The following is a 103,651-nucleotide window of genomic DNA, read 5'->3' as shown; positions in this document are numbered from 1 at the left end:
CGAAGCTTCTCGTCAGCGGGAGGCGAATTCTACAGCGTTCAAATTCGCTGTCAAGCACCCCGGCGATCTTCCTTTTCGGCCCGCTGCCGGAGCAGCTATCGAACCGAAAGGCGGCAAGTGAATCACCCGCCCGACCACCACTCTCAACTTCGAACCTGCTTAAGTTCTTGATTTTCAAGCTCTTTCAGCGCTTCGTCGCTGGGAGTGGTGCGCATTATAGGGAGTTAAAAAAGCCCGTCAACACTTATTTCTGAAAGTTTTCACTCGGCCAGCAGAGTGACCTTCGCGAACGCCTTCTTGCCAGCCTGCACTATATGAGTAGCGCCGACCTTGAAGACGAAGCTGCGATCCACGGCATGACCATCCACACGCACGCCGCCGGCGCCCAGCAGGTCGCGCGCCACGGCGGAGTTCTTCACCAGGCCGGCGCGGTTCAGCACGGCGCCGATGGGCAGGTCTTCGGTGGCAGCCACTTCCACCTCCGGGATGTCTTCCGGCAGCTCGCCTTCCTTGAGACGGTTGCCCGCCGACTTGTGGGCGTTGGCGGCAGCCTCTTCGCCATGGAAGCGGGCGACGATCTCCTCCGCCAGCTTGATCTTGACGTCGCGCGGGTTGACACCGGCCTCGACGTCCTTGCGCAGGGCATTGATCTCGTCCATCGAGCGGAAGCTGAGCAGCTCGAAGTAACGCCACATCAGCGTGTCCGGAATGGAAACGAGCTTGCTGTACATGACGCCCGGCGCTTCCTGGATGCCGATGTAGTTGCCCAGGGACTTGGACATCTTCTTCACCCCGTCCAGCCCTTCCAGCAGCGGCATGGTCAGGATGCACTGCGGCTCCTGGTCGTAGGCGCGCTGCAACTCGCGCCCCATGAGCAGGTTGAACTTCTGGTCGGTACCGCCCAGCTCGACGTCGGCGCGCAGCGCTACCGAGTCGTAGCCCTGCACCAGCGGATAAAGGAACTCGTGGATGGCGATGGACTGGTTGCTGGCATAGCGTTTGCTGAAGTCATCGCGCTCGAGCATGCGGGCGACGGTGTACTGGGAGGCGAGACGAATGAAATCGGCCGGAGTCAGCTTGTCCATCCAGGTGGAGTTGAACGCCACCTCGGTCCTTGCCGGGTCGAGGATCTTGAAGACCTGGGACTTGTACGTCTCGGCGTTCTCCAGCACCTGCTCGCGGGTCAGTGGCGGACGGGTGGCGCTCTTGCCGCTGGGGTCGCCGATCATCCCGGTGAAGTCACCTATGAGGAAGATCACCTGATGCCCCAGGTCCTGGAACTGGCGCAGCTTATTGATGAGGACGGTGTGACCGAGGTGCAGGTCCGGCGCGGTCGGGTCGAAGCCCGCCTTGATCCGCAGCGGCTGGCCGCGCTTGAGCTTTTCGACCAGCTCGGCTTCCACCAGGAGTTCATCCGCACCACGCTTGATCAGCGCCAGCTGCTCTTCGACCGACTTCATCACTGTTCCCGTTCCGTATTCCGGCAAGCCAAAAGGGAACCAACCATACAAGATCGGACACTAAAAACAAGTTTTGCCCGGCGTACGGGGAAATGGCGTCAAACCCTGGGCGATAGACTTGCCTCGAGGGGAATTTGGTTATATTTTAGGCAGTTATTTCACATTCCAAAAACACCACTCACGCCATGACGCAATCGAATCAGAAAGCGCCCTACTACCCGAAGAGCCATCTGCTGGCCGCCAGCGGTGTAGCAGCGCTCCTCAGCCTGGCTCTGCTGGTGTTCCCCTCGAGTGAAGTCGAGGCGAAGAAGACCACGCTCAATCTGGAGCTGGACAGCGGTGCCGACCGCATCATTCAGGAAAAAGACGACCTGCGAAGCCCGCAGGTCACCGAGGGCGAAGGCTCCCCCTTCGCCCGGATAGAAGGTCAGAACGAAAACGACAGCGCCGGAAAAGACGCGGAAGAAGAAAAGAAGGAACTCAAGGCTTCCAACGACACCCAACCCGCCACGCCCGCCGAACCGGCCTGGAAGCGCGTGACCGTGGGCAAGGGCGACACCCTCTCCACCGTCTTCGCCAAGGCAGGCCTGCCGGCCGGCCTGGTGCACGACGTGCTGGCCAGCAGCAAGGACGCCAAGCAGTTCACCCGCCTGGACGTCGGCCATGAAGTCGAGTTCCTGATCAGCCCGCAAGGCGAGCTGCAGAGCCTGCGCATCAAGCAGAGCGACCTGGAGACCATCAGCCTGGACAAGTCCGCCAAGGGCTATGCGTTCAAGCGCGACCTGGTCAAGCCGGACGTGCACACCGCCTACGCCCACGGCCGCATCGACAGCTCGCTGTTCACCGCGGGCAAGGAGGCCGGCCTGTCCCACGACCTGATCATGGCCCTGGCGAACATCTTCGGCTACGACATCGACTTCGCCCTCGACCTGCGCGAAGGCGACCAGTTCGACGTGATCTACGAGAAGAAGGTGGTCAACGGCCGCCAGGTGGACACCGGCAACATCCTCGCCGCGCGCTTCATCAACCGCGGCAAGGAATACACCGCGGTGCGCTTCACCAACAAGACCGGCAACACCAGCTACTACCGCGCCGACGGCACCAGCATGCGCAAGGCGTTCATCCGCACCCCGGTGGACTTCGCCCGCATCAGTTCGCGCTTCTCCATGGGGCGCATGCACCCGATCCTGAACAAGATCCGCGCGCACAAGGGCGTCGACTACGCCGCCCCCATCGGCACGCCGATCAAGGCCACCGGCGACGGCAAGGTGGTCGAGGCCGGGCGCAAGGGCGGCTACGGCAACGCCGTGGTCATCCAGCACGGCTCGACCTACCAGACCGTCTACGGCCACATGAGCCGCTTCGCCAAGGGCATCCGCAGCGGCGTCGCGGTCAAGCAGGGGCAGATCATCGGCTACGTCGGCATGACCGGCCTGGCCACCGGCCCGCACCTGCACTACGAGTTCCATGTCAACGGCAAGTACGTCGACCCGCTGAGCGCCAAGCTGCCCATGGCCGACCCGCTGGCCGGTCCGGACCGCAAGCGTTTCATGGCCCAGACCCAGCCGCTGATGGCGCGCATGGACCAGGAGAAGCCCACCTCCCTGGCCATGAACAAGCAGCAAGAGCAGCAGCGCTGAGCCATGGCGCTCTACCTGGGGGTGATGTCCGGCACCAGCCTCGATGGCCTGGACATCGCCCTGCTCGAGCAGGGTGAAAACTCCACTACCCTGCTCGCCTCCCACTACATCCCCATGCCCGCGGACCTGCGCGCCGAACTGCTGGCCCTGTGCGCCAGCGGCCCCGACGAGATCGCCCGCGGCGCCTGCGCCGAGAACGCCTGGGTGCGCCTGGCGGCCCAGGGTATCCACGAGTTGCTGCAAGGCCGGCAACTGACGCCCGCCGCCATCCGCGCCATCGGCAGCCACGGCCAGACCGTGCGCCATGAACCGCAGCGCGGCTTCACCGTGCAGATCGACAACCCCGCCCTGCTCGCCGAACTGACCGGCATCGACGTGGTGGCCGACTTCCGCCGCCGCGACGTCGCGGCAGGCGGCCAGGGCGCGCCGCTGGTACCGGCCTTCCACCAGGCGCTGTTCGGCAACCAAAGGCAACGGGCCGTGCTGAACGTCGGCGGCTTCAGCAACGTCTCGCTGCTCGCCCCCGGCGAGCCGGTGCGCGGTTTCGACTGCGGCCCGGGCAACGTGCTGCTGGACAGCTGGATCCACGACCAGCGCGGCGACGCCTACGACCGCGACGGCGCCTGGGCGGCCAGCGGCCAGGTGAATGCCGAACTGCTGCAGCGCTTCCTCGCCGACGACTTCTTCGCCACCCGCGGGCCGAAGAGCACCGGTCGCGAACGCTTCAACCTGCCCTGGCTGAAAGCGAAGCTGGCCGAAGGCCCCGCCCTCCCCGCCGAGGACGTGCAGGCCACCCTGCTGGAGCTCAGCGCCCGCAGCATCGCCGAATCCCTGCTGCAGGCGCAGCCGGGTTGCGAGGAAGTGCTGGTGTGCGGCGGCGGCGCCTTCAACGGCGCCTTCATGGCGCGGCTGGCGGCGCACCTGCCCAGGGCGAAGGTGGCCAGTACCGCGGATTACGGCGTGGCGCCGGAATGGATGGAAGCCATGGCCTTCGCCTGGCTGGCGCACCGCTTCCTCGAGCGCCTGCCCGGCAACCGCCCGGAAGTCACGGGCGCGGCCGGGCCGCGGATACTCGGCGCCCTCTACCCCGCCTGAACAAACGAAAACGCCGCGCAAATGCGCGGCGTTTCGTCGTTACGGGCGACTCAGATCGAGAACGACTGGCCACACCCGCAGGTGGTGGCGGCATTCGGGTTCTTGATCACGAAGCGCGAACCTTCCAGGCCTTCCTGGTAGTCCACCTCGGCGCCGGCGAGGTACTGGAAGCTCATCGGGTCGACCACCAGGCTGACGCCATCGCGCTCCACCACGGTATCGTCATCCGCGGTGTCCTCGTCGAAGGTGAAGCCGTACTGGAAGCCCGAGCAGCCGCCGCCGGTGACGAAGACGCGCAGTTTCAGACGCGGATTGCCTTCTTCGTCGATCAGCGTCTTCACCTTGTGCGCGGCCCCGTTGGAGAAGATCAGTGGGGTGGGGGTGAAGGTCTCGATGGTCATGTCAGATGTCTCCCGGCCGAGGCCGTACGTTACAACATTGCGGGCTATTATCCGCTTACCCGAGAAAAATGGTCAACTAAGCCAGGTCAATCCTTCGTCGAGCATCCCCCCGGGACGGGCTCCCGCGATGGGAGCCCGGGCTCGCCTCAGGGCAGCAGGGCCACGTTGGACAGGCCCAGACGCTCGTCCAGGCCGAAGAGGATGTTCATGTTCTGGATGGCCTGGCCGGAGGCGCCCTTGACCAGGTTGTCGATCACCGACAGCACCACCACCAGGTCGCCGCCCTGCGGGCGGTGCACGGCGATGCGGCAGACGTTGGCGCCGCGCACGCTGCGGGTCTCCGGGTGGCTGCCGGCCGGCATCACGTCGACGAAGGGCTCGTTGGCGTAGCGCTCCTCGAACAGCTTCTGCAGGTCCACGCCACGATCGGCCACCTGGGCGTAGAGGGTGGCGTGGATGCCGCGGATCATTGGCGTCAGGTGCGGGACGAAGGTCAGGCCGACATCGCCCCCGGCGGCGCGGCGCAGGCCCTGGCTGATTTCCGGCAGGTGGCGGTGGCCCTTGACCGAGTAGGCCATCATGCTCTCGCCGGCCTCGCAGAACAGCGAGCCGACCTTGGCACCACGGCCGGCGCCGCTGACGCCGGACTTGCAGTCGGCGATCAGCCGCGAGGTGTCGGCCAGGCCGGCCTCCAGCAGCGGGATGAAGCCCAGCTGGGCGGCGGTGGGGTAGCAGCCGGGCACGGCGATCAGGCGCGCCGACCTGATCGCCTCGCGGTTGACTTCCGGCAGGCCGTAGACGGCCTCGGGCAGCAGCTGCGGCGCGCCGTGGGGCTGGCCGTACCACCTGGCCCATTCCTCGGCATCCTGCAGGCGGAAGTCGGCGGACAGGTCGATGACGCGGGTGCCGGTGGCCAGCAGCTCGCCGGCCAGGGCATGGGCCACGCCGTGCGGGGTGGCGAAGAACACCAGGTCGCAGGCGCCCAGGCGCTGCACGTCCGGCACGCTGAAGGAAAGGTAGTCGTAGTGGCCTCGCAGGTTCGGGTACATGTCGGCGACCTTCACGCCCTCCTCGGAGCGCGAGGTGATCACCTCGACGCGCGCCTCGGGATGCTGGGCCAGCAGACGCAGCAGCTCCACACCCGTGTAACCCGTACCACCTACGATACCGACCTTGATCATCTGTCTGTCACTCCGCCAATAAGGGGCTCACTCAGAGCCGCCCATGATAAGAGCGCGGGCCCCGCATGAACAGGCCGAAGCGCCGCGGGCGACGAGTCGCCGGCAGCAGCGCGCGACTTCGCGGGGATGACGCTGGCACGGAGCTGCCACTACTATCGGCGCAACCGTGACCCGAGGAGCTATCGATGCTGTATCTGTGGATAAAGGCCCTGCACATAGTCGCAGTGGTCTGCTGGTTCGCCGGCCTGTTCTACCTGCCGCGCCTGTTCGTCTACCACGCCATGAGCGAGGACGCCGCCAGCCGCGAGCGCTTCCAGGTCATGGAGCGCAAGCTGTACCGCGGCATCATGGGCCCGTCGATGGTCCTGACCATCCTGCTCGGCGCCTGGATGCTCTACCTGACCCCCGGCTGGCTGAGCCAGGGCTGGCTGCACGCCAAGCTCACCCTGGTGGTGCTGCTGATCGGCTACCACCACGCCTGCGGCGCCATGCTCAAACGCTTCGCCCGTGGCGAGAACCGCCACAGCCACGTGTTCTTCCGCTGGTTCAACGAAGTCCCTGTGCTTTTCCTGCTGGCCATCGTCATTCTGGTAGTGGTCAAACCCTTCTAAGTCCTGCCCGGAGCCTCCCATGTCCCTGCCCGCCCTGCTCGACCGCCGTCTGCGCCTGCCCCTGGTGGCGGCGCCCATGTTCCTGGTGTCCAACCCGCAACTGGTGCTGGCCTGCTGCCACAGCGGCATCGTCGGCAGCTTCCCGGCGCTGAACCAGCGCGAGAGCAGCGGCTTCAAGGCCTGGCTGGAAGAGATCGAGGCCGGCCTGGCCGGCGCCCCGCAGGCGGCGCCCTACGCCGTGAACCTCATCGTCCACCACAGCAACCCGCGCCTGCAGGCGGACCTGGCGCTGTGCGTGGAGCACCGCGTGCCCATCGTCATCACCAGCCTGGGCGCGGTGCGCGAGGTCGTCGATGCGGTGCACAGCTATGGCGGCCTGGTGTTCCACGACGTGACCACCCGCCGCCATGCGGAGAAGGCGGCCGAAGCCGGGGTCGACGGGCTCATCGCGGTGGCCGCCGGCGCCGGTGGCCATGCCGGCACCTGGAGCCCCTTCGCCCTGGTCGCGGAGATCCGCCAGTTCTTCGACAAGACGCTGCTGCTGGCGGGCTGCATCAACCGCGGGCACGAGATCCTGGCGGCGCAGATACTGGGCGCCGACCTCGCCTACCTGGGCACGCGCTTCATCGCCACCCGCGAGAGCAACGCCTCCACGGCCTACAAGAAGATGCTGCTGGAGGCCCGCGCCGCCGACATCATCCACACCCCGGCGGTCTCCGGCGTGCCGGCCAGCTTCATGCGCCAGAGCCTGGAGGCCGCCGGCTTCGACATGGCGCGCCTGAACGAGAAGGGCGAGCTCAACTACGGCGAGAAACTCAAGCCGGTCAACGACGAGGCCAAGGCCTGGAAGACCGTCTGGTCCGCCGGCCAGGGCGTGGGCAACATCAGCGACCTGCCGTCGGTGGACGAACTGGTGGCGCGCCTGGACCAGGAGTACCGCGACGCCCTCCAGCGCGGCGGCGCCCTGCCCGGCCTGCTGCGCCCCTGAACGGGGCTCGCAAATCCACGCATGCTGGCTTGTTGCCCCCAGGGCCTGCGTTTAGGCTGTAGCCAAATGCTGCAGCCCAACCAACCGACAAGGACGCCTCTCGATGGATGAAACGCGCTACAAGATCGTGTTCGACGGCACGTTGATGCCGCAAACGCCGCTGGAAACCGCCAAGGAAAACCTCGCCCGCCTGTTCAAGAGCGACCTGGCGCGCATCGAGGCGCTGTTCAGCGGGCAACTGGTCGTGCTCAAGCGCGACCTTTCCGAGGGCGAGGCCGACAAGTACCTGCAGGCGCTGCACAACGCCGGCGCCCAGGCGCGCAAGGAGTCCGACCTGGTTTCCAGCCTGTCGCTGGTGGAGACCGAGGACCATCCCGGCGCCGCGAGCCTGGCCGCGGCAGCCACGGAACCGGCGGCCGACGCCCAGCGGATGACCTGCCCCAAGTGCGGCCACGAGCAGGCCAAGGCCAGCGAGTGCGGCGCCTGCGGCATCATCATCGACAAGTACCTGGCGCGCCAGGCCGAGCTGGCCGCCACCCAACCCGCGGAGCCGGCCCCCGCCGCGCCGCGCGCCCAGTCGCCCTACGCCACCCCGCAGGCCCCGGTCGGCGAGGCGCTGCCGGAATACGGCGAGTTGCAGTACTTCAGCGTCCAGGGCCGCATCGGCCGGGTGCGCTACCTGGGCTGGAGCATGGCCATGATCCTCGCCCTGATCCCGGCCTTCGCGCTGTTCGCCGCCCTCACCGCTGTGTCCCACACGCTGGGCGCGCTGGTGCTGATCGCCGCCTGCGTCGGCATGGCCGTGGTCAGCATCTTCTTCGGCGTGCAGCGCCTGCACGACATCGGCTGGTCCGGCTGGCTGTGGCTGCTCAACTTCGTTCCCGTGGTGGGCAGCGTCATGGCCCTGCTGATGCTGCTGGTGCCCGGCACCACCGGCGCCAACCGCTACGGCCCGCCGCCGCCGCCCAACAGCCGCGGCGTGGTGGCCCTGGCCTGGGCGTCGATCCTGGTGCCCATCGTCGGCATCCTCGCCGCGATCGCCATCCCGGCCTACCAGGGCTATCTCACCCGCGCCCAGGAGTCGGCCTACAGCCAGGACCAGGACTACGACTCGGCGGCGACCGCCGAGCCCCAGGCCGACGACGAGGGCGACGAGGACGCCAGCGCCGTGGATACCGACGAGCCCTCGGAGCAATAGCCCACGGCAATGGGGCGCGCTAGAATCCGCGCCCCATTCCGGAGACCCATCGATGCCACGCTATGCCCTGATCACCGGCGCCTCCAGCGGTATCGGCCTCGCCCTGGCCGAGGCCCTGGCGCGCCGCGGCCAGGCCCTGATCCTGGTGGCGCGCCAGCGCGATGCCCTGGAAAGCATCGCCTACGAGTTGGCCCAGCGCTTCGGCGTGGATGTGCTGTTCCGTATCTGCGACCTGTCCGAGCCGCTGCAGCTGTCCGGGCTGCTGCACGAGCTGGAGCAGTCCGGCCGGCAGATCGAGTTGCTGGTGAACAACGCCGGCTTCGGCAGCGGCGGCGCCTTCGTCGAGCAGGACTGGTCCCGCGAGCAGGAGATGATCGAGCTCAACGTCCTCGCCCTGGCGCGCCTGTGCCACGCCATCGGCGGGCAGATGGCGCGCAGCGGCGGCGGGCAGATCCTCAACGTGGCTTCGGTGGTCGGCTTCATGCCCGGCCCGTGGATGAGCAACTACTACGCCAGCAAGGCCTACGTCCTGCACCTGTCCGAGGCGCTGCGCTGCGAGCTCAAGCGCCACGGCGTCAAGGTCTCGGTGCTGTGCCCGGGGCCGACGCGCACGGCCTTCTTCCGCAATGCCAGCGTGGAGGCCACACGCCTGGACGGCAGCAAGCTGATGATGAGCCCCGAGGAAGTGGCGCTGATCACGGTGAAAGCGCTGCGGCGCAACAAGGCCATCATCATCCCCGGCTGGCGCAACCGCCTGATGGCCTGGAGCCCGCGCCTGGCGCCGCGCTGGCTGGTGCGCTGGATCGCCGGGCGGGCCAACCGCTCGGTCCTGCCGCTGCGCTAGGCCGGCCACGGCGGGCTGGGTTCCCCGGGCGCGGCCGGCTAAACTGCGGACCATCGCCCCCTACCGGAGGACATCCCATGGACTGCCTGTTCTGCAAGATCGCCGCGGGGGAAATCCCGGCGCGCAAGCTCTACGAAGACGACCAGGTCATCGCCTTCCACGATATCGGCCCGCAGGCGCCGGTGCATTTCCTGGTGGTGCCCAAGCGCCACATCGCCACCCTCAACGACCTGGAGGAGGCCGACAAGCCGCTGGCCGGGCACATCCTCCTCACCGCCCAGCGCCTGGCCGCCGAGCAGGGCTGCGCGGAAGGCTTCCGGGTGGTGATGAACTGCAACGACCTGGGCGGCCAGACCGTGCAGCACATCCACATGCACGTCCTCGGCCAGCGCCAGATGCACTGGCCGCCGGGCTGAGGCGCCAGGCGCCGGGCGGCCGCGCAGCCGCCCCGCCGCAAGACCTGTCATCGGCAATCCGTTAAACTGGCCGCTGTTTTCCCTTTCGGAGGTGCGCCATGTCCGCCGACCGTCACTATTCCCCCGCCGACCGCTTCCTGCTGCAGGCCGATGCCGCGTTGCGCACCCTGCTGCCCTTCAGCGGTCACCCGGCGCGCCCGTCGCCGGCCATCGTGCAGCCCGACGCCGAACTCGACGAGGCCGACAGCCGCCACATTGCCGGGCTGATGCGCATCAACCACACCGGCGAGGTCTGCGCCCAGGCGCTGTACCAGGGCCAGGCGCTGACCGCCAAGCTGCCGCAGGTGCGCAAGGCCATGGAGGAAGCCGCCGACGAGGAAGTCGACCACCTGGCCTGGTGCGAACAGCGCATCCGCGAACTGGGCAGCCGCCCGAGCCTGCTCAACCCGCTGTTCTATGGCCTGTCCTTCGGCGTCGGCGCGGCGGCGGGGCTGATCAGCGACCGCATCAGCCTGGGCTTCGTCGCGGCCACCGAGGACCAGGTGTGCAAGCACCTCGACGAGCACCTGGAGCAACTGCCGGCCGAAGACCAGAAGAGCCGCGCCATCCTCGAGCAGATGCGCGTGGACGAGGAACACCACGCCAACAGCGCCATCGACGCCGGCGGCGTGCGCTTCCCGGCGCCGGTGAAGTTCGGCATGTCGCTGCTGTCCAAGGTCATGACCAAGACCACCTATCGCATCTAGGCGGCAGGCAGCAGGCTTCAGGCGGCAGGCAAGAGCGCGAGGGGCGCCCTTCGCAGGAGCGAGCTTGCTCGCGAACGACCCCGCGCCGAATCCCGGTTCGCTCGCTCCTGCCTGCCGCCTGAAGCCTGCAGCCCCCTCAGTGCGGCATATTGCGGCCGTAGAAGATCTCCAGCATCTCGTGGCGGACGCGCTCTTCCACCTGCTTGCGCTGCTCCGCCGAGAGGTTGCTGGTGGCATCGCCGAACAGGTAGTTGTCCAGCTCGAACTGCTTGAGCAGCATCTTGGTGTGGAACAGGTTCTCCTGGTACACGTTCACGTCGGTCATCTGGTAGGCCTCGTACGTGTCGTCGGAGAGGTAGTTCTGGATCGAGTTGATCTCGTGGTCGATGAAGTGCTTCTTGCCCTCCACGTCGCGGGTAAAGCCGCGCACGCGGTAGTCCACGGTGACGATGTCCGAGTCGAACTGGTGGATCAGGTAGTTGAGCGCCTTCAGCGGCGAGATCACCCCGCAGGTGGAGACGTCGATGTCCACCCGGAAGGTCGCGATGCCTTCCACCGGATGGATCTCCGGGTAGGTGTGCACGGTGATGTGGCTCTTGTCCAGGTGCGCCAGGATGGTTTCCGGTAGCGGCCCGGGGGACTCCTCGATCTGGCTGTCGGTCGGGGTGACCGGCTGCTCGGAGATCAGGATGGTTACGCTGGCGCCTTGGGGGTCGTAGTCCTGACGGGCGATGTTCAGGATGTTGGCGCCGATGATGTCGACGACATCCGTGAGGATCTGCGTCAGACGCTCGGCATCGTACTCTTCGTCGATGTACTGCACGTAGGCCTGCTGGTCTTCCGGCGTCTCGGCGTAGCAGATGTCGTAGATGTTGAAGCTCAAGGTCTTCGTCAGGTTGTTGAACCCGTGGAGCTTGAGTTTGCTTTTCACCGTGGGGAACTCTCTTCAATGCGGCTCTGCCGCGTGGTTGAGCATGCCCGTCAGATGCATACGGCGCACCTGCGTAGGACGGTTTACACCTCTTCGCGTTGGCGATTGTGGTTGCTTGGTTTGGGGCCGGGCCCCGAAAAAAGGTGGCGCATTATGCAGAGGTCGGGCGACCTCTGCCAGCCTTTACGCCACCGCCATGACGATCACGTGACGAGGGGAATCAGCCGAGCTCGACGATCTCGTAGTCGTGGGTGATCGCCACGCCCGCGCGGCCGAGCATGATCGAGGCCGAGCAGTACTTCTCCGCCGACAGCTCGACGGCGCGCTTGACCTGGGCTTCCTTCAGGCCACGGCCCTTGACCACGAAATGCACGTGGATCCTGGTGAACACCTTCGGGTCCTCGTCGGCGCGCTCGGCCTCGAGGAAGGCCTCGCAGCTCTCCACCGGCTGGCGGCCCTTCCTGAGGATGCTGACCACGTCGAAGTTGGTGCAGCCGCCCAGGCCGAGCAGCAGCATTTCCATCGGGCGCACGCCCAGGTTGCGGCCACCGGCATCGGGCGGACCGTCCATCACCACCACATGACCGCTGCCGGATTCACCGAGGAACATGGCCTCGCCGGCCCACTGGATTCTCGCTTTCATGCAAAGGCTTCCGCCGGAAAAAAGGGGGCGACAGCTTACCACAAGGCCTGGAATGCCCAGGCGATGTTGACCAGGTCTCAATTCGAGCCCTGATACCCTAACGTTCTATTATGCTGGCGTCATTTTACTGGCACACTCCTGAGGTTAAATTGACGGCCCGACCAGCTTTCGATTGTCGGCGCCAGGGCGTCTGTTTAAGCTCTTGCCATTAAAAAGACCGCCGGCCATTGCAGCGGCGGCACCGATGCTCGGGGGAGAGCGTCGTAAAGTCACGGTAATCCAGCCAAGGACGACACATAACAACTCGACGAAGCGCCTGTCGTGCACAGGGCCATTCTTATAATTTCGGGACTCGGGCATGGTAGCTATTACCCTTACACCCAAACACAAAAACCTCGACAAGTTGCTCGCACACTGTCACCGCCGCCGCTACACCCCCAAGAGCACCATCATCTACGCCGGGGATCGTTGCGAAAGCCTGTTCTTCATCATCAAGGGCTCGGTCACCGTCCTGATCGAGGACGACGACGGCCGGGAAATGATCATCGGCTACCTCAACAGCGGGGACTTCTTCGGCGAGATGGGGCTGTTCGAGAAGGACGGCAGCGCCGCCCAGGAGCGTAGCGCCTGGGTTCGCGCCAAGGGCGAGTGCGAGGTGGCGGAAATCAGCTACACCAAGTTCCGCGAACTCTGCCTGCAGGACCCGGAGATTCTCCTCACCCTCGGCAGCCAGATGGCCGAGCGCCTGCGCAAGACCACGCGCAAGGTCGGCGACCTGGCCTTCCTCGACGTCACCGGGCGCGTCGCCCGCACCCTGCTGGACCTGTGCCAGCAGCCGGACGCCATGACCCACCCCGACGGCATGCAGATCAAGATCACCCGCCAGGAGATCGGCCGTATCGTCGGCTGCTCGCGGGAAATGGTCGGCCGTGTGCTGAAGAGCCTGGAGGAACAGGGCCTGGTGCACGTGAAGGGCAAGACCATGGTGGTGTTCGGCACCCGCTGAACACCAGGCGCGAAAAGGCCGGCGAATGCCGTAATGCTGTTCACTTAAGCGTTTAACGCTTGGCGGGCTACTCCAGAAACCCGCTGCCAGTCATCTGGCAGCGGGTTGTTTGTATGTTTTTCAGCCACTCCGAGGGGGCTCGACACCAGAATCGCCCCACAGAGGCTAGAAAACAGACCAAGAAAAACGCCGCGACTCCCATGGGAGTCGCGGCGTTTTTCTTAAGTGAACAGCATTAGGCGAATGCCGGCCTTTTTCATTGCGCGGCGCGCGGGCTCAGTCCGGGTCGGCGCCCAGCACCACGTTGCGGCGTTCGGGGAAGAACAGGCGCTTGAGCTCGACGCCCGGGTCGTCGGCGCGCATGAAGGCCTCGCCGACCAGGAAGGCGTAGACCTCGTTGACCTCCATCAGCTCGATGTCGGCGCGGTTGAGGATGCCGCTCTCGGTCACCACCAGGCGATCGCGGGGGATCTCCGGCAGCAGGTCGAGGGTGGTGTCCAGGCTGACCTCGAAGGTGTGCAGGTTGCGGTTGTTGATGCCGATCAGCGGGGTGTCCAGGGTCTTCAGCGCGCGCTCCAGCTCATCGCCATCGTGTACCTCGACCAGTACGTCGAGCTGCTGCTCCCGGGCCACCGCGGCCAGTTCGGCCATGCGCGCGTCGTCCAGCGCGGAGACGATCAGCAGGATGCAGTCGGCGCCGATGGCGCGGGCCTCGACCACCTGGTAGGGGTCGATCATGAAGTCCTTGCGGATCACCGGCAGCGCGCAGGCGGCGCGGGCTTCCTGCAGGTAGGCGTCGCTGCCCATGAAGTAGTCGATGTCGGTCAGTACCGAGAGGCAGGTGGCGCCGCCCTCCTGGTAGCTGCGGGCGATGTCCGCGGGCGAGAAGTTCTCGCGCAGCACGCCCTTGCTCGGCGAGGCCTTCTTCACCTCGGCGATCACCGCCGGCTGCTTGCGCTGGGCCTGCGCCAGCAGCGCCGCGGCAAAACCGCGCGGGGCGTCGGCGGCGCGGGCGCGCTGCTCCAGCTCGGCGAAGGAGACGTGCGCGCGGCGCTCGGCGACTTCCTCGGCCTTGCGGGCCAGAATCTTCTGCAGAACCGTGGGCACAGTCACTGTGCATTCTCCTCTCGGTAAACGGCGGTAAAGGCGGCCAGCTCGTCCATTTTCTCCCGGGCCAGGCCGGTGTGCAGGGCATCGTGGGCCAGGTGCATGCCCTCGTGCAGCGAGCTGGCGAGGTCGGCGGCGTAGAGCGCGGCACCGGCGTTGAGCACGATCAGCTCCGCGGCCTTCTGCCCGGCCTCGGTCCTACGCCGGCCGAGGGCGTCGCGGATCAGCTCCAGGGACTGCTGCGGGCTGTCGACGGTGAGGCCGATCAGCGTCTGGCTGCGGATGCCGAAGTCTTCCGGCTTCACTTCGTACTCGCGCACCTCGCCGTCCTTGAGTTCGGCGACGTGGGTGGCGGCGGCCAGGCTGAACTCGTCCAGGCCGTCGCGCGAATGCACCACCAGCACGTGCTCGCTGCCCAGGCGCTTGAGCACCTCGGCCAGCGGCCGGCACAGGGCCTGGTTGAACACGCCGACCACCTGGTGGCGCACGCCCGCCGGGTTGGTCAGCGGGCCGAGCATGTTGAACAGGGTGCGCAGGCCCAGCTCACGCCGCGGGCCCGCGGCGTAGCGCATGGCCTTGTGGTGGACCTGGGCGAACATGAAACCCACGCCGACGCTCTCGATGCAGCGGGCCACCTGCTCGGACTTCAGGTCCAGGTAGATGCCGGCGGCCTCCAGCAGGTCGGCGCTGCCGCTCTTGCCGGACACGGCGCGGTTGCCGTGCTTGGCCACCTTGCCCCCGGCGGCGGCGACCACGAAGGCCGAGGCCGAGGACACGTTGAAGATGTTGGCGCCGTCGCCGCCGGTGCCGACCACGTCGACCACGCGGTCCAGGCTCTGCAGCTTCACGCCGTCGGCCAGCTCGCGCATCACCGAGACCGCGCCGACGATCTCGTCGATGGTCTCGCTCTTCATGCGCATGCCCATGAGGAAGGCGCCGATCTGCGCGTCGGTGCACTGGCCGGTCATGATCTCGCGCATGACCGCCTGCATTTCCTCGGTGGAGAGGTCGAGCTGGTTGACCACGCGGTCGAGGGCTTCCCTGATGTTCATGCGCGCACCCCGCCCTGTTGCTTGAGGAAGTTGGCCAGCATCTCGTGGCCCTGCTCGGAAAGTATGGACTCGGGGTGGAACTGCACCCCCTCGACGTTCAGCGTCTTGTGGCGCAGGCCCATGATCTCGTCCACGGAACCGTCGTCATGGGCGGTCCAGGCGGTGATCTCCAGGCACTCGGGCAGGGTTTCGCGCTTGACCACCAGCGAGTGGTAGCGCGTCTGCGTCAGCGGGTTGTTCAGGCCGGCGAACACGCCCTGGTCGTTGTGGAACACCGGGCTGGTCTTGCCGTGCATGACCTGGCGCGCGCGCACCACGTCGCCGCCGAAGGCCTGGCCGATGGACTGGTGTCCCAGGCAAACGCCCAGCAGCGGCAGCGTGCCGGCGAAGCGCTGGATCACCTCCAGCGACACACCCGCCTCGTTGGGGGTGCAGGGCCCGGGGGAGAGCACGATACGCTCGGGGTTCAGCGCGGCGATCTGCTCGACGCTCAGCTCGTCGTTGCGAATGACGTGGATGTCGGCCTTCAACTCGGCGAAGTACTGCACCAGGTTGTAGGTGAAGGAGTCGTAGTTATCGATCATCAGCAGCATTTTTGCTGTAACCTCTTGATTCTTAAAGCTTTCGCTGCAATCCGACTTGCTTTATACCCGCATTTGTACCCGCTATTTTCGAGACGGGGATTGACGGGGCAGGACGGCGAGGAGGGCCCGGCGGAGGCCGGAAAAGAAAATGTCAGGCGCGCCAGCGCCAACGGGCGAAAGCCTTGATCAGGGAGGTGATGATGCTGCGGAGGTGGATCACTGTAGCCGTCTCTGTCGCTATGGGCGGAACAGTAGCCCACCACCCATGCACGGTGCAATATCGCCGCATCGTGTGACGCCACCTACCGGCACGAGCGCATCGCGGCTACCGGCAGCAGTCCGTAGCCGATCCGCTGGCGGCTCGCTGCCCGGCGTAAGCCCAGCCGCCCTTCACAGACGTGTACCACACGTATTTACCGTTCGCCTTACGGATATAGATCTGAAAAGAAATCAGGAACCACACGTACCTTGCCATATGAGGCCAAAGGGCGCCTCAGAGTCCGCCTGTTCGATGATCACGTGCCCCTCGGAGATCATGACAAACCGCTTGAATCCGACTTCAATCCCATTGAATGCTGTGTAGCGTACCTCTCCACAAGCACCTCTGACATTACGAAAGACTGCACTCTCAGGCTTGCTGAGCTGAGCCAAGACGAGCGTCTTGAGCTGTGACTCAATGCTCAACTGATCATGTCTTTCGGCTGGCGACTGATAAAGCACAAGGCAGTAAATGAAGAAAGAGATGCCAACAAGCACCAGCAAGACAATTAAAAAATTAACCTTTGGTCCTGGCACACTCCTCTCATGCTTCATCACTTACAGACCCTTCTCCATTCACGCTCAAACGAGCGCCCTGTCCAAGTTTGCTCTATTATAACTTCGCTCCCACTCTTCGCGATAAACCTTTTAAACCCCGAGTCCAAGCCATAGAAGTCTCGATACTTGACCTCCCCACACTGACCTGAAACCAACCGAAACTGCGCGGTATCCGGATTGCTGAGGTTAGCAAGAACGAAGGCCTTCACTCTCTCAGGATCATACTCCACCCCTCGTGCGGAAAACGAAAACAAAAAGATGACTATGAAAAAAGCACCATGCTTAACCACCATCCCTCCATAAATATGGCGAGTCAAAACGGGGCTCTGGGCCCTCTGCGTATCAGGTTACAGCCCCAAAGAGGCCATTTCCAGAGAAGTGCGATAGGCCGCTGCCGTAGAGTTGATGCATGCACGATTTGGCGCATTGTTCGCGGCATTCGCAAGCGTTGCGGCGATAGACACACTCTTCCCGAGCAGCCAGGGCAGACTAAACAGCTTACCCAGGGCGGCATCGGCAAGTAGCTCAAAAAGTCCCTTGATAGCCGCAGAACATATGGAAATCTGCTCTACGGCAGTTCGTACTACCTCTGCGACTTCATCGTTGTAATTAATGCTGTTAGCGACGCTAGCACCCCATACTTGGGTGACAATCGCTTTCAGTCCAGCGATCTCGTCATTGGTAAGAGCCATGATGTTTTCCTCGTATGATCAACAGTTGTGCGGCACATGTCGCATGGTGTCGCTCAAAGGCGGGGCATCGAGACTCTTGGCCTTCTCATGATTCAAGACCCGGCAACGTGGGCACTTGACCTGGATGTTCACGGGGTCGCCCACACGGGCGAGAAGCTTTTTGCAATTACCGCAACGGAAATCTCTTAGCATCTGCAGAACCTCATCGACTTTTGCCAGAGCCCGCCCTGCTCGCGCGTGAGCAGTGGGCCTTGGCTGGCTTGCAGGCAAGAATTGAATATTGGTGACCATGGAAGGTGTCGCGCCACCAACCACGGCCGCCCTCTCTTCCTCCCGCACACAAAGGCCGGTCATGGTCCGGGGTGGCGGTTCCCAGCGGGCCGCGGCTTATCTGCACCGAACTCGGCAGTGCGGTGCGCAGCCGCTGCTCGATGGCAGCCAGCAGGCTTTCGAGGGTCAGTTCCTGGTCAGGCATGGCGCCTCCCTTTCCTTGTGTTGATGCATTCAGCGGCGTTCGCGCTCGTCGTCCGGCAACCGGCAGACGCCGAGGCGGCGGGCGGCCCAGCGCTCGTAGAGGCCGACGGCGATCTCGGCGCCAGCCGCCGCGGTCAGGCTGCCGACGGCGGCGCTGAGCAGCAGCGAGGCACCGCAGGCCAGGGCCAGGAACATCACCGCCACGCCGCAGACGATCGAGGCGCCGGAGCGCAGCGCCAGGCGCCGCAGCAGCCCCCAGCCGCCCAGGCCGGCCTTGTCGGCCCGCCACATCTCGCCGCTGACGCCGCCCACGGCGGCCAGCAGGATCGATACCCACAGCGGCATCTCGGGTTCATTGCCCATGGGTTCACCTTGAAGACAAACGCCCGCGCCGGCGGGCGGAACCGGCGGCTATCAGCCAGCCGGGGATTACGGCCGCAGGCCGCGAAAGCGGACGGCGGAAACGAAAAAGCCCGGCGCTGGGGCCGGGCTCGACGAGGTTTTCAGCGGTGCTCCCTGGGGACGCACCTTTGCAAGATTGATGACTTTGTACCCCCCGATTCCCGGCCGGACAAGGCATTTGCGCCCTGGCACCGCAATAGGTGGGCAATGCACCGGCAACGCACCGGCCATGCACTGCGATTCAGCCCAGGGGCTTGCTCAGCAGCACCGTGGTGAAGCCGCTGTGCCATTCCTCGTCGGGGTAGAAGTCGATTTCCGCGTAGCCGTGCCTGGCGTAGAAGGCGCGGCTCTGAGTGTTGAAGGTGTCGGTCTCCAGGCGCGCCCGGGCGTGGCCGGCCGCGGCCATCCGCCGTTCGGCGAAGCGCAGCAGGGCGCTGCCGGCGCCGGCGCGTTGGGCACGAGGCGAGACGTGCAGGGCATCGATGAAATCGTCGCGCCAGTCGACCAGGCCGATGACCTCGCCGCCCAGGCAGGCCAGGTGGAAATGCCCGAGGCGCGCCTGGACGTAGGCGCGGGTGTGCCCCGCCGCTTCGAAGCGCGCTCGCGCTTCGGCGGTCAGTTGGGGCTTCCAGGTGGTTTCGTAGGTTTCGCCGAGAATCCGCAGGATCGCCTCGGCATCGGCCGGGCTCGCGGGGCGCAGGGTGAGGGAGGTGCTGTGCATGGCCGCGAGCATAGCGCAGCGGCGCACGGAAAGCCCGGCGCAGGGCCGGGCCCGGAGGGGTCAGGCCACGCGGCGCAGCAGGCGGGCCTGGATGCTCTGGTGCGCCACGTGCAGGCGCAGGTAGAAGGTGTTGCGGCTGCAGCGGCAGTGGCGGTACTTCTGCTCGGCCGCGCTGTCGCGGTTCAGGTAGTGCTCGGTGACCACCTGCTTCTGCTGCTCGGGCAGGCCGTTGACGATCAGGTCCAGCTCGGCGACGCGGTCGAGCAGCACCCGGCTGCCACGGGTGCCGCGGATCATCTCGCCCTTGTTGGCGATCATCAGCGCCAGCAGGTTGCCGCCGGCATAGCCGCCACCCGCCACGCCCGGGCTGTGCATTTCCTCGGCCCAGAGCCTGAGCATTTCATCGATCGGCTTGATCACGTCCACCTCCCGCGCCTTCAGCGGCGCCGTTCCAGTTCATCCAGGGCCTGGCAGTCCAGGCAGCGGGTGCAGCCGGGCACCGCCAGGCGGCGGGCCTCGGGGATGGGCTCGCCGCAGACCTGGCAGTCGGTGGCGGCTTGCTCCGGCTCGTTGCCGCGCCGTGCCGCCAGCAGGGCGTCTAGGCGTTCCAGGGCCAGGTCGTTGGCGTAGTCGGCGAGGTCAGCCATGGGCGGCCTCCCCGTGGTGTTGCGCTGGTGCGTTCATGCTTTTCTCCGGGCGACGACCCGCCCTGCGCGTGCCGCCCCGCGGCCGCGCTGCCAGGTCATTCGCGTGCTGTTTGTCGATATGTGGCGCCCGGGTGGCGCCACTCGTCATGCGGAGGCGGTGCGCTCCTCGCCCGCCTCCGCCGGCAACCTGCCCCGTGACGCACGGGCCGCAGGCAACCCACGGCTTCCCTGCCGCGGAAGACGGAGGCGCCGGCACCCTCGTGTCGGATCGCGTCCGCCGCCGGCTCGGAAACAACCTTCAGAAGGCCGGCGAAGAGAAAACTACAACCAAAGCTATTTATCGTCAACACCAAAGCTATTTACACTTCCCCGGGACGGGCGGTAGAGTGCCGCCATGAACAGCACAGCCCGCCCCTCCACGCTCGCCGAGCGCCTCAAGCAGGCCATGGCCGCGCGCAACCTCAAGCAGGAGAGCCTCGCCGAAGCCGCCGGGGTCTCGCAGAACACCATCCACAAGCTGACCGCCGGCAAGGCGCAGAGCACCCGCAAGCTGATCGAGATCGCCGCGGCCCTGGGCGTCTCGCCGGTCTGGCTGGGTAGCGGCGAAGGCGCGCCGCAGGCCGCCACGCCACCGGCCGACGGCAGCCCGCTGCGCCTGGAGCCGCTGCACCCCTGGGACAGCAGCACGCCGCTGGACGAAGACGAGGTGGAACTGCCCTTGTACAAGGAAGTGGAAATGTCCGCGGGCGCCGGGCGCACCGCGGTGCGCCAGATCGAGGGGCGCAAGCTGCGCTTCTCCTACGCCACCCTGCGCGCCGCCGGGGTCGACCCGGACGCGGCCATCTGCGCCCAGCTCACCGGCAACAGCATGGAGCCGCTGATCATGGACGGCTCCACCATCGGCATCGATACGGCGACCACGCACATCACCGACGGCGAGATCTACGCCCTGGAGCACGAGGGCATGCTGCGGGTGAAGTTCCTCTACCGCCTGCCCGGCGGCGGCATCCGCCTGCGCAGCTTCAACCGCGACGAGTACGCCGACGAGGAATACGACGCGCAGGCCATCCAGGCCAGCCAGCTGAGCATCATCGGCTGGGTGTTCTGGTGGTCGACGGTGCGCCACCGCCGCGCGCCCACGCTGGTTCGCTGAAGCCCGGAAGAACCCCGCCACGGCGGGGTTTCTTCTGCCCGGATGAAAGGCGGCCCGTGGCGATTGCCAGAAAAAACAACAAAAGCTATATCTCCTTCATCGAACGACAACCGCGAGCAGGAGGAAGCCATGCTGCTGTCGAACCCCGACACCCAACCGGCGCCACGCCAGGAGACCGTGGCGCTGGTCTACCAGATCTTCGGCGACGTGCTGGTGCCCCTGGAACAGGTGCGCGAGCGCTGGTTCCGCAACCTCAACCGGGAGAACTTCGGCAGGGCCCTGGCCTGCGGGCGCATCGCCCTGCCGGTGACCACCCTGGACGACAGCCACAAGGCCATGCAGTACGTGGCGGTGGACCACCTGGCGGCCTACGTCGAGCAGCGCGCCAGCCTGGCCGACGCCGCCCTGGCCCGGCGCCGCGCGGGGCAGCAGGTGTAGGATAGAAACCCATCCTACGCCGCCCCCTTGCAACCCGTAGGGCGCATAACGCCTACGGCGTTATCCGCCAATGGTCCCGGACACCGGCGTTCCGGCCGGCGGCGGATAACCGCGAACGGTTATTCGCCCTACGCTCGAGCACGGGCGTAGGAGCGGACTCCGTCGCGATGGACCGAATCCGCACAGGGCGATGGCGGATCAATCCGCTCCTACGAGGAAATCTGCAAGCACAAACGAAAACGCCGTCTCCCCTCCCGGGGAAACGGCGTTCTGCGTTACGACGACAGCGCTCAGTCTTCGAGACGCGCGGTGTGCTCGGCCAGGGCCACCGCGCGGAACATGGCGCGGCGCTTGTTGATGGTTTCTTCCCATTCCAGCGCCGGCACCGAGTCGGCGACGATGCCGCCGCCGGCCTGCACGTGCAGTTCGCCGTTCTTGATCACCGCGGTGCGGATGGCGATGGCGGTGTCCATGTTGCCGTTCCACGCCAGGTAGCCCACGGCGCCGCCGTAGACGCCGCGCTTGACCGGCTCCAGCTCGTCGATGATTTCCATGGCGCGGATCTTCGGCGCGCCGGACAGGGTGCCGGCCGGGAGGATCGCGCGCAGGGCGTCCATGGCGCTCAGCTTGGGCTTGAGCTGGCCGTTGACGTTAGAAACGATGTGCATGACGTTGGAGTAGCGCTCGATGACCATCTGCTCGGTGACCTTCACCGAACCGGTCTGCGACACGCGGCCGACGTCGTTGCGGCCCAGGTCGATGAGCATCAGGTGCTCGGCGATTTCCTTGGCGTCGGACAGCAGGTCCTGCTCCAGGGCGCGGTCGGCTTCCTCGGTGGCGCCGCGCGGGCGGGTGCCGGCGATCGGGCGCACGGTGACCTCGCCATCCTCCACGCGCACCAGCACCTCCGGCGAGCTGCCCACCACGTGGAAGTCGCCGAAGTTGAAGAAGTACATGTAGGGCGTCGGGTTGAAGCAGCGCAGCGCGCGGTACAGGTCGATGGGCGCGGCCTTGAAATCGATGGACATGCGCTGCGACGGCACCACCTGCATGCAGTCGCCGGCCAGGATGTATTCCTTGACGGTGTCCACCGCGCGCTCGTAGTCCTCGCGGGTGAAGCTGGCGCGGAACTGCGGTTCGGGCGCGTTGACCGCGGCGAAGTCCAGGCCCTTGCGCGGGGTGATCGGCTGGCGCAGGCGCTGCAGCAGTTGCTCCAGGCGCGCCAGGCCCTTGTCGTAGGCGTCCGCCTCGGCCGGGTCGGCGAGGACGATGGCGTGCAGCTTGCCGGCCAGGTTGTCGAAGACGACCACGGCGTCGGAAACCATCAGCAGGATGTCCGGGTTGCCCAGCGGGTCCGGGTTCGGGCACTGCGCCAGGCGCGGCTCGACGTAGCGCACGCAGTCGTAGCCGAAGTAGCCGACCAGCCCGCCATTGAAGCGCGGCAGGCCCGGCAGGGTCGGCACGCGGTAGCGCGCCTTGAACTGCTCGACGAAGGCCAGCGGGTCCTCGCAGTCGAAGCGTTCGCTTTCCACGCCGTCGACGCTGACGCTCACGCTGTGGCCGTATACCCGCAGCACGGTGCGGCACGGCAGGCCGATGATGGAATAGCGGCCCCACTTCTCGCCGCCCTGCACCGATTCCAGCAGGTAGCTGTTGGCGCCGTCGGCGAGCTTCAGGTAGATCGACAACGGGGTGTCGAAGTCGGCGAGGGTTTCGCAGGTCAGGGGAATGCGGTTGTAGCCTTCGGCGGCCAGCCGCTGGAATGCGTCGCGGTTCATGAGCGGTCTCGAGCAGTGATTCGGATCGGGCGGTGCAAACGGGCGCCGGGAAGTCCGGCCGGAGGAATGTCAGGCGCGCCAGCGCCAGCGGGCCAGGGCCTTGATGACTTTCATCCAGAGTTTGCGGGGAGCCGTATCCAGCACGTTGGGGTCTCGATGGGCGGGGTTGGAACCGTCGTCCGGCAACACTATCGCTTTGCCCGGGTCGAAGCAAGGCAGCAGTTGGCGCAGGTCGTCCAGCACCAGGCTCGGCTGTTCCTCGGCGATCGGCCGGCCGTGATTGTAGCCGTAGGTCAGACCGACGCTGCGCACGCCGGCGGCCTTGGCGGCCAGCACGTCGTTGCGCGAGTCGCCGACGAACAGCGCTTCGCCCGGGGCGACGCCGGCGGCCTTCATCACGAACAGCAGCGCGGCCGGGTCGGGCTTCTGCTGCGGCAGGGTGTCGCCGCCGACGATCCAGCGGAAGAACTTGCCCAGGCCCATCTCGTCCAGCAGCGGGGCGACGAAGCGCTCGGGCTTGTTGGTGATCAGCGCCAGCTCCACGCCCTGTTTCTTCAGCCACTTCAGGGTGTCCACCACGCCCGGGTAGACCTCGGTGAGCGCATGGCTGCCGGCGTAGGCGTCCATGAACAGCGCCAGGGCGCGCTCGGTGTCTTCCTCGCCGACGCCGTCATGCTCGATGCCGCCGGCCAGGGCGCGGCGCACCAGCACCCGGGCGCCATTGCCCACCCAGTGGCGCACCTGCTCCAGCCCGGCGGGCGCGCGGCCCATGGCGACCAGGGCCTTGTCCACCGCGGCGGCGAGGTCCGGCACCGAGTCCACCAGGGTGCCGTCCAGGTCGAACATCACCAGGCGCGGCAGGCGCCCGGCGAACAGCGCTTGGGCGGCGCTCATCACTTGCCGGCCTGCGCCAGCTCGGCATGCATGGCGCGGATGACCTCGGCGTAGTCGGGGGCGTTGAAGATGGCCGAGCCGGCGACGAAGGTATCGGCGCCCGCCGCGGCGATCTCGCGGATGTTCTTCACGTTCACCCCGCCGTCGATCTCCAGGCGGATGTCGCGGCCGGAGGCGTCGATCAGCGCGCGGGCCTCGCGCAGCTTGTCGAGGGTGCCGGGGATGAACTTCTGCCCGCCGAAGCCGGGGTTCACGCTCATCAGGAGGACCATGTCGATCTTGTCCATCACGTACTTGAGCGCGTCCAGCGGGGTGGCCGGGTTGAACACCAGGCCGGCCTTGCAGCCGCCGTCCTTGATCAGTTGCAGGGAGCGGTCGATGTGCTGGCTGGCTTCGGGGTGGAAGGTGATGTAGGTGGCGCCGGCCTCGATGAAGTCGCCGATGATGCGGTCCACCGGGGACACCATCAGGTGCACGTCGATGGGCGCGGTGACGCCGTACTTGCGCAGCGCCGAGCAGACCATCGGGCCGATGGTCAGGTTCGGCACGTAGTGGTTGTCCATCACATCGAAGTGGACGATGTCGGCGCCGGCGGCGAGCACCTTGTCGACGTCCTCGCCCAGGCGGGCGAAGTCGGCGGAGAGGATCGACGGGGCGATGGCGTAGGGTTGCATGGCGCACCTCTGTGGGCGGAATCACGGATGGCGCGCATTGTAGCCGCTCGGAGCGAGCGAGGGGGATCGAGGCGATGGTTGTAGGCGCGAGCCTGCTAGCGAACATTGGTTCGCGAGCAAGCTCGCTCCTACGAAGAGCAGAGGATCAGGTGGTGGGGGCGGTGCGCAGTTTCTCGCTGCGGCCGCGCAGCCATTCCAGGGTCAGCAGCAGCAGGACCGAGAAACCGATCAGCAGGGTCGCCGCGGCGGCGATGGTCGGACTGAGGTTCTCGCGGATGCCGCTGAACATCTGCCGTGGCAGGGTGGCCTGCTCGGGGCCGGCGAGGAACAGCGTCACCACCACTTCGTCGAACGAGGTGGCGAAGGCGAACAGCGCGCCGGAGATCACCCCCGGGGCGATCAGCGGCAGGGTCACCTTGAAGAACGTCAGCAGCGGTGGCGCGCCCAGGCTGGCAGCGGCGCGCACCAGGTTCTGGTTGAAGCCCTGCAGGGTCGCCGACACCGTGATGATGACGAAGGGCACGCCCAGCACCGCGTGCACGATGATCAGCGAGATGTAGCTGTTGCCCAGGCCCAACGGGGCGAAGAACAGGTAGGCGGCCACGCCGATGATCACCACCGGGACCACCATCGGCGAGATCACCAGGCTCATCACCAGGGCCTTGCCGCGGAACTCGCCGCGGGTCAGGCCGATCGACGCCAGGGTGCCGAAGACCATCGCCAGCAGGGTGGCCGCCGGGGCCACGATCATGCTGTTGGTCAGCGAGCGCATCCATTCGGCGCTGTGGAAGAAGTCGGCGTACCAGCGCAGCGAGAAGCCCTGCAGCGGGTAGACCAGGAAGGTGCCGGAGTTGAACGACAGCGGCACTATCACCAGCACCGGCAGCACCAGGAACAGCAGCACCAGGCCGCAGAGGATGCGCAGGGTGTAGAACCACACGCGCTCGACCGGGGACATGTAGGGACTCAGCATCTTCTTTTTCTCCTCAGCCCAGGCGCAGGCGGCTCGCGCCCACCAGCCAGCCGTAGATCACGTACAGCACCAGGGTGGCGAACAGCAGCAGGCCGCCCAGGGCCGTGGCCATGCCCCAGTTGATGGTGGTGTTGGTGTAGAAGGCGACGAAGTAGCTGACCATCTGGTCGTTCGGGCTGCCCAGCAGGGCCGGGGTGATGTAGTAGCCGATCGACAGGATGAACACCAGCAGGCACCCGGCGCCGACACCGGCCACGGTCTGCGGGAAGTAGACCTTCCAGAAGGCGGCGAACGGGTGGCTGCCCAGGGAGATGGCCGCCCGCATGTAGCTGGGCGAGATGCTCTTCATCACGCTGAAGATCGGCAGGATCATGAACGGCAGCATGATGTGCACCATGGCGATGTACACGCCGGTGCGGTTGAACACCAGTTGCAGCGGCTGGTCGATCAGGCCCAGCTTGAGCAGCGCGCCGTTGATCAGCCCGCCGGACTGCAGCAGCACGATCCAGGCCGCCACCCGCACCAGGATGGAGGTCCAGAACGGCAGCAGCACCAGGATCATCAGCAGGTTGCTCTTGCGCGTCGGCAGGTTGGCCAGCAGGTAGGCCAGCGGGTAGGCCAGCAGCAGGCAGATGATGGTGATCACCGCGCCCATCCAGAAGGTGCGGGCGAAGATGTCCAGGTAGATGGACTGGTCCGGGGTGGCCGGGGCCAGTTCGCCGAGGTCGTCGATGCGGTGGTCGAGGGCCGCGAGCAGGTAATAGGGGGTGATGCTGCTGGCGTTGCGGCGGATCACCTGCCAGTAGGCCGGATCGCCCCAGCGCTCGTCGAGGCTTTCCATGGCGTCCTTGTAGGAAGCCGGTTGCTCCTTGAACGGCAGGGCGCGGGCGGTCTTGGCCATCAGGCTGCGGTAGCCGGCCAGTTCCATGTTCAGGCGCTTGGAGAGGTCACCGATGGTCTGGTTCTTGCGCGCGGCATAGAGGTCTTCGCTCAGGGCCTGGTAGACCGCGTCCGGCGGCAGCGACTTGCCGTCCCAGGCGGTGATGGCGTTGACCGTCTTGGGCAGCGAGCCGACCACTTCGGGGTTGTACACGCTCTTGTAGAGCAGCGCGGCGATCGGCACCAGGAAGGTCAGCAGGAGGAACAGCAGCAGCGGCAGGACCAGCGCCTGGGACTTCAGGCGGTTCATCCGCTCCGCACGCGCCAGGCGCTGCTTCAGGGTGGGGCCGGCGACCTCGTTCAAGGACACAGCGGTGGCCATAGCGAACTCCGGTAAAACGGGCCGCCCGCGAGGGCGGCCAAGGTGTGGTGTATCGGGTGTGTCACGGCGAGCGCCGCCGCGCCGGGCGCTTTCCCCGGCGGGAACGGCCCGCAGGACCTGCGGGCCGTGGCGTCGCTGCCGCGGTTGCCGCCCGTGCGGGCGGCGGGGCCTGCCTTACTTGGCGGCCCAGGCGTTGAAGCGCTGTTCCAGCTGCTCGCCGTAGTCGGCCCAGAAGGTCACGTCCATGCCCACCTGGTTGGCGATGTTTTCCGGGGTGGTCGGCATGTTGGCCTGCACGCCCTTGTCCAGCAGGCTCACGGTGTTCTTGTTCACCGGGCCGTAGGCGATGTTCTCGGCGTAGATCTTCTGCTGCTCGGGCTTGACCGAGAAGGCGATGAACTTCAGGGCCTCTTCCTTCTTCTTGTTGCCTTTCGGGATGGCCCAGGCGTCGAAGTCGTAGATGCCGCCGTTCCACACGACCTTCAGGTTGCTTTCCTTCTGCACCGAGGCGATGCGGCCGTTGTAGGCCGAGCTCATCACCACGTCACCGGAGGCGAGGTACTGCGGCGGCTGGGCGCCGGCTTCCCACCACTGGATGCTCGGCTTGATCTCGTCGAGCTTCTTGAAGGCGCGGTCCTGGCCTTCCTTGGTGGCCAGCACCTTGTACACGTCCTTGGGCGCGACGCCGTCGGCCATCAGGGCGAACTCCAGGGTGTACTTGGCGCCCTTGCGCAGGCCACGCTTGCCCGGGTACTTCTTCAGGTCCCAGAAGTCGGCCCAGCCGGTGGGGGCGGTCTTGAGCTTGTCGGCGTTGTAGGCCAGCACGGTGGACCACACGAAGAAGCCCACGCCGCAGTTGCTCACGGCACCCGGAACGTAGTCCTCGGCCTTGCCGAGGATGGCCGGGTCGATTTCCTCGAACATGCCTTCGTCACAGCCGCGGGCCAGTTCCGGCGACTCCACCTCGACCAGGTCCCAGGTCACGCTGTTGGTGTCGACCATGGCCTTCACCTTGGCCATCTCGCCGTTGTACTCGCCGGCGACGATCTTGTTGCCGGTGGCTTTCTCGAAGGGCTGGTAGAAGGCCTTGGCCTGGGCATCCTTGTTGGCGCCGCCGAAGGAGATCACGGTCAGGTCGGTGGCCGCCATGGACTGCGCGGCGCAGGCCAGGCCGAGGGTCAGCGCGGCGAGCTTGAGACCGGTCTTCGACGGGTGGAACGGGGACTTCGACATTATTCTTCTCTCCACAGTGTGCTGGTTTGTTTTTCTTCGAATCAGGCCGCCGAGAGCGGGTCGAGGGCACGCACGTGCTCCACGGCCCAGCCCAGCGGTACCACATCACCCACGCCCAGCGCGGGGTCGAGCTCGGCGATCGGCTGCTTGACGAAGAAATCGGTGCGGCCGCAAACCTCCAGGCGGATGCGCACGTGGTCGCCAAGGTAGATGAACTCGGCCACACGGCCGGAGAAGCGGTTCACGCAGCTCTCGCTGTGCCCGTTCAGGCGCACCCGCTCGGGGCGGATCGACAGGCTGACGGCGTCGCCGGGCTGGCCGACGTTGACCGCCAGCGCCTCGACCTTCTCGCCGCGCGCCAGTGTCACCACGCAGCGCTCACCGTCGTGGCTGTGCAACTGCCCGGCGATACGGTTGTTCTCGCCGATGAAGTTGGCCACGAAGGAGTTGCGCGGGTGTTCGTAGAGTTCATGGGGCGGTGCGATCTGCTGGATCTCGCCCTGGTGGAAGACCGCCACGCGGTCGGACATGGTCAGCGCCTCGCCCTGGTCGTGGGTCACGTAGACCACGGTCACGCCCAGGCGCTGATGGATGTGCTTGATCTCCATCTGCATGTGCTCGCGCAGTTGCTTGTCGAGCGCACCCAGGGGTTCGTCCATCAGCACCAGCTGCGGCTCGAAGACCAGCGCCCGGGCCAGGGCCACGCGCTGCTGCTGGCCGCCGGAGAGTTGCGCCGGGTAGCGCCCGCCGAAGGCGTCGAGCTGGACCATGGACAGCGCGCGCTTGACGCGCTCGGCCACGTCGGTCTTGCTCATGCCGCGCACCGACAGCGGGAAGGCCAGGTTCTCGGCCACGGTCATGTGCGGGAACAGGGCATAGTTCTGGAACACCATGCCGATGTCGCGCTTGTGCGGGGGGACGTTGTTGATGGAGCGGCCGGCCAGCTGGATCTCGCCGGAGGTGGGGGTTTCGAAACCGGCCAGCATCATCAGGCTGGTGGTCTTGCCGGAACCGGACGGGCCCAGCAGGGTGAGGAATTCGCCCTTGCGAATATCCAGGTTGAGGTCCTTGACGATGAGTGTCTCGCCGTCGTAGCTCTTCTGGACGCCACGGAAGCTGACCAGCACATCGTTCGCCTGAGTCTCGGCCATAACCGCACCTTTTGTATTTGTAAGAAATTGCCGTGAAGCAAGACTAGAGAAGCCTGGGGTGCGCGCAAATCGGGCGGGAAGAGAAGTTGTTATAAGGGTAGAAGAGGATCGTCTGTAGGGCGATCCCTACACGAAAAGTGTGGCTATCAGCCGCAGGAAGCCGGTGCCGCACTGGCTGCGACACCGGCATATCCAATAGCGACCGCCTGCGCGCTCCGGAGCGGAGCGCAGCGCCTCAGCGCCTGGCCCAGTCCTGGAAGCGTTTCTCCAGGGCGTCGCCATGCTCGGCCCAGAAAGCCACGTTCATGCCCAGCGCGTCGGCCATGTTGGCCGGCGCCGTGGGCAGGTTGGCGGCCACCTGCGGGTCGAGCTGTTCCACCGCCTTGCGGTTGGTCGGGCCGTAGGCGATGTTCTGCGCGTAGACCTTCTGCTGCGCCGGCTGGCTGGCGAAGGCGATGAACTTCTCCGCCAGTTCCTTCTTCCACACCCCGGACGGCAGCGCCCAGAAGTCGAAGTCGTAGATGCCGCCGGCCCAGGCCATGCGCAGGCCCTTCTGCTCGGGCTGGGCCGCGGCGATGCGGCCGTTGTAGGCGGAGCTCATGACCACGGTGCCGTCGGACAGGTCGCGCACCGGGTCCTGGCCGGACTTCCACCAGTGGATGTAGGGCTTGATCTCGTCGAGCTTGCGGAAGGCGCGGTCGACGCCGCCCTGGGTGCCGAGCACCTGGTAGACGTCCTTGGGCGCCACGCCGTCGGCCATCAGGGCGAATTCCAGGCTGTACTTGGCGCCCCAGCGCAGGCCGCGCTTGCCCGGGTACTTCTTCAGGTCCCAGAAGTCGGCCCAGCCCTGCGGCCTGCCCTGCAGCCTGTCCTGGTTGTAGGCCAGCAGGGTGGTCCAGACGAAGATGCCGACGCCACAGGGCTGCACCGCGCCGGGCACGTAGTCGGCGGGGTCGCCGATCAGGCGCTGGTCGAGCTTCTGGAACAGCCCTTCCTGGCAACCGCGGGCCAGTTCCGGCGCCTCCACCTCGACCACGTCCCAGGACACATGGCTGATCTCCACCATCTGCCTGAGCTTGTCCAGGTCGCCATTGTAGGAGCCATGCACCACCGCCGTGCCGGTGGCCGCCTTGAAGGGTTCGTAGAAGGCCTTCTCCTGGGCCGCCTTGTTGGCCCCACCGAAGGAAATCACCGTCACGTAGTCCGCCAGCGCCGGCGTGGCGACAGTCCCCAGCAGGCCGGCCAGCAGCCCGCCCCGTACCGCTCGCAACAACATCCCTTTTCTCCTTGTTCTGATGAGATACCCCACTGAGCGGGCAATGATTCCCTTTCGCCAGCCGGCGAGGTAGCCGGGCGTTGCAAAAACCGGAAGGGACTCACATAAGCGCCGGCGGAATCACCCCGCCGCGCACCGGCTCAGACCAGCTTGTGCTCCACCGCGTACTTGACCAGGTCGGCCACCGAGTGCGCGCCGAGCTTCTGCATCAGCCGCGCCTTGTGGGTGCTGATGGTCTTGCTGCTGACCGCCAGGTGCTGGGCGATCTCGTTCACGCCCTCGCCCTTGACCAGGCGCTCGAACACCGAGAACTCGCGCTCGGACAGCAGCGCGTGGGGCGGCCGCGAGTCGGTCAGGCCGACCTCGAAGACCATGCGGTCGGCCAGCTCGGGGTCGATGTAGCGGCCGCCGCTGGCGACCTTGCGGATGGCGGTGAGCAGCAGCGCCGGGTCGCTGTCCTTGGTGGCGTAGCCGGCGGCGCCGATCTTCAGCGCGCGGGCGGCCATCTGCACCTCGTCGTGCATGGACAGCATGAGGATCGCCGGCGGCTCGCTCAGCGCGCGGATCCGCGGGATGGCCTCGAGGCCGTTCATGCCGGGCATGGAGATGTCCAGCAGGACCACCTCGCAGGGCACCTGGCGCAGGGTTTCGAGCAACTGCTCGCCGTTGGTGGCCTCGCCCACCACCTGCAGGTCCTTGGCCATGCCGATCAGTTGCTTGATGCCCTCGCGGACGATGGTGTGGTCTTCGGCCACCAGTACTCGAATCACGCTGCCCTCCCCGAACAGACAAAACCGCGCCGGCCCTTCACGCCTCCGGCAATTCCCCCGCATCCAGCGGCACGCGCACCCGCAGGCTGCTGCCCTCCCCCGGCTGGCTGTCGATCTCCAGCTCGCCGCCGAGCATCAGCACGCGCTCGCGCATGCCGACCAGGCCGAAGGAGCTGCCGCCCCAGGCCGCCGCGGTATCGAAGCCGCGACCATCGTCGCTGATGCTCAGGCAGAGTTCGTCGCCCTCCACCCGCAGGGCGAGTTCGACAGTATGCGCCTGTGCGTGGCGCATGACATTGGTCAGCGCCTCCTGGAGGATGCGGAACAGCCCGATGGCCTTGGCGTCGCCGAGGCGCGGCGGGTTCTCCGGCACCTCCACCAGGCAGGGGATGCCGGTGCGCGTCTCGAAGCGCCGCGCCTGCCACTCCAGCGCAGAGCCGATGCCGGCGTCGAGGATCGGCGGGCGCAGGGCCGAGGCCACGTCGCGCACCAGCTGGAACAGTTGCGCGATGAGCTTCTTCATGTTGCCCAGGCGTTCGCTCAGGCCCGGGTCCAGCTCGCCGTAGCCCAGCTCGCACATGGAGGTCTCCAGCTTGAGCACGGTCAGCACCTGGCCCAGCTCGTCGTGCACTTCCCGGGCGATGCGCGCCTTCTCTTCCTCGCGCACGCTCTCCAGGTGCGCCGACAGCTCGCGCAACTGCGCCCGTGATTGCGCCAGCTCCAGTTCGATCTGCTTGTTCTCGCTGATGTCCCAGACCACGCCGTCCCAGGCCAGCCGGCCGTCCTCCAGGTGCCGGGCGGTGGCCTTGATGTCCACCCAGCGCGGCTCGCCGGAGCGGGTGAGGATGCGCCCCTGCCAATGCCAGTTCTTGCCGCCGGCCACCGCTTCCAGCTGGCTGGCCAGGTAGCCGTCGCGGTCCTGCGGGTGCACCAGGCCGAGGATGCCCAGGCCGCTTTCGCGCAGGTAGCCGGGGGAATAGCCCAGCGAGGCCTCGCTGCCGCCGCTGATGAAGCTGAGGTGGGCGAAGTCGGAGCCGCCCGGGGCGCTGGGTTCCAGGCGGAACACCAGGCCGGGGACGTTGGCGGCGATGCCCTGCAGGCGCGCTTCGCTCTCTTCCAGGGCGGCGCGGGCGCGGCGGCGCTCGGTGGCATCGTTGAGGAACACCAGCAGGTATTCCGAGCCGCCGAAGCGCAGGAAGCTCAGCGACACCTCCGCCGGCAGCCACTGGCCGTCGGCGCGGCGCAGGTGGCTTTCGAAGCTCAGCGGGCCCTCTTCGCTGTTGCGCGCGCGGCGCCAGAGGTCGAGCCAGGCGTCCATGCCCAGGCTGGGTTCGAAGTCCGCCAGGGGGCGCTCGATCACCTCGCCGGGGGCGTAGCCGAGCATGTCCTCGGCGGCGCGGTTGGCATAGCGCACGTGGCTGTCCCAGTTGACCCAGAGGATGCCCACGGTGCTGCTGTCGATGGCGAACTGGGTCAGGCGCAGGGCTTCCTCGGCCGCCTGGCGCAGCTCCATGTCGCGGCGCGCGGCGAGCAGGCGCTGCTCCAGCGCGTTGCGCTGGCGGCGCAGCCAGAGCGCGGTGGCCAGGGCCAGGACCAGCAGCAGGCCGAGGAGGATGCAGAGGTTCTGCCAGAAGCCGGGGGACTGCCCCAGGCGCGGGTACTGCGGCTGCAGCCAGCGCTCGTGCAACTGATCCAGCTGCTTGGCCGGCAGGGCGCGCAGGCTGGCGTCGAGGATACCGGCCAGTTCCGGCAGGTCGCGGCGGGTGGCCAGGCGCAGCAGCTGTGGATAACCGATGTCGGCCACCACGCGGAAACCGGAGAACTCGACCTCGCGGCTGAGGCGGGCCAGGTGCGCCTCGTCGACCACCGCATAGCCGGCGTCCTGGCCGAGCACCCGGCGCAGGGCTTCGCGGTCGCTGTCGGTGAGTTGCAGGGCGAGGCTAGGGTAGGTCCCGCGCAGGTAGTCGGACACCGGCCCCGGGCCGCGCAACGCCACGGGTTCGAGTTCGCCCAGGCGCTCCAGCTCGATGGAGCCGGGGCCGTCGCGGAAGCCGATGAGCAGGCGCGGCACCCGCAGGTAGGGGTCGGAGAACAGCCAGTCGCGCAGGCTGCCGGGGGTCTGGCCGAGCCCCGGCGCCAGGTCGACCTCGCCGGCGCGCGCGGCACGCTCCAGCTCGTCCTGGTCGGCATAGACGCGCCACTGCAGGCTCACCTGCAGCGCGTTGGCGATCCAGTCGAGCAGCTCGACGTGGGCGCCGGAGAGCTGCTGCAGGCGCCGGTCCTGCTGGGCGTAGGGCGCATCCAGGACCACGCCGACGCGCAGCTGCGGGTGCGCCTGCAGCCAGGCGCGCTGGGCGGCGTCCAGGGGCACGCCGGCCGGCACCTCCTGCGCCGCGCCCCACAATGGAATGCACAACAGGAACGCCGCCACGGCGCTCCACCACAGTCGTCCCATGCCCGCTCCCCGAGAAAAAAGCGCGCCTACATTACCCCATGGCGGGGGGAACCCGGTAAGGCCGGCGCCTGACAAACCAGGAACAAGGCATTAGTCTGGCCGCTTTGCCAGGCCTGCCCGAGCCACGCAAGGAACCCGCCCCATGCCCCGTCCCGCACAGCCTACCCGCCTCGCCCTCTGCCTGGCCCTGAGCCTGGCGCCCCTGGCGCCGGGCTGGGCCGAAGACGCACCGGCCAGCCCGCCCGGCCCGGCCGTGGCGCCGGCGACGCCCGAGCGCCCGGCCCTGGAGGAACGCAGCCAGGACGAGGCCAGCGCCCTGCAGCAGCGCCTGCCGCAGAAGCAGCAACAGACCTTGCAGGCCGGCGAGGAAAGCTTCCTCGCCCTGTGGCTGCCGGCCAACGCGCCCCAGGCCGAGGGCGTGGTGATCATCGTCCCCGGCGATGGCGAGAACCCCGACTGGCCGGTGGCCGTGGGCCCGCTGCGGCGCAAGCTGCCCGATGCCGGCTGGCAGAGCCTCGCCCTCAGCCTGCCCGACCCGCAGGACAGCCAGCCGGTGCCGCGCAAGGAAAGCCCGGACAAGGCCGCCGCCGACAGCGATGCCGGCGCCAGCAGCAAGGACGTCCAGGGCGAAGCCGGCGCCGCCACGCCCACCCCGGAAAGCACCGCCGAGGCCGGCAGCGGCGAGCCGGCCCAGGCCAGCAGCGAGGCGCCACCGGCGCCGGATGCGGCCATCGAGCGGCGCAAGGCCTATGCCGAGCGGATCATGGCACGCATCCAGGCCGGCCTCGACTTCGCCCTGCAGGGCAAGCCCAGGAGCATCGTCCTTCTCGGCCACGGCACCGGCGCCTACTGGGCGGCGCGCTACCTGGCCGAGCGCGAGCCCGGCGAGGTGCACAACCTGCTGATCGTCGACGCCGAGGTGCCGCGGGACTTCCGCCCGCCGCTGGAGGACATGGTGCCGCGCCTGCAACTGGCCACCGGCGACTTCTATTACAAGGACAGGCGCGTGGACCGTGACGCCGCCAAGGCCCGCCTGCAGGCAAGCCGGCGCGAGACCGGCAAGACCTACGTGCAGGTCGGCATGAACGCCCTGCCGGCCGACCGCGCCACCGAGCAGGACCAGCTCTACCGGCGCATCCGCGGCTGGCTGTCGCTGCGCATCAAGCAGGCGCCGGCCGAGTAAACCGGCCCCCGAGCCCTAGCGGAAACCGCGGCGCTCGCGGACCAGGGCATAGGCCTGCTGGATCTCGCGGGTCTTCTCAGTGGCGGCGGCGATGCGCGCCTCGCCGGCGCCGGCCAGCTTGTCCGGGTGGTGCTGGCTGATCAGGCGGCGGTAGGCGCGCTTGATCTCCTCCACCGGGCTGTCGTCCTCCACCCCCAGCAGGCGCAGGGCCTGGCGATAGCTTTGCGTCCGGCTCGGCGGCGCGCGCAGGGCCTCGGCGCCGGCGGCCAGGGACAGCACGGTGGCGCGCGGCAGGCCGAAGCCCTCGCCCCAGCGCAGGATCAGTGCCTTCTCCGCCGCGCTCGGCGCGCCGGCCGCCCAGGCCATGCGCCAGCAGGCCTGCAGCAGGCCGTCGACGCTCGGCCGCTGGCCGCGGTACTGGCCGATGCCCTCCTCCAGGCGCGGCCCGCCCTGCTTGCCGCGCCCGAAGGCGTCGATGGCGCGCAGCCGCCCGGGCTCGTCCAGGCCCATGCGCAGCATCTCTGCGCGGGCCTGCTGGATGTGCGCGTCCAGCACGCGGCCACGGCTCTTGGCCAGGCGGCCGAGCAGGAGGAACAGCAGCTCCTCCTCCGACACCCGCGCGCCGCCGCGCAGTTCGTCGAGGAGCTCGCGCCAGCCGCGCCGGCGCAGGCGACGGTCGAGCACCTGCCCGAGCAGGCCGCCGAGCATGGCCCCGGGGATGCTCGCCAGCGCCCAGCCGGCGACTATGCCTATCAGGGTGCCCGGCCAGAACATTCAGCCGGCCGCCAGCAGACGTTCGACTTCGGCCAGGCGCTCGTGGGTGCCGACGTCCACCCAGCGCCCGCGGTGCAGCTCGCCGCTGACGCGCCCGGCCGCCATGGCCTCGCGCAGCAGCGGCGCCAGCTTGAAGGCGCCGCCCGTGCAGCCGTCGAACAGCGCCGGGTGCAGCACGGCGATGCCGCTGTAGGTGTAGCTGGGTTCGCCCTCGCGGTAGTCGCTGGCGCGCCCGTCCTCCAGGCGGAAGTCACCGCGGGCGTTGTGCCCCGGGTTGTCCACCAGGACCAGGTGCGCCAGGTCGCCCTCGGCCAGCGCGCCCTGCAGGCGCGCATAATCGAAGTCGGTCCAGATGTCGCCGTTGACCAGGGCGAAGGGCGCCTCGCCGAGCAGCGGCAGGGCCCGGAAGATGCCGCCGCCGGTCTCCAGCGGCTCGCCCTCGGCGGAATAGCGGATGCCGACGCCGAAGCCCGAGCCATCGCCGAGGTAGTCCTCGATCTGCTGCCCCAGCCAGGCGTGGTTGATCACCAGGTCGTGGAAACCGGCGCGGCGCAGGGCCAGCAACTGGTGCTCGATCAGCGGCCGGCCGCCGGCCGGCACCAGCGGCTTGGGCGTGTGCAGGGTCAGCGGGCGCAGGCGCTCGCCCTTGCCGGCGGCGAGGAGCATCGCCTTCATGGCGCCACCGGTTGCGGCAGCCCGGCGAGCAGCGCACCCAGGTCGGCCAGCTCGGGCCGGCGGGCGACGACGCTGTCGAAGTAGCGGAAGAAACGCGGCATGTCGCCCAGGTAGCGCGGCTTGCCGTCGCGGTGACAGATGCGCGCGAAGATGCCGATCACCTTCAGGTGGCGCTGCACGCCCATCAGATCGCTGGCGCGGAAGAATTCCTCGAAGGTCGGCGGCAGCGGAATGCCGGCGGCCCGGGCCTTGCGCCAGTAGCGGCTGAGGCCGTCGTGCACGCGCGGCTCGGGCCAGCTGAGGAAGGCGTCCTTGTACAGGCAGGTGACGTCGTAGGTCACCGGCCCGTAGACGGCATCCTGAAAATCCAGGATGCCGGGGTTCGGCTCGCTGAGCATCAGGTTGCGCGGCATGTAGTCACGGTGCACCAGCACCCGCGGCTGCTCCAGCGCGCTGGCCACCAGGCGGTCGCAGGTGCGCTGCCAGCGCGCCAGTTGCTCGCCTTGCAGCTCGATGCCCAGGTGACGGCCCAGGTACCACTCGGGGAACAGGCCCAGCTCGCGGCGCAGCAGCGCCTCGTCGTAGGCCGGCAGGCGGCCTTCGGCCGGCACCCGCTGGAAGGCCACCAGGGCGTCCAGGGCGTCCTCGAAGAGTTCCTCGGCATTCTGCGGGTTGAGCACGTCCAGGTAGGTCTGGCGACCCAGGTCGTCGAGCAGCAGCAGGCCCTGCTCCAGGTCCTGGGCGAGAATCCGCGGCACGTGCACCCCGGCCTCGGCGAGCATGCCGGCCACCTTGACGAAGGGGCGGCAGTCCTCCTGGGGTGGCGGCGCGTCCATGACGATCAGCGTGCGGCCCCCGCCCTGCCAGCGGAAATAGCGGCGGAAGCTGGCGTCGCTGCTGGCCGGGGTGAGCTCGGCGGGCGGCACCGCCCCCCATCCCTCGGCACTGAACACTACGGGTAAACAAGAGTCCAACCAGCGATTCAGAAGCTGGTAACGGGCATCCTCAGACATCTTTTGGGGTTCTCCACGGCCCTAGCCGTTGCGCGGGTCATGCTTTATTATCCAGCATCTTTTTGAGCCCATCGAGTGGCTATGGCCGATCTGGCCGATGGCTCGCAGGAAGCCCGGATTAACAAGATGGCAGTGATTCTCCCCGTGTTCCGTAGAAAGTTTCCCTTACTGGTGACCGGTGGCCTGCTGGCTATGCAGCCGCTCGCTTCCTCGACCGCCACGGCGGCCGAACAGTTCAACTGCACCCCCTCCGGCGGCAGCTGGGACTGCGCCTCGCAGCAGCCGGCCAGCGCCCTGCCGCCGCGTCCGGAGCATACCGAAAGCTCGGTCAGCACCCCCTCCAGCGCCAGCGGCGAAGGTGCTGCCGTCGCCGCCGGCGCGGCTGCCGGCGCCGAAGAGCCCAAGCAGAAGCTGGTCACCGAGAGCGGCGGCAAGGGCCTCAAGTCGCGCAGCGCCGACTACAGCCACCTCGACTGGGTCCCGCGGGAGAAGCTCACCGCCGCCCAGTTGGCGGAGGTCGGCCCGTACTGCAGCGGCGCCTACATCGAACCCACCCGCCCGGGCATGAACGACAAGACCCCGCGTGACGAGGCCCCGACCTACGTCTCGGCGAAGGTCTCGCGCTACGAGCAGGAAAGCCAGGTCGCCACCCTGGCCGGCAACGTGGTCCTGCGCCAGGGCAGCATGCAGGTGGAGGCCGACGAGGCCAACCTGCACCAGGCGGAGAACCGCGGCGAGCTGGCCGGCAACGTGCGCCTGCGCGACAACGGCGCGCTCATCGTCGGCGACCACGCCGACCTGCAGCTGGACAACGGCGAGGCGAAGATCGACAACGCCGAGTACGTCATGCACCAGGCCCAGGTCCGCGGTAGCGCGCTCTACGCCAAGCGCCAGGAAGACGCGATCATCCAGCTCAAGGACGGCACCTACACCCGTTGCGAGCCGGGCAGCAACTCCTGGTACGTCAAGGGCAACAACATCAAGCTGAACCCGGCCACCGGCTTCGGCACCGCGACCAACGCGACCCTGCGGGTGAAGGACATTCCGGTGTTCTACACCCCCTACATCTATTTCCCGATCGACGACCGCCGCCAGTCCGGCTTCCTGCCGCCCAGCCTGGGCAGCAGCAGCGACACCGGCATGTTCGTGGTCACCCCGTACTACTTCAACCTGGCGCCGAACTACGACGCCACGCTATTCCCGCGCTACATGGCCAAGCGCGGCCTGATGATGGAAGGCGAGTTCCGCTACCTGACCCACAGCAGCGAGGGCCAGGTCACCGCCGCCTACCTGAACGACAAGGACGACGACCGCAAGGACCAGCCGCACTTCACCGACCAGCGCTGGATGTATGGCTGGAAGAACACCAGCGGCCTGGATTCGCGCTGGCTGGCGCAGGTCGACTACACCAAGATCAGCGACCCGTACTACTTCCAGGACCTGGACACTTCCCTGGGCCTGGGCTCGCCGACCTACGTGAACCAGCAGGGCGCCCTGACCTACCGTGGCGACAGCTTCACCGCGCGCCTCAACGCCCAGGCCTACCAGTTGGCCACCGTGACCGACGTCACCCCCTACGACCGCCTGCCGCAGCTGACCCTCGACGGCCGCCTGCCGTTCAACCCGGGCGGCCTGGACTTCACCTACGGCAGCGAACTGGTGCGCTTCGACCGCAACCTGGACGAAGACGTCTACTTCAACGAGGACGGCACCATCCTCGGCCAGCGCCCGGACGTCAACATCGCCGGCCTGGCCCGCGCCACCGGCGACCGCGCGCACTTCGAGCCGGGTGTCAGCCTGCCCATGGCCAGCAGCTGGGGCTTCCTGACGCCGACGCTGAAGGCGATGTACACCAAGTACGACCTGGACCTGGACGGCACCGGCAAGTCGCAGCTCAACAGCTCGACCAACTACGGCGAAGTCAGCTACGACAGCAGCCCCGACCGCTCGCTGCCGCTGGCCAAGCTCGACGGCGGCCTGTACTTCGACCGCGACACCAGCTTCGGCGGCACCAAGTTCCGCCAGACCCTGGAGCCGCGCGCCATGTACCTGTACGTGCCGTACCGCAACCAGGACAACCTGCCGACCTTCGACACCGGCGAGTTCACCTTCAGCTACGACTCGCTGTGGCGCGAGAACCGCTTCACCGGCAAGGACCGCATCGGCGACGCCAACCAGCTGTCCCTGGGCGCCACCTCGCGCTTCATCGAGGACAACGGCTTCGAGCGCGCCTCGGTCAGCGCCGGCCAGATCTACTACTTCTCCGACCGCCGCGTGCAGCTGCCGGGCCTGACCGAGAAGTACATCCGCAACTACAACCTGGCGAATCCGAACAACCCGATCGACAACCCCGATGCGGACACCTGGCGCTCGCCCTACGCCCTGCAGGGCGTCTACCGCTTCAACCACGACTGGCGCCTGAGCTCGGACTACAACTGGAACCCGAACACCCACCACACCGACAACGGCAGCGTGATGTTCCACTACCAGCCCGAGGCCGAGCCGCAGAAGGTGTTCAACGCCGGCTACCGCTACCGCGCGGACAGCAAGTCGTTCGACCCGAACCTCGGCCGCTTCAGCTACAACAGCGACGAGTACAAGATCGAGCAGCACGACTTCTCGGTCATCTGGCCGATCGTGCCGCAGTGGAGCGCCATCGCCCGCTGGCAGTACGACTACAACCAGAACCGTACCCTCGAGGCCCTGGGCGGCTTCGAGTACGACAGCTGCTGCTGGAAACTGCGACTGGTCAACCGCTACTGGCTGAAGTACGACGACAACGAGTTCATCACCGCAGATTCGAAGGCCGACCGCGGCATCTTCCTGCAAATCATCCTGAAGGGCCTTGGCGGCGTTGTAGGCAACCAAGTCGAAGGCTTCCTCGACCAAGGCATCCAAGGTTATCGTCAACGTGAAGACAGCTCTATGTAATGCCCTGCGCCCGCTGATGCTGGGCGCCCTGCTGGCCTGCTCCGCAGCCCACGCCGAAGTCACCCCGCTGGACCGCGTCGTGGCCATCGTCGACAACGACGTGGTCATGCAGAGCCAGCTCGACCAGCGCCTGCGCGAAGTCCGCCAGACCATCGAGAAGCGCGGCGCGCCGCTGCCGCCCGAGCACGTGCTGACCCAGCAGGTGCTCGAACGCCTGATCATCGAGGACATCCAGCTGCAGATCGGCGAGCGCTCCGGCATCCGCATCACAGACGAAGAGCTGAACCAGGCCATGGGCACCATCGCCCAGCGCAACAACCTGAGCCTGGACCAGTTCCGCGCCGCCCTCTCCCGCGACGGCCTGTCCTACGACGACGCCCGCGAGCAGGTGCGCCGCGAGATGATCATCAGCCGCGTGCGCCAGCGCCGCGTGGCCGAGCGCATCCAGGTCAGCGACCAGGAAGTGCAGAACTTCCTGGCCTCGGACCTGGGCAAGATCCAGCTCTCCGAAGAGTACCGCCTGGCCAACATCCTCATCCCGGTGCCGGACGGCGCTTCGCCGGAAACCCTCCAGGCCGCCGGCCGGCAGGCCCAGGAGGTCTACCAGCAGCTCAAGCAGGGCGCCGACTTCAACCAGCTGGCGATTTCCCGCTCGGCCGGCGACAACGCCCTGGAAGGCGGCGAGATCGGCTGGCGCAAGGCCGCCCAACTGCCCTCGCCGTTCGACGGCATGGTCGGCAGCCTGGCCGTGGGCGACGTCACCGAGCCGGTGCGCACCCCCGGCGGCTTCATCATCCTCAAGCTGGAAGAGAAGCGCGGCGGCAGCAAGATGGTGCGTGACGAGGTGCATGTCCGCCACATCCTGCTCAAGCCCAGCGAAATCCGCAGCGAAGAGGAAACCCAGAAGCTGGCGCAGAAGCTCTACGAGCGCATCCAGGGCGGCGAGGACTTCGGCAAGCTGGCCAAGCAGTTCTCCGAAGACCCGGGCTCGGCGCTGCACGGCGGCGACCTCAACTGGGTCGACCCGGAGTCCCTGGTTCCGGAATTCCGCGACGTGATGAACAGCATCCCCCAGAACCAGCTGTCCAAGCCGTTCCGCTCGCCGTTCGGCTGGCACATCCTGGAAGTCCTCGGTCGCCGCGCCACCGACAGCAGCGACAAGTTCCGCGAGCAGCAGGCCGCCCAGGTCCTGCGCAACCGCAAGTACGACGAGGAACTGCAGGCCTGGCTGCGGCAGATCCGCGACGAAGCCTACGTCGAGATCAAACTGTAAGCCCCGCAAGCGACACAGGAACCCGGCCCCAAGGCCGGGTTTCTTTTTTGCCCGCGCCACGCTTCGGCGTAGAGTGGGCCCATACCGAACAACCCCGGCCGCCCGGTGCGGCCGATGCCCCAGAGACACCGCCATGCAAGCCCCCAAGCCATTCGCCCTGACCCCCGGAGAGCCGGCCGGCATCGGCCCGGACCTGTGCCTGCTGCTGTCCCGCGAGGTTCAGCCGCACCCGCTGGTGGCCATCGCCAGCCGGCAGATGCTGGCCGAGCGCGCCGCCCTGCTGGGCCTGGACATCCAGTTGCTGGAGACCGGCCCTGGCCAGTGGCCACAGGCGCCCGCCCCGGCCGGAGCGCTCTACGTCTGGGACACCCCGCTGGGGGCGCCGGTGCAGGCCGGCCAGCTCGACCCGGCCAACGCCGGCTATGTGCTGCAAACCCTGACCCGCGCCGGCCAGGGCTGCCTGGACGGCACCTTCGCCGGGATGATCACCGCGCCGGTGCACAAGGGCGTGATCAATGAAGGCGGCGTGGCCTTCTCCGGGCACACCGAGTTCCTTGCCGAGCTGACGCACACCCCGCAGGTGGTGATGATGCTCGCCACCCGTGGCCTGCGCGTGGCGCTGGTGACCACCCACCTGCCGCTGCGCGAGGTGGCGGACGCCATCACCCCGGAACGCCTGGAGCGCGTCGCCCGCATCCTCCACGCCGACCTGCGCGACAAGTTCGGCCTGGCCGAGCCGCGCATCCTGGTCTGCGGCCTCAACCCCCACGCCGGCGAGGGCGGCCACCTGGGCCACGAGGAAATCGACGTCATCGAGCCCACCCTGGAGCGCCTGCGCGCCGAGGGCATGCAACTGGTCGGCCCGCTGCCGGCCGACACCCTGTTCACCCCCAAGCACCTGGAACACTGCGACGCCGTGCTGGCCATGTACCACGACCAGGGCCTGCCGGTGCTCAAGTACAAGGGCTTCGGCGCGGCGGTGAACGTCACCCTGGGCCTGCCGATCATCCGCACCTCGGTGGACCACGGCACCGCCCTGGACCTGGCCGGCACCGCCCGCATCGACGGCGGCAGCCTGCAGGTGGCGCTGGAGACGGCCTATCAGATGGCGGCCGCCGGCAGCCAGTAGCGGCAAGCGGCAAGCGGAGCTAACTGGTAAACTTTTCTCCTTTTGAACACCGCTTTGGCTCTTGCTTGTCGCTTGCAGCTTGAAGCCTGGAGCCGCCTTTATGTCCGAGCTTTTCCAACATCGCGCGCGCAAGCGCTTCGGCCAGAACTTCCTGCATGACGCCGGGGTGATCCACCGCATCCTGCGCGCCATCGCGCCCAAGGAAGGCCAGCACCTGCTGGAGATCGGCCCGGGCCAGGGCGCCCTCACCGAGGGCCTGGTGGACAGCGGCGCGCAGCTCGACGTGATCGAGCTCGACCTCGACCTGATCCCGCAGTTGAAGTGGCGCTTCGGCCTCAAGCCGAACTTCCGCCTGCACCAGGGCGACGCCCTGAAGTTCGACTTCGCCACCCTGCCCCAGGCCGGCGAGAAGCTGCGGGTGGTGGGCAACCTGCCCTACAACATCTCCACGCCGCTGATCTTCCACCTGCTGGAGCACGCCGGGATCATCCAGGACATGCACTTCATGCTGCAGAAGGAAGTGGTCGAGCGCCTGGCGGCCGAGCCCGGCGGCGGCGACTGGGGCCGGCTGTCGATCATGGTCCAGTACTTCTGCAAGGTGGACTACCTGTTCACCGTCGGCCCGGGCGCCTTCAACCCGCCGCCCAAGGTGGAATCGGCCATCGTCCGCCTGGCGCCGTACGCCGAGCTGCCGCACCCGGCCAAGGACCACCGCCTGCTCGAACGCATCGTCCGCGAAGCCTTCAACCAGCGCCGCAAGACCCTGCGCAACACCCTGCGCAGCCTGATGTCCATCGAAGACATCGAAGCCGCCGGCGTCGACCCCAGCCTGCGCCCGGAGCAGCTGGACGTGGCCGACTTCGTGCGCCTGGCCAACCGCCTGGCGGAACTGGCCCCCGAGCAGTGAAACCCTCGACGAGACGCCCGAGCCGAGCATGAGCGATCCCCGATACCAGATTTGCGTCAGCGTCACCACCCGCCACCTGCCCGAGCAATCGCAGCCGGAGCAGCAGCGCTACGTCTTCGCCTACACGGTGACCATCCACAACCAGGGCGAGCAGGCGGCCAAGCTGCTCAGCCGCCACTGGATCATCACCGACGGCGACGGCCACGTGCAGGAAGTGCGCGGCGCCGGCGTGGTGGGCGAGAAGCCGCTGATCGAGCCGGGCGCCAGCCATACCTACACCAGTGGCACCGTGCTGGCCACCAAGGTGGGCAGCATGTCCGGCAGTTACCAGATGGTCGCGGCAGATGGCCATCATTTCGACGCCGATATCCCCGTATTCCGCCTCGCCGTGCCGGGGGCGCTGCACTGATGGCCACCTACGCCGTGGGCGACCTGCAGGGTTGCCTGGAACCGCTCAAGCAGCTGCTGCAGCGCGTGGCCTTCGACCCCGCCCGCGACAAGCTGTGGCTGGTCGGCGACCTGGTCAACCGCGGCCCGCAGTCGCTGGAAACCCTGCGCTACCTCTACGCCATGCGCGATTCGGTGGTCTGCGTGCTGGGCAACCACGACCTGCACCTGCTGGCAGTGGCCTGCAACGCCGAGCGCCTGAAGAAGGCCGACACCCTGCGCGAGATCCTCGAGGCGCCGGAGCGCGACGACCTGCTCGACTGGCTGCGCAACATGCCGCTGGTGCACCACGACGCCGAGCGCGACATCACCCTGGTGCATGCCGGCATCCCGCCGCAGTGGAGCATCGAGAAGTCCCTGCAGCGCGCCGCCGAGGTGGAGGAAGCCCTGCGCGACGACCAGCGCCTGCCGCTGTTCCTCGAAGGCATGTACGGCAACGAGCCGGCCAAGTGGGACAAGAAGCTGCACGGCATCGACCGCCTGCGGGTGATCACCAACTACTTCACCCGCATGCGCTTCTGCACCCCCGACGGCAAGCTCGACCTCAAGAGCAAGGAAGGCCTGGATACCGCGCCGGAAGGCTACGCCCCCTGGTTCAGCTACCCCGAGCGCAAGGCCGCCGGGCGCAAGATCATCTTCGGCCACTGGGCGGCGCTGGAAGGCCAGTGCGACGTGCCCGGCCTCTACGCACTGGACACCGGCTGCGTGTGGGGCGGTAGCATGACCCTGCTGAACGTCGACAGTGGCGAACGCATCACCTGCAATTGCGCCGGCAACGCCGCGTGAGAGAGTAGAGAACATGAGCGAATTCAAGCGCATAGCCCCCGAACAGGCCCAGCAGCTGCGCCAGGCCGGCGCCCAGGTGGTGGACATCCGCGACCCGCAGAGCTACGCCATGGGCCACGTGAGCGGTTCCCGCCACATCGACAACTACTCGGTGGCCGACTTCATCCGCCAGGCCGACCTCGACGCCCCGCTGCTGGTGTTCTGCTACCACGGCAATTCCAGCCAGAGCGCGGCCGCCTACTTCGTCCAGCAGGGCTTCACCGACGTGTACAGCGTCGACGGCGGCTTCGAGCTGTGGCGCAGCGTCTATCCCGCGGATACCAGCAGCGGCCAGGCGGACTGAGGGGCCTGGCCGGGGTTCCACAAATAAATCTGTAACTTCTCACCCGATTCCCCTTTACAGGCCGGATAACGAACTATCCTTTTCCTCAGGCCATCCAAAAGGGGAGAGCCGGCCCACCGGCTTCCGGGAATCGGCAGTGACCATTTGGGGCGGTTCAGGGCGCAAGCCAGGTACCGTTGGAGTTCTGGGGGAAATTCGCCGGCCACGCTGGCAGCCCGTCCGCACCCACTCACACCGATCCCGTGCCGGCTCCATGCATCGAGCGAGGAGACGTCATGAGTATTTTCAGTCACTTCCAGGAACGCTTCGAAGCGACCCGCCAGGAGGAATACTCCCTGCAGGAGTACCTGGATATCTGCAAGCAGGACAAGACCGCCTATGCCACCGCGGCCGAGCGCATGCTGATGGCCATCGGCGAGCCGGAACTGCTGGATACCTCCACCGACCCACGGCTGTCGCGAATCTTTTCCAACAAGGTGATCCGCCGCTACCCGGCGTTCGCCGACTTCCACGGCATGGAAGAATGCATCGACCAGATCGTCGCCTTCTTCCGCCATGCGGCCCAGGGCCTGGAAGAGAAGAAACAGATCATCTACCTGCTGGGCCCGGTGGGCGGCGGCAAGTCGTCCCTGGCGGAAAAACTCAAGCAACTGATGGAGAAGGTGCCCTTCTACGCCATCAAGGGCTCGCCGGTGTTCGAATCGCCCCTGGGGCTGTTCAACCCCGATGAGGACGGCGCCATCCTCGAGGAAGACTACGGCATCCCGCGGCGCTACCTGCGCTCGATCATGTCGCCGTGGGCGACCAAGCGGCTCAACGAGTTCGGCGGCGACATCAGCCAGTTCCGCGTGGTCAAGCTGCACCCGTCGATCCTCAACCAGATCGCCATCGCCAAGACCGAGCCGGGGGACGAGAACAACCAGGACATCTCCGCCCTGGTGGGCAAGGTGGACATCCGCAAGCTCGAGGAGTACCCGCAGAACGACGCCGACGCCTACAGCTACTCGGGCGCGCTGTGCCGGGCCAACCAGGGCCTGATGGAATTCGTCGAGATGTTCAAGGCGCCGATCAAGGTCCTGCACCCACTGCTGACCGCCACCCAGGAGGGCAACTACAACAGCACCGAGGGCCTGGGCGGGCTGCCCTACAGCGGCATCATCCTCGCCCATTCCAACGAATCGGAGTGGCACAGCTTCCGCAACAACAAGAACAACGAGGCCTTCATCGACCGTATCTATATCGTCAAGGTCCCGTACTGCCTGCGCGTCACCGACGAGATCAAGATCTACGACAAGCTGCTGATCAACAGCTCGCTGGCCCACGCGCACTGCGCCCCGGACACCCTGAAGATGCTCTCGCAGTTCTCCGTGCTGTCGCGCCTGAAGGAGCCGGACAACTCCAACATCTACTCGAAGATGCGCGTCTACGACGGCGAGAACCTCAAGGACACCGACCCCAAGGCCAAGTCGATCCAGGAATACCGCGATGCCGCCGGGGTCGACGAGGGCATGGCCGGGCTTTCCACCCGCTTCGCCTTCAAGATCCTCTCCAAGGTGTTCAACTTCGACCCCCACGAGGTGGCGGCCAACCCGGTGCACCTGCTCTACGTGCTGGAGCAGCAGATCGAGCAGGAACAGTTCCCGCCGGAAACCCGCGAGCGCTACCTGCGCTTCATCAAGGAATACCTGGCGCCGCGCTACGTGGAGTTCATCGGCAAGGAAATCCAGACCGCGTACCTTGAGTCCTACAGCGAATACGGCCAGAACATCTTCGACCGCTACGTGCTCTACGCCGACTTCTGGATCCAGGACCAGGAATACCGCGACCCGGAAACCGGCGAAATCCTCAACCGCGCCGCCCTCAACGAGGAACTGGAGAAGATCGAGAAACCGGCCGGCATCAGCAACCCGAAGGATTTCCGCAACGAAATCGTCAACTTCGTGCTGCGCGCCCGCGCCGGCAACAACGGCAAGAACCCCAGTTGGCTGTCCTACGAGAAGCTGCGCGTGGTGATCGAGAAGAAAATGTTCTCCAACACCGAGGACCTGCTGCCGGTCATCAGCTTCAACGCCAAGGCCAGCAAGGAGGACCAGCAGAAACACAACGACTTCGTCCGGCGCATGGTCGAGCGCGGCTACACCGAGAAACAGGTACGCCTGCTGTCGGAATGGTATCTGCGGGTACGTAAGTCGCAGTAAAAGCAGCCACAAGCGCCAAGCTTCAAGCTGCAAGTCAAGGCAAAGAGCCCAGCTGCTCTTGCTTGAAGCTTGCCGCTTGGAGCTTGGAGCTGGCCCGGAGGGCCCTATGAGCTATGTCATCGACCGGCGTCTGAACGGCAAGAACAAGAGCACGGTGAACCGCCAGCGCTTCCTGCGGCGTTACCGTGAGCACATCAAGAAGGCGGTCGAGGAGGCCGTCAGCCGGCGTTCCATCACCGACATGGAGCACGGCGAGCAGATCAGCATCCCCGGCCGCGACATCGACGAACCCATCCTGCACCATGGCCGTGGCGGGCGGCAGACCATCGTCCACCCGGGCAACAAGGAATTCACCACCGGCGAGCACATCGCCCGTCCCCAGGGCGGCGGCGGTGGCCGTGGCGGCGGCAAGGCCAGCAACCAGGGCGAGGGGATGGACGACTTCGTCTTCCAGATCACCCAGGAGGAATTCCTCGACTTCATGTTCGAGGACCTGGAGCTGCCCAACCTGGTCAAGCGCCACATCACCGGCAGCGACACCTTCAAGACCGTGCGCGCCGGCATCAGCAACGACGGCAACCCCTCGCGCATCAACATCGTCCGCACCCTGCGCTCGGCCCACGCCCGGCGCATCGCCCTGACCGGCTCCACCCGCGGCAAGCTGCGCGCCGCCGTGGCCGAGCTGGAACGGCTCAAGCGCGAGGAACCGGACAACCTCGGCGACATCCAGGACCTGGAGCAGGAAATCGCCCGCCTGCGCGCGCGCATCGAGCGCGTGCCCTTCCTGGACACCTTCGACCTCAAGTACAACCTGCTGATCAAGCAGCCCAACCCCACCTCCCAGGCGGTGATGTTCTGCCTGATGGACGTGTCCGGCTCCATGACCCAGGCGACCAAGGACATCGCCAAGCGCTTCTTCATCCTCCTGTACCTGTTCCTCAAGCGGAACTACGAGAAGATCGAGGTGGTGTTCATCCGCCACCACACCAGCGCCCGCGAGGTGGACGAGGAAGAGTTCTTCTACTCCCGGGAAACCGGCGGCACCATCGTCTCCAGCGCGCTGAAGATGATGCAGGAGATCATGGCCGAGCGTTACCCCACCCACGAGTGGAACATCTACGCGGCCCAGGCCTCGGACGGCGACAACTGGAACGACGATTCGCCCGTCTGCCGCGATATCCTGATGAAACAGATCATGCCGTTCGTGCAGTACTACACCTACGTCGAGATCACCCCGCGCGAGCACCAGGCGCTGTGGTTCGAGTACGAACGGGTGCGCGAAGCCTTCGAAGACAGCTTCGCCCAGCAGCAGATCGTCTCCGCCGCGGACATCTACCCGGTGTTCCGCGAACTGTTCCAGAGGAGGCTAGTCGCATGAGCAAGCGCCAGCCCATCGCCACCGGGTCGGAATGGACCTTCGACCTGATCCGCCAGTACGACCGGGAGATCAGCCGTATCGCCGAGCGCTACGCGCTGGACACCTACCCCAACCAGATCGAGGTCATCACCGCCGAGCAGATGATGGACGCCTACGCCTCGGTCGGCATGCCCATCGGCTATAACCACTGGTCCTATGGCAAGCATTTCCTCAGCACGGAAAAGAACTACAAGCGCGGGCAGATGGGCCTGGCCTACGAGATCGTCATCAACTCCGACCCCTGCATCGCCTACCTGATGGAGGAGAACACCCAGTGCATGCAGGCGCTGGTGATCGCCCACGCCTGCTACGGGCACAACAGCTTCTTCAAGGGCAACTACCTGTTCCGCACCTGGACCGACGCCAGCTCCATCATCGACTACCTGGTGTTCGCCAAGCAGTACATCATGCAGTGCGAGGAGCGCTACGGCATCGACGCGGTGGAAGACCTGCTGGACTCCTGCCACGCCCTGATGAACTACGGCGTCGACCGCTACAAGCGGCCCTACCCGATCTCCGCCGAGGAAGAGCGGCAGCGCCAGAAGGAACGCGAGGAACTCATCCAGCGCCAGGTCAACGACCTGTGGCGGACCATCCCGCGCGCCGCCGGCAAGGACAAGGAACAGGAACTGGCGCGCTACCCCAGCGAGCCGCAGGAGAACATCCTCTACTTCATCGAGAAGAACGCCCCGCTGCTGGAGCCCTGGCAGCGCGAGGTGGTGCGCATCGTGCGCAAGGTGGCGCAGTACTTCTACCCGCAGCGCCAGACCCAGGTGATGAACGAAGGCTGGGCGACCTTCTGGCACTACACCCTGATCAACGACCTCTACGACGAGGGCCTGGTCACCGACGGCTTCATGATGGAGTTCCTCCAGTACCACACCAGCGTGGTCTACCAGCCCGGCTTCGACAGCCCCTACTACAGCGGCATCAACCCCTATGCCCTGGGCTTCGCCATGTACCGCGACATCCGCCGCATCTGCGAGGAACCCACCGAGGAAGACCGCCGCTGGTTCCCGGACATCGCCGGCAGCGACTGGCTGGCCACCCTGAAGTTCGCCATGAAGAGCTTCAAGGACGAGAGCTTCGTGCTGCAGTTCCTCTCGCCCAAGGTGATCCGCGAGTTCAAGCTGTTCAGCATCCTCGACGACGACCAGAAGGACGACCTGCTGGTCGACGCCATCCACGACGACGACGGCTACCGCAAGATCCGCGAGACCCTCGCGGCGCAGTACAACCTGGGCAACCGCGAGCCCAACGTGCAGATCTGGAACGTCGACCGCCGCGGCGACCGCTCCCTGACCCTGCGCCACCAGCAGCACGACCGCCAGCCGCTGGGCGAGTCCACCGAGGACGTGATGAAGCACCTGCACCGCCTGTGGGGCTTCGACATCCACCTGGAAACCCTCAACGGCGAGCAGGTCGTGCAGACCCACCACATGCCCCCAAAGGGTGAACGCGAGAACGAGGACGGCTACCCGCGGCTGGACCTGATCATCCCGCCCATTTGATCGGTTGACCGCCCCCGGGGCAGGACCGAGCATGGCGCCAAGCCCAGCCGAGGTCGCCATGCGTCTCTTCGCCATCCTCCTGCTCTGCCTCGCTCTCGCGACCTGCACCACGCAGATCCCCCAGGCCCGGGTGACCCAGGCGGCGGACAGTCGCCTGGCCGGCCTGCAGGCCTTCCAGCTGATGCCCCCGGAAAACGCCGTCGACGCCCTGCCCTACGCCAGCCGCTACCCGCTGATCAACGCCTGGCTGCGCCAGGGCCTGGAGCAGCGCGGCTACCGCGAGGCCGGCAGCGCGCAACTGCGCGTCTACTACTGGCTGGCCCTGCGCGACGCGCCGCTGGAATTCAAGGTCGACGTGCCGCCGCCCCAGGCCCTGGGGCCCTACCTCGCCATCCACCGCCTGCGCGACGAGACCGGCACCCTGCGCGTGCGCCTGACCGACCTGCGCGACCAGGTGCTCTGGGAAGGCACCGTCAGCACCGGCCTGAGCCCGGCCCACGCCAGCAGCGACCTGCTGCGCCACGCGGTGGAGGCGTTGGTCGAGCAGATTCCCCAAGCCACTCCGTAGGAGCGGACCTTGTCCGCGATAGCCGGAGGTTCCGGCGCGATTCGCGGATGAGATCCGCTCCTACGCCCCACCCACGCAATTCCCTGTAGGAGCGGGCCCTGCCCGCGATTCGCGCGCAGGGCGCGCTCCTACAGGCTTGCCCCCTGCGTTACGAAGCCCGAAGCTATCCCCCTGACAGGAGAAAGCTTCATGCAGATCTACAAGGTAGGCGGCGCCGTGCGTGACCGTCTGCTCGGCCAGCCGGTCAGCGATACCGACTGGGTCGTGGTCGGCGCCAGCGCCGAAGACATGCTCGAGAAGGGCTACCGCCCGGTGGGCGCCGACTTCCCGGTGTTCCTCCACCCGCAGACCGGCGAGGAATACGCCCTGGCTCGCACCGAGCGCAAGAGCGGCCGCGGCTACGGCGGCTTCACCTTCTACGCCAGCCCCGACGTGACTCTGGAAGAAGACCTGGTACGCCGTGACCTCACCATCAACGCCATGGCCGAGGACGATAACGGCCGGCTGGTCGACCCCTACGGCGGCCAGCGCGACCTCGAGGCCCGCCTGCTGCGCCACGTCTCCCCGGCCTTCGTCGAGGACCCGCTGCGGGTGCTGCGCGTGGCCCGCTTCGCCGCGCGCTTCGCGCCGCTGGGCTTCAGGGTCGCCGACGAGACCCTGGCGCTGATGCGCGAGCTGTCCGAATCCGGCGAGCTGCAAGCGCTGACGCCCGAACGCAGCTGGAAGGAAATCTCCCGCGCCCTGATGGAAGCCCGGCCCGACGTATTCGTCCAGGTGCTGCGCGACTGCGGCGCCCTGGCCGTGCTGATGCCCGAGGTCGACGCCCTGTTCGGCGTGCCGCAGCCCGCGCAGCACCACCCGGAAATCGATACCGGCGAGCACCTGCTGGCCGTGCTGCGCCAGTGCGCCGGGCACCGCCAGCCACTGACGGTGCGCTGGGCCTGCCTGCTCCACGACCTGGGCAAGGCGCGAACCCGCCAGGAGGACTGGCCGCGGCACATCGCCCACGAACACCTGGGCCTGCCGCTGATCGACGCGGTCAATGCCCGCTTCAAGGTGCCACGCGACTGCCAGGAACTGGCGCGCCTGGTCGGCGAGTACCACACCCACGCCCACCGCGCCCTGGAACTGCGGCCGAACACCCTGCTGGAGCTGTTGCAGGCCTTCGACGTCTACCGCCGGCCACAGCGCTTCGAGGAATTCATCGCCGCCAGCGAAATGGACGCCCGCGGCCGCCACGGCCTGGAAAAGCGCGCTTATCCACAGGCCGACTACCTGCGCGGCGCAGCCAAGGCGGCCCGCGAAGTGGCGGTGCAACCGCTGCTGGAGAAAGGTTTCAAAGGCGCGGAACTGGGCGAAGCGCTCAAGCGCGAGCGTCTGAAGGCGCTCAAGGCCTACAAGACCGCACACGCCCCGCAGGCAGACCTGTAGAACAGATATGCCCAGGGTTCGCGAGCAAGCTCGCTCCTACGAAAAGCAGGCGGCCCCAGACCACCGGATGGCCGCCCTACGGATCAGGCCGCCGGATGCGCCGCGATCAGCGCCGCCGGCGTCAACTCGGTGCCGCGCCACTGGAAAGGCACCGGCCACAGGCGCTGGTCGATGTCCGCCTCGGCCCAGAGGCTGGCGAAGTCACGGCCGGCCCCCGGGTGCAGCACCTGCGGCGCCAGCAATGCCAGGGGCCAGAGCACGAAGGCGTTCTTCAACACCTCGGCGCGCGGCAGCACCAGGCCGTCGAACTCGCCGTGCAGGTCGCCGTAGAGCAGCACGTCGATGTCCAGCGGCAGGCCCTTGCGTTCCGGCGCATAGCGGCCGTTGTCGGCCTCGATGTGCTTCAGCCGCAGGCTCAGCTCGGCCAGCGGCAGCTCGGTCTCGCCGCTCACCACCAGGTTGATGAAGGGGCCGCTGCGGATGCCCACCGGCTCGCTTTCGAACACCGGCGAGCAACGCAGGTCGCGGACGAAGCCGGTGAGCGCCTCGAGCCCGGCGTGCAGATGGCGCTCGCGCTCGATGTTGCTCCCCAGGCCGAGGAAGACAGTGGTCAGCGGCATCCGCGTTCGATCTCCACGCCAACGCCGGCGGCAGCGGCGACCGCACCCGGCTTGGTCACCCGCAGGCGCAGCCACTGGATGCCGAATTCGGCCATCAGCAGCGCGGCCAGGCGCTCGGCGAAGGTTTCCACCAGCTGGAAATGCGCATCGCGGGCGAACTCGCCGATGCGCTCGGAAAGCACCGCATAGTCCAGCGCCTTGGCGATGTCGTCATCGGCCGCCGCCGGGCGGATGTCCCAGCCCAGGTCCAGGTCCAGGCGCAGGCACTGGCGTATCCCCCGCTCCCAGTCGTAGACGCCGATCACGGTGTCGACTTCCAGGCCCTCGATAAAAACTCTGTCCACTTGCTACTGCTCCAAGGCCAGTGCACGACAAGCGTACGCCACCCCGCTAGAATCGGGGACAGTCTCGTCCCCGGTGGAAACCATGGTCTGGCTCTTGGCGATCCTCGCCTACCTGCTCGGCTCGCTGTCCTTCGCGGTACTCCTCAGTCGCCTGTTCGGCACCGCCGACCCGCGCGCCGGCGGCTCCGGCAACCCCGGCGCCACCAACATGCTGCGCCTGGCCGGGAAAAAGGCCGCCATCCTCACCCTCGTCGGCGACCTGGCCAAGGGCCTGGTACCGGTGCTCGTCGCCCGCCTGTTCGGCCTGGGCGCGATGCAGGAGGCCTGGGTCGGCGTGGCGGCGGTGATCGGCCACCTCTACCCGCTGTACTTCAACTTCCGTGGCGGCAAGGGCGTGGCCACCGCCGCCGGCATGCTCCTGGCGCTCTACCCGCCGGCCGCGCTGCTCGCTGCAGTGGCCTGGCTACTCACCTTCAAGCTCTCCCGCACCAGCTCGCTGGCCTCGCTGGTCGCCACCCCGCTCACCCTGCCGCTGCTGGCCTGGCAACTGCCGGCGGCGCTGCTGCCGATGACCTTCCTCACCGGGCTCATCGTCTGGCGCCACCGCGGCAACCTGCGCGACCTGCTGGCCGGGCGCGAGAGGCATTTCTAGGGCGTAGAGCTTCAAGCGACAAGCTGTAAGCTGCAAGCGAAAAGTGGCACCACGCCGCTTGCAGCTTACAGCTCGTCGCTTTCGGCTCACCGTCGTCAGACGGCTGGCAACGACTCCATCGGCCAGCGCGCGCGCACGTCGATGGCCGGGCCGTCGTGCTGGCCGGCCAGCAGGCGCTGGCAGCCGGCGTAGGCGATCATCGCGCCATTGTCGGTGCAGAACCGTGGGCGGGCGTAGAACACCTGGCCGCGGAGTTCGCCGAGCATCTTCTGCAGGTGCTCGCGCAGGGCGCGGTTGGCGCTGACCCCACCGGCGATCACCAGGTTCTTCAGGCCGGTCTGCTTGAGGGCGCGGCGGCACTTGATGGTCAGCGTCTCGACCACCGCCTGCTGGAAGGCCAGGGCGATGTCGCAGTGCGTCTGCTCGCCGTCGTCGCCCGCCTCGCGGCAGCGCTGCCAGGTGTTCAGGGCGAAGGTCTTCAGGCCGCTGAAGCTGAAGTCCAGGCCGGGGCGGTCGGTCATCGGCCGCGGGAAGACGAAGCGCCCCGGGGTGCCTTTCTCCGCCAGGCGGGCGATCTCCGGGCCACCGGGGTAGCCCAGGCCGAGCAGCTTGGCGGTCTTGTCGAAGGCCTCGCCGGCGGCATCGTCCAGGGATTCGCCGAGCAGTTGGTAGCGGCCGATGCCGTCCACCCGCACCAGTTGGGTGTGGCCGCCGGAGACCAGCAGGGCGACGAACGGGAACTGCGGCGGCTGCTCTTCCAGCATGGGCGCCAGCAGGTGGCCTTCCATGTGGTGCACGCCGACCGCCGGTATGCCCCAGGCGAACGCCAGGGCCTGGGCGCAGGAGGCGCCGACCAGCAGCGCGCCCACCAGGCCGGGGCCGGCGGTGTAGGCGATGGCGTCGATGTCGCCGCTCTGGCAGCCGGCCTCGTCGAGCACCTGGCGGATCAGCGGCAGCATGCGCTTGACGTGGTCGCGCGAGGCCAGCTCGGGCACGACGCCGCCGTAGACGCGATGCAGATCGATCTGACTGAACAGCGCATCGGCCAGCAGGCCGCGCTCGCTGTCGTAGAGAGCGACGCCGGTTTCGTCGCAGGAGGTTTCCAACCCCAGCACACGCATGGGTTCGAGCCTTCAACTCTGGGCAAATGGGAAGCGGCGCATGATAATCGCCCGCTGCGGGTACCGACCAGCGTTTTTCGATCGGAGGCTTTGCATTCCTGAGCCCGAACCGTTAATATCCGCAACCCTTGAAAACCGCCGTCTCCAGTGCCTACTGCCAGGAGCGCGATAAATCCCCGGTAATCATTGAAGGTACGACCTGGATGCCCGCCGTCAAAGTTAAAGAGAACGAACCCTTCGACGTAGCCCTGCGTCGTTTCAAGCGCTCCTGCGAAAAAGCCGGTGTACTGGCTGAAGTCCGTAGCCGCGAGTTCTACGAAAAGCCCACCGCCGAGCGCAAGCGCAAGGCCGCTGCCGCCGTCAAGCGTCACGCCAAGAAAGTGCAGCGCGAACAGCGCCGCCGCGAGCGCCTGTACTGAGTTCGACTCAGCCGCACGCTCTGCACATCGCCCGGCCCACTCGCCGGGCGAGTGCCTGAAAGGCTACACCGCACTCCGATTCGCGCCTGGCGAAGCTCGGAGTTTTTTGCTTTTCACGCCCCATGAAATGTCATACTCCAAGCCAGCCTTGGGTGTATGCCTGGGTCCATCCTGCGTCCCGACGAGTCTATGGCCGGCCTGATTCCGCAATCCTTCATCGATGACCTGCTCAACCGCACCGACATCCTCGATGTGGTGGGTTCGCGCATCCAGCTGAAGAAGACCGGCAAGAACTACAGCGCCTGCTGCCCCTTCCACAAGGAGAAGACACCCTCCTTCACGGTCAGCCCCGACAAGCAGTTCTACTACTGCTTCGGCTGCGGCGCCGGCGGCAATGCGCTGGGCTTCATCATGGACCACGACAACCTGGACTTCATCCAGGCCGTCGAGGACCTGGCCAAGCGCGCCGGCATGGACGTGCCCCGCGAGGAAGGCCGGCGCGGCAAGCCGCGGCAGCCCACCGACTCGCCGCTGTACCCGCTGCTGAGCGCCGCCGCCGACTACTACCGCCAGGCGCTGAAGAGCCACCCGGCGCGCAAGGCCGCGGTGGAATACCTCAAGGGCCGCGGCCTGACCGGCGAGATCGCCCGCGACTTCGGCCTGGGCTTCGCCCCGCCGGGCTGGGACAACCTGTTCAAGCACCTGGGCGGCGACAACCTGCAGCTCAAGGCCATGCTCGACGCCGGCCTGCTGGTGGAGAACCCCGACAGCGGCAAGCGCTACGACCGCTTCCGCGACCGGGTGATCTTCCCCATCCGCGACAGCCGCGGGCGGGTGATCGCCTTCGGCGGCCGGGTGCTGGGCGACGACAAGCCCAAGTACCTGAACTCCCCGGAAACCCCGGTGTTCCACAAGGGCCAGGAGCTCTACGGGCTGTTCGAGGCGCGCAAGAACAACCGCGATCTCGACGAGATCATGGTGGTGGAAGGCTACATGGACGTGATCGCCCTGGCGCAACAGGGCATCCGCAACGCCGTGGCCACCCTCGGCACCGCCACCAGCGAGGAACACATCAAGCGCCTGTTCCGCCTGGTGCCGAACATCCTGTTCTGCTTCGATGGCGACCAGGCCGGGCGCAAGGCCGCCTGGCGCGCCCTGGAATCGGCCCTGCCGAACCTGCAGGACGGCCGCAAGATCCGCTTCCTGTTCCTCCCCGAGGGCGAGGACCCGGACAGCCTGGTCCGCGCCGAAGGCCCGGACGCCTTCCGCGCGCGCCTGACCCACCAGGCCCAGCCGCTGGCCGACTACTTCTTCCAGCAGCTGATGCAGGAAGCCGACCCCAGCACCCTGGAAGGCAAGGCGCACCTGGCGACCCTGGCCGGCCCGCTGCTGGAGAAGATACCCGGCAACACCCTGCGCCTGCTGATGCGCCAGCGCCTGGGCCAGATCACCGGCCTGAGCGGCGAGGCGCTGAACCAGCTGAACGCGCCGCGCGCCAGCGGCGGCCAGGGGCACGGCCAGGCCACGCCGAACGCCGCCCAGGACAGCCACGCGCACGAATACAGCGACTACGATGCAGGCCACTTCGCCGATCACGGCGAGCCCAGCTACCAGGACAGCGCCAGCTATTTCGAGGCGCCGTCGGACTTCAGCGGCGGCAAACCGGGCAAGAAGCCCTGGAAAGGCGAGCGCAAATGGGACGGCAAAGGTGGCAAGGGCGGCAAGCGCGGCGACTTCGCCCCGCGCCAGCCGCGCACCGAGATCAGCGTCGAATCCCCCACCCTGACCGCGCTGCGCACCCTGCTGCACCACCCGCAACTGGCGCAGAAGGTCGAGGACGCCAGCCATTTCGCCAACGAAGGGCAGACCTACTCGCAGTTGCTGGCGGCGCTCGTCGAGGCGCTGCAGAAGAACCCGAAGCAGCGCTCGATGCAACTGATCGCGCGCTGGCACGGCACCCCGCAAGGGCGCCTGCTGCAGGCCCTGGCGGAAAAGGAATGGCTGATCGACCAGGGCAATCTTGAAAAGCAGTTCTGCGACACCATTACTACACTTGCACACAGCCAACTGCACAACAGCCGCGAGGCGCGGCTGCGCAGCGTGATGCAGAAGAGCCCCAGTGAACTGACCGACGAAGAGAAAGCTCTATTGAGGGAACACTTCAGCAACGCCTCTTCACCAGGCCCCCAGAGCTGAACTGGCGCCTGAAGCCTCGAATCTGGTATAATCCTCGGCTTATTTCAGCCCGCCAAGACCTTCAGTGGATAGGGTGTTATGTCCGGAAAAGCGCAACAGCAATCTCGTCTCAAAGAGTTGATCAGCCGTGGTCGTGAGCAGGGTTACCTGACTTACGCGGAGGTCAACGACCACCTGCCGGAGGATATTTCCGATCCGGAACAGGTGGAAGACATCATCCGCATGATCAACGACATGGGGATCAACGTATTCGAGACAGCCCCGGATGCGGATGCCCTGTTGCTGGCCGAAACCGATACCGACGAAGCCGCCGCCGAGGAAGCTGCCGCCGCGCTGGCCGCGGTGGAGAGCGACGTCGGCCGCACCACCGACCCGGTGCGCATGTACATGCGCGAGATGGGTACCGTGGAACTGCTGACCCGCGAAGGCGAGATCGAGATCGCCAAACGCATCGAGGAAGGCATCCGCGAAGTCATGAGCGCCATCGCCCAGTTCCCTGGCGCGGTGGACGGCATCCTCGACGAGTACCAGCGGGTGGTCAGCGAAGGCGGCCGCCTGTCCGACATCCTCAGCGGCTACATCGACCCGGACGACGGCTCGGTGCCCGCCGAGGAAGTGGAACTCGACCTCAAGGACAGCGCTGGCGCCAAGGCCAAGGATGACGAGGAAGAGGACGAGGAGTCCGAAGACGACAGCGAAGACGAAGGCGACGGCGGTCCGGACCCGGAAGAGGCCGCGCGCCGCTTCGGCCTGGTCGCCGATCAGCTGGAAAAGACCAAGAAGGCCCTGAAGAAGCACGGCCGCGGCAGCAAGCAGGCCGACGCGGAAATGCTCGCCCTGGCCGAACTGTTCATGCCGATCAAGCTGGTGCCCAAGCAGTTCGACGTCCTGGTCGCCCGCGTCCGCGACGCCCTGGACCAGGTGCGCCGCCAGGAACGCGCCATCATGCAACTGTGCGTGCGTGACGCGCGCATGCCCCGCGCCGATTTCCTGCGCCTGTTCCCCGGCCAGGAAACCGACGAATCCTGGGTCGACGGCGTGCTCAAGGCCAAGCCGAAGTATGCCGAAGCCCTGGAGCGCGTGAAGGACGACGTCATCCGCAACCAGCAGAAGCTCTCCGCGCTGGAAAGCAACGTCGACCTCAAGGTCTCCGAGATCAAGGACGTCAACCGCGCCATGTCCATCGGCGAGGCCAAGGCCCGCCGCGCCAAGAAGGAAATGGTCGAGGCCAACCTGCGCCTGGTGATCTCCATCGCCAAGAAGTACACCAACCGCGGCCTGCAGTTCCTCGACCTGATCCAGGAAGGCAACATCGGCCTGATGAAGGCGGTGGACAAGTTCGAATACCGCCGCGGCTACAAGTTCTCGACCTACGCCACCTGGTGGATCCGCCAGGCGATCACCCGCTCGATCGCCGACCAGGCACGCACCATCCGCATCCCGGTGCACATGATCGAGACCATCAACAAGCTCAACCGCATTTCCCGGCAGATGCTCCAGGAAATGGGCCGCGAACCGACCCCGGAAGAGCTGGGCGAACGCATGGACATGCCGGAAGACAAGATCCGCAAGGTCCTGAAGATCGCCAAGGAACCGATCTCCATGGAAACCCCGATCGGTGACGACGAAGACTCGCACCTGGGCGACTTCATCGAGGACTCCACCATGCAGTCGCCCATCGAAGTGGCGACCAGCGAGAGCCTCAAGGAAGCCACCCGCGAAGTCCTCGCCGGCCTCACCGCCCGGGAAGCCAAGGTGCTGCGCATGCGCTTCGGCATCGACATGAACACCGACCACACCCTCGAGGAAGTCGGCAAGCAGTTCGATGTGACCCGCGAACGTATCCGCCAGATCGAAGCCAAGGCGCTGCGCAAGCTGCGCCACCCGTCGCGAAGCGAGCACCTGCGCTCCTTCCTCGACGAGTGATCGAAGAACCCCCGGCACAGCCCGGGGGTTTTTCTTTCAGGGATACTGGCAGGGGGCTACTGGAGCGGCGAGGGCCCGACTACACTTCGGCGTATCCCTCCCCCGGATCGAGGCCCTCCATGCCGCGTCTGCAGGTTGTTCTGTTGTGCCTGGCATTCTGGGCTTCCCAGGCGAGCGCGCTCACCCTCACCCCCGAAGAGCGGACCTGGCTGCGCCAGCACCCGCAGCTGCGCCTGGGCGTGGACGCCTCCTGGCCACCCTTCGAGTTCCGCGACGACCAGGGCCACTACCAGGGGCTCGCCGCCAGCTACGTGCAACTGATCAGCGAACGCCTGCAGGTCGGCATGCAGCCCAGCGAGCCGAGCAGCTGGAGCGAGGTCCTGCAGCAGGCGCGCAACGGCCAGGTCGACCTGCTGCCGGGCATCATGGCGACGCCGGAACGCAGCGAATACCTGACCTTCACCCGCCCCTACCTGGACTTCCCCATCGTCATCCTCGCCCGCAGGGATGGCCCCAACCCGGAAAACCTGAGGGCGCTGTACGGCCTGAAGGTCGGCGTGGTCGACCACTATGCGCCCCATGAACTGCTGATCGCCAAGCACCCGGACCTCAACCTGCTGCCCCTGCCCAGCGTCGCGGCAGCCCTGCAGGCACTGGCCACCGGGCAGGTCGACGCCTTCGTCGGCGACTTCGCCTCCAGCGTCTGGAGCCTGCGCCAGCTCCGCCTCGAAGGCATCCAGATCAGCGGCGAGACGCCCTACCGCTACCAGCTGGCCATGGCCGTGCCGCGCAACGACGCGATGCTCGCCGGCATCCTCGACAAACTCTTCGCCGAACTCACCGGCGACGAGGTCGAAGCCCTGCAGGCGCCCTGGGTCGGCGGCCTGCTGGATAACCGGCCGGCCTGGTCGCGGCACCTGCTGAGCATTGGCCTGCCGGTGCTGCTGGCGAGCCTGGCGATAGTCGCCGCCCTGGTGGCGATGAACCGCCGCCTGCGCGGCGAAATGGCACGACGGGTGAAACTCGAACAGGCCCTGCGCGACAGCGAGCAGCACTTCCGCGGCCTGGTCGAGAGCATGGCCGCCATCGCCTGGGAGATGCGCCTGTCGGAAAACCGCTTCACCTACGTCTCGCCCCACGCCCAGGAGCTGCTGGGCTACCCGCAGCACGAGTGGCTGACGCCGGGCTTCTGGCAACGCACCCTGCACCCGGCCGACGCCGAGCAGGCGATGAGCTACTGCTTCTCCGAGAGCCGCGCCGGGCGCAACCACAGCCTGGACTACCGGATGCTCGCCGCCGACGGCCGCGTGGTGTGGATCCGCGACATCGTCACCCTCATCCGCCACGGCGACGAACTCATCCTGCGCGGCCTGATGATCGACATCACCGAGGCCAAGCGCACCGAGCAGGCGCTGCGCCTGTCCGAACAGAAATTCGCCTCGGTGTTCCACCACTGCCCGGACATCATCGTCCTGGCCCGGCGCATCGACGGGCGCCTGCTGGCGGTGAACAGCACCTTCGAGCAGCAGGTCGGCATCCCCGCCGGCGAAGCCCTGGGCAAGACCGCCACCGAGCTGAACATCTGGAGCGAACCGGGCATGGGCCCGCGCATGCTCGAACGCCTGCAGGGCGAGAACCTCGACAACATCGAGATCAGCCTGCATCGCCGCGACGGCAGCCGCTTCACCGCCCTGCTCTCGGCCCAGCGCGTGGCCCTGGACGACACGCCCGCCCTGGTGGTGGTGGCGCGCAACATCTCCCAGCTCAAGCAGACCCAGGAGCAACTGCGCGCCTCCGAGGAAAAATTCGCCAAGGCCTTCCATGCCTCCCCCGACGGCATGCTCATCACCCGCATCCGCGACGGCCTGCTGCTGGAGGCCAACGAAGGCTTCACCCGCATCACCGGCTATGGCCGCGAGAGCGCCAGCGAGCGCTCGACCCTGGAGCTGGGCCTGTGGGCCGACCCGCAGGACCGCGAGCGCCTGCTGCAGAAGATCCGCGAACGCTCGACGGTGCAGGATTTCACCGCCTTCATCCGCACCCGCGAAGGCGCCGCCCGGCTCTGCGAACTCTCGGCTCACCATATCGTCATCAGCGGCGAAGACTGCCTGCTGACCATCGCCCGCGACATCACCGAACGCCAACAGATGCAGGAAAAGCTCACCCTGGCCGCCACCGTGTTCGAAAGCACCGCCGAAGGCGTGATGATCACCGACGCCAGCCAGCGCATGATCGCGGTCAACCGCGCCTTCAGCGAAATCACCGGCTACGGCGAGGACGAAGTGCTCGGCCAGTCGCCGCGCCTGCTGGCCTCGGGGCAGCACGACAGCAGCTTCTACGTCGCCATGTGGCACCACCTCAACGCCGAAGGCCACTGGCAGGGCGAGATCTGGAACCGGCGCAAGAGCGGCGAGCTCTACCCGGAATGGCTGACCATCAGCGCCGTGCGGGGCAACAACGGCGAAACCAGCCACTTCGTCGGCGTTTTCGCCGACATCTCCACGCTCAAGTACGCCCAGGCCCGCCTCGACTACCAGGCCCACCACGACCCGCTCACCGGCCTGCCCAACCGCCTGCTGTTCGAGACCCGGCTGACCACCGCGCTGAAGGAAAGCCAGGAAGAACAGCAGCTGGGCGCCGTGCTGTTCCTCGACCTGGACCGCTTCAAGCACATCAACGACAGCCTCGGCCACCCGGTCGGCGACCAACTACTGAAATCCATCGCCCGGCGCCTGCGCGAACAACTGCGCGACATCGACACAGTGGCGCGCCAGGGCGGCGACGAATTCATCATCCTGCTGCCCGGCCTGCACCAGGCCAGCGATGCCGAGCACGTGGCGAAGAAGCTGCTGAACTGCTTCAGCCACGCCTTCGTCGCCGACGACAAGGAATTCTTCGTCAGCGCCAGCATCGGCATCAGCCTGTTCCCGGTGGACGGCAAGGACGTCGCCACCCTGGTGAAGAACGCCGACGCCGCCATGTACCGGGCCAAGGCCCAGGGCCGCAACCGCGTCGAGTTCTACACCCGCGAGCTGACCTTCCAGGCCAACGAACGCGTGGCCCTGGAGCACGAACTGCGCCGCGCCCTGGAAACCCACCAGTTGCAGCTCTACTACCAGCCCAAGCAGGCCCTGGACAGCGGTGCGCTGGTGGGTGCCGAGGCGCTGATCCGCTGGAGCCACCCCAAGTACGGCGCCATCCCGCCGGACCGCTTCATCCCCCTGGCCGAGGAAACCGGGCTGATCCTGCCGCTGGGCACCTGGGTGCTGGAAGAAGCCTGCCGGCAGATGAGCCGCTGGCAGCAGAGCCACGCCGCCTTCGGCCCGCTGTCGGTGAACCTGGCCGGCGCCCAGCTGTACCAGCACGACGTGGTCGACCAGGTGCGCGAGCTGCTGCAACGCTACAACCTGCACGCCCCCCGGCTGCAGCTGGAAATCACCGAGAACTTCCTGATGCACCAGACCGACGAGGCCCTGGACACCCTGCACGCCCTCAAGGGCCTGGGCGTGCAGCTGGCCATCGACGACTTCGGCACCGGCTACTCCTCGCTCAGCTACCTCAAGCAACTGCCGCTGGACATCCTCAAGATCGACCAGTCCTTCGTCCACGGCCTGCCCGACGACCCCCACGACGCCGCCATCGCCCGCGCCGTGATCGCCCTGGGCCGCAGCATGAACCTCACCATCATCGCCGAAGGCGTGGAACGCGAGGAGCAGGAACGCTTCCTCGCCGAAGAAGGCTGCGACCAGGTCCAGGGCTACGCCCTCAGCCCACCCCTGCCGGCCGAACAATTCGCAGCCCGTTTCCTCACCCCGCTGCAGCCGATTGGCACTGCGCAAGGGACGCCGGTATAATCCGCCGGCCTTCTGGGGGCCTATAGCTCAGTCGGTTAGAGCAGAGGACTCATAATCCTTTGGTCCACGGTTCGAGTCCGTGTGGGCCCACCACTCTTAAATAGCCTGAAAGCCGCGCACTGCGCGGCTTTCACGTTTTCGAGCCCGGGTTTCCTGGAACGAGATCAGCGTTTCAGGGCGGCGATAACATGCTCGGGATCGTTGTGTATCGCCCTCAACAAGGCCTTGGCCGGACCTTCCGGCTCCCGCCTTCCCTGCTCCCAATTCCGCAGTGTACCCAGGGCGACGTCGATCGCCTTGGCAAACGCCGCCTGCGACAGCCCCGTGGCCTGGCGGATGCTTTTGACCTGCAGCGCATCCACATGGAACTCGCGCGAAGGTTGACGCTCGCCGCGGTCGATCTCGTTCATCTGCTCCATGCTTTGAACGAGCCGGCTGAAGAGATTCTTTTCCATCACTGCCACCCTTTGTTGAGATCGCGGAGCACTTTCTTTTCATCCTCGGACAGGTCGTCCTTCACACCTTTCCTATAGATCAATAGCAGCCGAATCTGATGGGCCGCCATCATGTGGTAGTAGATCACCCGAACACCACCGCGCTGCCCTTTCCCATTCGCCTTCCAGCGCACCTTCCGGAGCCCGCCGGTGTGCTGGATCACATCACCAGCCTGGGGATTCTCTGCCAGGTACTGCTGAAAGTCCTTGTATTCGTCGTCGCCGAGCAACTCCCGAAGGTCTTCGGTGAAGATCGGCGTTTCGATGAAGATCATGCCGTCCCTTGCCCTCATGTACGCCATTGGCGTATTAAAACTATAGACTCGGATACCTATGACTTCAAGACTCATCGCCCCAGTTGGACGCCGAGCCGAATAGCTCGCGCAATCGGCTCATGAAATGAGCCGAATAATCGATTTATTCGGCTCACCGCCCAGGAAGACCTGCCATGCGCCCCGCTCCCCGCAGAAGTCGCGTGATTGAGCAGCGCCGGCTCAGCTCGACGACAGTTCCCGCAGCGCGGCGGTAGCCAGGAAGCCGGAGCGGGAGGCGTAGCGGTGGTCGCGCTTCACCCGCTCGTCGATGCGTTGCAGCAGGTTTTCCGGCAGGGTGGCGTTGAATCGCACGGCCTTGCCCAGGTAGGGGGTGACGTCGAAGTCGACCACCGCCCAGACACCGCCGGCATAGTCGGGGTTGGCCATGTGGACGTCCACTTCCTGCGCTTGCGGCAGTTCCTCGCCATCGGCTACCAGGCCCTCGAAGTGCAGGGCCAGGGCTTCCTGGACGTTTTCCAATGCCTGGCTGACGGTGGTGCCGGCGGAGAAGCAGCCGGGTACGTCGGGTACGGTCACGCCGTAATCCGAATCGGCGTCCTTGTGCAGGACCACGGGGAATTTCATGGCGATGCTCTCCTCTTTCGCAGGCGGGTGGATCATCGAAGGCCAGCCTGTCGCAGGATGCTGTTCACGGTTCCTATCGGCAGGTTGCTCCTGGGGTGGGGAACCGTTACCCGGCCCTTCTTGGTGAAGTGCCTGAATTGGTGGTGACTGCCTTTCACCTCGACCAGGTACCAGCCATCCGCACGAATCAACTCCATTATTTCTCGACTGCGCATCGTCCCTCCGCACAGCCTTGGTGTGTAGCCTACACACCAAGCGCTGAACTATCTACACACCATATACATCATGAGTTTCGAATTGCCGGCCTGATGCCGCCCGGCAATTCAAGGACGCGCGGCTTTGCGGATATGTGTGTAGGTTGGCGATCGCCGGAAACAGGGAAATTCCCTACTCGGAATTGGCGTTGCCGTCCTACAAGACGGCTGCGTAGCTTTCGCTCTGCCACGGATCAGACGTGGCCAGGTGTGGAAACCTGATTAACGAGCGGTCCACTCTCTCAGGGCGAAGTAGGCACGACGTGCCGGTAGTGCCCTGTACGCTGTGGCGGACCGTGCGAGGCGGGCGTTTGCCCGGCCGGCTTACTCGTTATCCGGTTTTCCACCCTTGCACGGTCCGCCTCCCTTCTCCGGATTGCCTGGGTGGCGGCTTCTTCGATGCAGCAAGGAGCGACAGCATGACCCTTTCTACTTCCGATTCCGTTCTCGTCCCTTCCGTTTTCCTGCGCCATCGCCGTCCCCTGAGGGCGGTACTGATCGAGAACCAGGCGTGGTTCGTCGGGCGGGACCTGGCGCGGCTGACCAACAGCCATGTGTCCACGCGGGTTATCCACAAACTGGATGCCGACCAGCAGCGGTTCGAGTGTCTGCAGGCGGCTGGCGGAGAGGTGACGCGTGAGTGGCTGGTCAGCGAGAGCGGCGTGTATGCGCTGCCGATGGTGCATTTCTATCACCCGGAGAACCGGGGCTTGCGGCAGTGGTTGAGCAATGAGGTGGCGCCGGCGTTGCGGGATGCGCGACAGAGTGATCCGGATTTGCCGCGGCGAAGGGTGAAGCGGGTGCAGGGGCAGCAGTTGAGCGTGCTGGATTGGCAGGGGAAGCTGTGGGTGCGGTTTGGGGATGCGGTGGGGTTGATGGAGCGGGAGGTTCGGCGGGAGTCGTAGGGTTGGGGGCGGTATTCATGGTGATGGGTATCGCTGCGCTCAACGCCATCCTACGGGGGTCAAGATTGGGTCAGGTGCGGCTTTTGACTTGGGTTCCCTCTCCCCAGCCCTCGGCTACGCGCCCCGCCCTGAAGGGAGAGGGGGCTTGTTCGTGCCGAGAGAGATAATGGTTTCAGCCGGAACCTACCTGGCTAACCGGCTAACTCCAAAACGCCCGCATCTGCCCAACGGTCCCCTCTCCCTTCAGGGAGAGGGTTAGGGAGAGGGCTGCCGGGCCTCGCTCTAGCGCCGACAGCCTTGACCGAGCCCCGCCTCACCGCTTCGCGATGATGTAGACCGCATGCACGATGCCCGGGATGTACCCCAGCAGCGTCAGCAGGATGTTCAGCCAGAACGCCCCGCCGAAACCGACCTGGAGGAACACGCCCAGGGGCGGGAGGATGATGGCGATGAGGATGCGGATCAGGTCCATGGCAGGTGCTCCTTGTAACTGTGGCTACTGACACCAGCATCGACCACGGCCGCTTCGCTGGCGTTCAATCCTTTTGCGCGCCTGGACCGGATGCCATGGACGGGCCATAGTTGTGCGCAGGCTCAGGCCGCTGCGTGCCGAAAAGGTGCAACCCCGTCCACGCACCTGGCCGGCGCGCCTCCACTCCCCGGAATAGCCCGCAAGGTCCGCTTCTTGCAGCGATCGCCGGGCATCCGCTGCATCTGCCGGCATGGTCACCTTTCTACACAGTTCGTCGAGTTCGACCAATGGCTGGTTGCACCTGGTTGCACCTTTGTCGTCCGACGTTTAAATTCTCGCCACATTTCCGCCGTGCCCACTTTCCAATAACAGGTACAACCATGGCCACCACCACCCTTGGCGTGAAGCTCGACGACGCCACCCGTGAACGCCTCAAGCAAGCCGCCCAGGCCATCGAGCGCACGCCGCACTGGATCATCAAGCAGGCGATCTTCAACTACCTGGAGCAGATCGAGGGTGGTCTCTCCCCCGCCCAGCATTCCGGCCTGGCCGCCGCGGCCGGCGAGGAATCGCTGGAGGCGCTGAACGAGCAGGGCCTGCAGGTGTTCCTGGACTTCGCCGAGAGCATCCTGCCGCAGTCGGTGCTGCGCGCCGCCATCACTTCCGCCTACCGCCGCCCCGAGACCGAGGCGCTGCCGATGTTGCTGGAGCAGGCCCGCCTGCCCCAGGACAAGGCCGAGGCCGCCAACAAGATGGCCCTGGGCATCGCCGGGAAGCTGCGCAACCAGAAGAGCGCCGGCGGCCGCCAGGGCCTGGTGCAGGGCCTGCTGCAGGAGTTCTCGCTGTCGTCCCAGGAAGGCGTGGCGCTGATGTGCCTGGCCGAGGCGCTGTTGCGCATTCCGGACAAGGCCACCCGCGATGCGCTGATCCGCGACAAGATCAGCAACGGCAACTGGAGCCAGCACCTGGGCCAGAGCCCGTCGATGTTCGTCAACGCCGCCTCCTGGGGCCTGCTGATCACCGGCAAGCTGGTCTCCACCCACAACGAGGCGGGCATGACCTCCTCGCTCAACCGCATCATCGGCAAGAGCGGCGAGCCGCTGATCCGCAAGGGCGTGGACATGGCCATGCGCCTGATGGGCGAGCAGTTCGTCACCGGCGAGACCATCGGCGAGGCCCTGGCCAACGCCGCGAACATGGAAAGCCGCGGCTTCCGCTATTCCTACGACATGCTCGGCGAAGCCGCACTGACCGACGAGGACGCCAAGCGCTACCTGGCCTCCTACGAGCAGGCCATCCACGCCATCGGCAAGGCCTCCCATGGCCGCGGCATCTACGAAGGCCCGGGCATCTCCATCAAGCTCTCGGCGCTGCACCCGCGCTACAGCCGCGCGCAGTACGACCGGGTGATGGATGAGCTGTACCCGACCCTGCTGGGCCTGACGCAGATGGCCAAGCAGTACGACATCGGCATCAACATCGACGCCGAGGAAGCCGACCGCCTGGAAATCTCCCTCGACCTGCTCGAACGCCTGTGCTTCGAGCCCTCGCTGAGCGGCTGGAACGGCATCGGCTTCGTCATCCAGGCCTACCAGAAGCGCTGCCCGTACGTGATCGACTACGTCATCGACCTGGCCAAGCGCAGCCGCCACCGCCTGATGATCCGCCTGGTGAAGGGCGCCTACTGGGACAGCGAGATCAAGCTGGCCCAGGTCAACGGCCTGGAGGGCTACCCGGTCTACACCCGCAAGCCCTACACCGACGTTTCCTACATCGCCTGCGCGCGCAAGCTGCTGGCGGTGCCGGAGGCCATCTACCCGCAGTTCGCCACCCACAACGCCCACTCGCTGTCGGCCATCTACCAGATCGCCGGGCAGAACTACTACCCGGGCCAGTACGAGTTCCAGTGCCTGCACGGCATGGGCGAGCCGCTGTACGAGCAGGTGGTGGGCAAGGTCGCCGACGGCAAGTTCAACCGCCCGTGCCGCATCTACGCCCCGGTGGGCAGCCACGAGACGCTGCTGGCCTACCTGGTGCGCCGCCTGCTGGAGAACGGCGCCAACACCAGCTTCGTGAACCGCATCGCCGACCACAGCATCTCGCTGCAGGACCTGGTGCTGGACCCGGTGCAGCAGGTCGAGCAGATGGCCGCCCAGGAAGGCACCCTCGGCCTGCCGCACCCGCGCATCCCGCTGCCGCGTGACCTGTACGGCGAAGGCCGGGCCAACTCCGCGGGCCTGGACCTGGCCAACGAACACCGCCTGGGCTCGCTGTCCTCGGCGCTGCTGACCAGCACCAACCAGGCCTACGTCGCCCAGCCGGTGCTCGGCGGCGAAACCCCGGCGCCCGCCGCGGCCGAGCCGGTGAAGAACCCCGCCGACCACCGCGACGTCGTCGGCCAGGTATTCGAGGCCAGCGAAGCGGACGTCAACAACGCCCTGCTCAGCGCCCAGGCCAGCGGGCCGATCTGGCAGTCCACCCTGCCGGAGGAGCGCGCCGCCGTGCTGGAGCGCGCCGCCGACCAGATGGAAGGCGAGCTGCAGCAACTGATGGGCCTGCTGGTGCGCGAGTCCGGCAAGACCTTCGCCAACGCCATCGCCGAGGTGCGCGAGGCGGTGGACTTCCTGCGCTACTACGCGGCCCAGGCCCGTGGCTTCTCCAACGACAGCCACCGCCCGCTGGGCCCGGTGGTGTGCATCAGCCCGTGGAACTTCCCGCTGGCGATCTTCAGCGGCCAGGTGGCCGCCGCCCTGGCCGCCGGCAACACCGTGCTGGCCAAGCCGGCCGAGCAGACCCCGCTGATCGCCGCCCAGGCCGTGCGCATCCTGCTGGAAGCCGGCGTGCCGGCCGGCGTGCTGCAACTGCTGCCGGGCCGCGGCGAGACCGTCGGCGCCCGCCTGGTGGGCGACGAGCGCGTGCGCGGGGTGATGTTCACCGGTTCCACCGAGGTGGCCGGCATCCTCCAGCGCAACATCGCCGGCCGCCTGGACGCCCAGGGCCGCGCCATCCCGCTGATCGCCGAGACCGGCGGGATGAACGCGATGATCGTCGACTCCTCGGCCCTGGCCGAGCAGGTGGTGGTGGACGTGATCAACTCCGCCTTCGACAGCGCCGGCCAGCGCTGCTCGGCCCTGCGCGTGCTGTGCGTGCAGGCCGACGTGGCCGACCGCGTGGTGCAGATGCTCAAGGGCGCCATGGCCGAATACACCCTCGGCTCGCCGGAACACCTGAACGTGGACATCGGCCCGGTGATCGACGCCGAGGCCAAGGGCAACATCGACCGCCACATCCAGGCCATGCGCGACAAGGGCCGCAAGGTCTTCCAGGCCGCCCGGGTGAATGGCGACGCGCTCAAGCGCGGCACCTTCGTGGTGCCGACGCTGATCGAGCTGGACAGCTTCGACGAACTCAAGCGCGAGATCTTCGGCCCGGTGCTGCACCTGGTGCGCTACGAGCGCTCCGACCTGGACCAGTTGCTGGCGCAGATCAACGCCTCCGGCTACGGCCTGACCCTCGGCGTGCACACCCGCATCGACGAGACCATCAGCCAGGTGGTGGGCAACGCCCGCGTCGGCAACCTGTACGTGAACCGCAACATCGTCGGCGCCGTGGTCGGCGTGCAGCCCTTCGGCGGCGAAGGCCTGTCCGGCACCGGCCCGAAGGCCGGCGGCCCGCTGTACCTGTACCGCCTGCTGTCGACCCGCCCGCGCGACGCCGTGGCCAGCCAGCTGGCCGGCGACAACGTGCAGGCCCTGCCCCGCCCCGCCGAGCGCGAGAAGGCCCTGCAGGCGCTGCGCGACTGGGCAGCCAGGCAGGAGCCGGAACTGGCGAAGGTGGCGGACGAGTTCGCCAGCCTGGCGCAGAGCTACCGCTGCCACGTGCTGACCGGCCCCACCGGCGAGCGCAACACCTACACCCTGCTGCCGCGCGAGCGCGTGCTTAACCTCGCCGAGGAGCGCGCCGACCTGCTGGTGCAGCTGGCCGCCACCCTGGCGGTGGGCAGCCTGGCGGTATGGCCGGCGAGCCAGCGCGAACTGCGCGACGACCTGCCCAAGGAAGTGCAGAAGCGCATCGAGCTGGTCGACGACTGGAGCGCCGCCGAAACCGCCTTCGACGCCATCCTGCACCACGGCGATTCCGACCAGCTGCGCGGGGTGTGCGAACAGGCCGCCAAGCGCAAGGGCGCGATCGTCGGCGTGCACGGCCTGGGCAAGGGTGAAACCGATGTACCGCTGGAGCGCCTGCTGGTGGAACACGCCCTGAGCGTGAACACCGCAGCCGCCGGCGGCAACGCCAGCCTGATGACCATCGGCTGACGGGAAAGCGGCGCCCTACCCGGGCGCCGCCTGCGATACCCGCGCCCTTGCGGCGCGAACCGCGCTACCGCCCTCGCCGAGGGGGCTACCCGCCCGGTAGCGCGGCTTCCCACTGCGGCCCTCCCGGCCACGCGTCCACCCAAACGGTGGACGCCGCGGCGGCGCTACCCGCGCCGCCGCTTTCCCTTCACAGGAACCAGCGGTACTCCCGCGCACTCACCTCGTCCATGAACGCCAGGTGGTCGTGGCGCTTGTTCTCGCAGTAGACGAAGACGAACTCGCTGCCGAGCCCTTCCTTCACCACCGGGTGGTTCTCCATGGCCGCCACCGCGCCGAGCATGTCGCGGGGGAAGTCGATGCCGCTGTCGCGGTCTTCGTTCAGCGGGGCGATGGGCTCCTTGCCCGCTTCCAGGCCGTACTCCATGCCGGTGAGGATGGCCGCCAGCACCAGGTAGGGGTTGGCGTCGGCCCCGGCGAGGCGGTGCTCGATGCGCAGGTTCCTGCCATCGGACTCGGGGATGCGGATGCACGCATCGCGGTCCTCGAAGCCCCAGCTGGCCCTGCTCGCCGCGTTCACCCGCGAGCCGTAGCGGCGGTAGGCGTTGTGGTTGGCGGCGAAGATCGGCATGCAATGCGGCAGCAGCTCCAGGCAGCCGGCCACGGCGTGGCGCAGCGGGCGCTGTTCGTCGCCGTCGAGCAGGTTGCGGCCGTCACGGTCGTAGAGGCTGACGTGCACGTGCATGCCGCTGCCCGGCGCGTGCAGGTAGGGCTTGCTCATGAAGCTGGCGCGGTGCCCATGCTTGAGCGCCACGCCGCGGGTGGCGCGGGTGAAGAGCGCGGCCTGGTCGGCGGCGTGCAGGCCGTCCTCGCAGTGGGCGAAGTTGATCTCGAACTGGCCGGGGCCGATCTCGGCGGTGATCACGTTGGCGTCCACGCCCTGCTCGCGCGAGGCCTCGACTATCTCGTGGAGCACGTCGGAGAAGCGCGACAGGCGCTCGATGTGCATGTTCGGCTGGTCGTCCTCGTCCTCGCACAGCGGGTCGCGCGGGTACTGCGGCAGGCCGTCCCTGAGCTTCCTGTCGAACAGGTAGAACTCCAGCTCGAAGGCCACCACCGGGCGGATGCCCTTGCCTTCCAGGCGCCTGAGCACGCGCGCCAGCACTTCCCGCGGTTCGAACTCGATGGGCGCCTCGGTGCCGTCGGAGCTGATGATCATCTGCCCCAGCGGCTGGTTCTCCCAGCGCACCGGCTTGAGGCTGCCGGGAATCAGCCGGCGCGGCGCGTCCGGGTCGCCGTCGTTGAAGCAGTAGTCGCCGATCGGGTGCAGGCCGCCCTGCACGCCCAGCAGCACGCAGTTCTGCGGCAGCTTCAGGGGCGAGCCGGCGGCGACTTTCTCCAGCATGTCCACCGGGTAGCGCTTGCCGTAGAAGTGCCCGGGGATGTCCAGGCAGATCAGGTCGACGTAGCGCACGTCCGGGTACTGGGCGCGGAAGGCGCGCACTTCGCTGAGCAGGTCGGGGAAGGTTTGGCGGTTCATCTTCTTGGTGCCTGTGTCGGGCGCAGCCGGATGCCTTCAGGTGAAGATCCAGAGCACCCTCGTTGGTTTGTCTGTCAGGTTGCCGTAGCGGAATTTCGCGTGCGGCGGCAGCTGGAAGCTGTCGTTGGGGTAAAGGGTGACGGTCTCGTCCTGGTACCAGAGGGTCAGTTCGCCCTCCAGCACGAAGCCGCCCTGCTCAGAGCTGTCGTTGAGGTGGTCCTCGCCGCTGGTGGCGCCGGGGGCGAGGATGCTGTCGAGCATGGAGAAGCCGCCGGACATGTTCGGCGAGGCGAGGATGTCGGTGACGCCGCCGGCGTAGTAGAGCGTGCGGCGGTCGGCCGGGCGCGTCACCCAGGCCAGCTCGCGGGCGGGCCCCTCGGCGTAGAAGTAGGTGGTCGGCACGCCGAGGGCTTCGCTGATGGCGGTGAGGTCGGCCACGGTCGGGCGCGACAGGCCGCGCTCGACCTGGGAGAGGAAGCCCACCGAGCGGCCGATGCGCTCGGCCAGGGCGCCGAGGGTCAGGTTCTTGTGCTTGCGCAGGTCGCGGATCAGGGTCGCGAGGTGTTCGTTCTGGTGTTCTTGCATAGGCGCTGCCCGGCTCTGTTCAGAAGAAGTCCCGCAAGCGATACCAGGCTTTGCCGACGGCTTCCAGTGGCGCGGCGAAGCGCTGGCCGCCGGGGAAGCCGGGATTGCTCAGGCGCTGGTACAGGTCGAGCTCCTCGCCGTGCCCCAGCATGGCCTGGCTGACCGCGCGGGCGGCGGCCAGGCTGGGCAGCACGCCATGCCCGGAATAGCCCTGCAGCCAGTAGAGGTCGCCGCGGCGGCCGACGTCCGGGGTGCGCCGCATGCTGCAGTCGATGTGCCCGCCCCAGGCGTATTCCAGCTCCACCCCGCGCAGTTGCGGGAACACCCGCTCGACGTAGGGCCGGGTGGCCGCGCGGATGTCCGAAGGCATGCCGCCCAGGTAGGTGCAGCCGCCGCCGAACAGCAGGCGGTGGTCGGGGGTCAGGCGGAAGTAGTCGAGGACGAACTGGTTGTCGGTGACGCAGCAGTTCCGCGGCAGCAGCGAATGCGCCAGCTCGGCGCCCAGCGGCGCGGTGGCGACCTGGTAGGTGCCCACCGGCAGGATGCGCGCGGAGACTTCCTTGTCCAGGCCGTCGATGTAGGCGTTGCAGGCCAGCACCAGGGCGGCGCAGCGGATGCTGCCGCGCTCGGTCTCGACGACGTAGCCGTTGCCCTGCTCGCTGTAGCGCAGCGCGCGGGTCTGCTCGAAGATGCGCCCGCCGGCCTTCTCCAGCGCGCCGGCCAGGCCGTAGGCCAGCTTCAGCGGGTTGAGGTGCGCGGAGTTCGGGTCGTACAGGCCGGCCAGGTAGCGTTCGCTGGCGATCCACTGCGGCAGCTCGGCGCGGGAAACCATCTGCAGGCCCTCGTAGCCCCAGCGGCGCGCGGCCTCGCCCTGCCATTCCTCGAGCATGCCGACGCGGCGCGGCAGCACGGCGGTCCACAGGTGGCCGACGCGGTAGTCGCAGTCGAAGCCGTGGCGCTGCGGCAGGTCGCGCATCTCGCGCGCCGCCCAGAGCATGCCCTGCCACAGGCGCAGGGCGCCTTCATGGCCGAGGTCGGCCTCGATCGGCCCGAGGTCGCTGGACCAGCCCGGCAGCGCCTGGCCGCCATTGCGCCCGGAAGCCGCCCAGGCGATGCGGCTGGCCTCGATCACGCAGACCTGGCGGCCGCCCTCGGCCAGCTGCAGCGCGGTATGCAGGCCACTGAAGCCGGCGCCGATCACCAGCACCTCGACCTCCAGCGCATCCGTCAGCTGCGCGCGGGGCTGCAGCAACTCCGGGTTGGCGGCGGCGTAGTAGGTGCCGACGGGCTGGCTGGATTGCAGGAACATGGCGACCTCGTGAAATTATCATGCTTGTTTTTCATGAAAACTAACACAACGAATTTCACGAAGCCAGCCCGGCGCGAATTCGACCTGACCTGCGGCAATGCAATCCCGGGAAAAACCGCCGGCGCCTTGGCATTGGCCCGCCCCGTGCCCATCTACCTCCCGAGCCCATCCACAGCGGGGCCGAACCGTCCACGCGGATGACAGATGCCCATCTGTTGCTATGTTCTTAGAAGGCCGCCGGACGCGGTTAGCGCTGGTGTACAGGGGATAACCGGATGAATCAGATGCTGAAGCCGCAACCGTACTGCAAGAACTGCCGTCTGGCGCCGCCCACCCTCAGCGACGACAAGATCCTCGAGCTGGAAGCCATCATCAGGCCCGGCCACCTGCTGCACAAGGGCGACCACCTGTTCCGCCAGGGCGACACCTTCCACAACGTCTACCTGGTGCGCTCCGGCTCGCTGAAGACGGTGACCACCAACGAGCAGGGCCTGGAGAAGATCACCGGCTTCTACTATGCCAACGAGATCTTCGGCTTCTCCGGCATGGACGAGGGGCGCTACCCGGTATCGGCCATCGCCCTGGAAAGCACCCTGTGCAGCGAGATCCCCTTCGACCAGCTGGAGCAGTTGTCGCAGCAGATCCCCGGGCTGTCGCACCAACTGCTGCTGATGATGAGCCGCAAGATCCGCGAGGACCAGCAGATGAAGCTGCTGCTCTCGCGGCTCAACGCCGACTCGCGGATCGCCGCCTTCCTGCTGAACATCTCGGCGCACTTCCGCGAGCGCGGCTTCTCGGCCCTGCGCTTCCGCCTGAGCATGTCGCGCCACGAAATCGGCGACTACCTGGGGCTGGCGGTGGAAACCGTGTCGCGCAGCTTCACCCGCCTGCAGAAGAACGGCCTGCTGCGGGTCAACGGGCGGGAGACGGAGATCGTCGACTTCACCGAGCTGTGCGCGCTGGCGGGGGGCGAGATCGAACTCTGAGGCCCCGCCTCTCCCTCGTAGGATGGGTTGAGCCTGCGATCCCCATGCGGCAACTGTCTTTTGGGCTCCGTCGTTCGCGGGAGTGACTGGATCGAAATTCGCGTCTCCCATCTCGCCCCATTGTAGGAGCGGGCCCTGCCCGCGAATCGCGCGCAGGGCGCGCTCCTACAGGTGGGACAGCGGTGGCGGGGTAGGACTCATCCGCGATGCGGCCGACAGGCCGCCGCCATCCCCGGGGCGCGCAGCCCCGGCCGGGAATAAAAGCCGCCCCGATGGACCAAAACGACGTCCGGGGGCGGGCGCGAGGCAGGTTGTGGGCAGCCGCCGCCTCAGGCGGGGCCGCTGCCCAGGCATTCGGGGCCCTGCAGGCGGGCCGTCCAGTCTTCCACCACGCCACTGGCCAGGCGTTGCGCGGCGGTCTTGCGCCAGCGCAGCGAGAGCGCGTCGCACGCCATCATCTGGCGCAGGCCGCAGGGCTCCAGCGGTTCGCCGAAGTACCAGCGCAACAGGCTGGCCACGCTCAGCTGCGGGTAGTGCCGCTGCACCAGCTCCAGCGGCGCGGCGGCGCTGACCATGCCGGCGCGGCGCACCCGGTAGAACCAGCCGCAGCGGCCCTGCTGCTGCAGCTCCAGCGGCAGTTCCGGGAGGTTCCAGCGACGTCCCAGGCGGTAGCACGGCGAGCGCGGCTGGCTGACCTCGATCAGCGCCTCGCCCCAGCGGAACAGGTCGCCGATGCACACGTCGGCCTCGTTCACGCCGAAGGTCGAGAGGTTCTCGCCGAAGGCCGGTTGCTGCCAGCGCTGCTGCGGGTGCTGCTTGCGCCAGTGGCGGTAGTGCTCGGCCGGGTAGTGGTGCAGCGCACGGTCGAGGCCGCCGTGGTGGCGCAGGTCGGCCTGTTCGTCGCCGGGCAGGCCTTCGCTGCCCAGCCAGACTTCCTCGCGGGTTTCGAGCTTGTCGATGGCGCTGACCAGGCCGCCCCAGCACTCTTCGACTTTACCTATGAAAACACCCTGGATGACGATGCCTTCCACCTTTGTCTACCCGTCTGCAGCAGTGGACAGGCACTAGACTAGAGCCTCGGATAGGTGCCTATCCATTTCGATTTTCCAGTTTCGTTGATAAGCTGCGCTTATGGATTTCCGCCAGCTCCGCTATTTCGTCGCGCTCTACGAGGAAGGCCACGTCGGCCGGGCCGCCGAGCGCCTGGCCCTGTCGCAGCCGGCGCTGTCGCAGCAGATCCGCCAGCTGGAGCGGAGCCTCGACGTGGCCCTGTTCCAGCGCATCGGCAAGCGCCTGGTACCGACGGCGGCGGCGCACACCCTGTACAACCATGCCGTGCCCCTGCTCGAAGGCCTGGAGCGCGCCCACGAGGCCCTGCGCGGCTTCCGCGGGCAGGCCGCGCGCAGCCTGGCCATCGGCGTGCTGCAGACGGTGAACGCCAGCCTGGTGCCCCACCTGGTGGAACGCCTGCACGCCGCGCAGCCGCACCTGCAGGTGCGCATCTACGAGCTGTCCGGGGTGGAGATCGAGCGCCGGCTGCTGGCCGGGCAGCTGGACATCGGCATCGGCTTCCTGCCGCCGCGCCAGCCGGCGCTGCATGGCGTGGAGCTGTACCCGGACGAGCTGCAGCTGGTGATCCCCGCCGACCACCCGCTGCGCGAGTTCAAGAAGGTGTCCCTGGCCCAGGCCGCGGAACTGCCGATGCTGCTGCTGGGCGAGGAATTCCGTGCCCGGCAGATCTGGCAGGAGCAACTGGCCGCCATCGGCCGCCGGCCACGGGTGCAGGCCGAGCTGAACCACATGAGCGGCATCCTCGACAGCCTGCCCCACAGCCGCTTCGCCACGGTGCTGCCGGGCCGCGCGCGGCAGCTGCACAGCAACCGCGACCTGCTGTGGAAGCCGTTGAGCGAGCCGCGCATCCCGCTGAGCGTGGGGTTGGTCTACCGCGATGCGCAGCGCCAGCGCAGCACGGTGGAGCTGCTGCGCTCGCTGCTGGAAGGCGCGGTACAGGGCTTTTCGTAGAGCCCCGCGCCAAGATGCTCTTCGTAGGAGCGGAGCTTCTCCGCGATAGCCGGGCGTCCCGGCGCGGATCGCGGATGAGATCCGCTCCTACGCCGTCCCACCCACGCCATTCCCCTTGTAGGAGCGCGCCCTGCGCGCGAATCGCGGGCAGGGCCCGCTCCTACAGTCGGCTGGGCGGGGAAAAACCGCAGGCAAAGAAAAACCCCGCCTTGCGAGCGGGGTTTTGCAGACCGATATCCTGACGTCCATGCTGGCCACCGTCCGTGGTGGAATCCCTATCTTTCCGTTTTGTCGTCGGCGCTTCCTGCGCAATGTCCTGACTGGAAACAAGATTACGCGTCGGACCGCGCCGTCGGTAGACGCCAAATGACACCACGACGTGTAAGCCTAGGCTTACAAAGCGTTGCCCCGCTGAAACGACAAGGCCCCGCCGAAGCGGGGCCCTGTCTGTGTGCGCGGCTTAGAACTGCGCGGCGTCGAGCAGGTACAGCGACTCGCTGCCGGCCTTCACCGAGGCGCTCAGGGAGTGGATGCGCGGCAGCAGGCGGGCGAAGTAGAAGCGCGCGGTGCCCAGCTTGCTGGCGTAGAACTCGTCCTGGCCTTCCTTGCCCAGCGCAGCGCGGGCCATCAGCGCCCACATGTAGGCGTAGGCGGTGTAGCCGAACACCTGGAGGTACTCCACCGAAGCGGCGCCGATCTCGTTGGGGTTGGCCTTGGCGCGGTCCAGCACCCAGGCGGTCAGCTCTTCCAGGTTCTGCACGGCGGCGTTCAGCGGACCGGTGAACTCGGCCAGCTCGGCGCCGGCCGAGGCGCTGAAGGCCTTGATCTCGTCGGTGAAGTGCCTGGCGAAGGCGCCACCGCTGCCGACGATCTTGCGGCCCATCAGGTCCAGCGCCTGGATGCCGTTGGTGCCTTCGTAGATCTGGGTGATGCGGCAGTCGCGCACCAGCTGCTCCTGGCCCCACTCGCGGATGAAGCCATGGCCGCCGAACACCTGCTGGCCGTGGACGGTGGTTTCCAGGCCCATGTCGGTGAGGAAGGCCTTGGCCACCGGAGTCAGCAGGGCGACCAGGTCCTCGGCGCGCTTGCGCACGGTCGGTTCTTCGCTGTACTTGGCGGTGTCCAGCTGCATGGCGACGTAGCTGGAGAAGGCGCGGCCGCCCTCGTTCAGCGCCTTCATGGTCAGCAGCATGCGGCGCACGTCCGGGTGCACGATGATCGGGTCGGCCGCCTTGTCCTTGGCCACCGGGCCGGTGGGCGCGCGGCTCTGGATGCGCTCGCGGGCGTATTCCACGGCGCTCTGGTAGGAACGCTCGCCGGTGGCCAGGCCCTGGATGCCGACGCCCAGGCGCTCGTAGTTCATCATGGTGAACATGGCCGCCAGGCCCTTGTTCGGCGCATCGACGATCCAGCCGGTAGCGCCGTCGAAGTTCATCACGCAGGTGGCCGAGGCCTTGATGCCCATCTTGTGCTCGATGGAGCCGCAGCTCACGGCGTTGCGCTCACCGAGCGAGCCGTCCTCGTTGACCAGCACCTTGGGCACCAGGAACAGCGAGATGCCCTTGGAGCCGGCCGGCGCGTCGGGCAGCTTGGCCAGCACCAGGTGGATGATGTTCTCGGCCAGGTCGTGCTCGCCGCCGGTGATGAAGATCTTGGTGCCGCTGACCTTGTAGCTGCCGTCGGCCTGGGGCTCGGCCTTGGTGCGGATGATGCCCAGGTCGGTGCCGGCGTGGGGCTCGGTCAGGCACATGGAACCGGCCCAGGTACCGGCGTACATGTTCGGCAGGTACTTGCCCTTGAGTTCTTCGCTGGCGTGGTTGAGCAGCGACAGGCAGGCGCCAGCGGTCAGCATCGGATAGAGGCCGAAGGACAGGTTGGCCGCATTGACCATCTCCTCGACCTGCGCACCGATGACCTTGGGCATGCCCATGCCGCCGAACTCCGGCGCGCCGCCCACGCCCACCCAGCCGCCTTCGGCGTAGGTGCGGTAGGCCTCGGGGAAGCCGGCCGGGGTCTTCACGCCTTCGGCGCTCCAGCTGCAGCCTTCTTCGTCGCCGCTGCGGTTCAGCGGGGCGATCACGCCCGCGGTGACCTTGCCGGCTTCCTCGAGGATGGCGTTGGCGGTGTCGACGTCCACCGTCTCGGCCAGGCCCGGCAGCTCGGCCCAGAGCTTGCCCACCTCGAAGACTTCGTGGAGGACGAATTGCATGTCGCGCAGCGGTGCTTTGTAGTCAGCCATGTAGGAATCCTCGAGCGAAACAACGGCTGAACAAGCAGCCAGCGGTATTCAGGATAGGACGTACGCAAGGGTACGCCGGCGGAGTTTACCCCGACAACTCTTCAGAGCCATAGCGTCATATTGTGAACGAATTGTTAATCATCGGTCACACCATATGCGCCCACCGGACAGCCAGCGGCCCCGGCCGCCACGAAGGGCCGCCGGGGCCGCGGTCGGCGCGTCAGAGGGCGAACTGCTCGGCGGACAGGCGCATCAGGCTTTCGCCGCCGGCCTCCACCGCCGCCTTGTGCGCGGCCGCGCGCGGCAGCAGGCGGGCGAAGTAGAAGTCCGCGGTGGCCAGCTTGGCCTGGTAGAAATCGGCTTCGCTGCTACCCTGCTCCAGCTTGTTCCGGGCCACCAGGGCCATTTGCAGCCAGAAGTAGCCGAGGGTGACGTAGCCGGAGAACATCAGGTAGTCCACCGCCGCCGCGCCGACTTCGTCGGGGTTCTTCATGGCGGCCATGCCGACCTTCTGCGTCAGCTCGCCCCACTGCTTGTTCAGCGCCGCCAGCTGCGCCACCTGGGCCTTGAGCTGCGGGTGCTCGGCGTTGGCCTGGCACAGCTGGTGGACCAGCCTGGTGAAGCCCAGCAGCAGCTTGCCCTGGCTGCCGAGCACCTTTCGCCCAAGCAGGTCCAGGGCCTGGATGCCGTTGGTGCCTTCGTAGATCGGGGCGATGCGGCAGTCACGCACCAGTTGCTCCATGCCCCATTCGCGGATGAAGCCGTGGCCACCGAACACCTGCATGCCGTGGTTGGTCACCTCCAGCCCGGTGTCGGTCATGAAGGCCTTGCAGATCGGGGTGACGAAGGCCAGCAGGTTGGCGGCCTGCTCGCGTTCCTCGGCGTTGTCGGACAGGTGCTCGATGTCCAGCAGTTGCGCGGTGAAGTAGGCCAGGGCGCGGTTGCCCTCGTTGAAGGCCTTCATGGTCAGCAGCATGCGCCGCACGTCGGGGTGGACGATGATCGGGTCGGCCGGCTTGTCCGGCGCCTTGGGCCCGGTCAGGGCGCGCATCTGCAGGCGCTCCTGGGCGTACTTCACGGCGCCCTGGTAGCTCACCTCGCCGAGGCACAGGCCCTGCATGCCGGTGCCCAGGCGCGCGTGGTTCATCATGGTGAACATGCAGGCCAGGCCCTTGTTGGCCTCGCCGATCAGGTAGCCGGTGGCGCCGTCGAAGTTCATCACGCAGGTGGCCGAGGCCTTGATACCCATCTTGTGTTCGATGGAGCCGCAGGCCACGGCATTGCGCGCGCCGGCCTCGCCGCTGGCGTCGAGCAGGAACTTGGGCACGATGAACAGCGAGATGCCCTTGGTACCGGCCGGCGCGTCGGGCAGCTTGGCCAGCACCAGGTGGATGATGTTCTCGCTCATGTCGTGCTCGCCGGCGGAGATGAAGATCTTGGTGCCGCTGATGGCGTAGCTGCCGTCGGCGTTGGGCACGGCGCGGGTCTTGATGATGCCGAGGTCCGTGCCGCAGTGCGGTTCGGTCAGGCACATGGTGCCGGTCCAGGTGCCTGCGGTCATGCGCGGCAGGTAGGCCTGCTTCTGCTCGGCGCTGCCGTGGGCGTGGATGGCGGCCATGGCGCCCTTGGTCAGGCCGGGGTACATGGCCCAGGAGCAGTTGGCCGCGCCGATCATCTCGCTGACCAGCAGGCCTAGGGACGGCGGCAGGCCCTGGCCACCGTACTCGGGGTCGGAGGACACGCCGTTCCAGCCGCCCTCGACGTACTGCGCGAAGGCCTCCTTGAAGCCCTTGGGCGTGGTCACCACGCCGTTGTCGAAGTGGCAGCCCTCCTCGTCGCCGGAGCGGTTCAGCGGCGCCAGCACCTGCTCGCAGAACCTGGCCCCTTCCTCGAGGATGGCGGAAACCATGTCCGGGCTGGCATCGGTCGCGCCCAGGGCCTGGTAGCGGCCGGCGAAGTCGAAGACCTCGTCGATCAGGAAGCGCACGTCGCGCAGGGGTGCCTTGTACTCGGGCATGGCGGTTCTCCAGTCGGTTCGGCGCCGGAACGGCGCGGACAAGCCCTGAACCTACTGTGCGCCGGAAAGCGGCGGCAATCACTCTGCGCGCGATGAATGCGCGGCCATAACCGGGCCCGGCCTCGGGCCGGCCGCACCACCCCGCGACGGCCCCGGCCATACGCTGCAACGCGGTACTCGCGGCCTGCACGGGCACAAAAAAACCCGCCATCAGGACGGGCTTCCTGCACGGGAGAGCCGATCAGGCGAAGACCACTTCCACCCGCCCCTCACGGCGTGAACGGGGGGCGGCCTTGACCACGATCTGGACATCGCGCCCGAGCCGGGCCAGGCAGTCGATCATCTTGGCCTCGCTGATGCCTCTGAACTTCCCACGCAACATGTCGGAAACCTTGGGCTGGGGAAGCCCGAGGATTTCCGCTGCCTGGGTCTGTGTCAGGTGGCGGGCCTTGATGATGCTGCCGATCTTGGATGCCAGCCTGGCCTTGACCTGCATCTCGCCGGCATCGTCCCTGCCGAGGTCGGCATAGACATTGCCGCTACCTTCTTCGAACTCAATCATTTTCGCTGCCCATCCAGATCAACGACTTCACTGATGGCTCGGCTTTCCCATGAACGGCCGAGCGAGGCTATACCCATATTGGTATAACGATCAAGCCGGGCCACGATCGTGCGTGGAGCAGGCCCGGAAATGAAAACACCCTGCGGGCGCTTGCTCGCAGGGTGTCAGGCGCCTCCGTGGACAGCCCGCCACGGGGCGGGCTGGTGCCAGCGGCGGGATCAGTAACCGAGGGAGAAGTCTTCCTCGGCCATGTCCATCAGGTTGCCGGCGCCGGACAGCATGGCGGCGACGTGGGCGCGGGTGCGCGGCAGGATGCGCTGGAAGTAGAAGCGCGCGGTCTGCAGCTTGGCCTTGTAGAAGGCTTCCTCGCTGGTGCCGGCGGCCAGTTTCTCGGCGGCCAGGCGCGCCATGTCGGCCCAGAAGTAGGCCAGGCAGGCGTAGCCGGAGAACATCAGGTAGTCCACCGAAGCGGCGCCGACTTCCTCGCGGTCCTTCATGGCGGCCATGCCGACCTTCATGGTCAGTTCGCCCCACTCCTTGTTCAGCGCGGCCAGCGGCGCGACGAATTCCTTGACGGCGTCGTTGCCTTCGTTGGCCTGGCAGAACTTGTGCACGATCCTGGTGAAGCCCTTGAGCGCCTCGCCCTGGGTCATCAGCACCTTGCGGCCCAGCAGGTCCAGCGCCTGAACGCCGGTGGTGCCTTCGTACAGCATGGAGATGCGGCTGTCGCGGACGTTCTGTTCCATGCCGTGCTCGGCGATGAAGCCGTGGCCGCCATAGATCTGCACGCCGTGGTTGGCCGACTCGAAGCCGACTTCGGTCATGAACGCCTTGGCGATCGGGGTGAGGAAGGCCAGCATCGCGTCAGCGGCTTTCTTCTCTTCTTCGTCCTGGCTGCGCTGGACGATGTCCACCTGCTTGGCGGCGAAGTACAGCATGGCGCGGTTGCCTTCGGCGAAAGCCTTGGCGGTCAGCAGCATGCGGCGCACGTCCGGGTGCACGATGATCGGGTCGGCGGCCTTTTCCGGGGCTTTCGGGCCGGTCAGCGAACGCATCTGCAGACGCTCGCGGGCGTAGGCGATGCCACCCTGGAAACCGATCTCGGCGTGGGCCAGGCCTTGCAGCGCGGTACCCAGGCGGGCGGTGTTCATGAAGGTGAACATGCAGTTCAGGCCCTTGTTCGGCGGGCCGATCAGGAAGCCGGTGGCGGCGTCGAAGTTCATCACGCAAGTGGCGTTGCCGTGGATGCCCATCTTGTGCTCGATGGAGCCACAGGACACGGCATTGCGCTCGCCTACGCCGCCTTCGGCGTTGGGCAGGAACTTCGGCACGATGAACAGCGAGATGCCCTTGGTGCCCTGGGGCGCGTCGGGCAGGCGGGCCAGCACGATGTGGACGATGTTGTCGGCCATGTCGTGTTCGCCGGCGGAAATGAAGATCTTGGTGCCGGTGACCTTGTAGGTGCCGTCGGCCTGGGGCTCGGCCTTGGTGCGCAGCATGCCCAGGTCGGTGCCGCAGTGCGGCTCGGTCAGGCACATGGTGCCGGTCCACTCGCCGGACACCAGCTTGGTCAGGTAGGTGGCCTGCTGTTCCGGGGTGCCGTGGGCGTGCAGGGTGTTCATGGCGCCGTGGGACAGGCCCGGGTACATGCCCCAGGACCAGTTGGCCTGGCCGACCATCTCGCTGATGGCCATGCCCAGGGATTCCGGCAGGCCCTGGCCGCCGTGCTCGACGTCATGGGCCAGGCTCGGCCAGCCGCCCTCGACGAATTGCTGGTAGGCCTCCTTGAAGCCGGTGGGGGTCTTCACGCCCTCGGGGCTCCAGGTGCAGCCTTCCTGGTCGCCGACGCGGTTCAGCGGGGCGATCACCTGTTCGCAGAACTTGGCACCCTCTTCGAGGATGGCATTGACCATGTCCGGCGTGGCGTCCTGGGCGCCCGGCAGGTTCTGGTAGTGCGCTTCGTAGCCCAGCAGCTCGTCGCGAACGAAACGGATATCACGCAAGGGGGCCTTGTAATCAGGCATAGCGGTAAACCTCTACGAAGGGTTCTGGTTAATGGGCGACCGATGCTTGCGGTCGCTGTGCGGGAGCGTTCCCGGCCGCCCAGCCGATGCGCCGCGCGCCTCGACTCTCAAACAGGCGTTTGAAACATACGTTTACGCCCTACCCTTGTCAAGCGCGCAAGCCGACCGCCCGGTCACGCGCCAGGGCTCGGAACAGAGCGCTGCGTTTGCGGGTATCGATAGGTACGAGTAAAGCCCAGCCACGGGCCGCCGACAGGTGACGGTCCGAAGCTGCTGAAAGGAAATTCTGAAGGGAGGAAAGGCGTCAGACGCTGATGTCGATCAGCGTCCCGAGGGTTTCGTCGGCGGTCTGCAGGACGCGGCTGGACGCCAGGGCGGCGTACTTGCTCATTTCCATGTCCACCACGGGCCGGGCGATGTCGTCCTGGGCCACGGGTTGCGCGGCCACCTGGGCGGCGGCGCGGTCGACCTGCTGCAGGCCGCGCTGCAGCCCCTGCAGACCGGTACTGAATGCGTTACCGGAGATTTCCATGGTCGATCTTCCTCGGTGGAACCTGCCGCCTATTCAAGCAGGATCGTCGGTGATATTCAAAGGCCATCAGTCCGGAAGGTCGAGGATCCCCAGGTCCAGGTGCCCGGCCACGGCGAACGGCGTCGGCGCGGCCAGGCGCGGCACGCGGCCGATGCAGGGCGCCGGCAGGCGTTCGGCGAGGGTCGCCAGGTTCTCTTCCAGGCGCGAGGTCTGCGCATCGACGATGTTGGCCACCCAGCCGGCCAGCGGCAAGCCGTCGCGCAGGATGGCCTCGGCGCTGAGCACCGCGTGGTTGATGCAGCCCAGGCGCACGCCCACCACCAGGATCACCGGCAGCTCGAGGCGGATGGCCAGGTCCGACAGGCTCTCCTCGCCGGCCAGGGGCACGCGCCAGCCGCCGGCGCCTTCCACCAGGGTGAAGTCGGCGCCGCGCGCCAGCACGTGGCGCACCGGCCCGGCCAGGGTGTCGACGTTCAGCGCCACGCCGACCTCGCGCGCCGCCAGGTGCGGGGCGATGGCCGGCTCGAAGGCGAAGGGGTTCACTTCCTCGTAGGCCAGCGGCAGGCTGCACTCGCCCAGCAGGGCCAGGGCGTCGCCGTTACGCAGGCCCTCGGGGCGGCGCTCGCAGCCGGAGGCCACCGGCTTGGCGGCGGCGGTGGACATGCCGGCCATGCGCGCGGCGTGCAGCAGGCCGGCGGCGATGGTGGTCTTGCCGATTTCGGTGTCGGTGCCGGTGATGAAGTAGGCGTGGGGCATGGGGTTCCTCAGGTGCTGCCTGTGTAGGAGCGAGCTTGCTCGCGAACCCGTGCCCGGGCCGTTCGCGAGCAAGCTCGCTCCTACGAAGAGATGGGTTTGCGCAGGATGGCCTGGACCACCCTGTAGGTCGCCGGCAGCCCCCCGGGCTGGCGGAAGCGTTCGTAGGCCTCGATCAGCGCCCGCACCCTGGCCCGCCCGGTCAGGCCGCCGGGGCGGCCGGGGTTGAGGTTGTGGGCGCCCAGGGCCTTGAGTTCGTGGGTCAGGCTGCGCAGGTCGGGGAAGTGCAGCACGCGGTCCTCGGTGGCCAGTTGCAGCACCTCCAGCCCGCTCGCCGCGCACTGCGCCTGGTAGTCGGCGAAGGCGCGGAAGCGGTTGACGTGGACGAAGCCGTCCACCGCCTGCCAGCTGGCGCGCAGCTCGTCCAGGGTGCCGACGCACAGGCTGCTGAAGGCGAACACGCCGCCCTCGCGCAGCACCCGGTGCGCCTCGCCGAGCACCGCCGGCAGGTCGGCGCACCACTGGATGGCCAGGCTGGAGAACAGCAGGTCGCAGCACTCGCCGCGCAGCGGCAGGCGCTCGGCGTCGCCGCCGATGAAGTGCCGGGCGCCGCCGCGCTCGCGGGCGTGGCGCAGCATGCCTTCGGCGATGTCCACGGCCAGGCCCTCGGCCTCGCCGAAGCGCCGGGCCAGGGCCCGGCTGAAGTGGCCGGTGCCGCAGCCCAGGTCGAGCCAGCGGCGCACCGCCAGGTCGGCCGGCAGCCGCGCCAGCAGGCCTTCGCCGACGCCGCGCTGCAGTTCGGCCACGGCGTCGTAGGTGGCGGCCGCGCGGGAGAAGGAAGCGGCGACCTGGCGCTTGTCCGGCAGCGCGCCGCCCAGGGGATCAGACATCGTCGCCCTCGTGGATGAAAGTCAGGATGGCCGCGGCCACCTCGTCCGGGCGCTCCAGCGGCAGGCCGTGGCTGGCGCCGGCGATGGTGCTCGCTTCCACGTCCGGCAACCAGCCCAGCAGGGCGTCGGCGGCGCCGGCCGGGACCAGGGCGTCGTTGCCGGCGAACAGGTGCAGTTGCGGGCCGTCGTAGCGTTCCAGCGCCGCGCGGGTGTCCAGGCGCCCCAGCAGTTGCAGGCCGGCGCCCAGCGCCCCGGCCTCCAGCGCCGGCAGCGCCACCTGCAGTTGCCGCGCCAGGGTGCGTGCGTCGCGGGCGCCCTGGCTGACCAGCAGGGTGAAGCGCTTGCGCGTCAGTTCCGGCTCCAGCAGGAAGGCCTCGAAGAAATCCTCGAAGACGCTGTTGGGCATGGCCTGCGGCCAGTCGTCCAGCTGGCGGAAGCTGGCGTTGGCGGCCAGGGTGATCAGGCCCCGGCAGGCCTGGCCGCGGCGCGCGGCCAGCTCGGCGGCGAGCATGCCGCCCAGCGACCAGCCGGCCAGCCAGCTGCCTTCGGGCAGTTCGTCGTCCAGCTCGTCCAGCCATAGCGCCGGGTCGGCCTCGCGCGGCAGCGGCTCGATGGCCACGTGCAGGTGCGGCGCCAGCTCCAGCAGGGCGTCGCGCAGCGGCTCCAGGGGCGCGCAGCCCAGGCCCCAGCCGGGCAGCAGAATCAGTTGGTCACGCATCCTCGCCCTCCTCGGCGTCGAGTTCCGCCAGCAGGCTGCTGGAGACCTGGCGCCAGCTCTGCTCCAGGGCTTCGAGCAGGCGGTCGACCTGCTCCTCGCTGTGGCTGGCGCTGAAGGTCACGCGCAGCCGCGCGCTGCCGGCCGGCACGGTCGGCGGGCGGATGGCGCCGACCAGGATGCCGTGGTCGCGCAACGCCGCCGACAGCGCCATGGCCTGGCGGCTGCCGCCGATGAGGATCGGCTGGATCGGCGTGAAGCTGTCCATCAGCGTCAGGCCGATGGCCTCGGCGCCGCGGCGGAAGCGTGCGACCAGCCGGCCCAGGTGCTCGCGGCGCCAGTTCTCGCTGCGCAGCAGCTCCAGGCTCTTCAGCGTGGCGCAGGCCAGCGCCGGCGGCTGGCTGGTGGTGTAGATGTATGGGCGGGCGAACTGGATCAGCGTCTCCACCAGCTCCTCGCTGCCGGCGACGAAGGCGCCGGCGGTGCCGAAGGCCTTGCCCAGGGTGCCGACCAGCACCGGCACGTCATCCAGGCCCAGGCCGAAGTGCTCGACGATGCCGCCACCGCCGGCGCCCAGCGGGCCGAAGCCATGGGCGTCGTCGACCATCACCCAGGCGCCGCGGCGCCTGGCCTCGGCGCACAGGGCCGGCAGGTCGGCGAGGTCGCCGTCCATGCTGAACACGCCGTCGGTGACCACCAGGGTATTGCCCTCGGCCTTGCCCAGGCGCGTGGCCAGGCTGGCCGCGTCGTTGTGCAGGTAGCGCGAGAAGCGCGCGCCGCTGAGCAGCCCGGCGTCCAGCAGCGACGCGTGGTTGAGGCGGTCTTCCAGCACGCTGTCGCCCTTGCCCAGCAGCGCGGTCACCGCGCCCAGGTTGGCCATGTAGCCGGTGGAGAACAGCAGCGCCCGCGGCCGCCCGGTGAATTCGGCCAGGGCCAGCTCCAGCTCGTGGTGCGGCCCGCAGTGGCCGTTGACCAGGTGCGAGGCGCCACCGCCCACGCCCCAGCCCTCGGCGCCGGCACGCAGCGCGGCGATCACCTCGGGGTGGTTGGCCAGGCCCAGGTAGTCATTGGAACAGAAGGCCAGCATCGGCCGGCCGTCGACCCGCACCAGCGGGCCCTGCGGCGACTCCAGCAACGGCCGCTGGCGGTAGAGATCGTCCGCCTGGCGCTGGGCCAGGCGGGCGGTGAGATCGAAGGACATGCGTCAAGCTCCAAGCGCTAAGCCACAAGCTACAAGTAAAAACCGAAAGTGCGCTTTCGGCTTGCAGCTTGAAGCTTGCGGCTTGCAGCTGCCGTCGTCAGACGGCCGAATAGAACAGCTGCGAATCGCGCTGCTCGACCAGGGCCTGCTCGATGGCGGCCTGGTGCACCTCGTCGGCGTGCTCCTCGCGCGCCTCGGGCTTGATGCCCAGGCGGGCGAACAGCTGCATGTCCTTCTCGGCCTGCGGGTTCTTGGTGGTCAGCAGCTTCTCGCCGTAGAAGATCGAGTTGGCGCCGGCCATGAAGGCCAGGGCCTGCATCTGCTCGTTCATCTGCTCGCGGCCGGCGGACAGGCGCACGTGGGATTTCGGCATCATGATCCGGGCCACGGCCAGGGTGCGGATGAAGTCAAAGGGATCGACGTCCTTCTCCTCGGCCAGCGGGGTGCCCTTGACCTTGACCAGCATGTTGATCGGCACCGACTCCGGGTGCTCCGGCAGGTTGGCCAGCTGGATCAGCAGGCCGGCGCGGTCGGCCACCGACTCGCCCATGCCGAGGATGCCGCCGGAGCAGATCTTCATCCCCGCCTCGCGCACGTAGGCCAGGGTCTGCAGGCGCTCGCCGTAGGTGCGGGTGGTGATGATGTTGCCGTAGAACTCCGGCGAGGTGTCGAGGTTGTGGTTGTAGTAGTCCAGCCCGGCCTCGGCCAGGGCCTGGGTCTGCTCCTGAGTCAGCTTGCCGAGGGTCATGCAGGTTTCCAGGCCGAGCTTCTTCACGCCCTTGACCATCTCCAGCACGTAGGGCATGTCCTTGGCCGAGGGGTGCTTCCAGGCGGCGCCCATGCAGAAGCGGGTGGAGCCGATGGCCTTGGCCTCGGCGGCGGCCTCCAGGACCTTCTGCACCTCCATCAGCTTTTCCTTGTCCAGGCCGGTGTTGTAGTGGCCGGACTGCGGGCAGTACTTGCAGTCTTCCGGGCAGGCGCCGGTCTTGATCGACAGCAGGGTCGAGACCTGCACGCGGTTCGCGTCGAAGTGCGCACGGTGCACCGTCTGCGCCTGGAACAGGAGGTCGTTGAAGGGCTGCTCGAAGAGCGCCTTCACTTCGGCGAGGGTCCAGTCGTGGCGGGTGACGATGGATGCGGATGCACTCATGGGGAATTCCTTCGGACGCGGGCTGACGCCTCGTTGTTCTCGACCGCCACGGCGGGCGTGGCGGTTCAGGCTTTGGAGGCATGATATGTAAGCCTTGGTCGCTGTCAACCAAGATGAAGTCACAAGTCGACAAGTGACCAATAATTGATCATCCCTGGACCACGGCGGCGTCCGCTGCGGAGGCCGCCGTGGCGGTCAGCTAGGCCAGGAAGAAGCGGTACAGGTTTTCGACCTGCTGCTTGTAGCGACGCCGCGCCGCCAGCGCTTCCTCCAGGGAGATGGCGACGAAACGGGCCTTCTGGTTGGGCTGCAGCTGGGCCATGCGGTCGAGGTCGGCGCTGATCACCGTGCCGATCATCGCGTAGCCGCCGCCGGACACCGCGTCGCGGTGCAGGACGATGGGCTCCAGGCCGCCGGGCACCTGGATGGAGCCGATCGGGTAGCAGGCGTCGACGATGTTCGACGGGTCGGAGCCGGCGCCGAACGGCTGCTCGCGTGGCTCGAAGGCCAGCGGCGCGCCGCCCTTGAAGCGGAAGCCGGTGCGGTCGGCTTCAGAGCCCACGGTCCAGGTGTCGGCGAAGAACTGCTCGGCGGCCCGGGCCGTCAGGCGATGGTGATAGAGCCCCGGCACCACCCGCAGGCTGACTTCGCCACCGACCTCGATCTGCAACGAGCGTGGCAGCGCCAGGCCCTCGCGACCGGCGCCGGCGGGAGCGCCCAGGGGCAATTCGTCGCCGGCCTGCAGGCGCCGCCCGGCGAAGCCGCCGATGCCGCCCAGGGCGTAGGTGGAGCGGCTGCCCAGCACCTCGGGCACCTCGATGCCGCCGTCGATGGCGATGTAGCCACGGGCGCCGGCCTTGATGAAGTCGAAGCCCAGCACCTGCCCGGCGCGCACGCGGAAGGCGCAATCCAGCGGCATCTCGGCGCCGTCCAGGCGCGGCGTCATGGCCGCACCGCAGACCGCTACCAGGGCGTCGCGCTGGAATTCCAGCTGCGGCCCGAGCAGGGTGCACTCCAGCGCCGCGGCGGTGGCCGGGTTGCCCACCAGCAGGTTGGCCGCGCGCAGGGCGTACTGGTCGAGAGCGCCGGAGGGCGGGATGCCCAGGTGGTAGTAGCCTTCGCGGCCGGCGTCCTGCACCGAGGTGGCGAGGCCGGGCTTGAGCACCTTAAGCGACATGGAGCACCTCCTGCAGTCGTTGCTTGCAGCCTTGCGGGTCGGCCAGGAAAGCGTCGAGGTCGAACTCGACCGGGCGGATGCGCAGCGCGAAGCTGCCCGCCTCCACCTCGGCGACCGCGCGGTCGTACTCGGCGCGGTCGATGGGCCGGAACTGGACGATGTCGCCGGCGCGGAAGAACACCATGGAATCGCGCAGGTAGCCCAGGCGTTGCTGCGGGTCGTAGATCGGCGCCGGGGTGACGCCGAACATCTGGTAGCCGCCGGCGCCGCGCACCGAGTATATGCAGCCGAAGCAGCCGCCGTGGCCGAGGGTCAGCCTCGGCGTGTCGGTGCGCGGGCGCAGGTACTTGGGCACCTGCAGCTGCCGCTCGCGCTCGACCATCTGGTACATGAACGGCAGGCCGGCGACGAAGCCGACCATGGAGACGAACCAGGGCGTGCCGCTGTGCGCCTCGATGAACGCCTGGGCGTCCTGGTAGCCGTTGATCCGCGCCGCGTATTCCAGGTCGGTGGAGGCCGGGTCCTGGTGGCGGTCGCGGAAGCGCATCAGCGTCTCGTGGGTCCAGGGGTCGTTGTACAGCACCGGGATCTCGATGATCCGCGTGCGGATGCTGCGCTCGGTGGTGGCATGGGCCTCCAGCTCGCGCACCTGCTCCAGCAGCGCCTGCGGGGCCACCTGGTCGGGGTCGAAGCGGACTTGGAAGGAGGCATTGGCCAGGCACACGTCGAGCACGCCGGGGATGGCCTGGCGCTCGATCGCCCGGGTGATGGCCATGCCGCGGAAGAAGGCCTCCAGCGACATGGATTCGGCGACCTCGGCGAACAGGTGCTCGTCGCCGCCGAAGCTGTAGCGGATCTGCTCGTGCATGTCACACCTCCAGGGCGGCGGCGCGCTCGGCCAGCCAGGTTTCCAGGGTGCCGGTGTCGAACTGCGCGGCGCGCACGCGCGGCTCCGCCAGCAGCCAGCAGTGCAGCGACAGGGTGGTGGCCATGCCGCTCAGCTCGGTCTCGTCCAGGGCCTTTTGCGCACGGGCGAAGGCTTCCTCGCGGTCCTTGCCGTGGACGATGATCTTCGCCAGCAGCGAGTCGTAGTAAGGCGGTACGCGGTACCCGGGATACAGGTGGCTGTCCACCCGCACGCCGTCGCCCTGGGGCCAGCCGAGGCCCTCGACCGTGCCCGGGCAGGGGAAGAAGTTGCGCGCCGGGTCCTCGGCGTTGATGCGCATTTCCAGCGCCGCGCCGTTCAGGCGGATGTCTTCCTGGCGCAGCGCCAGCGGCTCGCCGCCGGCGATGCGCAGCATGGCCTGGACCAGGTCGATGCCGGTGACCATCTCGCTGACCGGGTGCTCGACCTGGATGCGGGTGTTCATCTCGATGAAGAAGAACTCGCCGCTGTGGGAATCGAACAGGTATTCCAGGGTGCCGGCGCCGCGGTAGCCGAGGCTCTGCGCCAGGCGCACGGCGCTGGCGCAGAGCGCCTCGCGCTGGGCCTCGCTCAATGCCGCCGAGGGCGCCTCCTCGAAGACCTTCTGCCGGCGCCGCTGCAGCGAGCACTCGCGCTCGAACAGGTGCACCGCGCGCTGGCCGTCGCCGAGGATCTGCACCTCGATGTGCCGCGCCTGGCGGATGAAGCGCTCCAGGTACACGGCGCCGGAACCGAAGGCCGCCTGGGCCTCGCGCTGGGCGATGGGGAATTCGCGGCGCAGCTCCCCGGCGTCGTGGGCGATGCGGATGCCGCGCCCGCCGCCACCGGCCGAAGCCTTGACCAGCAGCGGGTAGCCGACCGTTTCGGCACAGCGCAGCGCGGCCTCGACGTCCTCCAGTTCGCCCGGCGAGCCCGGCACCACCGGCACCCCGGCGGCCATGGCCGTGCGCCGCGCCTCGGCCTTGTCGCCCATGCGGCGGATGGTCCGCGCGTCGGGGCCGACGAAGACCAGCCCGGCGGCGGTCACCGCCTCGGCGAAGTCGGCGTTCTCGGACAGGAAGCCGTAGCCGGAGTGGACCGAGTCCGCCCCGCTGTCGCGCGCGGCCTGCAACAGCGCCTCGGCGTTCAGGTAGCTGCGCTCGGCGCGGGCCGGGCCGATGATGCGCACCTCGTCGGCCTGGCGCGCGGCCAGCGAGTCGGCGTCCGCCTCGCTGCACGCCGCGACCGTGGGGATGCCCAGGGCCCGCGCCGCGCGGATGATGCGCACGGCGATCTCGCCGCGGTTGGCCACCAGCAGTTTCTTCAGCATGGCCGGGCCCTCACGCGTCGCCGTCGATGGTCGCCAGGGCCTGGCCCGGCTCGATCGGCTCGCCATCCTCCACCAGGAAGGCGCGCAGGGTGCCGGCACATTCGGCCTGCACCTCGGAGAACTGCTTCATCACTTCCACCAGGCCAATCACGCTGCCCGGCTCGACGCGCTGGCCGGCTTCGGCGTAGTTGGGCGCATCCGGGCTCGGCTTGCGGTAGAAGGTGCCCGGCAAGGGCGACTGCACGGTATGTTCGGCCATGACTGTTCCTCATTGTTCGAATGTATGGATGGCAGATGCAGTGATGGAAGGCCCCGCCAGGCGGGGCGGCGTTCAGCGCGGCGCCTCGATGCGGATGCCGGCGCCCAGCAGGGCGGCGCGTGTCGCCTCGACCAGCGCCAGGGCGCCGGGGGTGTCGCTGTGGATGCAGATGGAGTCGAAGGCGATGGCGATGTCCTCGCCCTCCACCGTGCGCACCCGGCCCTCCTGGCAGGCGCGCAGCACCCTGGCGGCCACCTCCTGGGGATCAAGTGCGCGCACCCGGCGGATGAAGACGATGGAGCCGCTGCGGTCGTAGTCGCGGTCGGCGTAGAACTCGCGCACCACCGGCTGGCCCAGTTCCTGCGCGGCGCGCCAGGTGGCCGAGCCGTCCATGCAGAACAGCGCCAGCTGCGGGTCGAGGCGCTGCAGGGTGGCGACGAACTCGCGGGCCACCTCCTCGTCGCGGGCCAGGTGCATGTAGAGCGCGCCATGGGGCTTGATGTGCTGCAGGCTCGCCCCCTGCAGGCGAGCGAATTCGCGCAGCGCGCCGAGCTGGTAGAGCATGTCGTTGACCAGCTCGGCGGCCGGCGCGTTGATGTGCCGCCGGCCGAACCCGACCAGGTCGCGGAAGCCGGGGTGCGCGCCTATGCCCACGCCGTGTTCCAGGGCCAGCTCGACGGTGCGGCGCATGATGCTCGGGTCGCCGGCGTGGAAACCCGTGGCGATGTTGGCGCTGCTGATCAGCGGCATGATCGCCGCGTCCACGCCATCGCCGATGGTCCAGGGGCCGAAGCCCTCGCCCATGTCGGAATTGAGATCGACTGTCTGCATCGCCGCCCGGCCCCTGTATGCGTTGTTGTGAAGGTCGTTGGGGTGACCTTAAGTCGCAGGGGTGGCATTGGGTAGATTTATTATCCGATACAGTAGATTCTGAAAAACAGATACCTACCGGAGCACCGCCCCATGGCTTTCACCCTGCGCCAGGTACGCTACTTCGTGGCCACCGCCGAGGTCGGGCAGATCTCCCAGGCGGCGCTGAACCTGCACATCTCGCAATCGGCCGTGACCAGCGCCATCCAGGAACTGGAGGGCCTGCTGGGCGCCGCTCTGTTCACCCGCACGGCCCAGGGCATGACCCTCACCGACAACGGCCGGCACTTCCTCAACCACGCCTATTCCATCCTGCGCAGCGTCGAGGACGCGCTGAACAGCCCGCTGCCGGACACCCACCTCAGCGGCAGCCTGAACGTGGCGGCCAGCTACACCGTGATGGGCTACTTCCTGCCGCACCACCTGCAGCGCCTGGCGCAGTGGTACCCGGACCTGAAGCTGCACCTGCACGAGCAGGAACGGGTGGACATCGAGCGCGGCCTGCTGGACGGGCGCTACGACATGGCCGTGGTGCTCACCGGCAACCTCACCGAGCCGCAGATCACCGCGGAGACGCTGTTCAGCTCCACCCGCCGCCTCTGGCTGCCGATACGCCACCCGCTGGCCGAACGCACGGCCGTGGGCCTGGCCGACGTGGCCGGCGAGCCCTACATCATGCTGACCGTCGACGAGGCGGGCGAATCCTCCATGCGCTACTGGCAGCACAGCGGCCAGCAGCCGCGGGTGATCCTGCGCACAAGCTCGGTGGAGGCGGTGCGCAGCATGGTCGCCAACGGCTCCGGCGTGGCCATCCTCTCCGACCTCGTCTACCGTCCCTGGTCACTGGAGGGCAAACGCATCGAGACGCTCACGCTGGTCGACGCGGTTCCCTCGATGAGCGTCGGCCTGGCCTGGCACCGCGACCGCGCGTTCACCCCGGCGATGAAGGCGTTCCGCGAATACTTCCGGCAGTCCTTCCTGGCGCCGCAACTGAGCAGCACACGGCGCTGAACCCGGCGGCCCCTGCGCCACTCCAATGAACGGAACCATCGGGAACCGCTACGGACATGGAAACAGAAGGCACTTTCGACTGGCTCGGCCAGACCCTCGGCAAGGCGATCCGCTTCGTCGTCGACCTCCTCTCCGGCCTGCTGGGCGCCATCTGGGCGGCCATGGACCAGTTCCTCCACGGCCTGGCCCGGGCCATCGGAATGGACGTGTCGATCTTCAGCTTCGTCCTACTCTTCCTCGGCCTGTTGCTGCTCTACAGTGGCATCCGCGCCTTCGTCCGGCGCTCGTTCTTCGGCGGCATCCTGCTCACCGTGCTCGGCCTCATCGTGATGAGCTGGCTGATCCACTGAGCGTCCGCCGGGGCATCACCCGGAGGACGCCACCCTGCTCACGCTCGCCCGCCTGCGCGCCCTGCTCGCGCCGCCCCTGGACTGCCTGTTCTGCGGCGGCCCTGCCGATACCGGCCTGCCGCTGTGCGCCGGCTGCGACGCCGACCTGCCCTGGCTGGGCGGCCACTGCGGCACCTGCGCCCTGCCGCTGCCGGAACACGGCCTGACCTGCGGCGAATGCCTGCGCCGGCCGCCGCCCTTCGACCAGGTCCTGGCGCCCTGGCGCTACGCCTTCCCGGTGGACGGCGCCATCACCCGCTTCAAGCACCAGGCCGACCGGCCCCTGGGGCGGCTGCTGGGCCAGTTGCTGGGGCGCCACCTGCGGCATGCCTTCGCCGAGGGCCTGCCCCTGCCCGACCTGCTCCTGCCGGTGCCCCTGGCCCCGCGCCGGCAGCGCCGGCGCGGCTTCAACCAGGCCGAGCTGCTGGCCCGCAACCTGGCCGCGGAACTCGGCCTGCCCTGGCGCCAGCCGCTGCGCCGGGTGCGCGACACCCCGGCGCAGCAGGGCCTGGACAAGGCCGAGCGGCGGCGCAACCTGCGCCAGGCCTTCGCCCTGGACGACGGCGCGGCCCTGCGCGGCCTGCACCTGGCGCTGGTGGACGACGTGCTGACCACCGGCGCCACCGCCGCGGCCCTGGCGCAGCTGCTGCGGCGTGCCGGCGCCGCGCGGGTGGACGTCTATTGCCTGGCCCGCACGCCGAAGCCGGGCTGACCCCGCCGTAGGCAGCCGACGGATTCCACTTGCCTTTTGCCCGCGCAGCTACCAGCCTCGCCCTATCGCGAACCCGACAACGAAAACGATGACCAGCCTCAGCCTCCTCACCCAGCACGTCACCCGCCGCCCGCAACGCATCGCCCTGCTCGCGCAGATCGCCGCGCTGGGCTCCATCACCCAGGCCGCCAAGGCCGCCGGCATGAGCTACAAGACCGCCTGGGATGCGGTGGACGAGCTGAACAACCTGGCCGAACGCCCGCTGGTGGAACGCAGCGTCGGCGGCAAGGGCGGCGGCGGCGCGCGCCTGACGCCGGCCGGCGAGCGCCTGCTGGCGCTGTACCAGCGCCTGGAGGAGCTGCGCGAGCGCATGCTCGAAACCATCGAGGAAGACGGCGAGGACCTGGAGCTGATCGGCCGCCTGATGCTGCGCACCAGCGCGCGCAACCAGTTGCACGGGCGCGTCTGCAGCATCGAGCCGGCGGGGCTGAACGACCTGGTCGGCATCGACCTGCCCGGCGGCGCGCGCATCCACGCGCGCATCACCCGCGAGAGCACCGAGAAGCTGGAGCTGTGCGAAGGCCTGCCGGTGATCGCGCTGATGAAGGCCGGCTGGCTCTACGTCGACCTGCCGCAGATCGAGTGCCCGGCCGGGCTCAACGCCCTGGAGGGGCGGGTCGAGGACATCCGCGAGGCCGGCGACGGCCCCAGCGAGGTGCGCATCCAGCTGCCCGGCGGGCAGATGCTCTGCGCCCTGGTGGACAAGGAGCGCATCGACATCCTCCGCCTGGCCCCCGGCAGCCGGGTGCGCACGCAGTTCTCCCCGGCGCAGGTGATCCTCGGCACGCCGGTCTGAGCGAAGCCTGCCTTGAGTCAACGGCCGGCGCCGGCGGTGGGGTTCCAATAGGCCACCCCACTGCCCGGAGCCCCCGCCCATGCGCCGCGTCCTGATCCCCCTGCTGCTGGTGTGCAGCGCCCTGCTGCCGTCGCTCGGCCAGGCCACCCCCGACGTCCTGCGCGTGGCCAGCGGCCACCAGCCGATGGCGGCCCTGGAGGCGCTGGCCGACCAGTACCAGTTGCAGACCGGCAACAAGGTCCTGCTGATCGAGGGCGACAGCGCCGAGCTGGCCCGCGACATCGGCCAGGGCATGCCCTTCGACCTGTTCTTCGCCGACAACGGCGCCCACGGCGTGCAGGCGCTGCATGCCCAGGGCCGCGGCGAAGCGCCGCGACCCTATGCCTGCGCCCCGCAGGCGCAGTATTACCTGGTGTTGGTGGAAGGCCCGCGGCGCGAGCTGGCGGAACGCTTCTTCAGCTACCTGAAGGCGCATCCCGAGGCGCTGGCCAAGGCCGGCTTCCAGTTCAGCCCCTGCGGCGACTGATGCTGCAGGAGCGAGCTGGCTCCGTTGCGGGGCCCGTTCGCGAGCAAGCTCGCTCCTACGAGAAGCCGGGCCCGCCGGAGCCCCCCAACGCAGGATGGCGTTGAGCGAAGCGATCCCCATCGCCACGGCCCCATGGATCCGAAGAGTCCCCCGGCACGATGGCGCAGGGGCCAGCAATCCCGCGGCGGTGTGCGTAGACTAGGGGCCTGTTCACAGCCCTGGATCGCCGCCATGTCCCATCCCTTCTCCGCCCTCACGCCCGACCTGGTCCTCGATGCGGTGGAAAGCCTGGGCCACCTCAGCGATGCGCGGGTGCTGGCGCTCAACAGCTACGAGAACCGCGTCTACCAGGTGGGCATCGAGGACGACCAGCCGCTGGTGGCCAAGTTCTACCGCCCCGGGCGCTGGAGCGACGCGGCCATCCGCGAGGAGCACGCCTTCTCCGCCGAGCTGGCCGAATGCGAGGTGCCAGTGGTGGCGCCGCTGGTGCGCGACGGCGAAAGCCTGTTCGAGTTCGCCGGCTTCCGCTTCGCCCTGTTCCCCCGCCGCGGCGGCCGCGCGCCGGAGCCGGGCAACCTGGACCAGCTTTACCGACTCGGCCAGTTGCTCGGCCGCCTGCACGCGGTGGGTGCCGTCCGCCCCTTCGAACACCGCGAGCAGCTGACTGTGGATAACTTCGGCCACCAGTCCCTGGCCACCCTGCTGGAAGGCAACTTCGTACCCAAGAGCCTGCTGCCGGCCTACGAGTCGGTGGCCCGCGACCTGCTCAAGCGCCTGGACGCCCTGTTCGCCGACAACCGCTACACCGCCATCCGCCTGCACGGCGACCTGCACCCGGGCAACCTGCTGTGCCGCGACGAGGCCTACCACATGGTCGACCTGGACGATTGCCGCATGGGCCCGGCGGTTCAGGACCTGTGGATGATGCTCGCCGGCGAGCGCCAGGAACGCCTGCTGCAACTCTCGGAGCTGATCGACGGCTACCAGGAGTTCCACGACTTCGACCCGCGCCAGCTGCCGCTGATCGAGGGCCTGCGCACCCTGCGCCTGATGCACTACAGCGCCTGGCTGGCGCGGCGCTGGGACGACCCGGCGTTCCCGCCGAGCTTCCCCTGGTTCGGCAGCGAGCGCTACTGGGGCGAGCAGGTGCTGGTGCTGCGCGAGCAGATGGCGGCGCTGGACGAGGAGCCGCTGCGGTTGTTCTGAGCCATCCCACCGCGCTCCTACGACCATGCTCGACCGTAGGGCGAATAACCGTTCGCGGTTATCCGCCGCCGGCCGGAACATCGGTGTCCGGGACCATTGGCGGATAACGCCGTAGGCGTTATGCGCCCTACGGGTTGCAAGGGGCGGCGTTGGCGGGGTTGAGCGAAGCGATACCCATCGGAACCCAATAGACGGTTGCTCCCACGGTTTGGCCGAGGCGTAACATCCGCTTTACGGCCAATTCCCCGCACCACCCGGCAACGGAAACTGAACACACAGACAACATCGGCCGCGCCCCCTAGAATGGCGCGGCCACTCTTCTCCACTGCCGCAAGGACGTCCGATGGCCACCGCCAATCCCCGCCGGGGCTATGCCCTGGGCCTGACCGCCTATGTCATCTGGGGACTCTTCCCGGTCTACTTCAAGTTGCTGGAACGCATTCCCGCCCTGGAAATCATCACCCACCGGGCCATCTGGTCGGCGCTGTTCGGCGCCGCGCTGCTGCTGGTGTGGAAGCACCCCGGCTGGTGGCGCGAGCTGCGCGACAACCCGCGGCGCCTGGCGGTGCTCGGCGCCAGCGGGGTGCTGATCGCCAGCAACTGGCTGGTCTACGTCTGGGCGGTGAACAACGGGCACATGCTCGAGGCCAGCCTGGGCTACTACATCAACCCGCTGATCAACGTGCTGCTCGGCCTGGTGGTGCTGCGCGAGCGCCTGCGCCCGCTGCAATGGGTGGCCGTGGGCCTGGCCGCCCTCGGCGTGGCCCAGCAGGTCTGGCAACTGGGCAGCCTGCCCTGGGTATCGCTGGTGCTGGCGCTGACCTTCGGCTTCTACGGGCTGATCCGCAAGCAGGCGCCGGTGGACGCCCTGCCCGGCCTGGTGGTGGAAACCTGGATGCTGCTGCCGCTGGCCCTGGTCTGGCTGCTGCTGTTCGCCGACGGCCCCAGCGCCCACCTGGACTTCTGGAGCAGCCCGCAGGCGCTCTGGCTGGCCGCCGCCGGCCCCGTCACCCTGGTGCCGCTGGTGTGCTTCAACGCCGCCGCCCGCCACCTGCCCTACGCGACCCTGGGCTTCCTGCAGTACATCGCGCCGACCCTGGTGCTGCTGCAGGCCGTCCTGCTGTTCGGCGAGCACCTGGACTCCACCCGCCTGGTGGCCTTCGGCTGCATCTGGCTGGCGCTGGTGGTGTACAGCGTGGACATCTGGTACCGCCTGCGGCGCGCCTGATCATTTCCTGAGCGATAGCATGCAGGCCCCGTCCGGCGGGGCCTGCAGCCAGGCATCCGGAACTTTTCCACAGCTTCGTCCAGCGCTGGCGGGGATAACCCCGCAATGCCGCAGCCGGGCCGAAGCGCCGCGGCAACGGCAGCGATGGCTGCTCAGAATGCGTACAAACGCCTGCAAGGCACGCGGTCAAAGGCCGTCGGCGATCTACCCAAGGGTTTTCCACAGGGCTTTCCCGGGTTTCTGTGCAGGGCCACGACGGGCCTGGCGCTTTTTTGAGCAATCCCCGCAAGCCCGGCATCCACGCAGCCTGTAGCCAGGCATACAGCAGTTGCCCACAGCGCGACCCACGGTTTTTGTGCAAAGACGTGGATAAGCCGCCCAGCCCGGCGCCCGCCCCGGGCGCGGATCATTTTCTGAGCGAACCGCCAGAGGCCGCGCACAGCCTGACGTATAGCCATCCATCCACAGCCAACCAACAGGACAACCCACGGGGATTGTGGGCAACCCGGAGCGACCTGTTCACAGCGAAGCACTGCGCCTGGAACGCCGCCATGCGGGCCTTCCAGCGTTCAGCGCACATTTCCTCAACAGACTTATACACAGGACGCCGGTGTTTTTCCGCGCCTCAGTCCTCCTTGTGGAAATTCAGGTCCACCATGAGGTCGTCGGCCAGGGCCTCCAGGTGCTGTTGCAACTGCTCCAGCGGCAGCGTCAGCGGCACCGCCAGCACCGCGTCGGCGTGGAACAGCGGCTCGCCGCTCATGGGCGCCGGCAGCACCTCGGTGGTCAGCCGCTCCAGGTTGACGCCGTGCTCGGCCAGCAGGCGGGTGATGTCGCGGACGATGCCGGGGCGATCGTTGCCCACCAGGTCGAGGTGGATCGGCTTCCAGTTGCAGGAGGGCTCGATGCCGCTGTCGGCCAGCAGCACGCGGATGCCGTGGTCGCCCAACTCCTGCAGGCCTTCCACCAGTTCGTCGTAGCCTTCGGCCGGCACCGCCACCCGCAGGATGCCGGCGAACTGCCCGGCCATGCGCGACATGCGGCTCTCCAGCCAGTTGCCGCCGTGGCCGGCGATGCATTGGGCGATGCGTTCCACCAGCCCCGGCTGGTCCGGGGCGATGATGGTGAGCACGAGATGATCCATGGCAGCCTCCTGAGTCGATGCTTCAGCCCCGGGCCTGGCCCAGGTCCAGCCAGTAGGTATAGAAACGTTCGTCACGCTGGTAGCCCAGGCGCTCGTAGAGGCCCTGGGCATTGCGGTTGTCCTTCGCCGTTTCCAGCTGCAGGCCGCAGGCGCCGCTGGCCTCGGCGTGGGCGCGGGCGGCGTTCATCAGCGCCTCGCCATGGCCGTCGCGGCGGGCCGCCGGGAGCACGTAGAGGTCGCTGAGCAGCCAGGCCGGGCGGAGTGCAAGGGAGGCGAAGAAGGGGTACAACTGGACGAAGCCCAGGCCCACGCCGTCGATGCTGCGCGCCAGGTAGATCACCGATTCGCCGCGCTCCAGGCGCTGGGCGAGGAACCCGCGGACGTCCGCCGGGGGCGCCGGCACTTCGTAGAAGTCCAGGTAGCCGGCGAACAGCGGGACCAGGTCGTCGAGGTCGGCAAGGGTGGCGCGGGCGATGGGCATGGTGATCCTCCGAGGGTGAAGCCTGAGTATAGGCCGCGGCGCGGAGCCAGCTGCGACGGGGCGTCGCAGGTATCTTGCCGAATAAATCGTGTACTGTTTTCAGATTTATCTGGAACAATCCATCAGTTTTTTGCGAACATTGTTGCTGCTACGTGACTGAGATGCGTACTTTGGTCTAACCGCGACGCAAGCCCACTGATTTTTCCCACGGCATCATGTAGTATTCCGCGGCTCGGACTACAAGGCGTCTTGCCTGGGTCCCGAGCTGGTCCTGAGCAGAGTGAGGCAAGCAATGACTGAACGCGTTCAAGTCGGTGGCCTGCAGGTCGCCAAAGTCCTGTTCGACTTCGTCAACAACGAAGCCATCCCCGGTACCGGCGTCGACGCCGGCAAGTTCTGGGCAGGCGTGGAAGCCGTGGTCAATGACCTGGCCCCGAAGAACAAGGCCCTGCTCGCCAAGCGCGACGAGCTGCAGGCCAAGATCGATGGCTGGCACCAGGCTCGCGCCGGCCAGGCCCATGACGCCGCGGCCTACAAGGCCTTCCTGCAGGAGATCGGCTACCTGCTGCCCGAAGCCGAAGACTTCCAGGCCAGCACCCAGAACGTCGACGAAGAAATCGCCCACATGGCCGGCCCGCAGCTGGTGGTGCCGGTGATGAACGCGCGCTTCGCCCTGAACGCCTCCAACGCCCGCTGGGGCTCGCTGTACGACGCGCTCTACGGCACCGACGCCATCAGCGAAGAGAACGGCGCCGAGAAGGGCAAGGGCTACAACAAGGTCCGCGGCGACAAGGTCATCGCCTTCGCCCGCGCCTTCCTCGACGAGGCCGCGCCGCTGGAAGGCGGTAGCCACGTCGACGCCACCGCCTACACCGTGAACAACGGCGCCCTGGCCGTCACCCTGAAGAACGGCAGCCAGACCGGCCTGAAGAACGCCGCCCAGTTCATCGCCTTCCAGGGCGAAGCGGCCAAGCCGCAGGCCGTGCTGCTCAAGCACAACGGCCTGCACTTCGAGATCCAGATCGACCCCACCAGCCCCGTTGGCCAGACCGACGCCGCCGGCGTGAAGGACGTGCTGATGGAGGCCGCGCTGACCACCATCATGGACTGCGAAGACTCGGTCGCCGCGGTCGACGCCGACGACAAGGTGATCATCTACCGCAACTGGCTGGGCCTGATGAAGGGCGACCTGGCCGAGGAAGTCAGCAAGGGCGGCACCACCTTCACCCGCACCATGAACCCGGACCGCACCTACACCAGGGCCGACGGCTCCGAGCTGAGCCTGCACGGCCGCTCCCTGCTGTTCGTGCGCAACGTCGGTCACCTGATGACCAACGACGCCATCCTCGACAAGAACGGCAACGAGGTTCCCGAGGGCATCCAGGACGGCCTGTTCACCAGCCTGATCGCCATCCACAACCTCAACGGCAACACCAGCCGCAAGAACACCCGCACCGGCTCGGTATACATCGTCAAGCCGAAGATGCACGGCCCGGAAGAAGTCGCCTTCACCAGCGAGCTGTTCGGCCGCGTCGAGGACGTCCTCGGCCTGCCGCGCAACACCCTGAAGGTCGGCATCATGGACGAGGAACGCCGCACCACCATCAACCTCAAGGCCTGCATCAAGGAAGCCCGCGAGCGCGTGGTGTTCATCAACACCGGCTTCCTCGACCGCACCGGTGACGAGATCCACACCTCCATGGAAGCCGGCGCCGTGGTGCGCAAGGGTGCCATGAAGACCGAGAAGTGGATCGGCGCCTACGAGAACAACAACGTCGACGTCGGCCTGGCCACCGGCCTGCAGGGCAAGGCGCAGATCGGCAAGGGCATGTGGGCCATGCCGGACCTGATGGCCGCCATGCTCGAGCAGAAGATCGCCCACCCGCTGGCCGGCGCCAACACCGCCTGGGTGCCCTCGCCCACCGCGGCCACCCTGCACGCCCTGCACTACCACAAGGTCGACGTGTTCGCCCGCCAGGCCGAACTGGCCAAGCGCGCACCAGCCTCGGTCGACGACATCCTGAGCATTCCGCTGGCGCCGAACACCAACTGGAGCGCGGAAGAGATCAAGAACGAGATCGACAACAACGCCCAGGGCATCCTCGGCTACGTGGTGCGCTGGATCGACCAGGGCGTCGGCTGCTCCAAGGTGCCGGACATCAACGACGTCGGCCTGATGGAAGACCGCGCCACCCTGCGCATCTCCAGCCAGCTGCTGGCCAACTGGCTGCGCCATGGCGTCATCACCAAGGAGCAGGTGGTCGAGA

100 protein-coding genes and 1 tRNA gene (1 of these 101 only partly in view) are annotated in these 103,651 nt (G+C 67.5%); 43 read left to right on the top strand and 58 right to left on the bottom strand.

Going from position 1 to position 103,651, the window contains the following annotated elements; genetic code table 11:
* Positions 1-254: hypothetical protein (locus CHC02_RS30410; protein ID WP_217900406.1), on the top strand; the 254-nt coding region annotated here is incomplete at its 5' end.
* Between the two features lie 6 nt (positions 255-260).
* On the opposite strand, the gene tyrS is transcribed toward CHC02_RS30410, so the two are convergent.
* The gene (tyrS, locus tag CHC02_RS19030) at positions 261-1,460 is read right to left on the bottom strand and encodes a tyrosine--tRNA ligase (RefSeq protein ID WP_089393005.1); all 1,200 of its coding nucleotides are present in this window, start codon (positions 1,458-1,460) and stop codon (positions 261-263) included.
* Between the two features lie 185 nt (positions 1,461-1,645).
* Here tyrS and CHC02_RS19025 point away from each other — a divergent pair, with 185 nt between their 5' ends.
* Complete coding sequence (locus CHC02_RS19025; protein ID WP_089393004.1) at positions 1,646-3,100, top strand: peptidoglycan DD-metalloendopeptidase family protein; 1,455 nt, start codon at positions 1,646-1,648, stop codon at positions 3,098-3,100.
* Between the two features lie 3 nt (positions 3,101-3,103).
* The gene (locus CHC02_RS19020; protein WP_089393003.1) at positions 3,104-4,195 is read left to right on the top strand and encodes an anhydro-N-acetylmuramic acid kinase; all 1,092 of its coding nucleotides are present in this window, start codon (positions 3,104-3,106) and stop codon (positions 4,193-4,195) included.
* 50 nt (positions 4,196-4,245) lie between these two features.
* Here the strand turns inward: CHC02_RS19020 and erpA are convergent, their stop codons facing one another.
* Together erpA and argC are read right to left on the bottom strand one after the other, a co-directional pair.
* Entirely contained in the window at positions 4,246-4,596 is a 351-nt protein-coding gene (erpA, locus tag CHC02_RS19015; RefSeq protein WP_009615673.1) for an iron-sulfur cluster insertion protein ErpA, read from the bottom strand.
* A gap of 146 nt (positions 4,597-4,742) precedes the next feature.
* Complete coding sequence (gene argC, locus CHC02_RS19010; protein WP_089393002.1) at positions 4,743-5,777, bottom strand: N-acetyl-gamma-glutamyl-phosphate reductase; 1,035 nt, start codon at positions 5,775-5,777, stop codon at positions 4,743-4,745.
* A gap of 188 nt (positions 5,778-5,965) precedes the next feature.
* Here argC and hemJ point away from each other — a divergent pair, with 188 nt between their 5' ends.
* From hemJ to coq7, 6 genes are all read left to right on the top strand, one after another.
* On the top strand, positions 5,966-6,388 hold the full coding sequence (hemJ, locus tag CHC02_RS19005; RefSeq protein WP_176450337.1) for a protoporphyrinogen oxidase HemJ: 423 nt from the start codon (positions 5,966-5,968) through the stop codon (positions 6,386-6,388).
* Between the two features lie 19 nt (positions 6,389-6,407).
* Complete coding sequence (locus tag CHC02_RS19000; RefSeq protein WP_089393000.1) at positions 6,408-7,376, top strand: NAD(P)H-dependent flavin oxidoreductase; 969 nt, start codon at positions 6,408-6,410, stop codon at positions 7,374-7,376.
* Between the two features lie 103 nt (positions 7,377-7,479).
* A complete protein-coding gene (locus CHC02_RS18995) occupies positions 7,480-8,574 on the top strand; it encodes a DUF805 domain-containing protein (RefSeq protein WP_089392999.1) in 1,095 nt (364 codons plus the stop codon).
* 52 nt (positions 8,575-8,626) lie between these two features.
* Positions 8,627-9,418, top strand: a complete 792-nt coding sequence (locus tag CHC02_RS18990) for an SDR family NAD(P)-dependent oxidoreductase (protein ID WP_089392998.1) — start codon at positions 8,627-8,629, stop codon at positions 9,416-9,418.
* A 77-nt stretch (positions 9,419-9,495) separates the two neighbouring features.
* The gene (locus CHC02_RS18985; RefSeq protein ID WP_089392997.1) at positions 9,496-9,834 is read left to right on the top strand and encodes a histidine triad nucleotide-binding protein; all 339 of its coding nucleotides are present in this window, start codon (positions 9,496-9,498) and stop codon (positions 9,832-9,834) included.
* 98 nt (positions 9,835-9,932) lie between these two features.
* Positions 9,933-10,580, top strand: a complete 648-nt coding sequence (gene coq7 / locus CHC02_RS18980; RefSeq protein WP_089392996.1) for a 2-polyprenyl-3-methyl-6-methoxy-1,4-benzoquinone monooxygenase — start codon at positions 9,933-9,935, stop codon at positions 10,578-10,580.
* A 136-nt stretch (positions 10,581-10,716) separates the two neighbouring features.
* Here coq7 and speD read toward each other — a convergent pair whose 3' ends face one another.
* Together speD and CHC02_RS18970 are read right to left on the bottom strand one after the other, a co-directional pair.
* Complete coding sequence (gene speD, locus CHC02_RS18975) at positions 10,717-11,511, bottom strand: adenosylmethionine decarboxylase (protein ID WP_089392995.1); 795 nt, start codon at positions 11,509-11,511, stop codon at positions 10,717-10,719.
* Between the two features lie 220 nt (positions 11,512-11,731).
* Entirely contained in the window at positions 11,732-12,154 is a 423-nt protein-coding gene (locus tag CHC02_RS18970) for an OsmC family protein (protein ID WP_089392994.1), read from the bottom strand.
* Between the two features lie 358 nt (positions 12,155-12,512).
* Between CHC02_RS18970 and crp the strand changes: the two genes are divergently transcribed.
* Positions 12,513-13,160 carry a cAMP-activated global transcriptional regulator CRP gene (gene crp / locus CHC02_RS18965; RefSeq protein WP_043269230.1) on the top strand — a complete coding sequence of 216 codons (648 nt, stop codon included), beginning with the start codon at positions 12,513-12,515 and terminating at the stop codon, positions 13,158-13,160.
* A gap of 276 nt (positions 13,161-13,436) precedes the next feature.
* Here the strand turns inward: crp and trpC are convergent, their stop codons facing one another.
* From trpC to CHC02_RS18915, 11 genes are all read right to left on the bottom strand, one after another.
* Positions 13,437-14,273, bottom strand: a complete 837-nt coding sequence (gene trpC, locus CHC02_RS18960) for an indole-3-glycerol phosphate synthase TrpC (RefSeq protein WP_089392993.1) — start codon at positions 14,271-14,273, stop codon at positions 13,437-13,439.
* Positions 14,270-15,319: an anthranilate phosphoribosyltransferase gene (trpD, locus tag CHC02_RS18955; protein WP_089392992.1), complete on the bottom strand. Its 1,050-nt coding sequence runs from the start codon at positions 15,317-15,319 to the stop codon at positions 14,270-14,272. Before trpD ends, trpC begins: the two co-directional genes overlap by 4 nt.
* Positions 15,316-15,912 (bottom strand): aminodeoxychorismate/anthranilate synthase component II, encoded by a 597-nt coding sequence (locus tag CHC02_RS18950; protein WP_089392991.1) that lies wholly within the window; start codon positions 15,910-15,912, stop codon positions 15,316-15,318. The genes trpD and CHC02_RS18950 overlap by 4 nt, the downstream gene beginning before the upstream one ends.
* 441 nt (positions 15,913-16,353) lie before the next feature.
* A complete protein-coding gene (locus CHC02_RS18945) occupies positions 16,354-16,719 on the bottom strand; it encodes a hypothetical protein (protein WP_139210199.1) in 366 nt (121 codons plus the stop codon).
* A 347-nt stretch (positions 16,720-17,066) separates the two neighbouring features.
* Positions 17,067-17,411 (bottom strand): hypothetical protein, encoded by a 345-nt coding sequence (locus tag CHC02_RS29990; protein WP_139210200.1) that lies wholly within the window; start codon positions 17,409-17,411, stop codon positions 17,067-17,069.
* Positions 17,412-17,429: 18 nt separating this feature from the next.
* Positions 17,430-17,603, bottom strand: a complete 174-nt coding sequence (locus tag CHC02_RS18940) for a Com family DNA-binding transcriptional regulator (RefSeq protein WP_089392989.1) — start codon at positions 17,601-17,603, stop codon at positions 17,430-17,432.
* Positions 17,604-17,613: 10 nt separating this feature from the next.
* Positions 17,614-17,886 carry a hypothetical protein gene (locus CHC02_RS18935; RefSeq protein ID WP_089392988.1) on the bottom strand — a complete coding sequence of 91 codons (273 nt, stop codon included), beginning with the start codon at positions 17,884-17,886 and terminating at the stop codon, positions 17,614-17,616.
* Between the two features lie 29 nt (positions 17,887-17,915).
* Positions 17,916-18,248, bottom strand: a complete 333-nt coding sequence (locus tag CHC02_RS18930; protein WP_089392987.1) for a phage holin family protein — start codon at positions 18,246-18,248, stop codon at positions 17,916-17,918.
* 280 nt (positions 18,249-18,528) lie between these two features.
* Entirely contained in the window at positions 18,529-19,008 is a 480-nt protein-coding gene (locus tag CHC02_RS18925) for a GNAT family N-acetyltransferase (RefSeq protein WP_244160929.1), read from the bottom strand.
* A 60-nt stretch (positions 19,009-19,068) separates the two neighbouring features.
* Positions 19,069-19,428 carry a PA0613 family protein gene (locus CHC02_RS18920; RefSeq protein WP_089393010.1) on the bottom strand — a complete coding sequence of 120 codons (360 nt, stop codon included), beginning with the start codon at positions 19,426-19,428 and terminating at the stop codon, positions 19,069-19,071.
* Positions 19,429-19,445: 17 nt separating this feature from the next.
* Positions 19,446-19,655: a TraR/DksA C4-type zinc finger protein gene (locus tag CHC02_RS18915; protein ID WP_089392985.1), complete on the bottom strand. Its 210-nt coding sequence runs from the start codon at positions 19,653-19,655 to the stop codon at positions 19,446-19,448.
* Between the two features lie 394 nt (positions 19,656-20,049).
* Here CHC02_RS18915 and CHC02_RS18910 point away from each other — a divergent pair, with 394 nt between their 5' ends.
* Positions 20,050-20,808 carry an XRE family transcriptional regulator gene (locus CHC02_RS18910; RefSeq protein WP_089392984.1) on the top strand — a complete coding sequence of 253 codons (759 nt, stop codon included), beginning with the start codon at positions 20,050-20,052 and terminating at the stop codon, positions 20,806-20,808.
* 129 nt (positions 20,809-20,937) lie between these two features.
* Positions 20,938-21,246 carry a pyocin activator PrtN family protein gene (locus CHC02_RS18905; RefSeq protein ID WP_089392983.1) on the top strand — a complete coding sequence of 103 codons (309 nt, stop codon included), beginning with the start codon at positions 20,938-20,940 and terminating at the stop codon, positions 21,244-21,246.
* 290 nt (positions 21,247-21,536) lie between these two features.
* Here the strand turns inward: CHC02_RS18905 and trpE are convergent, their stop codons facing one another.
* From trpE to CHC02_RS18855, 10 genes are all read right to left on the bottom strand, one after another.
* On the bottom strand, positions 21,537-23,024 hold the full coding sequence (gene trpE, locus CHC02_RS18900; protein WP_089392982.1) for an anthranilate synthase component I: 1,488 nt from the start codon (positions 23,022-23,024) through the stop codon (positions 21,537-21,539).
* Between the two features lie 69 nt (positions 23,025-23,093).
* Positions 23,094-23,918, bottom strand: coding sequence for a phosphoglycolate phosphatase (locus tag CHC02_RS18895; protein ID WP_089392981.1), 825 nt, complete (start codon positions 23,916-23,918; stop codon positions 23,094-23,096).
* A complete protein-coding gene (gene rpe / locus CHC02_RS18890) occupies positions 23,918-24,592 on the bottom strand; it encodes a ribulose-phosphate 3-epimerase (protein WP_089392980.1) in 675 nt (224 codons plus the stop codon). The genes CHC02_RS18895 and rpe overlap by 1 nt, the downstream gene beginning before the upstream one ends.
* 145 nt (positions 24,593-24,737) lie before the next feature.
* Positions 24,738-25,565: an ABC transporter permease gene (locus CHC02_RS18885; RefSeq protein ID WP_089392979.1), complete on the bottom strand. Its 828-nt coding sequence runs from the start codon at positions 25,563-25,565 to the stop codon at positions 24,738-24,740.
* Between the two features lie 13 nt (positions 25,566-25,578).
* Positions 25,579-26,826 (bottom strand): ABC transporter permease, encoded by a 1,248-nt coding sequence (locus tag CHC02_RS18880; protein WP_089392978.1) that lies wholly within the window; start codon positions 26,824-26,826, stop codon positions 25,579-25,581.
* Positions 26,827-27,000: 174 nt separating this feature from the next.
* On the bottom strand, positions 27,001-28,059 hold the full coding sequence (locus CHC02_RS18875) for an ABC transporter substrate-binding protein (protein ID WP_089392977.1): 1,059 nt from the start codon (positions 28,057-28,059) through the stop codon (positions 27,001-27,003).
* Between the two features lie 41 nt (positions 28,060-28,100).
* Positions 28,101-29,210: an ABC transporter ATP-binding protein gene (locus tag CHC02_RS18870; RefSeq protein ID WP_089392976.1), complete on the bottom strand. Its 1,110-nt coding sequence runs from the start codon at positions 29,208-29,210 to the stop codon at positions 28,101-28,103.
* Positions 29,211-29,445: 235 nt separating this feature from the next.
* Entirely contained in the window at positions 29,446-30,483 is a 1,038-nt protein-coding gene (locus CHC02_RS18865; RefSeq protein WP_089393009.1) for an ABC transporter substrate-binding protein, read from the bottom strand.
* 143 nt (positions 30,484-30,626) lie between these two features.
* Complete coding sequence (locus CHC02_RS18860) at positions 30,627-31,256, bottom strand: response regulator (protein WP_089392975.1); 630 nt, start codon at positions 31,254-31,256, stop codon at positions 30,627-30,629.
* A gap of 37 nt (positions 31,257-31,293) precedes the next feature.
* On the bottom strand, positions 31,294-33,711 hold the full coding sequence (locus CHC02_RS18855) for a PAS domain-containing sensor histidine kinase (protein WP_089392974.1): 2,418 nt from the start codon (positions 33,709-33,711) through the stop codon (positions 31,294-31,296).
* A 142-nt stretch (positions 33,712-33,853) separates the two neighbouring features.
* On the opposite strand from CHC02_RS18855, the gene CHC02_RS18850 reads away from it, so the two are divergent.
* A complete protein-coding gene (locus CHC02_RS18850) occupies positions 33,854-34,894 on the top strand; it encodes an alpha/beta hydrolase family protein (RefSeq protein ID WP_089392973.1) in 1,041 nt (346 codons plus the stop codon).
* A gap of 15 nt (positions 34,895-34,909) precedes the next feature.
* On the opposite strand, the gene CHC02_RS18845 is transcribed toward CHC02_RS18850, so the two are convergent.
* From CHC02_RS18845 to CHC02_RS18835, 3 genes are read right to left on the bottom strand one after another with little or no spacing between them, the layout of a single operon-like run.
* Positions 34,910-35,668 carry a DnaJ domain-containing protein gene (locus CHC02_RS18845; RefSeq protein ID WP_089392972.1) on the bottom strand — a complete coding sequence of 253 codons (759 nt, stop codon included), beginning with the start codon at positions 35,666-35,668 and terminating at the stop codon, positions 34,910-34,912.
* A complete protein-coding gene (murU, locus tag CHC02_RS18840) occupies positions 35,669-36,343 on the bottom strand; it encodes an N-acetylmuramate alpha-1-phosphate uridylyltransferase MurU (RefSeq protein WP_089392971.1) in 675 nt (224 codons plus the stop codon).
* Positions 36,340-37,356, bottom strand: coding sequence for an aminoglycoside phosphotransferase family protein (locus CHC02_RS18835; protein WP_089392970.1), 1,017 nt, complete (start codon positions 37,354-37,356; stop codon positions 36,340-36,342). The genes murU and CHC02_RS18835 overlap by 4 nt, the downstream gene beginning before the upstream one ends.
* Before the next feature lie 126 nt (positions 37,357-37,482).
* On the opposite strand from CHC02_RS18835, the gene CHC02_RS18830 reads away from it, so the two are divergent.
* From CHC02_RS18830 to CHC02_RS18775, 12 genes are all read left to right on the top strand, one after another.
* Entirely contained in the window at positions 37,483-40,287 is a 2,805-nt protein-coding gene (locus CHC02_RS18830; RefSeq protein WP_089393008.1) for an LPS-assembly protein LptD, read from the top strand.
* Positions 40,268-41,560, top strand: a complete 1,293-nt coding sequence (locus CHC02_RS18825; protein ID WP_089392969.1) for a peptidylprolyl isomerase — start codon at positions 40,268-40,270, stop codon at positions 41,558-41,560. Before CHC02_RS18830 ends, CHC02_RS18825 begins: the two co-directional genes overlap by 20 nt.
* A 133-nt stretch (positions 41,561-41,693) precedes the next feature.
* Positions 41,694-42,689 (top strand): 4-hydroxythreonine-4-phosphate dehydrogenase PdxA, encoded by a 996-nt coding sequence (gene pdxA / locus CHC02_RS18820; protein WP_089392968.1) that lies wholly within the window; start codon positions 41,694-41,696, stop codon positions 42,687-42,689.
* A gap of 100 nt (positions 42,690-42,789) precedes the next feature.
* Positions 42,790-43,596, top strand: a complete 807-nt coding sequence (rsmA, locus tag CHC02_RS18815) for a 16S rRNA (adenine(1518)-N(6)/adenine(1519)-N(6))-dimethyltransferase RsmA (RefSeq protein ID WP_089392967.1) — start codon at positions 42,790-42,792, stop codon at positions 43,594-43,596.
* Positions 43,597-43,624: 28 nt separating this feature from the next.
* Complete coding sequence (apaG, locus tag CHC02_RS18810; RefSeq protein ID WP_089392966.1) at positions 43,625-44,005, top strand: Co2+/Mg2+ efflux protein ApaG; 381 nt, start codon at positions 43,625-43,627, stop codon at positions 44,003-44,005.
* Positions 44,005-44,829 carry a symmetrical bis(5'-nucleosyl)-tetraphosphatase gene (locus CHC02_RS18805; RefSeq protein ID WP_089392965.1) on the top strand — a complete coding sequence of 275 codons (825 nt, stop codon included), beginning with the start codon at positions 44,005-44,007 and terminating at the stop codon, positions 44,827-44,829. The genes apaG and CHC02_RS18805 overlap by 1 nt, the downstream gene beginning before the upstream one ends.
* Positions 44,830-44,842: 13 nt before the next feature.
* Positions 44,843-45,172 carry a thiosulfate sulfurtransferase GlpE gene (gene glpE, locus CHC02_RS18800; protein WP_089392964.1) on the top strand — a complete coding sequence of 110 codons (330 nt, stop codon included), beginning with the start codon at positions 44,843-44,845 and terminating at the stop codon, positions 45,170-45,172.
* Positions 45,173-45,447: 275 nt separating this feature from the next.
* Positions 45,448-47,370: a PrkA family serine protein kinase gene (locus CHC02_RS18795; protein ID WP_009615576.1), complete on the top strand. Its 1,923-nt coding sequence runs from the start codon at positions 45,448-45,450 to the stop codon at positions 47,368-47,370.
* A gap of 106 nt (positions 47,371-47,476) precedes the next feature.
* Entirely contained in the window at positions 47,477-48,748 is a 1,272-nt protein-coding gene (locus tag CHC02_RS18790; RefSeq protein WP_089392963.1) for a YeaH/YhbH family protein, read from the top strand.
* Positions 48,745-50,298: a SpoVR family protein gene (locus CHC02_RS18785; RefSeq protein ID WP_009615572.1), complete on the top strand. Its 1,554-nt coding sequence runs from the start codon at positions 48,745-48,747 to the stop codon at positions 50,296-50,298. The genes CHC02_RS18790 and CHC02_RS18785 overlap by 4 nt, the downstream gene beginning before the upstream one ends.
* A 58-nt stretch (positions 50,299-50,356) precedes the next feature.
* Entirely contained in the window at positions 50,357-50,866 is a 510-nt protein-coding gene (locus CHC02_RS18780; RefSeq protein ID WP_089392962.1) for a DUF4136 domain-containing protein, read from the top strand.
* 189 nt (positions 50,867-51,055) lie between these two features.
* Positions 51,056-52,297 carry a multifunctional CCA addition/repair protein gene (locus CHC02_RS18775; RefSeq protein ID WP_089392961.1) on the top strand — a complete coding sequence of 414 codons (1,242 nt, stop codon included), beginning with the start codon at positions 51,056-51,058 and terminating at the stop codon, positions 52,295-52,297.
* Between the two features lie 83 nt (positions 52,298-52,380).
* On the opposite strand, the gene folK is transcribed toward CHC02_RS18775, so the two are convergent.
* Positions 52,381-52,917, bottom strand: coding sequence for a 2-amino-4-hydroxy-6-hydroxymethyldihydropteridine diphosphokinase (gene folK, locus CHC02_RS18770; protein ID WP_089392960.1), 537 nt, complete (start codon positions 52,915-52,917; stop codon positions 52,381-52,383).
* Positions 52,908-53,261 carry a dihydroneopterin aldolase gene (gene folB, locus CHC02_RS18765; protein ID WP_089392959.1) on the bottom strand — a complete coding sequence of 118 codons (354 nt, stop codon included), beginning with the start codon at positions 53,259-53,261 and terminating at the stop codon, positions 52,908-52,910. The genes folK and folB overlap by 10 nt, the downstream gene beginning before the upstream one ends.
* Before the next feature lie 82 nt (positions 53,262-53,343).
* On the opposite strand from folB, the gene plsY reads away from it, so the two are divergent.
* The gene (gene plsY, locus CHC02_RS18760) at positions 53,344-53,913 is read left to right on the top strand and encodes a glycerol-3-phosphate 1-O-acyltransferase PlsY (RefSeq protein ID WP_089392958.1); all 570 of its coding nucleotides are present in this window, start codon (positions 53,344-53,346) and stop codon (positions 53,911-53,913) included.
* Positions 53,914-54,008: 95 nt separating this feature from the next.
* Here plsY and tsaD read toward each other — a convergent pair whose 3' ends face one another.
* The gene (gene tsaD, locus CHC02_RS18755; RefSeq protein ID WP_089392957.1) at positions 54,009-55,034 is read right to left on the bottom strand and encodes a tRNA (adenosine(37)-N6)-threonylcarbamoyltransferase complex transferase subunit TsaD; all 1,026 of its coding nucleotides are present in this window, start codon (positions 55,032-55,034) and stop codon (positions 54,009-54,011) included.
* 203 nt (positions 55,035-55,237) lie between these two features.
* Here tsaD and rpsU point away from each other — a divergent pair, with 203 nt between their 5' ends.
* The 5 genes from rpsU to CHC02_RS18730 all read left to right on the top strand — a co-directional run bounded on the left by rpsU (position 55,238) and on the right by CHC02_RS18730 (position 63,522).
* Entirely contained in the window at positions 55,238-55,453 is a 216-nt protein-coding gene (gene rpsU / locus CHC02_RS18750; protein WP_003085057.1) for a 30S ribosomal protein S21, read from the top strand.
* Positions 55,454-55,642: 189 nt separating this feature from the next.
* Positions 55,643-57,649 carry a DNA primase gene (gene dnaG / locus CHC02_RS18745; RefSeq protein WP_089392956.1) on the top strand — a complete coding sequence of 669 codons (2,007 nt, stop codon included), beginning with the start codon at positions 55,643-55,645 and terminating at the stop codon, positions 57,647-57,649.
* Between the two features lie 78 nt (positions 57,650-57,727).
* The gene (rpoD, locus tag CHC02_RS18740; protein ID WP_089392955.1) at positions 57,728-59,575 is read left to right on the top strand and encodes an RNA polymerase sigma factor RpoD; all 1,848 of its coding nucleotides are present in this window, start codon (positions 57,728-57,730) and stop codon (positions 59,573-59,575) included.
* 119 nt (positions 59,576-59,694) lie between these two features.
* Complete coding sequence (locus CHC02_RS18735; RefSeq protein WP_089392954.1) at positions 59,695-63,429, top strand: bifunctional diguanylate cyclase/phosphodiesterase; 3,735 nt, start codon at positions 59,695-59,697, stop codon at positions 63,427-63,429.
* A 16-nt stretch (positions 63,430-63,445) separates the two neighbouring features.
* Positions 63,446-63,522: transfer RNA gene (locus CHC02_RS18730), tRNA-Ile, on the top strand.
* Between the two features lie 71 nt (positions 63,523-63,593).
* Here the strand turns inward: CHC02_RS18730 and CHC02_RS18725 are convergent.
* The 4 genes from CHC02_RS18725 to CHC02_RS18710 form a co-directional block, all read right to left on the bottom strand.
* Positions 63,594-63,884 (bottom strand): helix-turn-helix domain-containing protein, encoded by a 291-nt coding sequence (locus CHC02_RS18725; protein WP_089392953.1) that lies wholly within the window; start codon positions 63,882-63,884, stop codon positions 63,594-63,596.
* Entirely contained in the window at positions 63,884-64,198 is a 315-nt protein-coding gene (locus tag CHC02_RS18720) for a toxin HigB-2 (protein WP_089393007.1), read from the bottom strand. The genes CHC02_RS18725 and CHC02_RS18720 overlap by 1 nt, the downstream gene beginning before the upstream one ends.
* Positions 64,199-64,417: 219 nt before the next feature.
* Positions 64,418-64,822 carry a type II toxin-antitoxin system HicB family antitoxin gene (locus CHC02_RS18715; RefSeq protein WP_089392952.1) on the bottom strand — a complete coding sequence of 135 codons (405 nt, stop codon included), beginning with the start codon at positions 64,820-64,822 and terminating at the stop codon, positions 64,418-64,420.
* 32 nt (positions 64,823-64,854) lie between these two features.
* Positions 64,855-65,037, bottom strand: a complete 183-nt coding sequence (locus CHC02_RS18710) for a type II toxin-antitoxin system HicA family toxin (RefSeq protein ID WP_089392951.1) — start codon at positions 65,035-65,037, stop codon at positions 64,855-64,857.
* 458 nt (positions 65,038-65,495) lie between these two features.
* Here CHC02_RS18710 and CHC02_RS18705 point away from each other — a divergent pair, with 458 nt between their 5' ends.
* Complete coding sequence (locus tag CHC02_RS18705) at positions 65,496-65,981, top strand: BRO-N domain-containing protein (RefSeq protein WP_089392950.1); 486 nt, start codon at positions 65,496-65,498, stop codon at positions 65,979-65,981.
* A gap of 313 nt (positions 65,982-66,294) precedes the next feature.
* Here the strand turns inward: CHC02_RS18705 and CHC02_RS18700 are convergent, their stop codons facing one another.
* Positions 66,295-66,453, bottom strand: a complete 159-nt coding sequence (locus tag CHC02_RS18700; protein ID WP_009615518.1) for a YqaE/Pmp3 family membrane protein — start codon at positions 66,451-66,453, stop codon at positions 66,295-66,297.
* Between the two features lie 380 nt (positions 66,454-66,833).
* Between CHC02_RS18700 and putA the strand changes: the two genes are divergently transcribed.
* Positions 66,834-70,769, top strand: coding sequence for a trifunctional transcriptional regulator/proline dehydrogenase/L-glutamate gamma-semialdehyde dehydrogenase (gene putA / locus CHC02_RS18695; RefSeq protein ID WP_089392949.1), 3,936 nt, complete (start codon positions 66,834-66,836; stop codon positions 70,767-70,769).
* Between the two features lie 187 nt (positions 70,770-70,956).
* Here putA and CHC02_RS18690 read toward each other — a convergent pair whose 3' ends face one another.
* From CHC02_RS18690 to CHC02_RS18680, 3 genes are read right to left on the bottom strand one after another with little or no spacing between them, the layout of a single operon-like run.
* A complete protein-coding gene (locus tag CHC02_RS18690; RefSeq protein WP_089392948.1) occupies positions 70,957-72,306 on the bottom strand; it encodes a glutamine synthetase family protein in 1,350 nt (449 codons plus the stop codon).
* Positions 72,307-72,342: 36 nt separating this feature from the next.
* Positions 72,343-72,891, bottom strand: coding sequence for a helix-turn-helix domain-containing protein (locus CHC02_RS18685; protein WP_089392947.1), 549 nt, complete (start codon positions 72,889-72,891; stop codon positions 72,343-72,345).
* A gap of 19 nt (positions 72,892-72,910) precedes the next feature.
* Positions 72,911-74,200 (bottom strand): NAD(P)/FAD-dependent oxidoreductase, encoded by a 1,290-nt coding sequence (locus tag CHC02_RS18680; RefSeq protein ID WP_089392946.1) that lies wholly within the window; start codon positions 74,198-74,200, stop codon positions 72,911-72,913.
* A gap of 284 nt (positions 74,201-74,484) precedes the next feature.
* Between CHC02_RS18680 and CHC02_RS18675 the strand changes: the two genes are divergently transcribed.
* Entirely contained in the window at positions 74,485-75,186 is a 702-nt protein-coding gene (locus CHC02_RS18675; protein ID WP_089392945.1) for a cyclic nucleotide-binding domain-containing protein, read from the top strand.
* 329 nt (positions 75,187-75,515) lie between these two features.
* Here the strand turns inward: CHC02_RS18675 and CHC02_RS18670 are convergent, their stop codons facing one another.
* Positions 75,516-76,217 (bottom strand): MOSC domain-containing protein, encoded by a 702-nt coding sequence (locus CHC02_RS18670; protein ID WP_089392944.1) that lies wholly within the window; start codon positions 76,215-76,217, stop codon positions 75,516-75,518.
* A 100-nt stretch (positions 76,218-76,317) separates the two neighbouring features.
* Between CHC02_RS18670 and CHC02_RS18665 the strand changes: the two genes are divergently transcribed.
* A complete protein-coding gene (locus CHC02_RS18665) occupies positions 76,318-77,208 on the top strand; it encodes a LysR family transcriptional regulator (protein ID WP_089392943.1) in 891 nt (296 codons plus the stop codon).
* A gap of 460 nt (positions 77,209-77,668) precedes the next feature.
* Here CHC02_RS18665 and CHC02_RS18660 read toward each other — a convergent pair whose 3' ends face one another.
* The 15 genes from CHC02_RS18660 to CHC02_RS18590 form a co-directional block, all read right to left on the bottom strand.
* Positions 77,669-79,447 carry an acyl-CoA dehydrogenase C-terminal domain-containing protein gene (locus tag CHC02_RS18660; protein ID WP_089392942.1) on the bottom strand — a complete coding sequence of 593 codons (1,779 nt, stop codon included), beginning with the start codon at positions 79,445-79,447 and terminating at the stop codon, positions 77,669-77,671.
* A 220-nt stretch (positions 79,448-79,667) separates the two neighbouring features.
* Positions 79,668-81,464 (bottom strand): acyl-CoA dehydrogenase C-terminal domain-containing protein, encoded by a 1,797-nt coding sequence (locus CHC02_RS18655; RefSeq protein WP_089392941.1) that lies wholly within the window; start codon positions 81,462-81,464, stop codon positions 79,668-79,670.
* Positions 81,465-81,705: 241 nt separating this feature from the next.
* A complete protein-coding gene (locus CHC02_RS18650) occupies positions 81,706-82,026 on the bottom strand; it encodes a helix-turn-helix domain-containing protein (protein WP_089392940.1) in 321 nt (106 codons plus the stop codon).
* Positions 82,027-82,244: 218 nt separating this feature from the next.
* Positions 82,245-84,050, bottom strand: a complete 1,806-nt coding sequence (locus CHC02_RS18645; RefSeq protein ID WP_089392939.1) for a phenylacyl-CoA dehydrogenase — start codon at positions 84,048-84,050, stop codon at positions 82,245-82,247.
* 304 nt (positions 84,051-84,354) lie between these two features.
* Positions 84,355-84,582 carry a hypothetical protein gene (locus CHC02_RS18640; protein WP_089392938.1) on the bottom strand — a complete coding sequence of 76 codons (228 nt, stop codon included), beginning with the start codon at positions 84,580-84,582 and terminating at the stop codon, positions 84,355-84,357.
* Positions 84,583-84,648: 66 nt separating this feature from the next.
* Positions 84,649-85,338 (bottom strand): dethiobiotin synthase, encoded by a 690-nt coding sequence (gene bioD / locus CHC02_RS18635; RefSeq protein WP_089392937.1) that lies wholly within the window; start codon positions 85,336-85,338, stop codon positions 84,649-84,651.
* An 80-nt stretch (positions 85,339-85,418) separates the two neighbouring features.
* Positions 85,419-86,225, bottom strand: a complete 807-nt coding sequence (gene bioC, locus CHC02_RS18630; RefSeq protein ID WP_089392936.1) for a malonyl-ACP O-methyltransferase BioC — start codon at positions 86,223-86,225, stop codon at positions 85,419-85,421.
* A complete protein-coding gene (locus tag CHC02_RS18625; protein WP_089392935.1) occupies positions 86,218-86,943 on the bottom strand; it encodes an alpha/beta fold hydrolase in 726 nt (241 codons plus the stop codon). The genes bioC and CHC02_RS18625 overlap by 8 nt, the downstream gene beginning before the upstream one ends.
* A complete protein-coding gene (gene bioF, locus CHC02_RS18620; RefSeq protein WP_089392934.1) occupies positions 86,936-88,141 on the bottom strand; it encodes an 8-amino-7-oxononanoate synthase in 1,206 nt (401 codons plus the stop codon). The genes CHC02_RS18625 and bioF overlap by 8 nt, the downstream gene beginning before the upstream one ends.
* A 97-nt stretch (positions 88,142-88,238) precedes the next feature.
* Complete coding sequence (bioB, locus tag CHC02_RS18615; protein ID WP_089392933.1) at positions 88,239-89,291, bottom strand: biotin synthase BioB; 1,053 nt, start codon at positions 89,289-89,291, stop codon at positions 88,239-88,241.
* 199 nt (positions 89,292-89,490) lie between these two features.
* On the bottom strand, positions 89,491-90,468 hold the full coding sequence (locus CHC02_RS18610) for a 5-oxoprolinase subunit C family protein (RefSeq protein WP_089392932.1): 978 nt from the start codon (positions 90,466-90,468) through the stop codon (positions 89,491-89,493).
* Positions 90,458-91,336 (bottom strand): 5-oxoprolinase subunit B family protein, encoded by an 879-nt coding sequence (locus CHC02_RS18605; protein ID WP_089392931.1) that lies wholly within the window; start codon positions 91,334-91,336, stop codon positions 90,458-90,460. Before CHC02_RS18605 ends, CHC02_RS18610 begins: the two co-directional genes overlap by 11 nt.
* Position 91,337: 1 nt before the next feature.
* Positions 91,338-92,702: an acetyl-CoA carboxylase biotin carboxylase subunit gene (locus CHC02_RS18600; protein ID WP_089392930.1), complete on the bottom strand. Its 1,365-nt coding sequence runs from the start codon at positions 92,700-92,702 to the stop codon at positions 91,338-91,340.
* A gap of 10 nt (positions 92,703-92,712) precedes the next feature.
* Positions 92,713-92,961 (bottom strand): acetyl-CoA carboxylase, encoded by a 249-nt coding sequence (locus CHC02_RS18595; RefSeq protein ID WP_089392929.1) that lies wholly within the window; start codon positions 92,959-92,961, stop codon positions 92,713-92,715.
* 72 nt (positions 92,962-93,033) lie between these two features.
* Positions 93,034-93,792 carry a 5-oxoprolinase subunit PxpA gene (locus CHC02_RS18590; protein ID WP_089392928.1) on the bottom strand — a complete coding sequence of 253 codons (759 nt, stop codon included), beginning with the start codon at positions 93,790-93,792 and terminating at the stop codon, positions 93,034-93,036.
* A 132-nt stretch (positions 93,793-93,924) separates the two neighbouring features.
* Here CHC02_RS18590 and CHC02_RS18585 point away from each other — a divergent pair, with 132 nt between their 5' ends.
* The 7 genes from CHC02_RS18585 (at position 93,925) to rarD (ending at position 99,759) form a co-directional block, all read left to right on the top strand.
* Positions 93,925-94,842: a LysR family transcriptional regulator gene (locus tag CHC02_RS18585; RefSeq protein WP_089392927.1), complete on the top strand. Its 918-nt coding sequence runs from the start codon at positions 93,925-93,927 to the stop codon at positions 94,840-94,842.
* A gap of 56 nt (positions 94,843-94,898) precedes the next feature.
* Entirely contained in the window at positions 94,899-95,192 is a 294-nt protein-coding gene (locus tag CHC02_RS18580) for a hypothetical protein (RefSeq protein WP_009615487.1), read from the top strand.
* A gap of 52 nt (positions 95,193-95,244) precedes the next feature.
* On the top strand, positions 95,245-95,943 hold the full coding sequence (locus tag CHC02_RS18575) for a ComF family protein (protein WP_425262397.1): 699 nt from the start codon (positions 95,245-95,247) through the stop codon (positions 95,941-95,943).
* An 88-nt stretch (positions 95,944-96,031) separates the two neighbouring features.
* Complete coding sequence (locus tag CHC02_RS18570; RefSeq protein WP_089392925.1) at positions 96,032-96,799, top strand: TOBE domain-containing protein; 768 nt, start codon at positions 96,032-96,034, stop codon at positions 96,797-96,799.
* Between the two features lie 79 nt (positions 96,800-96,878).
* Entirely contained in the window at positions 96,879-97,325 is a 447-nt protein-coding gene (locus tag CHC02_RS18565) for a substrate-binding domain-containing protein (RefSeq protein WP_089392924.1), read from the top strand.
* A 231-nt stretch (positions 97,326-97,556) separates the two neighbouring features.
* Complete coding sequence (locus CHC02_RS18560; protein ID WP_089392923.1) at positions 97,557-98,531, top strand: serine/threonine protein kinase; 975 nt, start codon at positions 97,557-97,559, stop codon at positions 98,529-98,531.
* 343 nt (positions 98,532-98,874) lie between these two features.
* Entirely contained in the window at positions 98,875-99,759 is an 885-nt protein-coding gene (rarD, locus tag CHC02_RS18555) for an EamA family transporter RarD (protein ID WP_089392922.1), read from the top strand.
* A 625-nt stretch (positions 99,760-100,384) separates the two neighbouring features.
* On the opposite strand, the gene CHC02_RS18550 is transcribed toward rarD, so the two are convergent.
* Positions 100,385-100,903: a glycine cleavage system transcriptional repressor gene (locus CHC02_RS18550; RefSeq protein WP_089392921.1), complete on the bottom strand. Its 519-nt coding sequence runs from the start codon at positions 100,901-100,903 to the stop codon at positions 100,385-100,387.
* 22 nt (positions 100,904-100,925) lie between these two features.
* Complete coding sequence (locus CHC02_RS18545) at positions 100,926-101,384, bottom strand: GNAT family N-acetyltransferase (RefSeq protein ID WP_089392920.1); 459 nt, start codon at positions 101,382-101,384, stop codon at positions 100,926-100,928.
* Between the two features lie 292 nt (positions 101,385-101,676).
* On the opposite strand from CHC02_RS18545, the gene CHC02_RS18540 reads away from it, so the two are divergent.
* Positions 101,677-103,651 carry the 5' portion of a malate synthase G gene (locus tag CHC02_RS18540; protein WP_089392919.1) on the top strand. 203 nt of this gene lie beyond the right edge of the window, so 1,975 of the gene's 2,178 nt are visible here — the first part of the coding sequence; it begins with the start codon at positions 101,677-101,679; its stop codon lies beyond the right edge, outside the window.

This window comes from Pseudomonas delhiensis (genome assembly GCF_900187975.1).
Classification (GTDB): domain Bacteria; phylum Pseudomonadota; class Gammaproteobacteria; order Pseudomonadales; family Pseudomonadaceae; genus Pseudomonas; species Pseudomonas delhiensis.
Note: the sequence above shows the minus strand (reverse complement) of the source record. Positions and strands in the feature narration are given on the sequence as shown.

What these genes read in the sequence shown, in the direction of transcription:
- rpe (WP_089392980.1), bottom strand. Translation starts at nt 24,592, where the DNA reads ATGCAACCCTACGCCATCGCCCCGTCGATCCTCTCCGCCGACTTCGCC.
- rpsU (WP_003085057.1), top strand. Translation starts at nt 55,238, where the DNA reads ATGCCCGCCGTCAAAGTTAAAGAGAACGAACCCTTCGACGTAGCCCTG.
- CHC02_RS18600 (WP_089392930.1), bottom strand. Translation starts at nt 92,702, where the DNA reads ATGCTGAAGAAACTGCTGGTGGCCAACCGCGGCGAGATCGCCGTGCGC.
- coq7 (WP_089392996.1), top strand. Translation starts at nt 9,933, where the DNA reads ATGTCCGCCGACCGTCACTATTCCCCCGCCGACCGCTTCCTGCTGCAG.
- CHC02_RS18610 (WP_089392932.1), bottom strand. Translation starts at nt 90,468, where the DNA reads ATGTCGCTTAAGGTGCTCAAGCCCGGCCTCGCCACCTCGGTGCAGGAC.
- CHC02_RS18925 (WP_244160929.1), bottom strand. Translation starts at nt 19,008, where the DNA reads ATGCACAGCACCTCCCTCACCCTGCGCCCCGCGAGCCCGGCCGATGCC.
- CHC02_RS18785 (WP_009615572.1), top strand. Translation starts at nt 48,745, where the DNA reads ATGAGCAAGCGCCAGCCCATCGCCACCGGGTCGGAATGGACCTTCGAC.
- CHC02_RS18970 (WP_089392994.1), bottom strand. Translation starts at nt 12,154, where the DNA reads ATGAAAGCGAGAATCCAGTGGGCCGGCGAGGCCATGTTCCTCGGTGAA.
- CHC02_RS18905 (WP_089392983.1), top strand. Translation starts at nt 20,938, where the DNA reads ATGCTGCTGTCGAACCCCGACACCCAACCGGCGCCACGCCAGGAGACC.
- rpoD (WP_089392955.1), top strand. Translation starts at nt 57,728, where the DNA reads ATGTCCGGAAAAGCGCAACAGCAATCTCGTCTCAAAGAGTTGATCAGC.
- CHC02_RS18930 (WP_089392987.1), bottom strand. Translation starts at nt 18,248, where the DNA reads ATGGGCAATGAACCCGAGATGCCGCTGTGGGTATCGATCCTGCTGGCC.
- CHC02_RS18910 (WP_089392984.1), top strand. Translation starts at nt 20,050, where the DNA reads ATGAACAGCACAGCCCGCCCCTCCACGCTCGCCGAGCGCCTCAAGCAG.
- CHC02_RS18590 (WP_089392928.1), bottom strand. Translation starts at nt 93,792, where the DNA reads ATGCAGACAGTCGATCTCAATTCCGACATGGGCGAGGGCTTCGGCCCC.
- CHC02_RS18545 (WP_089392920.1), bottom strand. Translation starts at nt 101,384, where the DNA reads ATGCCCATCGCCCGCGCCACCCTTGCCGACCTCGACGACCTGGTCCCG.
- CHC02_RS18835 (WP_089392970.1), bottom strand. Translation starts at nt 37,356, where the DNA reads ATGTCTGAGGATGCCCGTTACCAGCTTCTGAATCGCTGGTTGGACTCT.
- tyrS (WP_089393005.1), bottom strand. Translation starts at nt 1,460, where the DNA reads ATGAAGTCGGTCGAAGAGCAGCTGGCGCTGATCAAGCGTGGTGCGGAT.
- CHC02_RS18715 (WP_089392952.1), bottom strand. Translation starts at nt 64,822, where the DNA reads ATGAAATTCCCCGTGGTCCTGCACAAGGACGCCGATTCGGATTACGGC.
- CHC02_RS18895 (WP_089392981.1), bottom strand. Translation starts at nt 23,918, where the DNA reads ATGAGCGCCGCCCAAGCGCTGTTCGCCGGGCGCCTGCCGCGCCTGGTG.
- CHC02_RS18725 (WP_089392953.1), bottom strand. Translation starts at nt 63,884, where the DNA reads ATGGAAAAGAATCTCTTCAGCCGGCTCGTTCAAAGCATGGAGCAGATG.
- CHC02_RS19025 (WP_089393004.1), top strand. Translation starts at nt 1,646, where the DNA reads ATGACGCAATCGAATCAGAAAGCGCCCTACTACCCGAAGAGCCATCTG.
- CHC02_RS18845 (WP_089392972.1), bottom strand. Translation starts at nt 35,668, where the DNA reads ATGTTCTGGCCGGGCACCCTGATAGGCATAGTCGCCGGCTGGGCGCTG.
- CHC02_RS18990 (WP_089392998.1), top strand. Translation starts at nt 8,627, where the DNA reads ATGCCACGCTATGCCCTGATCACCGGCGCCTCCAGCGGTATCGGCCTC.
- CHC02_RS18830 (WP_089393008.1), top strand. Translation starts at nt 37,483, where the DNA reads ATGGCAGTGATTCTCCCCGTGTTCCGTAGAAAGTTTCCCTTACTGGTG.
- CHC02_RS18595 (WP_089392929.1), bottom strand. Translation starts at nt 92,961, where the DNA reads ATGGCCGAACATACCGTGCAGTCGCCCTTGCCGGGCACCTTCTACCGC.
- CHC02_RS18870 (WP_089392976.1), bottom strand. Translation starts at nt 29,210, where the DNA reads ATGGCCGAGACTCAGGCGAACGATGTGCTGGTCAGCTTCCGTGGCGTC.
- CHC02_RS18665 (WP_089392943.1), top strand. Translation starts at nt 76,318, where the DNA reads ATGGATTTCCGCCAGCTCCGCTATTTCGTCGCGCTCTACGAGGAAGGC.
- CHC02_RS18855 (WP_089392974.1), bottom strand. Translation starts at nt 33,711, where the DNA reads ATGGGACGACTGTGGTGGAGCGCCGTGGCGGCGTTCCTGTTGTGCATT.
- CHC02_RS18570 (WP_089392925.1), top strand. Translation starts at nt 96,032, where the DNA reads ATGACCAGCCTCAGCCTCCTCACCCAGCACGTCACCCGCCGCCCGCAA.
- folK (WP_089392960.1), bottom strand. Translation starts at nt 52,917, where the DNA reads ATGCCGCTGACCACTGTCTTCCTCGGCCTGGGGAGCAACATCGAGCGC.
- CHC02_RS18885 (WP_089392979.1), bottom strand. Translation starts at nt 25,565, where the DNA reads ATGCTGAGTCCCTACATGTCCCCGGTCGAGCGCGTGTGGTTCTACACC.
- glpE (WP_089392964.1), top strand. Translation starts at nt 44,843, where the DNA reads ATGAGCGAATTCAAGCGCATAGCCCCCGAACAGGCCCAGCAGCTGCGC.
- CHC02_RS18790 (WP_089392963.1), top strand. Translation starts at nt 47,477, where the DNA reads ATGAGCTATGTCATCGACCGGCGTCTGAACGGCAAGAACAAGAGCACG.
- CHC02_RS18645 (WP_089392939.1), bottom strand. Translation starts at nt 84,050, where the DNA reads ATGCCTGATTACAAGGCCCCCTTGCGTGATATCCGTTTCGTTCGCGAC.
- CHC02_RS18985 (WP_089392997.1), top strand. Translation starts at nt 9,496, where the DNA reads ATGGACTGCCTGTTCTGCAAGATCGCCGCGGGGGAAATCCCGGCGCGC.
- dnaG (WP_089392956.1), top strand. Translation starts at nt 55,643, where the DNA reads ATGGCCGGCCTGATTCCGCAATCCTTCATCGATGACCTGCTCAACCGC.
- CHC02_RS18550 (WP_089392921.1), bottom strand. Translation starts at nt 100,903, where the DNA reads ATGGATCATCTCGTGCTCACCATCATCGCCCCGGACCAGCCGGGGCTG.
- CHC02_RS18680 (WP_089392946.1), bottom strand. Translation starts at nt 74,200, where the DNA reads ATGTTCCTGCAATCCAGCCAGCCCGTCGGCACCTACTACGCCGCCGCC.
- CHC02_RS18605 (WP_089392931.1), bottom strand. Translation starts at nt 91,336, where the DNA reads ATGCACGAGCAGATCCGCTACAGCTTCGGCGGCGACGAGCACCTGTTC.
- CHC02_RS18700 (WP_009615518.1), bottom strand. Translation starts at nt 66,453, where the DNA reads ATGGACCTGATCCGCATCCTCATCGCCATCATCCTCCCGCCCCTGGGC.
- apaG (WP_089392966.1), top strand. Translation starts at nt 43,625, where the DNA reads ATGAGCGATCCCCGATACCAGATTTGCGTCAGCGTCACCACCCGCCAC.
- murU (WP_089392971.1), bottom strand. Translation starts at nt 36,343, where the DNA reads ATGAAGGCGATGCTCCTCGCCGCCGGCAAGGGCGAGCGCCTGCGCCCG.
- CHC02_RS18805 (WP_089392965.1), top strand. Translation starts at nt 44,005, where the DNA reads ATGGCCACCTACGCCGTGGGCGACCTGCAGGGTTGCCTGGAACCGCTC.
- CHC02_RS18880 (WP_089392978.1), bottom strand. Translation starts at nt 26,826, where the DNA reads ATGGCCACCGCTGTGTCCTTGAACGAGGTCGCCGGCCCCACCCTGAAG.
- CHC02_RS18675 (WP_089392945.1), top strand. Translation starts at nt 74,485, where the DNA reads ATGCTGAAGCCGCAACCGTACTGCAAGAACTGCCGTCTGGCGCCGCCC.
- trpE (WP_089392982.1), bottom strand. Translation starts at nt 23,024, where the DNA reads ATGAACCGCGACGCATTCCAGCGGCTGGCCGCCGAAGGCTACAACCGC.
- CHC02_RS18655 (WP_089392941.1), bottom strand. Translation starts at nt 81,464, where the DNA reads ATGCCCGAGTACAAGGCACCCCTGCGCGACGTGCGCTTCCTGATCGAC.
- CHC02_RS18660 (WP_089392942.1), bottom strand. Translation starts at nt 79,447, where the DNA reads ATGGCTGACTACAAAGCACCGCTGCGCGACATGCAATTCGTCCTCCAC.
- tsaD (WP_089392957.1), bottom strand. Translation starts at nt 55,034, where the DNA reads ATGCGTGTGCTGGGGTTGGAAACCTCCTGCGACGAAACCGGCGTCGCT.
- bioB (WP_089392933.1), bottom strand. Translation starts at nt 89,291, where the DNA reads ATGAGTGCATCCGCATCCATCGTCACCCGCCACGACTGGACCCTCGCC.
- CHC02_RS18795 (WP_009615576.1), top strand. Translation starts at nt 45,448, where the DNA reads ATGAGTATTTTCAGTCACTTCCAGGAACGCTTCGAAGCGACCCGCCAG.
- crp (WP_043269230.1), top strand. Translation starts at nt 12,513, where the DNA reads ATGGTAGCTATTACCCTTACACCCAAACACAAAAACCTCGACAAGTTG.
- CHC02_RS18650 (WP_089392940.1), bottom strand. Translation starts at nt 82,026, where the DNA reads ATGATTGAGTTCGAAGAAGGTAGCGGCAATGTCTATGCCGACCTCGGC.
- CHC02_RS18690 (WP_089392948.1), bottom strand. Translation starts at nt 72,306, where the DNA reads ATGAACCGCCAAACCTTCCCCGACCTGCTCAGCGAAGTGCGCGCCTTC.
- rsmA (WP_089392967.1), top strand. Translation starts at nt 42,790, where the DNA reads ATGTCCGAGCTTTTCCAACATCGCGCGCGCAAGCGCTTCGGCCAGAAC.
- CHC02_RS18950 (WP_089392991.1), bottom strand. Translation starts at nt 15,912, where the DNA reads ATGCTGCTGATGATCGATAACTACGACTCCTTCACCTACAACCTGGTG.
- CHC02_RS18710 (WP_089392951.1), bottom strand. Translation starts at nt 65,037, where the DNA reads ATGCGCAGTCGAGAAATAATGGAGTTGATTCGTGCGGATGGCTGGTAC.
- CHC02_RS18685 (WP_089392947.1), bottom strand. Translation starts at nt 72,891, where the DNA reads ATGCAAGAACACCAGAACGAACACCTCGCGACCCTGATCCGCGACCTG.
- CHC02_RS18625 (WP_089392935.1), bottom strand. Translation starts at nt 86,943, where the DNA reads ATGCGTGACCAACTGATTCTGCTGCCCGGCTGGGGCCTGGGCTGCGCG.
- CHC02_RS19020 (WP_089393003.1), top strand. Translation starts at nt 3,104, where the DNA reads ATGGCGCTCTACCTGGGGGTGATGTCCGGCACCAGCCTCGATGGCCTG.
- CHC02_RS18775 (WP_089392961.1), top strand. Translation starts at nt 51,056, where the DNA reads ATGCAGATCTACAAGGTAGGCGGCGCCGTGCGTGACCGTCTGCTCGGC.
- plsY (WP_089392958.1), top strand. Translation starts at nt 53,344, where the DNA reads ATGGTCTGGCTCTTGGCGATCCTCGCCTACCTGCTCGGCTCGCTGTCC.
- CHC02_RS18780 (WP_089392962.1), top strand. Translation starts at nt 50,357, where the DNA reads ATGCGTCTCTTCGCCATCCTCCTGCTCTGCCTCGCTCTCGCGACCTGC.
- rarD (WP_089392922.1), top strand. Translation starts at nt 98,875, where the DNA reads ATGGCCACCGCCAATCCCCGCCGGGGCTATGCCCTGGGCCTGACCGCC.
- CHC02_RS18940 (WP_089392989.1), bottom strand. Translation starts at nt 17,603, where the DNA reads ATGCTAAGAGATTTCCGTTGCGGTAATTGCAAAAAGCTTCTCGCCCGT.
- CHC02_RS18995 (WP_089392999.1), top strand. Translation starts at nt 7,480, where the DNA reads ATGGATGAAACGCGCTACAAGATCGTGTTCGACGGCACGTTGATGCCG.
- CHC02_RS18705 (WP_089392950.1), top strand. Translation starts at nt 65,496, where the DNA reads ATGACCCTTTCTACTTCCGATTCCGTTCTCGTCCCTTCCGTTTTCCTG.
- CHC02_RS18875 (WP_089392977.1), bottom strand. Translation starts at nt 28,059, where the DNA reads ATGTCGAAGTCCCCGTTCCACCCGTCGAAGACCGGTCTCAAGCTCGCC.
- CHC02_RS18935 (WP_089392988.1), bottom strand. Translation starts at nt 17,886, where the DNA reads ATGCCTGACCAGGAACTGACCCTCGAAAGCCTGCTGGCTGCCATCGAG.
- CHC02_RS18735 (WP_089392954.1), top strand. Translation starts at nt 59,695, where the DNA reads ATGCCGCGTCTGCAGGTTGTTCTGTTGTGCCTGGCATTCTGGGCTTCC.
- CHC02_RS18580 (WP_009615487.1), top strand. Translation starts at nt 94,899, where the DNA reads ATGGAAACAGAAGGCACTTTCGACTGGCTCGGCCAGACCCTCGGCAAG.
- CHC02_RS18850 (WP_089392973.1), top strand. Translation starts at nt 33,854, where the DNA reads ATGCCCCGTCCCGCACAGCCTACCCGCCTCGCCCTCTGCCTGGCCCTG.
- CHC02_RS18915 (WP_089392985.1), bottom strand. Translation starts at nt 19,655, where the DNA reads ATGGCTGACCTCGCCGACTACGCCAACGACCTGGCCCTGGAACGCCTA.
- CHC02_RS18560 (WP_089392923.1), top strand. Translation starts at nt 97,557, where the DNA reads ATGTCCCATCCCTTCTCCGCCCTCACGCCCGACCTGGTCCTCGATGCG.
- putA (WP_089392949.1), top strand. Translation starts at nt 66,834, where the DNA reads ATGGCCACCACCACCCTTGGCGTGAAGCTCGACGACGCCACCCGTGAA.
- bioC (WP_089392936.1), bottom strand. Translation starts at nt 86,225, where the DNA reads ATGTCTGATCCCCTGGGCGGCGCGCTGCCGGACAAGCGCCAGGTCGCC.
- argC (WP_089393002.1), bottom strand. Translation starts at nt 5,777, where the DNA reads ATGATCAAGGTCGGTATCGTAGGTGGTACGGGTTACACGGGTGTGGAG.
- CHC02_RS29990 (WP_139210200.1), bottom strand. Translation starts at nt 17,411, where the DNA reads ATGGCTCTTACCAATGACGAGATCGCTGGACTGAAAGCGATTGTCACC.
- CHC02_RS18565 (WP_089392924.1), top strand. Translation starts at nt 96,879, where the DNA reads ATGCGCCGCGTCCTGATCCCCCTGCTGCTGGTGTGCAGCGCCCTGCTG.
- CHC02_RS18585 (WP_089392927.1), top strand. Translation starts at nt 93,925, where the DNA reads ATGGCTTTCACCCTGCGCCAGGTACGCTACTTCGTGGCCACCGCCGAG.
- trpD (WP_089392992.1), bottom strand. Translation starts at nt 15,319, where the DNA reads ATGAACATCAGGGAAGCCCTCGACCGCGTGGTCAACCAGCTCGACCTC.
- CHC02_RS18640 (WP_089392938.1), bottom strand. Translation starts at nt 84,582, where the DNA reads ATGGAAATCTCCGGTAACGCATTCAGTACCGGTCTGCAGGGGCTGCAG.
- bioD (WP_089392937.1), bottom strand. Translation starts at nt 85,338, where the DNA reads ATGCCCCACGCCTACTTCATCACCGGCACCGACACCGAAATCGGCAAG.
- bioF (WP_089392934.1), bottom strand. Translation starts at nt 88,141, where the DNA reads ATGTCCTTCGATCTCACCGCCCGCCTGGCCCAGCGCCAGGCGGACGAT.
- CHC02_RS19000 (WP_089393000.1), top strand. Translation starts at nt 6,408, where the DNA reads ATGTCCCTGCCCGCCCTGCTCGACCGCCGTCTGCGCCTGCCCCTGGTG.
- CHC02_RS18720 (WP_089393007.1), bottom strand. Translation starts at nt 64,198, where the DNA reads ATGATCTTCATCGAAACGCCGATCTTCACCGAAGACCTTCGGGAGTTG.
- pdxA (WP_089392968.1), top strand. Translation starts at nt 41,694, where the DNA reads ATGCAAGCCCCCAAGCCATTCGCCCTGACCCCCGGAGAGCCGGCCGGC.
- erpA (WP_009615673.1), bottom strand. Translation starts at nt 4,596, where the DNA reads ATGACCATCGAGACCTTCACCCCCACCCCACTGATCTTCTCCAACGGG.